This is a genomic window from Sphingomonas kyeonggiensis, from assembly GCF_030812785.1.
GTDB classification, from domain to species: Bacteria; Pseudomonadota; Alphaproteobacteria; order Sphingomonadales; family Sphingomonadaceae; genus Sphingomonas; species Sphingomonas kyeonggiensis_B.
On the sequence record NZ_JAUSTJ010000002.1, the window covers coordinates 836520 to 949101 of the forward strand.

Sequence of the window (112582 nt, forward strand, 5' to 3'; positions counted from 1 at the left end):
CCTTGCGGCACCATTCCACCTCGGGCGACGGGCATTTGCTGCTGGTCAGCACGCCCGCCACCGCGGTGCCCGGTGCCAGCTCGACAAAGGTCAGGTCGCAGCGGTCCCATGCCTTGTAGCGCGCCCGAGCGACCCGCGTCGTTACGCCGGGAATCGCCGGCAGGGCAGGGAAGGGCAGCGCGAGCGGGGAGCGTTCGATGGACATGGTCTGACCTGTTGCTAAGTTGGCGACCGCTTCGGGCAAGCGGGGGTAAAGATCAATGGTTTTGGCGGCCTTGGCAGTGCTGGCGGTGATGCAGGCGGCGCCCTCGGCGCAGGATACGCCCATCCCTCCGCTGATGCGCAAGCCGCAACCGCGCGGCCGTCCGCAGGCCTGGATTACGGATGACGACTATCCGAGCGGCGCACTGCGGCGTCGCGAGTTCGGCGCGGTGAAATTCCGGCTCGCCGTCGATGCGCTCGGCAAACCCACTATCTGCAGCGTGACGGGATCCTCGGGCTATTCCGCGCTCGACGACAAGGTCTGCGAGATGCTGCTCAAGCGCTCGGTCTTCAACCCGGCACGTGACGGCGCCGGCAAGGACATTCCGTTCGACTATAATGGTACCTTCACCTGGATACTGCCAGGCGGCACGGACACACCCAACCCGGTGAGCGCGATTGCAAGCACGCCGATCGATCTGAGGGTGGAACTGCAGGCCGTGCCGAAGAACTATGCCAAGCCCGCATTGCTGCGATTGATATTCGCCGATGACAAGGTACGGGCCTGCACCGTCGAGACGAGCACCGGAAACGCGAAACTCGATGCGGTCGCCTGTCAGCAGGCGAGGGTGCAGGTGGAGATGTTCAAGATCGATGGCGCCATCATCGCGAAACCCGACAGCCGCATGGTGTCGGTGCGGTTCGAGGCGGCGAAGTAACCCGGTCGCATGGACATCGGCCCGGCGGGTGATAGCAATGCGTCAGTCGCCAAGAACTCGAAAGGCATCCGATGATTCTCGCTACCCTGCTGGCCCTTGCCGGCCAGACCGCCGCGCCGGCAAAGATCATGACGATCACCGTGCAGAAGCTGCCTGCCACCTATCATCAGGCGCCGGTCGTTCACCTCGACTTCACCAACGAGGGCGCGGTCTCGGCGTGCACCCTGGAGCAGAGCAGTGGCAGCCCGGGGATCGACAAGGTGGTCTGCCAGCAGCTGCAGAGCTTTACCGTCCCCGTCGAGAAAAAGGGCAAGGCCCCGGAATCGCGTTCCGCCTTGGTGGATTTCGTCACCGCGCCGGCGAAGTGACCGACAGCGTCTGATCCCGGCAATCCCGCATCCGGTTGCCGGCGATCGGATGCGGGCCAGACTTCGCCGCGACGGATTTTCGGGGAGAATGCATGATTGCGATGACGTTGCTGCTGGGCATGGCGCTCGCGATGCAGGACGCTGGCGCGACGACGCGGCCGACGCCACGCGGCCGGCCGCAGGCCTGGGTCACCGACGAGGACTATCCCGCAGCGGCGATGTGGGAGCGGCAGGCGGGCGCGGTCGCGGCCCGTCTCGATCTGGACGCGCAGGGCGTGCCGACTGCGTGCAAGGTCACGCGCTCCAGCGGCTCGGCGGTGCTGGACAGCACGACCTGCACGCTGATGCAGGCACGGGCCCGCTTCAATCCGGCTCGCGATGCCGCGGGCAAGGCGGTGGCCGGAGCCTATCCCTTCACCTTCACCTGGGTCTTGCCCCAGGGAGAGGCCGGGTTCGGCTCCTGGCTCTATTTCAACCAGATCCGCATCACCGGCGACGGGCGTATCGCCGGCTGCATGGCGCAGAGCCGCGGCATGGGTTTCAGCCGGGCAACGGGCGGCGTCTGCAACCGGCTGGGCGCGCCCGTGTCTCCCGCGATGATGGCGCTGCTGGGCAAGTCGGGCGCTGGCGCGACGGTTCAGGTTATCGAGGCGCACATGGTCAATGGCGAGGCGATACCCGTGATCGACCGGCCAGCCTCCAAGCCCTTCTATGAGAGGAAAATCCGCTTCGACGTCGATGCCGCCGGCAATGTCACCAACTGCAAGCTGGCGGGCGGTGCGGCGGCGCAGGATCCGCTGGGACTGGTCCTCCATCGCTGCCATTCGGGCTTCCGCTATCCGGCTCAGCCAGGCGGCAGGCGCAGCGTCGAGATGACGGTGTCCATGTACCTGACGCATGAACCGCCACCCCCGCGCGATCCCGCCGAAGGACCAACGGTCTGAGACAGGCGACGATTTCCGATTGGCGAAGCCGAATCGAGTCACTATGTCCCAGCCTATTGCACGGATGACTGTCCGTGCCGTTTTAGAGACTTGCCGTTTGGAACTGCTGCTTCTCCTGACTGCCTTCCTCGCGAGCCTGACCGGTGTCGGTCAGGCCGATCGCAGTGGAATCCGGCAGGTCCAGGGCGTCGCGGTGGTCCAGGCTGCGCAGGCGGCCCAGGCGGCGGTGCTTCCCGCCCGCCGCGCGACGCCCGCGCTTCCCGTGCCGCTGCTGCGGCCCGAAAAGGCCGCCCCGCTCGCGGCCGTGCAGCTTCCGCTTGGCGAACTGCGCCTGCCCTTCGAGCGCCGGCTCGAATGAGCTTTTCCACGGCCCGCTGAACCGCGAGGCCGTTTCCACCGTTCTCGCATCCAAACGGGCGCCGACCGCAGCGGCGCGCCCGTCCGACCACCCTAGATTTAGACTGGAAAACCCATGCTCGGCGGCATTGCCAAGTCCCTCTTCGGTTCCTCGAACGATCGCTATGTGAAATCGCTCGGCAGCATCGTGAACAAGATCAACGGCTTCGAGCCGGCGATCTCGGCGATGAGCGACGAGGAGCTTTCGGGCCAGACCATCAAGTTCCGCGAGCGCCTGGCGAACGGCGAGAAGCTCGACGCGCTGCTTCCCGAAGCCTTCGCCACCGTCCGCGAGGCGGCCAAGCGCGTGCTCGGCCAGCGCCACTACGACGTGCAGATGGTCGGCGGCATCGTCCTCCACCGCGGCGAGATCGCCGAGATGCGCACCGGCGAGGGCAAGACGCTGGTCGCCACGCTCGCGACCTATCTCAACGCACTGCCCGGCGACGGCGTCCATGTCGTCACCGTCAACGACTATCTCGCCTCGCGCGACGCCGAGTGGATGGGCCGCGTCTACCGTTTCCTCGGCCTCACCACCGGCGTGATCATCCCGAACCTGTCGGACCATCAGCGCCGCGAGGCCTATGCCGCCGACATCACCTACGGCACGAACAACGAGTTCGGCTTCGACTATCTGCGCGACAACATGAAGTATGAGCGCGCGTCGATGACGCAGCGCCCGTTCAACTTCGCGATCGTCGACGAAGTCGACTCGATCCTGATCGACGAGGCCCGCACCCCGCTGATCATCTCGGGCCCGACCGACGACAAGTCCGAGCTCTACATGGGCGTCGACGTCGTCGTGAAGCAGCTCGTCCCCGAGGATTACGAGAAGGACGAGAAGCAGCGCACCATCGTGCTGACCGAGGACGGCACCGAGAAGGTCGAGCGCATGCTCGAGGCCGCGGGGCTGCTCCAGGGCGCCAATCTCTACGACTTCGAGAACACCCAGGTCGTCCATCACCTGAACCAGGCGCTGCGCGCGAACGTGATGTTCAAGCGTGACATCGATTACATCGTGAAGGACAACAAGGTCGTCATCATCGACGAGTTCACCGGCCGCATGATGGACGGCCGCCGCTGGTCGGACGGTCTGCACCAGGCGGTGGAAGCCAAGGAAGGCGTGGCGATCGAGCCCGAGAACCAGACGCTCGCCTCGATCACCTTCCAGAACTATTTCCGCATGTACCCGAAGCTGGGCGGCATGACCGGTACGGCAGCCACCGAGGCGCCGGAATTCTTCGACATCTACAAGATGAACGTCGTCACCATCCCGACCAACCTGCCGGTGCAGCGCGTCGACGAGGAGGACGAGTTCTACAAGACGCTCGAGGAAAAGTTCGCGGCGATCGCCAAGAAGATCAAGGAGCACTCGGCCAAGGGCCAGCCGGTGCTGGTCGGCACCGTCTCGATCGAAAAGTCGGAAATGCTCAGCGAGTTCCTCCACAAGGAAGGCGTCGAGCACAGCGTGCTCAACGCGCGCCAGCACGAGCATGAGGCGCATATCGTCGCGCAGGCCGGTCGTATCGGCGCGGTGACCATTGCCACCAACATGGCCGGCCGCGGCACCGACATCCAGCTCGGCGGCAACCTCGAGTTCCGCGTCCATGACGAGCTGTCCGAGATGGAGGAGGGCCCGGCCAAGGACGCCGCGATCGAGCAGATCAAGGCCGAGATCGCGGCCGAGAAGGAGCGGGTGAAGCAGGCCGGCGGCCTGTTCGTGCTCGGCACCGAGCGCCACGAGAGCCGCCGCATCGACAACCAGCTGCGCGGCCGCTCGGGCCGTCAGGGCGATCCGGGCCTCAGCCGCTTCTACCTCTCGCTGGACGACGACCTGCTGCGCATCTTCGGCTCGAACACGCTGTTCGCCAAGATGATGCGCAACAACATCCAGGACGGCGAGGCGATCGGCTCCAAGTGGCTGTCCAAGGCGATCGAGACCGCGCAGCGCAAGGTCGAGGCGCGCAACTACGACATCCGCAAGCAGGTCGTCGAATATGACGACGTGATGAACGACCAGCGCAAGGTCATCTACGAGCAGCGCGCGGACATCATGGACGCCGAGACCGTGGGCGACGTCGTCAGCGACATGCGCGCCGAGACGGTGAACGCGATCGTCGGCGAGTTCTGCCCGCATGGCTCCTATCCCGAGCAGTGGAAGGTCGAGGCGCTCAAGGAGAAGGTGCTCGGCACCCTCAACGTCGACGCGCCGGTCGACCAGTGGATCAGGGACGAGGCGCAGATCGAGCCGGAAATGGTCGAGGAGCGCATCCGCGAGGCCGCCGACCAGCTGGTCGAGGCCAAGTCGGCCGACCTCGAGGTCGAGACCTGGCGCCAGGTCGAGAAGTCGATCCTGCTGCAGAATCTCGACCATCACTGGAAGGAGCATCTCGCGATGCTCGACGCGCTGCGCCAGGTCGTGCACCTGCGCGCTTACGCCCAGAAGACGCCGATCAACGAATACAAGCACGAGGCGTTCGCGATGTTCGAGCGCATGCTCGGCCAGATCCGCGAGGACGTGACCCGCACGCTCGCCTTCGCCCAGTTCCGCATGGAGCCGGCGCCCGAGCTGCCGCAGCTGCCCGACTTCCTGACCACCCATATCGACCCGCTGACCGGCGAGGACGACACCTATGACTATGACGCCGGCGCCGCCGGCCTGGTCACCACCCGCATGTCGCAGCTGGGCATTCCTCAGCCGTCGACCGAGGATCTCGGCACCGATCCGGCGCAGTGGGAAGGCGTGGTCAGCCGCAACGCGCCGTGCCCGTGCGGCTCGGGCAACAAGTACAAGCACTGCCACGGCCAGGTGGCCTGAGGTCAGGGGCGGGTCTCAGGCCCTCCCACTCAACATTCCGTCATCCCCGCGCAGGCGGGGATCCAGAGCCAAGGGCAACGCCGCCTGCAACGCTGGATCCCCGCCTGCGCGGGGACGATGATTCTCGGGGTGTGCGCCCTTTTGCTCCCCGGCCTTCGTCGGGGAACCTTGCAATGTAGGATTTCGTCTGCTCGGCTCGCGCGGCTAGCCTCGAGGCTGGCTGCTCTTTGATTCCGTTGGAAAAATGGGATCAAGCGCTCGCAAGAATGTTGCGAGATGCGCGGCGATGCCGGGAATTGTGTCAACTTGAGTGACCCGAAAACCCGCTCCTGGCCTGTACTTTGTGTACTTTGACGAGTCGCTTCGCGGGACGATGTTGGAAGGCCGGTGAAAACAAAAAAGGGAGGACCTCAGGCCCTCCCCAAACCCCTCCCGCAAGCGGAAGGGGCTTTCTTGTTCGCTTACTTCGGCGACGGCATCTGGATCGACGGGCCGAGGCGATTGACCACCTCGTGCGCGTCGAAGGCGCGGACATTGTCGCCGGGCTTGGGGCCCTTGCCCATCACCACTTCGGCCATCGCCTCATATTGGGTGACGGTGCGATAGTCCCAGTCACGGTCGCGCCAGAAGGGATCGTCATAGAAGGGATCCCAGCTGCGCCAGCCCCAGCGCGGGCCGCGATAGAAGCGCCAGGACGGGCTCCAATAGCCCCAGGGACCACCGCCCCAGCCCGGGCCGCCCCATGCGCCCGGCGTGCGGACGACATCGGTCTTCTTCTCGGTATCGCGATCCGCGAGCACGAAATAGTCGAAGCCCTGCTGCAGGGTCAGCTCGGCGGCACGGTAGAGCAGATAGCGCTCGACCGTCTCGCGTGCCGTCAGGCTGTTACCGGCGAAGCTGACGCGGAAGCGATTGCCTTCGATCTGCGTGTCCGAATAGCCGTTGCGGCTGGTCGGGCCCGCACCGGTGGCGGGCTGATAGGGGGTCGCGGTCATACAGGCGGACAGCGAGATGCTGCCGGCGAGGATGAGAGCAAGCGCTGCGAACCGAGGGCGCTTGGGAGTTCTCAACATGGTTCCTCCGGAGTTTAAAAGTCTGGGCACTGCGATGACGGAACGAACGCGCGCCGGCAGGGATGTGTCCACGACGGAGCGTGCCATAAGTACGATTGACGGCGGCTGAACGACCTGCGGCAAGTCACGCGAGTCGCTCGGGAACTTCCATCGCCTCCACGGCGAGGGTCTCGCGCGGGGCCATGGCCTCCCAGGGGAAGACGAACCAGTCCTTGTCGACCGATCGGTCGATTTGGCGGGACCGGTAGTCGACCCGCTGCGAGGAGCGGACATTGTCGAGCAGCACGGCGAAGCGGATGCGGCTGGCGATGGCGCCTTCGCCGGCCAGCGCGTTGCGGATCTCGCCGATCGTCCTGCCGCTGTCGTTGATGTCCTCGACGAACAGCAGCCGGTCGCCGTCGCGGGTCCGTCTGGCGAGCACCGCGACCAGTTCCTCGCCGAACTGGGCGATCCTGGTCGAATGGTCGATCGAGACCAGCGGCAGGCCCATGCGGTGCGACAGGAACACCGCCGGCGTCAGTCCGCCGCGGCCGATGCCGACGAGCAAGGTCGGGGTCCAGGCTTCCGCCGCCTCGGCAATGGCATGGACGCCCGCGACCATCTCGTCATGGGTGAAATGGGTGAAGACGATGCTCAAGCGTGTTCCTCCGCATAGGCGTCTACCTTGGCGAGATGCGCGGCAACTTCCGCATCGGAAAGGAACGAACCGAGGAAACTGTTCCGTGCCAGCGTCACCAGGTCGCGCCTGCTGAGCGCGCGGCCCTGGGCGATCGCCCGGTAATTGTCGGCGACATAGCCGCCGAAATAGGCCGGATCGTCGGAGTTGACCGTGGCGCGCAGGCCAAGCTCCAGCATCCGGTCGATCGGATGGACGTCGACCGAGGCGACGTTGCACAGCTTGACGTTTGAGAGCGGGCAGACGGTGAGCGTCATCGAAGAGCGGGCGAGGCGGGCGATCAGCGCCGGATCCTCGAGGCTGCGATTGCCATGGTCGAGCCGGTCGACCGCAAGCAGGTCAAGCGCCTCCTCGACATAGGCGGGCGGGCCTTCCTCGCCGGCATGGGCGACGCGCTTGAGGCCCATCGCGGCGGCGGCGGCGAAGACGCGCTCGAACTTGGAGGGCGGGTGGCCGAGTTCTGAGGAGTCGAGGCCGACGCCGGCGATCCGGTCGAGCCAGGGCTGGGCCTGGGTCAGCGTCTTGAACGCGTCTTCCTCGTCGAGATGGCGCAGGAAGCAGAGGATCAGCTTCGAGGTGATGCCCAGCCGCTGCTCGGCCTCGTCCATGCCGGCGAGCAGGCCGTTGGCGACCACGCCGAAAGGAATGCCGCGATGCGTGTGGGTCTGGGGATCGAAGAAGATCTCGGCATGGACCACGCCGTCCTTCGCCACGCGCTCGAAATAGGCCAGCGCGAGATCGCGGAAATCCTCCTCGGTGCGCAGCACGTCGGCGCCGGCATAATAGATGTCGAGAAAGTCCTGGAGGTTCGAGAATTCATAGGCCGCCCGCACTTCCTCGACCGAGGCGAAGGGGATGGCGACATTGTTGCGCTGGGCGAAGGCGAACATCTGCTCGGGCTCGAGGCTGCCCTCGATGTGCAGATGAAGCTCGGCCTTGGGCAGCCCGGCGATGAAAGTGTCGAGATCGCGCATCGACGGAACATCGCAGGCGCGCGGGGGAGTCGCAAGGGGAGCGGTGCGGCTAGCTGCGCGTTGAAGGGGGATGCCGTCGAGCGTGATCCGAAGCTGGGCCTATGACGAAGCCGAACACCGGCTCGACATCGTCTTTATTAGCGGGCGCCGCTACAGCTATCACCGGGTGCCGGCGCGGATCGCGGAGGGCATGAAGAAGGCGATCTCAAAGGGCCGCTATTTCAACCACCGGGTGCGTGATCGCTTTGCCTTTACAGAGGCGGCGGCGCGTTGAGCCCCGGCCAGCCGGTACGGGCTGGGTCGTCCTCCGCCGGTGGCGGCTGCGGAGGCGGCGGATCGTCGCTTGCCGAGCGGCGCCAAGCGCTGGGCGACATGCCGAATTCGGAGGTGAACCAGCGGGTGAAGGCCGCGGGCGACGCATAGCCGAGCATCTCGCCGACCGTGGCGACGGGCTGGACGTTGTTGAGCAGATGGCGGACCACCAGCTCGCGCCGGACGCCGTTGAGCACTGCGCTGAACCCGGTTCCCTCCGCTTCCAGCCGGCGCTGCAGCGTGCGCGGGGAGATGCCGATCTGGCGCGCCACGCTCTCGATGGAGGCGTTGCCCGATGCGAGCATGAGATACAGGGCGCGGCGGGTGCGATCGGTTTCGGAGATCGGTGGCGCGGCGGGGAATTGCGCCTCGAAATAGCTGTTCGCATAGGCGGCGAGGTTCGAGCGGTAGCTCGGGTTGCGCGCGCGCAGCGCCTCGCGGTTGTAGACCACGCCGTTGATGTCGCTGCCGAAGATCACCGGGCAGCCGAGCACGCGGTGATGCACTTCGAGCGAGCGCGGGGCGGCGTGCATGAAGTGCAGGCATGCCGGTTTCCACGCGTCGCCGCCCACTTCGGTGAAGGCACGCGACAGGATGGCGGCGACTGCCTCGTGGGCCTGGCGCGGCACGAAGTCGATATTGCTGACGATCTGGGTGCGCACCACGGCGCTGTCGCCCTCGATCTCGAGGTGGAAGGTGAGCAGGTCGCCGAGCAGATGCTGATAGCGGATCAGCGTGCGGATCGCGTCTTCGAGCGTTTCCTGCTGCTGGAGGACGAGGCTGACGGGGCCGAGCGAGGAAAGGTCGCGGCGCTCTGCGATCAGCATCGCGAATTGTGGGCAATTGGCCTCCATCGCCGAACGTTCGAGGATGGAGGCTATCGCACCTCTGGGCAGCCGCTCCTCCGGATTGCGTAATTGGGAGGGGCTGACGCCGGTGTCGGCAAGAATGCGATAAGGATCGAGGCCAACTTCGAGGGCGACCGACACATAGTTCATCAATATGGCTGCACGTCCTGAGGTCATGCAGGGCCCTCCCCATGCCCGGAGTGCATCCGGAACATTCCGAATCTTATGCAGCGTGGCGCAAACTGCCAAGTGGCTGGCGTGAAATGCAAAGCAGCTTGTCGCAGCTCATCATAAAGAAGACTTGGGAACCGGTTTCCTGGGCAGGGACCGGTCGGGGCACGGAGAAAATAACATGGGGTTCGATGGCGCATCGGCCGTCAGGTGCGATGTTGGTAGCGGTAACGGTCCGAATCTGGGGGCCGAGTCGATTCCTTTCCCGGCAAATGATTCGCCTGTCGGCTGCTCACTCGGCGAGCCCGATGCGCGCGCGCGGCTGACGGCGATGAGCGCGATGGCGGCGGCGATGGCGCATGAGCTCGCCCAGCCGCTGACTGCGGCGAGCAATTACATGGAAGGTTGCGCAGCGGTGATCCGCCAGCGGATCCACGGCCTCGAGCAGCTGCTCGGCTATATCGAGGACGCCGCGGCCCAGACCGCGCGCGCGTCCGATATCGTGCTGCGCATGCGAGCCTTCGTGAAGACCGGCGCGATCGATGCGCGGCCCGAATGCCTGGTCGAGATGCTCGACGCAGTGAGCGCGCGGCTGTCGAGCCTCGAGGACGTCGAAGTCGTCCGCAGCTTCGCGCCGGGGGCGACCTGCGTGCTGGGCGATCGCATCCAGCTCGAGATGGTGCTGTCGAACCTGCTGCTCAACGCGGCGCAGGCGATGTGGAACAGCCCGGTACGCCGGATCGAGATCGCCACCTGGACCGAAGGCAGCCGCATCCGCATCCGCGTCGCCGATACCGGGCCGGGCGTCGCCCCGGCGATCCGCGAGCATCTGTTCGAGCCGATGGTGAGCACCAAGATCGACGGCACGGGTCTTGGCCTGGCGATCTCGCAGACGATCGTCGACGCGCATGACGGCACGTTGACCATCGAGCCTTCCGAACCGGGCGAGGGCGCGGTCTTCGTCCTGACGCTGCCGCGCGGCCCCGAGTTCATCTGACACCTTCCCCCCGAGGGCCTTCCACCAAGGCCCTGAAGCCCCGCCCGTTCCCCCACGGGCGGGGCTTTTTCGTGCGGCGAACATGACGAACATCGCGCACGCACGAATGCGCTGCGATTTTAGGAAAGTCTCTGATTTTCAAGAGGTTGTGGTGGCTCCCTGAGTAGGATTCGAACCTACGGCCGCTCGATTAACAGTCGAGAGCTCTACCGCTGAGCTATCAGGGATCACCATCTTTCCGCGCGGTGAACCGCGGCGGAGGCGGCCCTATGCAGCGGGTTTTGGAGGATTGCAAGGGGTCAGGCGACGAATTGTTCCATCGTAATGCGATCATCGAGCGCATGCTCGGGATCGAAGAGCAGAGTGAGGTCGCGGTGATGGTCGATTCCGATCTCGACCTGCGCCACGTCGCGCACTTCGCGCTGGTCCGCGACGGCGCTGACCGGGCGCTTGTCCGCCTCGAGTACGCGAATCGAGATGCGCGCCTTGTCGGGGAGAATCGCCCCGCGCCAGCGCCGCGGCCGGAAGGGGCTGATCGGCGTCATCGCCAGCATCCCCGAGCCGAGCGGCAGGATCGGGCCCTGGACCGAGAGATTGTACGCAGTCGAGCCCGCAGGCGTCGCGATGAGCATGCCGTCGCAGACCAGCTCGGGCAGCACCACGCGATCGTTGACGGTGATCTCGAGCTTCGCGGTCTGGCGGGTCTCGCGCAGGAAGGAGACTTCGTTGATCGCAGGCATCTCGAACCGCTCGCCGGCGGCATTGACCGCCTCCATCCGCAGCGGGCTGACCTTGAACGGCTTGGCTCGCGCCAGCCGCTCGTCGAGCCCCTCGCGCCGCCAGTCGTTCATCAGGAAGCCGATCGTGCCCAGGTTCATGCCGAACACGGGGACGTTGCGGCGACCCTCGAGCAGCGTGTGCAGGGTCTGGAGCATGAAGCCGTCGCCGCCCAATGCGACGATCGCTTCGGCCTGTTCGAGCGGCACCCAGTCATAGGCCTCGCGCAGCTCGTCGGCGGCGAGCTGGGCAGGTTCGGTGGGCGATGCGAACAGCGCGCGGAGCTGGCTCATCCGCCGGTAACGCTCATGTGGCGGCGCGTGGCCGGCGCGACGCCGGCGGCAATGCGGAAATCGTGGCGCGCGGGCTTGCGGCGCAGCGCGCCGTCGATCGCGTCGTCGAGGCCGGCGACCCCATGGCCGCGCAACGCGGCCTTGAGATCCACGCCCTCGTCATGGCCGAGGCACATATAGAGCTTTCCATCGGTGGCGAGGCGGACGCGGTTGCATCCGTCGCAGAAATTGGCGCTGAGCGGCGTGATCAGGCCGAGCCGCGTCTCGGTGCCCGCAACGCGCCAATAGCGTGCCGGGCCGCCGGTGCGGTGGGTGTCGGGAAGCAGCTCGAAGCGATCGCGGAGGTCGGCGAGCACGCCGGTGAGCGGCAGGAAGCGATCGGTGCGATCCTCGTCGATCTCGCCAAGTGGCATGGTCTCGATCAGCGTCAGGTCCATGCCGCGCTCGGCCGCCCAGCCGAGCATCGGGGCGATCTCGCCCTCGTTCAGCCCCTTGAGCGCGACCATGTTGAGCTTGACCGCAAGGCCGGCGGCCTGGGCGGCGGTGATGCCCGCCAGCACCTTTGCGATGTCGCCATGGCGGGTGATGTGGCGGAAGACCTGGGGATCGCGGCTGTCGAGGCTGACATTGACCCGGCGCACGCCGGCATCGGCCAGGGCGCCGGCATGCTCGTCGAGGCGGGTGCCGTTGGTGGTGAGGGTGACTTCGTCGAGCCCCTGGCCAAGATGGCCGCCGATGTGGCGGACCAAGTCGAGCGTGTCGCTGCGCACGAGCGGTTCGCCGCCGGTGAGGCGGATCTTGCGCACCCCGCGCGCGACGAAGCGATCGGCGACCAAGGCCAGCTCGTCGAGGCTCAGCAATTCGCTGCGCGGCAGGAAGCGCATGTTCTCCGACATGCAATAGCGGCAACGCAGGTCGCAGCGATCCGTGACCGAAATGCGCAAATACTGGATCGCGCGGCCATGTGCGTCGATCAAGGCGGGCGCGGCTGCCATACAAGAGCAGGTAAGCTTGAAGATAGCGGCGGGCAAGCGTTCGCGTTATCGAGGGCGGAATGTCTGAAGATTTCACAGTCATCGAAAGCGCCAACGCTGATGCGGCACCGGTGTTCGTCCTCAGCTTCCGCCAGCGCGACGAAGTGGCGGCGGCCGCGGCGGGAGGCGGCTGGCGGGTCGTCGCGGCGCGACGCTCCGATGCGCTGGAACGGCGCTTCCTGGCGAGCGGTGCCGCCGTCGCAGTGATCGACGCGCGCGGGGCGCTCTCCGAGGGGATGGACGCCTCCAAGGTGCTAGGGGCGACGATCGAGGCGCACGGCGCGGCGATGCTGATCCTCGTCTCGCAGAGCGACACCGTGCACATGCGGCATTTCTTCGACGCGGGCGCGACGCACTTTCTGTCGAGCCCGATGTCCTCGGCGGCGATGGCGCATGCGATTCGCTTCGCCCAGCGCCATGTCGAGCGGCTCTCGGGCTGGCACGGCCAGGAGAAGGGGCCGCCCGAGCCGCTGGGCTGGCGCTTCGATCCCGGCATGCGCTCGCTCCAGCTGACCCCGGCATTGGCGAGCCTGCTCGGCCTGCCCGAGGCGCCGGGCACGCGGAGCTTCTTCGCTCGGCTCGATCCGGCAGACCGGACGCTCGCGCGCAGCGCATTGAAGCGGTTGAACGCGGAGACGCCCTCCACTGCCTTCGCCCATGACCTGGCCGGGGTGGGGCGGGTGGTGCAGCACCTGCAATATGACGCCCAGACCAACCGGCTGCACGCGCTGGTCGAGGCGCTGGGCGTGGCGCCCGACGCCAATGCAGCGGTGCGCGACGCGCTGACCGGCGCGCGCGACGGGCCCAGCGCGCGGCGCTGGATCGACCGGCGCCTGGCCGAGGGCGGCAAGGCGGGCGTGATCCTGATCGGGCTGACCCGGTTCGACACTGTGAACACCGCCTATGGCCGCAATGTCGGCGACGAGCTGCTGCGCAGCGTCTCGCGGCGGGTGGGCGAAGTGGCCCGCGACGCACTGGGCAAGGGCGCGATCGTCGCGCGGATCGGCGGATCGGAATTCCTCGTCGCCAGCGACGATGCCGATGCGGCGCGCATCGGCACCGCGCTGGCCCGGCTGGAGGATGCGCTGGCACGGCCCTTCGTCGCAGGCGGCGACATCGCGCCGCTCGGTGCCCGGCTGGTGACCGCGGAGAGCCGGGCTGGCGACAGCGCCGCGATCCTGCTCCGCCGGGCGAGCGAGACGCTGCTCGGCGACGTGCCGCTGGAGAAGGGCGCGCCGCCGGTCGACGCGCTGGTCGACAACCTCCACCGCGCGCTGGAGCGCGGCGAGATCGGCGTGTTGTTCCAGCCCCAGGTCTCGATCGCCACCGGACAGATTGTCGGCGTGGAGGCGCTGGCGCGCTGGAACCATCCGGAGTTTGGCGAGCTGGGCGCGGAGACGCTGTTCGCCGCGGCCGAGCGGGCGGGGCTCGATGCGACCCTGTCCGACCATGTCCAGCGCCGTGCGCTCGCCGCTGCCGCCAACTGGCCAATGTCGCTGAGCAAGCTGCGCCTGTCGATCAACGTCACCGCCGCCGATGTCGCCCGTTCGGGCTTCGTCGATGCGCTGCTCGGCCGGATCGATGCGAGCGGTTTCCCGCGCAACCGCCTGACCGTGGAGCTGACCGAGAGCGGGATCATGTCCGACCTGGGCGAGGCGGCACGGCTGCTCACCCTGTTGCGCGCGGCGGGGTGCCGGGTGGCGATCGACGATTTCGGCACCGGCTATTCGAGCCTCGCCTATCTGAAGGCGCTGCCGCTCGATTATCTGAAGATCGACAAGAAGCTCAGCCAGGACATCACCGGCTCGCACCGCGATCGGGTGGTGGTGCGCGGAGTGATCGACATGGCGCGCTCGCTGGGGCTCGCCGTGGTCGCGGAAGGGGTGGAGACACCTGAGCAGCTCGACCTGCTCGCCAAGGAAGGCTGCCAGTATTTCCAGGGCTTCCTGTGCGCCGGGCCGGTCGACGTGCCGGCGCTCGCCCAGCTGGTGAGCCGGGCATGAGCGATCCGCGGGACATGAGCGGCGTCTGGTACGGCCATTATGCGAGCAGCTCCGGCAGCGAGCACAATGGCTTCATCGCGGTGCTGGAAGAATCGGGCGGGGTGTTCTCCGGATCGATCAGCGAGCCCGACGGAGGGGGCGGGGTGCGCCGCGCCTCGGTCGCCGGGCGGCGCAGCGGCGGGCTGATCCAGTTCGTGAAGCAATATCGCGGACGCTTGAACCACGCGGTGCTCTACGAAGGCGGCGTGGACGACCAGGGCCTCCAGGCGAGCGGCAACTGGACGATCGACCTCGCCGCGGCGGGCGGCTTCAGCATGGCGCGGGAGAAATTCTCGATCGAGGAGCTGGAGGCGGAGATCGAGGAGGGGGTTGAGGTCCGCTGAGTGGACTCTTCTGCCCCCCTTCCTCCTGCGGGAGGGGTAGGGGCTGTAAGCAGGCTCCGACGACGTCAGGGAGGATAGCCCCTCCCGCAAGCGGAAGGGGGACTAGTGGTCAAACCGCCGGATCGGCGCCGCGGCCCTCGGTGACGCGGTTCAGCGTGACGCCGGCATAGCGGGCCAGGCTGCCGAGCAGGGCAGTGGTGCTCGGGTCGGCCGGGCCGGAGGTGGCCCAATAGGCGCCCATCGCCATGCTCGGGCCCATCAGCCCGATCGGATACATCGACATGCTGCGTACGAAGGTGGGGCGATAGGCGTCCACCGGCACCCGGTCATCCTCATAGATGTCCGGGATGTGGATCGGCCGGGCCTCGACAATCGCGAGGCCCGAGATGCAATTCTCGATCGGGAAGTCCGAGCCGCTCCATAGCGGGGACATCGCGTCCTCGGCGATATAGGCCACGCGATCGCCGCTGCGCCGGATGACGGTGACGCCATCGCAGCGGGCGATCTTGCGCGCGCACTCCCGCAGCACGGTGACCAGTTCGTCGATCGAGTTGGCGCGCGACAACCGGGCCATAGCTTCGGTCAACAATCGGCGTTGGTCGAAACTATCCGGCTCCCTCAAGCCTAGCTCCCCACGAGCGGCCCCATTCGGGGTCACGCCTGATTCCATCACATCCGTCACGGCCTGATACGCAGCCTTGCTCTGGTTGGTTCAACACGAAACCTGCCAAATCGGGTCGGCTTCAATACAACGAAGCCCACAAAGGCGCGGAGACCGCCGGCGGGCTCCCAAAGCCCTGCCGGAGCGGCCATGCGCGCCGATCGACAAACTTTCCCGGACATCCTGAACGCAGTTGCAGCATGCGCAACTACGCAAAAATACCGGGGGGGTCGTGCCGGCGGCCTTCTAGAAGGGCGCACGCAGTGCCGAGACCGCGGCGGCGGGCAGGTTGCGCACGCTGCCGCTGATGATCGGATGCCGGCCGTTCGCGCATGCGGCACGGTCCGCGGCATCGGTGTGGAAGGCGGCGGTCAGCTCGGCGAGCGTTTCGGCTTCCTGGCTCAGCGTGCGCGTGGCGGCGGAGGTCTGCTCGACCATCGCGGCGTTCTGCTGCGTGCCCTGGTCCATCGTGCCGATCGCCGTCGAGACTTCGCCGATCGCGACGGCCTGGGCGTTGTTGTCCTGCGCCATGGTGCCGAGCAGCGAATGGACCTCGCCGACATCGCTGGAGATGTTGGCGAGCGCGCCATCGACCTTCATCACCGCGTCTACCGCGGTGACGACTTCGGCCTGGGTGTGGGTGAGCTGCTCGCGGGCGCGGCCGGCTTCCTCCTCGGCGCGCATGGCGAGGGCGGAGACGAGGTCGGCGACCACCGCGAAGCCGCGGCCAGCCTCGCCGGCGCGGCCTGCTTCCACCGCAGCGTTCATCGCGAGAACGCGGGTCTGGAAGGCGATCTTGTCGAGACCCTCGATCACGGCGTCGATGCCCTTGGCGCTTTCCGACACGCGGTGCATCGCCTCGACCGCCTGGCCAGCGATGCTGCGGCCGTCATCGACGGTGGCGATGGCCTGGTCGGCGCGGACGACGGTCGACTGGGCGGCCTGGGCGGTGTTGCGCGAGCGGCTGTCCATCTGGGTGACCGCGGCGCTGGTCTGCTCGAGGCTGGCGGCATTGGCCTGGGTGCGGCGGGCGAGATCGTCCGAGGCCTGGGCGATCTCGTGGATCGTGCCATTGATCCGCCGGGTGCCGGCGGCGACCGCGGTGATCATCGCGCGCATCTTGTCGAGCGTGTGGTTGTAGCTGCGCTCGAGCGAGGCATAGGTGGCGGGCATCTGCGAGAGCTGGCGGGTGAGGTCGCCCTCGGCGAGCGCGGCGAGCGCCTCGTCGAGCGTCTGGACCGCCTTTTCGCGGGCGGCCTGCTCCTCCTCGATATAGAGCGAGATCGACAGCTCCATGTCGAGCAGCGCAGCCTTGACCAGCGCGGCGGGCAGGGTGGCGGCGGCGCGGGGGCGCAGCACGCCGAGCAGGCGGCGCCACAACGAGGTGCAGGCCATGGTCTCGTTGAGCAACTGCTCCAGTACCAGCGCATAGCCGCCGACATACCAGCGCGGCTCGAGCCCGATACGGGCATGGGTGGCGCCGATGCGGCGGACGCTCTGGTAATAGCTGTCGTCGAAGCGTGCCTCGACGATATGCGCCCAATGCTTTTCCTGTGCCGACTGGGCGCCGCGCATGTGATCGGGATTGGCGAAGAAGCGGGCGGTCTCAGGCGTCTGGCGGACGCGGGCGTAGAAATGGTCGAGGGCCTTGCCGATCACCGAGCGGATCAGCGCGCTGCTGCCCGAAAGCGTGGCGCGCTGGGCGGCATCCATCTCCATGAACGCGAGACGGGGCGAAAGAGGATCGGTCACTTCTGGAGTTCTCCCAAGGGGTTTGCTCCCATTCTAGGAAGACTCCCCCCGGGCGGTGCCTTGCGCCTTGTTTTACCGGGCCACTATTGATTCCGGTCAATCATCCGGCGGCCTTGGCGAGCCCGCGCGAGAGCTGGAGCGCGCCGTTGAGCCGGGCCTGAGGGGTGGCCCAGGCGCGGGTGATAACCAGCTTCATGTCCGGCCGCAGCTTGGCGGTGCCCTCTAGCTTGTCGACATAGGCGAGCAGGCCCTCGACATTGGGGAACTTGTCGTCGTGGAAGGTGACCAGGGCGCCCTTGGGGCCGACGTCGAGCTTGGCGATGCAGGCGCGCTTGGCGTTGAGCTTGGCCTCGATCAGGGTGATCAGATTCTCGGTCGCCTCGGGCAGTTTGCCGAAGCGGTCGATCAGCTCCGCAGCGAAGGATTCGATCCCGCCTCGGTCCTCGATCTCGTTGAGGCGACGATAGAGGCCCATGCGGAGATCCAGGTCGGGGACATAGTCCTCCGGGATCATGATCGGGGCGTCGACGGTGATCTGCGGCGACAGGTCGCGCGGGCGTTCGTCGCGCAGGCCGCCGGCCTTGGCGTCGAGGATCGCCTCCTCGAGCATCGACTGGTAGAGTTCGTAGCCGACTTCCTTGATATGGCCCGACTGCTCGTCGCCGAGCAGGTTGCCGGCCCCGCGGATGTCGAGGTCGTGGCTGGCGAGCTGGAAGCCGGCGCCGAGGCTCTCGAGGTCGGAGAGGACCTTGAGCCGCTTTTCCGCCGCCTCGGTCATCAGCCGCTGGGCGGGGGTGGTGAGATACGCATAGGCGCGCGTCTTGGAGCGGCCGACGCGCCCGCGCAGCTGGTAGAGCTGGGCGAGGCCGAACTTGTCGGCGCGGTTGATGATCAGCGTGTTGGCCGAGGGGATGTCGATGCCGCTTTCGATGATCGTCGTGGAGACGAGCAGGTCGTATTTGCGGTCGTAGAAGGCGGACATCCGTTCCTCGACTTCGCCCGCCGCCATCTGGCCATGCGCGACGACATAGCGGATCTCGGGCACGTCGTTGCGCAGGAACTCCTCGATCTCGGGCAGGTCCGAGATGCGCGGTGTGACGAAATAGGCCTGGCCGCCGCGATAATGTTCCCGAAGGAGCGCCTCGCGCAGGACGACGGGGTCCCAGGGCATGACATAGGTGCGCACCGCGAGACGGTCGACCGGCGGGGTCTGGATCACCGACAGTTCGCGCAGGCCGGACATCGCCATCTGCAGCGTGCGCGGGATCGGGGTGGCGGTGAGGGTGAGGACGTGGACGTCCGCCTTCATCGCCTTCAGCCGCTCCTTGTGGGTGACGCCGAAGCGCTGTTCCTCGTCGACGATGACGAGGCCGAGCCGCTTGAACTCGACATTCTTGGCGAGCACTGCGTGGGTGCCGACGACGATGTCGATCGTGCCGTCGGCGGCGCCTTCCTTGGTCGCCTTGGTCTCGGTGGTGCCGACCAGGCGCGAGAGGCGGCCGACCTTGATCGGGAAGCCCTCGAAACGCTGCGAGAAGTTGTTGAAGTGCTGGCGCGCCAGGAGCGTGGTCGGGCAGACCACCGCGACCTGCATGCCGGCCATCGCGGCGACGAAGGCGGCACGTAGCGCGACCTCGGTCTTGCCGAAGCCGACATCGCCGACGATGAGCCGGTCCATCGGACGGCCTGCCGCCAAATCCTCGAGCACGTCGCCGATCGCGCGGTCCTGGTCGTCGGTCTCCTCATAGGGGAAGCGATCGACAAAGGCGGGGTAGCCGCCGGCATCGGGCTCGGCGACTTCGGCGGGGCGGGTGGCGCGCTTGGCCGCGGTGGCGATGAGCTCGCCCGCGATCTCGCGGATCCGCTCCTTCATCCGGCTCTTGCGCCGCTGCCACGCCTCGCCGCCCAGCTTGTCGAGCGTCGCGCCTTCCTCGCCCGCGCCGTAGCGGCTCAGGACCTCGAGATTCTCTACGGGCACGTAGAGCTTGTCGCCGCCGGCATAGGTGAGGGCGACGCAGTCGTGCGGCGCCTTCTGCACCGGGATCTGGGTCAGCCCCTCATAGCGGCCGATGCCGTGATCGACGTGCACGACCAGGTCGCCGGGCGAGAGCGTCGCCAGCTCGTTGAGGAAGGCGTCGGTCGACTTGCGGCGCTTGGCGCGGCGGACGAGGCGGTCGCCGAGCATGTCCTGCTCGGTGAGCACCGACACGTCGGGTGCGGCAAAGCCATGATCGAGCGGCAGCACGATCATCGCGACGGCGCTGTCGGCGATGCCCATCGCCTCATGCCAGTTCTCGGCCTTGCGCGCGGTCTTGAGGCCGTGATCGGCGAGCAGCCCGGTCAGGCGCTCGCGAGCGCCGTTCGAATAGCTGGCGAGGATCGGCTTCCTGCCCGCCTTGCGCAGTTTGGCGATGTGCTCGACCACTGCCTCATAGACATTGGTGCCGGCGGCGCGCTCGGGCGCGAAATCGCGGGGGCCGTCGACGTTGAAGTCGAGGACCGTGGCGCTTTCGGGCTCGTGGAAGGGCGTCGAAGTGTGGGCCGGCCAGTCGGCGAGGCGCTTTTCCCACTCGCTGGCGACCAGATAGAGCGCATCGGCGGCAAGCGGGCGGTAGCTGCCCGGATCGGCCGACTGGGCGCGGACGCGGTTGGACTGATAGTCGGCGATCGCCTCGAACCGGGCCTCGGCGGCGCCGGCATCGCCCGCATCGCGGACCAGGATCGCGTCGTCCGGGAGATGCTCGAACAGGGTTTCGAGGCGTTCCTCGAACAGCGGCAGCCAATGCTCCATGCCGGCGAGGCGGCGGCCGTCGCTGATCGCCTGGTAGAGCGGATCGCCGGTGGCGGTGGCGCCGAATTTCTCGCGGTACCGGGTGCGGAAGCGCTTGACCGACTCCTCGTCGAGCAGTGCCTCCGAGGCGGGGAGCAGGGTGAAGCCGTCGATGCGGCCGGTGGTGCGCTGGTCGGAGGGATCGAAGGTGCGGACGCTCTCGATCTCGTCGCCGAAGAAGTCGAGGCGCAGCGCCTGCTCGGAGCCGCTCGGGAACAGATCGACCAGGCCGCCGCGCACGGCGAACTCGCCGGAATCGTGCACCGTGTCGACGCGGACATAGCCGTTCGCCTGGAGCAGCACCGCGAGCTTGTCGAGGCCGATGCGCTCGCCGGGCGCGAGGCGGGCGACGAGCTGGCGGATGCGGAAGGGCGTCAGCGTACGCTGGGTGACGGCATTGACCGTGGTGACGAGCAGGCGCGGCTTGTTCGATCCCGCCTGGAGCGCGTGGAGCGTGGCGAGACGCTCGGCCATGACGCGCAGCGTCGGGCTGGCGCGGTCATAGGGAAGGCAATCCCAGGCCGGGAAGTTGAGGACCTCGAGCTCGGGCGCGAAATAGGGCGCGGTGCTGGCCACGGCGCGCATCGCCGCCTCGTCGGGCGCGACGAACACGGTGAGCCGTCCCGAGCGCGCCAGATCGGCGAGCATCCAGGGGAGGAAGCCGGTGGGGGCGCCCGCAAGGGTGAGGGGCTTTTGCGCGGAGAGGATGGTCTTGAGGTCGGGCATCTTGGCTCTTCTCCCTCTCCCCTTCAGGGGAGAGGGCGGGGGAGAGGGGCAGGGTGGGGAGGGCGGGGTTCTTGGGCGCGCGCCCCCCCCCCCCCCCCCCCCCGGGGGGGGGGGGGGGGGGGTGGGGGGGGGGGGGGGGGGGGGGGGGGGGGGGGGGGGCGGCCCCCCCCCGGGGGGGGGGGGGGGGGGGCTTCTTGCCCCTCTCCCCGACCCTCTCCCCGCGAGCGGGGAGAGGGAGAGGTTATTCCGAAATCGGCACGTAATTCAGGGTCTTGAGGGCGTTCATTACCGTGCCGGCATAGCGTTCCGGCACGGCAGCGGTTCCCATTGCCCAAGCCATGATGTCGACGTCCTGCTCTTCGAGCAGGGCCTCGAACAGGTCCATCTCGGCGTCGTTCCAGCCTTCGCCATGCTGGTCGAAGAAGCCGCCGATCAGCAGGTCGGCTTCCTTCACGCCGCGGTGCCAGGCACGGAAACGCAGGCGCTTGAGACGGATTTCGCGGTCCATTCGGTCCTCAACGGCAAATGGCCGGCAGCGCGAAAATGCGCGGTCGGCGAAAGACGGGATACGGTTTCCCAGATAGGTCGCCGCGCAAGTGAACGCCAGCGGCAACTTAATCGCGCCATTCTCGCGCGATTGCGCCCGCTTCGCCGGCGATCCTCCTAGAATGGAAGACATTCTACGGTGAGGCTGTTTCCATATGCGTTTCGTGATGCTCAAGTCGATCAACGGCGACCCGATCCTGGTGAACATCGCTTCCGTGCGCACCGTGGCGACGATCAACATGGCCGGTGACGATGTGGGCGTGCTTTCGTTCGACGGCGCACACGAAGTGGTGGTCGGCTCGACCGTGAACGAAGTGCTCGCGGCGATCGAGGCGGCCGGCCAGCGGATCGTCTCCCACTGATCGTTGCGCGCGCCCCCTAGCGGCGCGCCGACCCAGGAGCTACCTCGGGCCCGATGCGGCCCGATGTCCTCAATCCACTCTTTGCCGAAGTCACGGCGCTCAAGGGGATCGGCCCGACGCTGGCCAAGCCGCTCGAACGGCTGGGCCTGGCGCGGGTCGTCGACGTCGCCTTCCATCTGCCCACCGGCTTCATCGACCGGATCCCGCGCAGCGAGCTGATGGCATCGGATGCGGGCCGGGTCATCGCGATCGAGCTGACCGCGACGAGCTATCGCTTCGGCAGCAGCCCGCGCTCGCCCGCCCGGGTGCAGGCGGTGGACACGCATGGCAATCATGTCTCCCTGGTCTTCTTCGGCGGCAATTCGGGCTGGGCGAAGAAGCTGCTCCCCCTCAACGAGAAGCGCTGGGTCTCCGGCAAGCTCGACCAATATGGCCAGGAGCTGCAGATCGTGCACCCCGAGGTCGCCGTGCCCGAAGAGGCGGACGGCGGCGGGCGCGAGGCGATCTATCCTTGTTCGGAGGGCATCACCTCCAAGCGGATCGCGGCGATGGCCGCCCAGGCGATCGAGCGCGCGCCCGAGCTGCCCGAATGGATCGAGCCCAGCCTGAAGGACCGCCACCAATGGCCGGGCTGGAAGGAAGCGCTCGCCCGCATCCATGCCGACCCCGCGGATGCCAAGGCGCGCGAGCGGCTCGCCTATGACGAGGTGTTCGCCAACCAGCTGGCGCTGATGCTGGTGCGCGGCGAGGCGCGGGCCAAGCGCGGGCGGCCGCTGACCGGCGACGGGCGGCTGCGCGACCGGCTCCAGCTGCCCTATACGCCAACCGGCGCGCAGAGCCGCACGATCCGCGAGATCGAGGGCGACATGGCGCAGAGTCAGCCGATGCTGCGCCTGCTCCAGGGCGATGTCGGCGCGGGCAAGACCCTGGTGGCGACGATGGCGCTGCTGATCGCCGCCGAGGCCGGCGCGCAGGGCGCGATGCTGGCGCCGACCGAGATCCTCGCCCGCCAGCATTACGAGAATCTCTCTCGCATGCTCGCCGGGCTCGACGTGCGCATCGCGATCCTCACCGGGCGCGACAAGGGCAAGGCCCGTGAGGCGACGCTGATGGGGCTCGCCGCCGGCGAGATCGATATCCTGGTCGGCACGCATGCGATCTTCCAGCAGGGCGTGACCTATCGCGACCTGGGGCTGGTAGTGGTGGACGAGCAGCATCGCTTCGGCGTGGCCGAGCGGCTGATGCTGCAGGCCAAGGCGCAGGTGCCGCCGCATCTGCTGGTGATGACCGCCACGCCGATCCCGCGCACGCTGCAGCTTGCCTCGCATGGCGAGATGGACGTCAGCCGACTCGACGAGATGCCGCCGGGCCGCCAGCCGATCCAGACCACGGTGATCGCCGAGGACAAGCTCGATGCGGTGATCGCGGGGCTGGGCCGGCATCTGGAGGCGGGGAAACAGGCCTATTGGGTGTGCCCGCTGGTCGAGGAGAGCGAGAAGACCGATCTCGCCGCCGCCGAGCATCGCGCCGCGACGCTGACCGCGCGGTTCGGTGCCAAGGTCGGGCTGGTCCATGGCCGGATGAAGGGGCCGGAGAAGGACGCGGTGATGGCGCGCTTTTCCTCGGGCGAACTGGGCGTGCTGGTGGCGACCACGGTGATCGAGGTCGGCGTCGACGTGCCCAATGCGACGCTGATCGTGATCGAGGCGGCGGACCGGTTCGGCCTGGCCCAGCTTCACCAGCTGCGTGGGCGCGTCGGGCGGGGCGGGGGGCAGTCGCACTGCATACTGCTGCGCGGCGACAAGCTGAGCGAGACCTCGCGGGCGCGGCTGGCGCTGATGCGCGATACGACCGACGGCTTCCTGATCGCCGAGCGCGACCTGGAGCTGCGCGGGGCGGGTGAGATCCTCGGCACCCGGCAATCGGGCGAGCAGACCTTCCGGTTGGCGACGCCCGAGAGCCTGGCGACGCTGATCGCGGCGGCGAATGCGGATGCGCGGCTGCTGGAGGATCAGGACCGGTCGCTGCATTCGCCGCGCGGGGAGGCGGCGCGGGTGGCGCTGTACCTGTTCGAGCGGGATGCTGCGGTTAGTTTGCTTAGGGCGGGCTAAGACCGGTTCCGGGACACGAATTTTTCGGGGTAGCTGCGGCAATGTGCCTGACCTAGGTCGAGGGCGTATGAGTATCAGGGTGACCGAAGACTTCTGGGCGCTGACCGAGAAGGAGAAGCAGACCCTCCGCCTGATGGTCCGGGGCCATGACGCGAAGTCGATGGCGCGCAGCCTTGGCCTCTCCGTCCACACGATCAACGAGCGGCTTCGCGATGCGCGGCGCAAGATGGCGGTGTCGAGCAGTCGCGAGGCGGCGCGGCTGTTGCTGGAAGCCGAGGGCGGCGATCCGGGCGCGACCCCTGAATTGCCTGGCCCCGAATTGCTTGGGGACACGGAAATCGGGGCAGACCCGGCTTGGACGCCGATGGATCAGGGAGATGCGCCGGACAGCGGCGTGGGGCGGGCATATCGCCATCCCCGGATCCTCATCGGAGTCCTTCTCATGACGCTTGTTCTCGGACTTTCAGTGCTCATCGCCTTGCCGCATTTCGCCTCCGCGCCGCCGGCCGCGGCAAGTGCTTCCCGCGTGGCGGAGGACCCGGCGGTGGTGGATGCGGCGCGGCAATGGCTGGCGCTGGTGGATCAGGGGCGTTGGGACGAAAGCTACCGCGCGACGGGCGCGTCGTTCCGCAAGCTGAACACCGTCGAGGTCTGGACCGCGACGTCCCGCAGGGTACGCGTGCCACTTGGCGAGACGATCTCGCGGACCTTCCTCAGCCAGGAAAACCTGCCTGCGCCGCCCGCCGGCTATGAGGTGGTGAAGTTCCGCACCCGCTTCGCCAACAAGGCGGAGGTGGTGGAAACGGTCACGCTCGATTTCGAGGAGGGGAACTGGCGCGTCGTGGGCGTGACGGTCGAGTGACGCTGCCTGTGGCCGCGTTCCCGGCCGGGGGCGCGGCTGCTTTGCGAAGATCGTCATTTCGACGAAGGCCGGGATCTCGTGCGGTTCCTTCCCCGCGCCTTCGCCTGAGATCCCGGCTTTCGCCGGGATGACGGATAGAAGGCGTGGTCGCGCAAGCTTCCGGCGTGTATGCTGCAGACGCCGTTTGGGGAGCATGAATGCATGCAGAAGGATCGGAAGAGCCTGCTGATTGCCGTTGCGCTGATCGTCGCTGGCGTGGCCGCGTTCTTTCTCTTTCTGTTCGTCACGGGACATGATCCCGATGAGCGGCCGCTGACGCTTTTCGAGTGGGTGCTCGGCGGAATATTGATCGGCCCGGGGTTCGGCTATCTGCTCAAGGCGCGGAACGGGCAGGACCGCGGCGGATAAGGCTATTTCGCCTTCACCATCACCGAGATCAGCTCGTAATAGCTCGCCAGATCGATCGCCCGCTCGAACTGGCAGCCGATGCGGCCGCCGAGCGCCCAGCGGACTTCCGCCACCATCGTGCCGGCATGCGGCAGCACCACGCGGATGCGGTCGCCGGTCTCGAGCGTGTCGTCGCACCGTGCCATCAGGCCATGGGGCGAGATGTTGACGACGGTGAAGTCCAGCTGCTTGGCGTCGGGGCCGAAGGCGCGCGCGCGGTAATAGACGTCGTCGCGTCCTTCCCGCCGGGGATCCGAATAAGCCAGGTTCGATCCGAAACTCACGCAACGCCCCACAAACGCTTGAGTACGTATGCGGTAGTAGCGCTACCGCATGAAATTCCTTCCAACGAAGCTGCTTAACAGGGACTTATCGCGGGATCCGGAAGATTACGCAGGGGTGAGCAGGCCGTGCTTCTTCTTGCCGAAGCTGAGCTTGACCTGCGCCGTGACGGCGATGTCGAGCGCGGGGTCGTTCACCACCTGGTCGTCCACGCGGATCGCGCCCTCGGCGATCTTGCGGCGGGCCTCGCCCTTGGACGGGACCAGGCCGAGCGCGACCAGGCCGTCGACCACGTTGATGCTGCCGCCCTCGACCGCATGGGTCGGGAGCGAACCGCCGGCCGAGCCTTCCTCGAACACCTTGCGGGCGGTCTCGGCGGCTTCGTCGGCGGCGGCGCGGCCGCGGCACATGGCGGTGGCTTCGTTGGCGAGGACCTTCTTGGCCTCGTTGATGCCAGCGCCCTCGAGCGCCTCGAGCCGGGCGATCTCGTCGAGCGGCAGGTCGGTGAACAGGCGCAGGAAGCGGCCGACGTCGCGGTCGTCGGTGTTGCGCCAGAACTGCCAGTAGTCGAAGGCCGAGAGCTGGTCGTCGTTGAGCCAGACGGCGCCCGACATGGTCTTGCCCATCTTGCCGCCGTCCGCCGTGGTGATCAGCGGGGTGGTGACGCCGTACACCTCGGTGCCGTCGACGCGGCGGGCGAGCTCGATGCCGTTGACGATGTTGCCCCATTGGTCCGACCCGCCCATCTGCAGGCGGCACGCGGCGCGACGCGACAGCTCCAGGAAATCATAACCCTGGAGGATCATGTAGTTGAACTCGAGGAACGACAGCGATTGCTCGCGATCGAGCCGCAGCTTGACCGAGTCGAAGCTGAGCATGCGGTTGACCGAGAAATGCCGGCCGATGTCGCGCAGGAACGGGATATATTCGAGCTTGTCGAGCCACTCGGCATTGTCGACCATCACCGCGTCGGTGGGGCCGTCGCCGAAGGTGAGGAACTTCTCGAACACGGTCTTGATCGAGGCGACGTTCGACTGGATCACCTCGTCGGTCATCAGCTTGCGCGCCTCGTCCTTGAACGAGGGATCGCCGATCTTGCCGGTGCCGCCGCCCATCAGCACGATCGGCTTGTGGCCCGCCTGCTGGAGGCGGCGCAGCAGCATGATCTGGACGAGGCTGCCGACGTGCAGCGAAGGCGCGGTCGGGTCGAAGCCGATATAGCCGGGAACGATCTGCTTCGTTGCAAGCGTGTCGAGCGCCTCCGGGTCGGTGACCTGGTGGATATAGCCACGTTCGGAGAGCAGGCGGAGCAGATCGGACTTGAATTCGGTCATAGTGCGGGCCGCATAGCCGAGCGGAAGGCCGCTGTCATGCCTGTGGCGTATCGCAGGCCTTGTTGTCCGCATAGGCATTGAGGATCGCGGCGAGCAGGCCGGGGAAGCGTGCATCGACTTCGCCGCAGCGCGTCGTGTTGCGCATCTCCACGCCGTGGCGCTCGGAATGGATCAGCCCGGCATCGCGCAGCACCTTGAAATGCTGGGAGAGCGAGGACTTGGGGATGTCGCGCTCGCCCACTCGCGAGAAGGTGGTGCAGCCCTGGACGCAGCCCTGGCCGGCGACCTGAGCGAAGATCGCCGCGCGCACGGGATCGGACAACGCGTGGAGGATCGCCTCCACCGACACGTCCTCGATCGAAGGGTGAAACAGCGGCCGCATGAAATTTATCTAGGGGCTCTTGAAGTCTGGTTCAACAGTTCTGAAATCCTGAACTATGGGAGTAAGGGGCCATGTCGGCGTCCGGCCCATGGAGAATTTCAGTCATGTCGAAGCTCGCAGACAAGGTCGCGATCGTTACCGGGGCATCCAAGGGCATCGGTGCCGGCATCGCCAAGTCGCTGGCGGCGGAAGGCGCCGCGGTGGTGGTCAATTACGCGTCGAGCAAGGCCGGCGCGGATGCAGTGGTGAAGGACATCACCGATGCCGGCGGCAAGGCGATCGCCGTGCAGGCCGATGTCGCCAACGCCGACCAGGCGCAGGCGCTGGTCGATGCCGCGATCAAGGAGTTCGGCCGGCTCGACGTGCTGGTCAACAATTCGGGTATCTATGAATTCGCCTCGCTCGATGCGACGACCGAGGAACTGTATCGCCGCACCTTCGACGTGAACGTGCTCGGCGTGCTGCTCACTACCCAGGCGGCGGCGAAGCATCTCGGCGAGGGCGCGAGCGTGATTAACATCTCCTCGGCGGTCACCAGCCTCTTCCCGGCCGAATCGGCGGTGTACACCGGCACCAAGGGTGCGGTGGACGCAATCACCGGCGTGCTCGCCAATGAGCTGGGCCCGCGCAAGATCCGCGTCAACGCGATCAATCCCGGCGTGGTCGAGACCGAGGGCACGCATGCCGCCGGTTTCGTCGGGTCGGAGTTCTTCGACGCGATCATCGGCCAGACCCCGCTCGGCCGCGTCGGCTATCCGGACGACATCGCCTCGATCGCGGTGTTCCTGGCATCGGACGATGCCCGCTGGCTGACCGGCGAGAAGCTGACCGCCAGCGGCGGCCTGCGCTGAGCGAAGCACGGGGTGGGGCGGAAGCGCCTCACCCCGTTCTGCTTGGGCGCGTCACCATCCATATGCCGGCGCAGACCAGCAGCAATGCGGCGAGGTAGCTCCAGTGGAGCAGCGACTCGCCAAGGAAGATCGCCGAGAGCGCGACACCGAATACCGGGATCAGGAAGTTGAACGCGGCGATCAGGCCGACCGGGTTGTGCTTGAGGAGCAGGCTCCACAGCGCGAAGGCGACCGAGGAGAGCAGGGCGAGATAGAGCAGCAGCGCGCCCGCGGACGGGCTGGGGGCGGCGAGATGGCCCTGGCCCGTCAGGCCGGCCGCGGTGAGGATCAGGCCGCCGATGGCGAGCTGCCAGCCGGTCATCACCAGCGGATCCATGTCGCGCGACACGCGCTTGCCGTAGATCGAGGCGGCGGCGAGGACGAAGGCGGCGATGATCACGAAGCCTTCGCCGAGCAGGCTGAAATCGAAGTCGAGACGGCCGTTGCCGCCCAGATTCACCACCACCACGCCGAGAAAGCCGACCAGGCAGCCGAGCGCCTTGCGGCCGCTCAGCCGATCGTCGGCATAGAGGAAATGGGCGATCACCACGCTGAAGAACACGCCGGTCGCGTTCATGATTGAGGACTTCACGCCGCTGGCATGGGCGAGGCCGATATAGAAGAAGACGTACTGGAAGCCGGTCTGGGTGAGGCCGAGCAGTGCGACCTGGCGCCATTGCCGGCCGGGAAGCGCGAGGATCCGCCGGCCGGTCGCCGCGGCGAAGGCAAGCAGGATCGCACCGGCCAGGGCGAAGCGATAGCCGGCGAAGAGCAGCTGCGCGGCGGTATCCGCCTTGCCGATGCCGAACAGGACATAGCCGTTCTTGATCGCGGGATAGGCGCTCCCCCAGAGCAGGCAGCACAGGGTGGCGAGCAGGAATACGCCGGTACGGGACTGGTAGAAACGCGCGGACACGCCGGGCCCCCTAACCCATCTTCGCCGCGGGGCAAATCCGCGCTAGGCCGGGCGGCATGACGATCCATGTTCCGCTGATGCCGCACCCCGATCATCCGCCGCGTGGCGTGAAAGGCGTCGAAGTGACCGCTGATATAAGGCGCGGGGCGAGCGTCCTGACCTATCGTGTCGACGGACAGGCGCTGGTCCCGGCGCCTGCCGCGCCCGAGCGGACCGACGAACTGTGGAAGCACACCTGCTTCGAGCTGTTCGTGAAGCCGTCGGGCGGGGAGGGCTATTTCGAGTTCAACTTCGCACCTTCGACTGCCTGGGCCGCCTATCGGTTCGATGCCTATCGCGACGGAATGCGTGACCAGCCGCTCGATGCGCCGGTGGTCGAGCCGGTGGAAGACCGGGTGCGGGTTTCGATCGATCTCGGCGGGCTACCCGAGGGGGAATGGCGCGTGGCGATCACCGCGGTGATCGAGGAGGCGGACGGGACCAAATCCTATTGGTCCGCCGCGCACCCCGCCGGGAAACCGGATTTCCATGATCCGGCTTGCTTCGTGCTCGAACTCCCGGCACCCAGCGGCGCATGAAATTCGGCATCGACCGGCTCCTCGCGAGCCCTGAGCTTCGGCGTCCCCTCGAAGGCAGGCGCGTGGCGCTGCTCGCGCATCCGGCCTCGGTGACCGCGGACCTGACACACTCGCTCGATGCGCTGGTCGCGACCGGGCTCAACGTCTCGGCGGTGTTCGGCCCGCAGCACGGCGTGCGGGGCGACCTGCAGGACAATATGATGGAGTCGCCGGACTATACCGATCCCACTTACGGGATGCCGGTGTTCAGCCTGTACGGCGAGGTGCGCCGGCCGACCGGCCAGTCGATGGGCACGTTCGATACGATCCTGATCGACCTGCAGGACGTCGGCTGCCGCATCTACACCTTCGTGACGACGCTGCTCTATGTGCTCGAGGCTGCGGCCGAGCATGGCAAGAGCGTGTGGGTGCTCGATCGCCCCAATCCGGCCGGCCGGCCGGTCGAGGGCACGACGCTGCTGCCGGGTTGGGAAAGCTTTGTCGGCGCAGGCCCGATGCCGATGCGCCACGGCATGACGCTGGGCGAGATGGGCCATTGGTTCATCGAGCAGTTCAACCTCGACGTCGATTACCGGGTGATCGAGATGGAAGGGTGGCAGCCCGATGCCGCGCCCGGCTTCGGCTGGCCGCCCGAGCGCCCCTGGATCAACCCGAGCCCCAATGCCGCCAACGTCAACATGGCGCGGGCCTATGCCGGCACGGTGATGCTGGAGGGGACTCTGCTTTCCGAAGGGCGCGGCACCACGCGACCCCTGGAATTGTTCGGCGCGCCCGACATCGATGCGAAGGCAGTGATCGCGGAGATGCGGCGCCTGGCGCCGGAGTGGCTCGCCGGCTGTACCCTGCGCGACATCTGGTTCCAGCCGACCTTCCACAAGCATGTCGGCCAGCTCTGCTCGGGCGTGTTCATCCATGCCGAGGGTGGGGCCTATGACCACGCCGCGTTCCAGCCCTGGCGGCTCCAGGCGCTGGGCTTCAAGGCGATCCGCAAACTTTATGGCGATTACCCGCTGTGGCGCGACTTCCCGTACGAATATGTCTTCGACAAGCTGGCGATCGACGTGATCAATGGCGGCACCGACCTGCGCGAATGGGTGGACGACGCGGCGGCGCTACCGGGCGACCTCGATGCGCGGACCCGGCCGGACGAGGTGGCGTGGGTAGAGGCGCGGGCGCCGCATCTGCTGTACTGATTAGATTCCTCTCCCTTTCAGGGAGGGGAATCACACGGATTTGCTTGTCGTGCACGAACCCCTTAACCACCCCAACATGCTCGCGGGGCTCATATTCGCTGTCGAGGAGGCCGAGGGCCGCCCGGGTACGCTGATGGCGACGCTGCCGTTCGGCGGCATGACGCTGCTCGAATATCAGGCGCGGCTGCTGGTCGGGGCCGGGGCGGAGCAGGTGCTGGTCGCGGTCGGCAAGATGACCCCGGCGCTGCTCACCGCGGTCAATCGCGCCGCCAAGCGGCACGCGCGCATCGAGATCGTCCGCTCGGCCGAGGAAGCCGCGGAGAAGATCGCACCGGGCGCGCAGGTGCTGGTGATGGCCGATGGCCTCGTCACCACCGATCCGGTGATGGACAGGATGGCGAAGGCGGGCGGCGAGGCGCTGCTCGTCACCGACGATCCGACCTCGCCCGCCGCGATCGAGCGGCTCGACATGCGCGACAGCTGGGCCGGCGTCGCCCGCATCACCGTCGAGCAGCTCGCCCAGATCGCGCAGATGCCCGAGGATTACGACTTCCAGTCGGCGCTGCTTCGCGTCGCCGCGCAATCGGGTGCCGAGCATGTCGGCCTCACCGCAGGCTGGCTCAAGGGCGGCCATGCCGTCGAGCGCAGCGTCGAGGGACTGGCCGCGCGCAACACCGGCGTGCTGGCCGCGCTGACCGAGCGGCGCACCAATTGGGCGGACCGCTGGGTGTTCACCCGCGCCGCGCGAATCGCACTGCCCGAGCTGGTCGGCCGCAACGTGCCCGGCTGGGCGCTGAGCGTCGCCGGCGGGGTAATCTCTGCGGGTTCACTGATTCTCACGGCATTGCGCTTCGAGGGGGCGGGCACCACGGTCGCGCTGCTCGGCACTGCGACACTCGCCACCGGCGCAGCGATGGCGGTGCTGCGCGGCGAGGACAAGCGCGCCGGGCTGCTCGAATGGGCGATCTTCGCGCTGTTCGGGCTGACCGCGATTCTCACCGGCTGGGCCGAATTCGCCAATACGGCCAACACCACGCCGCCGGTGCTCGCGCTGGTCGGCGTTGCGGCGCAACTTCTTGTCGAGCGCGTGCCGGCCCGGGCGAAGCGCTGGTGGGCCAGCCCCTCGGCGCATCTGCTTGTTCTGGCGCCCTTTGCGCTGGCCGGATTCGCCACGATCGGCCTTGCTGCAGTTGCGATATATTCCTTCGCGACGCTCGCTGCAGCAGTTGAGGGCATTCGCGAAAAAGCTTAGTCTCGTCTTAAGGACATTTCCGCTAGCTTGAGGTCGATGTCGGATAATCCCGTCGGCATGCGCGATGGCTTGGCCGTCAGCGCCCGGGAGCTGCTCGCACGTGCGGCGGCTGCGGAGCTGCGCGCCTATAAGGGTCTGATGGTCGCTGTCGAAGATTTCTTCCTGCCCGAAGAGGCACGGCTCGACGAGCATAGCCGCGCAGGCCTGGCCGCGCTGCTGCGTGGACTCGTGGAGACGGTGGAAGGCGAGATTCGCGAGCATGCCGTACGGTTGCTCACCGGGCGTGGCGAATCGGCGCTGGTCGTGGCGCTGATCGAGCCGGGCGTCTCGGTGCTGACGCGGCTGTGGAATTTCGGGCTGCTGCGCGACGGCGACCTGATGGCCGAGCTGGTCGCGCGCGTTCGCCAGGAGATGCTGGGCGCGGCGCTGCCGATGAACGCGCCGGACGATCCCGAGCGGCCGAGCCTGATCAACCGATTCGTCCAGCATCCGGACAGGGTGGTCGCCGCGAGCGCGATGGCGGTGCTGATCGCCGAAAGCCGTCGCCGTGGCAGTCCCGAAGTGGGACAATTTCAGACCGAGCTTCCCGCCGAGCTGCACCACCGGCTGGTGTGGTGGACTGCGGCGGCGCTGCGCGAACGGTTCGAGGGCGCGAACGAGGCGCTCGACCGGGCACTGTGCGACGCCGCCCAGCGCAGCCTCGCCGCCTATGATGAGGGCGACCGCCTCGAGGCCGCCGCGATGCGCTTCGCCGCGGCGATCGACGCGCAGCCGGGCGAGCTTTCGGGCATGCTGGTCGAGGCTCTGGGCGACCGGCGGATCGTGCTGTTCATCGCTTTGCTCGGCCATGCGCTCGGCGTGCCCTATGCGCTGGCCCGCGACCTGGTCCTCGATCCTGGCGCCGACCGGCTGTGGCTGGCGCTGCGCGCTTTGGAGATCGGCCGTGAAGGCGTCGCCCAGATCGGCTATGCGCTGAGCGAGGCCGATCCGCGCCGCGACCTGGAGAAGTTCGCCGACACGCTCGATACCATCGCCGCGATCTCGCCGGCCGAGGCGCGCGCCGCCCTGGCGCCGCTCAAGCTGGACCCCGATTATCGCGCGGCGCTTATCGCGCTCCAGCGGGGAGGGATGAAGTGAACATCATCGATCCCTCGCTGCCGCTGTCGATCGCCCGGCTCGATGCCGAAGGGCGGCTGATCGATGCAGAGGCGCGGCTGTTCGAGCTCAACATGCGCGCCGGCGGCAATATCGGCGCGCCGCTCGCCGTGCCGCAGATCGCAACCCTTGCACGTCTCTCGCAGCGGCTGGGCATCGCCATCTCGCGCAACGTCATCGCCGCGGATGGCGAAGACGATCTGGAGCTGTGGGTCCGTGCCGAACCCGAGCAGGGCGGGGTGCGCCTCGAAGTCAGCGGCTGGCGGCTGCGGCCGGGCTGGCGCGCGCCGGCGAGCGAGCCGGAGCGCGACGGCGACTTCTTCCGCTCCGCGGCCGACTGGCTGTGGGAGACCGACGCCTCGCTGCGCATCACCTTCCTCTCGATCGAGGCGGGCGCGCGCTATGGCTTCGATTCGAGCGCGATGCTCGGGCAGCCGCTGACCCGCTTGTTCCGGCTCGAGCAGGATGAGGCGGGCGAGCTGCCGATCCTGACCGCGGTGGCTGCCCAGGGCAGGTTCGACGGGCAGAAGGCCGAACTGCGCGGCACGGGCCGGATGGTCCGCCTTGCGGCCACCCCGCGCACCGATCCGGGCGGACGCTTCGCCGGCTTCGTCGGGGCTGCGCACATGCTCGACCAGGCGGTGCCCGCCGCGCCCAAGGTCGATACGCCACTGCCCCAGGCCGCCGCGCCGTTCGGCGGTTTCCCCGATTCGTTCAGCCAGCGGCTCGACCGTGCGCTCAGGGGGCCGCTCGGCAAGATCATCGCCAACGCCGATTCGATCAGCGCGCAGACCGAGGGGCCGCTCAAGCCCGACTATGCGGAGTATGCCAGCGACATCGCCAATGCCGGGCGGCACCTGCTCGGGCTGGTCGACGACCTGGTCGATCTCCAGGCTATCGAGCGCGACGATTTCGAGACCGGCGACGAGGCGATCGACCTGGCCGATGTCGCGCGCCGCGCCGCCGGGCTGCTCGCGGTGCGCGCCGCCCAGGCCGAGGTGCGGATCGACCGGCCGGCGATGGACGAGTTGGTGCCGGTGCACGGCGAGTTCCGCCGGGCGCTGCAGGTGCTGGTCAACCTGATCGGCAATGCAGTGCGCTATTCGCCGCCGGGTGCGATGGTGTGGATCCGGCTGGAGCGCGACGAGGGCCATGGCCATGTGATCGTCGCCGATCAGGGCAAGGGCATCGCCCAGGCCGATCAGGAGAAGATCTTCGAGAAGTTCGGCCGGGTCGACCCGACCGAGCCGGGCGGCTCGGGCTTGGGCCTCTATATCGCCCGGCGCCTCGCCCGCGCGATGGGCGGCGACTTGGTGGTGGACAGCGCGCCCGGACAGGGCGCCCGCTTCGTGTTCAGCCTGCCGATACGGCAATAGGGCGCCCGCCGGATTCCGGCGGACGCCCCATTTGTCGTTCGCGATCCGCGCCGGTTAGCGGCGGCGGCAGATCGTCACGCGGTTGCCGTAGCGCCACTCACGCCAGCAGACGCGACGGTTGTGATAATAGCGGCGATCATAGCCACGACCGCGATCCCAGCCGCGATGGCGGCCACGATCCCAGTGACGACGGTCATAACGGCGATCCCGATAGCGATCCCGGTCCCGATAGCGCCAGTCCTGTGCGGCCGGAGCCGCGGCGGCGAGCGCGATCACGCTGGTGGTCGGCACCGGCGCGGCGGCTGCCGGCGTGGCGGCGCTGGCGATGCCGACGGTGGCCAGCGCGGCCGCTGCGATCAGCTTGGCAAGGTTCATCTCAACTCTCCATTCCTCTCTCTTCCCGCAGGAAGAACGATAAGACGGCGATTGAGTCGCATTGCTGAACCCGTTGGTAGGCCGGGGTTAAGGTTGCCGCCCTCGCTCAGAGCATGAAATCGGACGAGATGAGGCTGAACGAGCCGGTAAGCTGGATCGCGAAATCCGCGACGCCGTCGCCATTGATGTCGCCGAAAACCATCGTGTCGCTGCCCGCATAGTCGTAGCGCAGCTGCCCCGCGACGCCGCTGAACGCCGCGTTGCCGATGAAGCTGAAGGCATTGTCCGAACCGCCTGTGATCGCATCGATCGGTGACAGGTTGATCTTGTCGCCATCGGCCCGGCTGAAATCGGTGATGCGATCGACTTGCGAGGGGAGGATGCTGGCGGCGAAGTCGCCGGGGTTGAAGGCGAACTGGTCCGCGCCCGAACCGCCGGTCATGCTGTCGAGGCCGGCGCCGCCGACCAGCATGTCGGCCCCGCCACCGCCGGAGAGCCAGTCGTCTCCGGCCCCGCCGAACAGGCGATTGTCGCCCGAGCCGCCGAGCAGTTGGTCGTTGCCGTTCCCGGCCGAGATCAGCGTGGCGTAATTGTCGGCGCTCGTGTCGAAGACATCGTCATAGGCGGTGCCGTAGACGCTATCGATATGCTCGATGCTGACCAGCGTCGTGCCGAGTATCGTGCCGGTATAGCCTGCGAGCAGCGGCGCGAAGTCGCAGTTCACGCCGCCGGTCGCCAGGGTGAGGTCGAGCTTCAGCGCGTCGGTGCCGCTGCCGCCGTCGATATAGTCGCCGAGCGCGCCACTGACCAGGTCGTTGCCGCCATTGCCATAGATATAGTCGACCGCGGTATCGGCACCGACGCCGCTCTCCGAATAGCCTTCGATCCAGTCGTTGCCGTCGCCGCCATAAAGGGTGTCGCCGCCGCCACAGCCGAGGATCATCGGCGCCGAGCCGGTGACGCTGCCGGCGGTGATCGTGTCGGCATAGTTGCTGCCATAGACGACGTAGAGCGATTCCATCGCAGTCGCGCTGCCGCCCGCGATCGAGACCGTCCCGCCGCTCCAGAGCGCCGTGAAGTTGATCGTCTGGCCCGACGTCGCATTCATCAGATACACGTACAGCGTATCGAAGCCGGTGCCGCCATTGGCATAGTCGCCTGTCGATACGTAGAGATGGTCGTTGCCGTTCTCGCCGTAGAGATAGTCGGTATAGCTGTCGGTCAGCGCGCCGTGATTGAACAGGGCGTCGTCGCCGTCACCGCCATAGATCATGTCGCCGCCATTGTCGCCGGATATCAGGTCGTTGCCGCCATAGCCGAAGATCGTGTCGGCGCTGGTCGATCCGTAGATCGTGTCGGCGTTATTGGTACCGGTATAGGTCGGCATGGACGGCACTCCCCCTTTTCGATTCGCCGGCTGCGACGAATCCGATACGGGAGGTTCTCAACTGGCCGGTGGGGCGACAATCGGAGTTGCGACCGATCCGGAGCGAGCCCGGTCAGTCCCTCGCCCGGCGCGCAGCCTTGCGCTCGGCTCGGGTGGGAACGAGGCGGACGCCGCCGATCAGGATCGCGCTGAGCAGCGCGATGATCCCGCCGCGGATCACCCAGGCCTGGCTGCCGATCATCGGGCTGGAGACGGGCGCCTGCAGGATGCCGAGCCCCTGGAGCATGAACACCACGCCTGCGATGAAGCCGAGGATGCCGATGAGGATCAGGATGTTCTGGCGCATTCCGGCGACTCCGAGGGGATGGTCGCCGCAGCGTTAACCGAAAACGCCGCCCCCGCGAAGGCGGAGACGGCGTTCCCGGAACCGATATGGGGTTGGAAGGCGGCTTAGCGCTTGCCGACCGGCACGTAGTCGCGCTGCACCGGGCCCGTGTAGAGCTGGCGCGGGCGGCCGATCTTCTGCTCGGGATCCGAGATCATCTCATTCCACTGCGCGACCCAGCCGACGGTGCGGGCAAGCGCGAAGAGCGCGGTGAACATCGTCGTCGGGAAGCCGATCGCCGAGAGGATCACGCCCGAATAGAAGTCGACGTTCGGGAACAGCTTCTTCTCGATGAAGTACGGATCGTTGAGCGCCATCTCCTCGAGCTGCAGGGCGACCTCGAAGACGGGGTCGTTGACCTTGAGCGCGTCGAACACTTCGCGCACGGTCTTCTGCATCACGGTCGCGCGCGGATCGTAGTTCTTGTAGACGCGGTGGCCGAAGCCCATCAGGCGGAACGGATCGTTCTTGTCCTTGGCGCGGGCGATGTACTCGGGGATGCGCTCCGGACGGCCGATCTCGCGCAGCATGTTGAGCGCCGCTTCATTGGCGCCGCCATGCGCCGGGCCCCACAGGCAGGCGATGCCGGCTGCGATGCAGGCGAACGGGTTCGCGCCCGACGAGCCGGCGAGGCGCACGGTCGAGGTCGAGGCGTTCTGCTCGTGATCGGCATGGAGGATGAAGATGCGGTCCATCGCCTTCTCGACGACCGGGTTCACCACATATTCTTCCGCCGGCACACCGAAGGTCATGCGCAGGAAGTTGCCGGTGTAGCTGAGCTTGTTGTCCGGGTAGAGGAACGGCTGGCCGACGCTGTACTTGTAGGCCATCGCCGCGATCGTCGGCATCTTCGCGATCAGGCGGTGCGACGCGATCATGCGCTGCTTCGGATCGGTGATGTCGGTCGAGTCGTGATAGAAGGCCGAGAGCGCGCCGGCGACGCCGCACATCACCGCCATCGGGTGTGCGTCACGGCGGAAGCCGCGATAGAAGGTCGCCAGCTGCTCGTGCAGCATGGTGTGGCGGGTGATCGTGTTCTCGAACGCGTCCAGTTCGCCCTGGTCCGGCAGCTCGCCGTTCAGGAGGAGATAGGCGACTTCCATGAAGCTCGACTGCTCGGCGAGCTGGCCGATCGGATAGCCGCGGTGGAGCAGGATGCCCTCGTCGCCATCGATATAGGTCAGGCCCGATTCGCACGAAGCGGTCGAGGTGAAGCCGGGGTCATAAGTGAACTTGCCGGTCTGGCCGTAGAGCTTGCGGATGTCGATGACCTCCGGGCCGACGCTGCCCGAGAGAATCGGATATTCGACATCCTTCCCCGGAACCTGCAGCTTCGCGGTGTCGCTCATAAACGTCGTCCTTAGTCTGGGCCGAACCTGGGATCAGGCCGGCACGGTCATCTGATCTGCGATGCGAGCCAGGCTCTCTTCGCGTCCCAGCAGCGCTAGAACGTCAAAGATGCCCGGAGATGTCCGACGCCCGGTGAGTGCCGCGCGCAGAGGCTGCGCAGTCGCACCGAGCTTGACACCCGCATCTTCCGCGACGGTGCGTACCGCCGCTTCGAGCGCCTCCGTATCCCAGCTTTCCACGCCGTCAAGCGCGGCGTGCAGCTTGGACAGGAGCCCCCGCGCGTCGCCCTCTAGCAGAGCCTTGGCGCCGTCGTCCAATTCCAGTGGGCGAGTGCGAAACAGGAAGGCCGCGCCCTCCGCCAATTCAAGGAGATTCGCGGCGCGCGGCTTCAATGCGGCCATGCTGCGGCGCAGAAGATCGAGCTGCGATTCCGAAAGTTCGAAACCGAGTCGCGGGGCGACCAGATCGGCGAGCCGCTCGTCGCTGGCGGCGCGGATATAATGGCCGTTGAGGCTCTCGAGCTTCTTGAGGTCGAAGCGCGACGGGCTACGGCCGACGCCGGACAGCGCGAACCACTCGATCGCCTGCTCGCGGCTGATGATCTCGTCGTCGCCATGCCCCCAGCCGAGGCGGAGCAGATAGTTGGACAGCGCCTCGGGCAGGATGCCGAGCTGGTCGCGATACTCGTCGACCGCCACCGCGTTCTTCCGCTTCGACATCTTGGTGCCGTCCGGATTGAAGATCAGCGGGATGTGGGCATATTCGGGCTCGTCCCAGCCCATTGCGCGATAGATCGGCAGCTGGCGGAAGGCGTTGTTGAGGTGATCGTCGCCGCGGATGACGTGCGTCACGCCCATGTCGTGATCGTCGACCACCACTGCGAGCATATAGGTCGGCGTGCCGTCCGAGCGGAGCAGGACGAGGTCGTCGAGCTCGGCATTGTTCACCGTCACCGGGCCCTGGACGTGATCCTGGATCGTCACCGCGCCTTCGCGCGGCGCCTTGAGGCGGATGACATAGGGAGCGTTGCCGCCTTCCGCTTCGTCGCGGTCGCGCCAGCGGCCGTCATAGCGCAGCGGCTGCTTGTTCGCCTTCTGCACGGCGCGCATCGCCTCGAGCTCCTCGGCGGTGGCGAAGCACTTATAGGCATGGCCATTGGCCAGCATCTCGCGGGCGACCTCGGCATGGCGCGCGGCGCGGGAGAATTGATAGACCTCGTCGCCGTCCCAATCGAGGTTCAGCCAGCGCATCCCGTCGAGGATCGCGGAGATCGCCTGATCAGTCGAGCGGGCGCGATCGGTATCCTCGATGCGCAGCAGGAACTTGCCGCCATGGTGGCGGGCGAACAGCAGGTTGAACAAAGCGGTGCGCGCACCGCCGATGTGCAGGAACCCGGTGGGGGACGGTGCGAACCGCGTGACGACCTGTTTCGCACCCGTATCAGATGTTGCGCCCAACCGAGCTTGCTCCCAGAAAGTGTTTTCGATGGCCCATTCAGCCGCCGAGGGCGCCCCTAGCACGGGGTCTGCCTCCCTTCAAATGGGGGGAGGGGCGGCATTTCGCCAGATCGGCGGCGCGATCGAGCGCTGGCTGGAGGCGGAGCGGGGCCAATTGCCGCTCTGGCTGCCGGTCGCGCTGGGGGGCGGGATCACCGCCTGGTTCCTGCTTCCCGATGCGTCGCGCTGGATCGGCTTCCTGCTCGCCTGCGCCGCAGTGGCGCTACTCGGGCTGGCCCTGCCGGGGCGGCTGGGGCGGGCGCTGCTGATCGGCGGACTTGCCATGGCGGCGGGCTGCGGACTGATCTGGTGGCGGGCCGAGCGCGTCGCGGCACCGGTGCTGGCGCGGCCGGCGGTGGTGGAGATCATCGGGCGTGTGGTGCGGGTCGAGCGGATGCCGGCGCGCGAACTGATGCGCGTGACTTTGCTGCCGGGCCGCAGCGACCTGCCGCCGCGCGTGCGGGTGAACCTGGAGGCGAAGGACGTGCCCGCGGGGCTCGCGCCGGACGCGGTGATCAAGCTGCGGGCCCGGCTGATGCCACCCGCCGAGGCCGCGGTGCCGGGCGGCTATGATTTCGCGCGCACCGCCTGGTTCGCCGGGCTGGGCGCGACGGGCAAGGGTTTCGATCCGATCGAAGTGGTGACGCCGGCAAAGGCGTCCGGCGCCGATCTGCGCGCGTCGCTTTCCGCCCATATCCAGTCGCGAATCGAGGGGAGCGGGGGCGGCATCGCCAGCGCGCTCGCCACGGGCGACCAGGGTGCGATCGCCATGGAGGACGTCGAGGCGATGCAGCGCTCCGGCCTCGCCCATCTGCTCTCGGTGAGCGGGCTCCACGTCACTGCGGTGACCGCGGCGGCAATGCTGCTGGTCCTCAAGCTGCTCGCGCTGAGCCCGACGCTCGCCTTGCGCTGGCGCCTGCCGCTGGTCGCAGCGGGGGCGGGTGCGCTGGCGGCGATCGGCTATACCTGGCTCACCGGCGCCGAGGTGCCGACGATCCGGTCGTGTGTCGCCGCGCTGCTCGTGCTGCTGGCGCTGAGCCTGGGGCGCGAGGCGATCACGCTGCGGCTGGTCGCGGCGGGCGCGACGATCGTGCTACTGCTCTGGCCCGAGGCGCTGGCCGGGGCGAGCTTCCAGCTGAGCTTCGCGGCGGTGACGGCGATCGTCGCGCTGCACGAGAGTCCGCGCATGCAGGGCTGGTTCGGCAAGCGCGAGGAGGGGCGGGGCGCGGCGCTGCCGCGCGGCGCGGGCGTGCTGCTCGTCACTGGCTTCGCCGTCGAGCTGGCGCTGATGCCGATCGGGCTGTTCCACTTCCACCAGGCCGGCCTCTATGGCGCGCTCGCCAATATCGTCGCGATCCCGCTCACCACCTTCGTGATCATGCCCCTCGAGGCGCTGGCGCTCGCCCTCGACCTGGTCGGGCTGGGCGGTCCCGCCTGGTGGCTCACCGCCCGCGCTCTCGACCTGCTGCTGTGGATCGCGCGGACCACCGCCGCCGCGCCGGGCGCGGTGGCGGCCTTTCCGAGCATGCCAAACGGCGCCTTCGCGCTGATGATGGCTGGGGGGCTGTGGTTGGCATTGTGGCGGACGCGGGTACGCTGGGTGGGGGCGGTGCCGCTGGTCGCCGGTCTCCTCTGGATGCTCGCCACGCCGGCGCCCGATCTGATCGTCACGGGCGACGGGCGGCATCTGGCAGTCCGCATGCCGGACGGCAGCATGGCGCTGCTGCGCGACCGAGCGGGGGACTATACCCGCGACATGCTGGCCGAGACGGGCGGCAGCGATGCCGAGCCGGTGGTGCTGTCCGAGCAGCCGGGCGCGCGGTGCAGCCTAGACAGCTGCATGATCGAGCACCGCGCCGGCAGCCGGGTGTGGCGGGTCGCGGCGACGCGGAGCCCCTACGCGCTGCCCTGGGCCGAGTTCACGGCGCTGTGCCGCCGCGTCGATGTGATGATCAGCGACCGGCGCCTGCCTGCGGGCTGCACGCCGCGCTGGCTCAAGCTCGACCGGCCGGCGCTGGCGCGGACGGGCGGCGTGGCGATCGCGTTCAGGAGCGGGCGGGTGACGATGGTGCGCGGTGCGGGGCAGCATCCCTGGCTGAACCCGCCTAAGGTGCAGCCGTCCTATGTGCCGGCGGGCAAAGGCGATTACCGATGACGCTTTGACTTTGAGGGCGTCTGTCTGTCCGATTCCGACTGAATATTCTCGGCGGGAACGACTTCGGTTGTGTTGGTTGCTGCGGGTCGGACGTCGGCGCTGTTTTGCGGCCTGGTCGCAATGGCGAGGATCAGCAGCACGGCGAGCAGTCCCCCAACGACAACAAAGACCCAACCGTAACTCTCCGGTTCCGGCTCGCCGTAGGCCATGTCAGGGGGGGGCAGCTTCCTCGGCCGCAGATGCGGGCAATTCCGACGGGGCCATAGAGGGCAAAGGCGTGGTCGCGTCGAGGGGCTGAGATGGGGTCAGCGCCTCAAGGATCGCCCCGCAACCCGCGAAAATAGCACCGGCAAGGAAGAGCGCGATTCCCGACTGGAATATCATGGTTTGAAGCTGAAGCTTCGGAAGATTGGCTACTTCCTGATAGCGGGTCAGCATCGAACCGGTAAGCGAGGAGAGCGATAAGTCGGGGACTTCGGCACTTACCGTGTTGCCAATCAAAAAGGCGACAAGAACGACACCTGATCCGATGGCAATCAACCAAGCGCCCAGGTTCTTCATCGGCCTCCTCCCCGCCAGGGATGCTAGCGCAGAAAGAAAACCAGGGGCAACCGGTTAAGATTGGATCTCCGTCATGCGCTGGCGGAGATCCAATCGCATTCAATACTTCCGCAGCAGTCCGGCAAGGCGGCCCTGTACGCGGACCTGGTCGGGGCGGTAGCGCTGCGGGTTGTAGTCACGATTGGCCGGATCGAGCCGGATCATCGCGCCTTCCTTGCGGAAATACTTCAGCGTCGCCTCATTCTCGTCGATCAGCGCCACGACGATCTCGCCGTCGCGCGCCGTCTCGGTGCGGCGGATCAGCGCATAGTCGCCGTCGAGGATGCCGGCCTCGACCATCGAATCGCCGGCGACTTCGAGCGCATAATGCTCGCCCGCGCCGAGCAGCGCGGCGGGAACCGGGAGCATGGCCGAATCCTGCAGTGCCTCGATCGGGGTACCGGCGGCGATGCGGCCGTGCAGCGGGATCTCTATCACGTCATTGGCCGGCGCCGGCAGCGTCGAGGGAGCGGAAGTTGACGAAGTTGATGCCACGGGGGCACCGGTTTTTGGGGCTGTGGGCTTCTTCGCCGCTTCGCCGCCACGCTCCGGCATGCGCAGCACTTCGAGCGCGCGGGCCCGGTTGGGCAGGCGGCGGATGAACTCCCGCTCTTCAAGCGCCGAGATCAGCCGATGCACACCTGATTTCGACTTGAGGTCGAGCGCCTCCTTCATTTCCTCGAACGAAGGTGACACGCCGGTCTCGGCAAGCCGGTCGGCAATAAAGCAGATGAGCTCGTGCTGCTTGCGCGTGAGCATCCCGTTTCTCCCCGTCTGGAACAGACTGGGAACGTTTTTGCAATGTTCCGCCTGCTTGTCAAGCGATGTCGAGGATTTCTGCCGAGTCGCCCGTTTTCGCCTCGGGAGCACCCGCCGGACGCACGATCAGGCAGGTCGCGCGGGCCAGCGTGCGCAGCATCGACGAGTCCTGGATCGTCGCGGCATGGGCGCGCCCGTCGATCAGCTCGGCGCGGAGATAGTCGGCGCGGGCGCCGGTAGCGGGCAGGGGCTCGCCCAGCGGCACGGTGCGCGTCCGGGGGAGCGGATCGGCGGCGCCGGCGAGATGCGCGATCAGCGGGCGGACGAACAGGATCGTGGTGGCGAACACCGACACCGGGTTGCCGGGCAGGCCGAGCACGGCGCTGCCGCCCAGCCGGCCCGCCATCACCGGCTTGCCGGGGCGCAGCGCGACCTTCCAGAAGTCGATCGCCGCGCCCGCCGCCTTGAGCGCCGGGCGGACGAGATCGTGATCGCCGACCGAGGCGCCGCCGGTGGTGACGAGCAGGTCGCAGTCGAGCGATCGGAACGCGGCCTCAAGCAAGTCCTGCCGGTCGGGCAGGATGCCGAGGTCGATCAGCTCGATCGGCAGCTCGGCCAGCATTGCCGCAAGTAGCAGGCGGTTGGTCTCGGGAATCTGGTCGGGGCCGAGCGGGGTGCCGGGCGGGACTAGCTCGTCGCCGGTGGAAAGCAGCGCCACGCGCACCTTGCGGCGGACAGGCAGGGCGGCGTGGCCAGCAATGGCGGCCAGCGCGAGGCGGGCGGGGGTGAGGCGCTCGCCGGCGCGGATCAGCGCGTCGCCCTCGGCGAAATCGAGCCCGCGCGCACGGACGCTGCTGCCAATGCGGGGCGGGCCCTCGCCGGCGAGCGTGAGGCGAGAGCCGTCGCGTGCGGCCTCTTCCTGGACGAGGATCGTGTCGGTGCCGGGCGGCAGCGGGGCACCGGTGAAGATGTGGACGGCCTCGCCTACGCCCGCTTCCCCCGCAAAACCGCGACCGGCGGCGCTCTCACCGATCACTTCCCAGGGGCCGGGCAGATCGGCGAAGCGGATCGCATAGCCGTCCATCGAGGAGAGATCGGCGGCCGGCTGGGTCCGCAGCGCAGCGATGTCCCGCGACGCCCAGCGGCCGGCAGCCTCGGCGAGCGGGCACAATTCCTCGGCCACCGGGGCGGTGAGCGCGAACAGGCGATGCTGGGCTTCGGCGACGGGAAGGAGAACGGCCATGCTCGCTGCCTAGGGCAGGCGGACAAGCCACGCCAGTATCCGCTACCCCGCGATCCGCCCCAGATCCCCCGCCTTGAGCGGCAGGCGGAATTCGCAGAGGAAGCGGTGGCGGTCGTCGGTCTCGATCACCGAGGCCGGGCCGCCGCCGATATTGGGCAGCGAGATCCACAGCTGGGCGCCATTGGCGAAAGGCGCGCGGGATTCGAACTCGACGAGCTGGGGGGTGATCCCGCGCAGCTTGACGTTCCACCAGCGCACCCCCTCGCGCACCCGGGCGGGGGTGTCGAGGCGGATTGCCTTCTGGTCGGGGATCAGCCCGTTCTGCTCCTGGATCACCGCGATGCGCGTGTGATGCGAGGGCTGTTGCTGGGCCTGGCGCAGCCAGGGCATCAGCACCTGCCAGGGCAGGTCCTCGTGGAATGCCACGCCGGCAAAGCTGCCCTGCGACCATTTCACCAGGCCGTCGAGCGGGCGCAGGCCGTCGAAATTGATCTGGACCGCATCGCCTTCCTGGAGGGCAATGTCGGTCTCGAAGCCACAGCCGCCCTGGGAGAGATTACGGCTGCGGGTGAATTCGACCTGGTTGCCGCGGCGCACGCAGATCGTCTGGTGCAGCTCGACGCGCGGCACGCTGCGGCGCTCGGCGGGGAGGGCGGCGAGATTGCGGGCGAGCGTGCTGATCACGTCGATCGGCGTCTCGAACAGGAAACCGGCCGAGCCCTGCTCGGTCCAGGCGATCCGGCCCGCCAGCGACTGGCCATTGGCGAGCTCCAGGTGGAGGCCTTCCGCTTCGACGATCTCGTCGTCGATCTGGAGCATCGCGCCCGCCGCGCTCAGCTTGCGGATCGAGCAGGCGAGGCGCGTCGTTTCGCCGACCAAGACCGCGGCGTCGAACGCGGCATGATCGCCGGGCTCGGGCAACAGCTGCGCAGCCGGCGCCTCGCCCGAGAGGCTGAAAATGGTGGAGGACGCAAGTCCCTGTCGCATAAAAAGATTTTTCCCGCCCGGACCCCTTTCGATAGTGGGGCGCCGGGTCTGAAGGCGGGGTTAATCCGCAGGGTTGCGAAATCCCTAATGCGCCCCCGGAACGATCAGTCGCGATCGGGCGCGCCGAGCGGGAAATAGGCGCGATAGGGGCGCGCTTCCTCGACACAGCGGGCGACCGAGGGGCGGGCGAGCAGCCGGGCGCGATAGGCGCGCAGATTGGCGAGCGCCTCCGGGATGGGGCGCACCCAATCGGCGTAGAAGAGCGACGGCGCGGCGGCACAATCGGCTAGGGTGAAACCCTCGCCCACCGCCCATTCCCGGCCCTCCAGATGGGCATCGAGCCAGGCATAGACCTTGTCGAGCCGCGCCATCGCCTCGTCGAGGCCGATCGGATCGCGGCGCTCCTCGGGCAGCAGCGAATTGAGCACCGGCTTCTGCATCGTGCCCATGACGTAATTGTCGAAGACCCGGTCGAGCATCCGTGCCTGCACCGCGAGATCGGGATCGGCGGGGATCAGCGAGACGGGGCCGGGATGATGGACGTGGAGATATTCGATGATCGCCGTCGCCTCGAGCACGGTGCGATCGCCTTCGACCAGGACCGGGAAGAGCTTGAGCGGCCAGCGCGCTTCCAGCTCGGCGCTGGCTTCGGGGTCCTCGAGATTGCGGAAGGTGAAGGCGGTGCCGTTCTCGTAGAGCGGGATAAGGCCCTTCCAGGTATAGGACGAGAAGGGGTGGCCGAAGAGCTGAAGGGTCATGGCAGGGCCTTTAATAGTTAGGTTATGAGCTAAGTATATTGATGCCGGGTTTGTGTCACCTATTTTTCTCCGCACTTCTTTGCTCCCCTCCCTGCAAGGGAGGGGTTGGGGGTGGGTTGCGAGCGAAGCGAGCCCAGCCAACTGCTCGATGAAACAGAAAAGGCCGGGCATCGAGCCCGACCTTTTCTAACCCACCCCTTGCCCCTCCCTTGCAGGGAGGGGAATCACGTTCTCAGGCCACCCAGTCGCCCAACTTGCCGCCCTTCTTGGAGAGCAGGCGGATCTCGCCGATGGTCATGCCCTTATCGAGCGCCTTGGCCATGTCGTAGAGGGTGAGCAAGGCGGTGGAGACGGCGGTGAGCGCCTCCATCTCGACGCCGGTCTGCGCCTCAGTGGCGGCGGTGGCGGTGACGGTGACGCCGGTCTCGTCGGGCGCGAGATCGACCGAGACTTTGGTGAGCGGCAGCGGGTGGCACAGCGGGATCAACTCGGCGGTGCGCTTGGCGGCCATGATCCCGGCGATACGCGCGGTGGCGAGTACGTCACCCTTCTTCACCGCACCCGCGCGGATCGCGGCGGCGGCTTCCTGCGACATGGTGATGCGGCCGCTGGCAACCGCCTCGCGCGCGGTGACGGCCTTGCCCGCGACATCGACCATGCGCGCGGCGCCGGTTTCGTCGAGATGGGTCAAATTCCCCTTCCGCTTGCGGGAGGGGTTAGGGGAGGGGCTGTCAACTTCGTCCACGGCTGGTGGCATGCCCTCCCCCGGCACCTCCCGCAAGCGGGAGGGGAGATTATCCCACCAGCGCCCGGGTCGCCGCCTCGACGTCGGCTTGCCGCATGAGGGACTCCCCGACCAGGAAGCAGCGTATGTCGTGCGCGGCCATCGCATCGAGGTCGGCGCGGCTGTTCAGGCCGGACTCCGCCACGAAGGTGCAGTCCTTCGGTGCCTGGCCGACCAGCTCATAGGTCTTCTGGACATCGACCTCGAAGGTCTTGAGATTGCGGTTGTTCACCCCGATCAGCCGCGAGCGCAACTTCAGCGCGCGCTCCAGCTCCTCGGCGTCGTGCACTTCGACCAGCACGTCCATGCCCAGGCCGAGCGCGGCGTCCTCGATTTCGGCCATCTGCGCGTCTTCCAGCGCGGCGACGATGATCAGGATCGCGTCCGCGCCGATCGCGCGCGATTCGAGCGCCTGCCAGGGATCGACCATGAAGTCCTTGCGGATCACCGGCAGGTCGCAGGCGGCGCGCGCGGCGATCAGATAGTCCTCATGCCCCTGGAAATACTCCAGGTCGGTCAGCACCGAGAGGCAGGCGGCGCCACCGGCCTGATAAGCGCGGGCATGGGCCGGGGGATCGAAATCGGCACGGATCAGGCCCTTGGACGGGCTGGCCTTCTTGATCTCGGCGATCAGGCCATAGCCGCCGGCCGCGGCCTTGGCGTCGAGCGCCGCCTTGAAGCCGCGCGGCGGCGTGCGGGTGAGGGCGAGCGCATGCAGGTCGCTCACCGGAGTCGCCTTGCGGCGGGTGGCGACTTCGCCGTGCTTGGTGGCGATGATGGTATCGAGGATCGTGGACATCAAAAGGCGATCCAGCAGTCGAGCAGCGCCTTGGCAAGGCCCTTGTCGATCACTTCGGCCGCTTCCTCGGCACCTTCGCGCAGATCGGCGGCCTCGCCGGCGATGACGAGCGCGGCGGCGGCGTTGAGCAGCACCGCGTCGCGATAGGGGCTCGGCTCGCCCTCTAGCAGGCGGCGCAACGCCAGCGCGTTGTACTCGGGACCGCCGCCGCGGATCGCGCTGAGCGGGTGGCGGGGGAGGCCGGCATCCTCGGGCGTGATCCGCGAAGGCAGTCCCGAGCTGCCGACGCTCACCACCACGCTGGCATGCTCGGTGGAGAGCTCGTCCAGCCCTTCCTCGCCCGAGACGATCGCCGCGGCTTCGACGCCGAGCTGCTCCAGCGCCTCGGCATAGATCGGGGCATAGTCGGGGCGGGCGATGCCGATCAGCTGGCGGCGGACATGCGCCGGGTTGGCCAGCGGGCCCATCAGGTTGAAGATGGTGCGGCGGCCGATGCGGCGGCGCAGCGGTCCGATCCGTGCCATCGAGGGATGATGCGCCTGGGCGAAGAGGAAGGCGATGCCGAGCTCGTGCAGGCTCTCCTCGGCCCGCGCGCCGGCACGGTCGAGGTCGAGGCCAAGTGCCTCCAGCGTGTCCGCCGCGCCCGACTTGGACGAGGCGGCGCGGTTGCCATGCTTGGCGACCGGCACGCCGGCGGCGGCCACGACCAAGCTCACCGCGGTCGAGACGTTGAGTGTGTGGTGCCCGTCGCCGCCGGTGCCGCACACGTCGATCGCGCCTTCGGGGGCAGTGACCGGGATCAGCCGCGCGCGCATCGCCCGGGCGGCCTCGGCGATCTCGATGCTGGTCTCGCCGCGCACCGACAGGTCGATCAGGAAGCGCTCGATCTCGGGCTCGGGGACATTGCCGTCGAGGATGTCGGCAAAGGCCTGGGCAGCGGACTCGCGCGCGAGCGGGCTCGCGGGATCGGGGAGGAGAGTGAAGGTCGTCACGCGGGCTCTATCGCGCCTCGCATGGTGCGAAGTCGAGCAAATCCTGTTTGGGGTGGCGCGAGGCGCGCTTCAGGCGGCCGGGCGATGCGCGTTGCTGATCACGCGGGTCATCTGCCAATGGCCACGATCCTCGCGCCAGATCACGGTGAATCCGGCACGTGTGGCAAGGCGTTCGGGCTGGTCGCCTTCCCGGGCATAGAAGAGATGCTCGCCCGACAGGATCGCGCCATAGCCGGGCACGCGCTCGAACCGGATGGTCTCCGGCACGAGCGCGCGGCGGATATGGAGGCCCGGCGTCCCGCACGGACCCTTCACCAGCGATGCAACCACGCTGGCGCGCGTGCGGGTAAGGCCGGTGATGTCATGGTAGAATTCGGCATCCTCGGAGAAGAAGGGCGCCATCGCCGCGGCGTCGCAGGCGTTGAACGCACGCCAGAATGCGGCATCGGCTTCGCGCACCGCCTGCTCCTCGGTCTGGGCATGCGCGGGGACGGGTGCGATGAGCAGGATAAGGGCAAGCGTGACAGGCCGCATGGCTGTAAGTCCGTATTAGTATACTAACACAGTGTGCCCTGTCGGACCTGTGGTCAACCTGCCTCGATCAGCCGCCGCCCTTCCGGGCTGATCGCCAGGTCGCGCCAGTCGAGCTCCTCCTGGAGCTGCTCGTACAGGTCCTGGCCGATCACGTCGCTGTCGCGCAGCTCGTCGAGCTTGTCGCGCTGGGCGGCGATGGCGGCGAGGCGGAGGCGCTGGCGGGCATCGAATTCGGGGCAGATATTGTCGGCGCCGTTGCGGTCGATCTCGAACTGGCGCCGGGTCTCGTCGGCGACCTTGCCCTGCTCGCCCTCCAGCGCGGCAAGCGCCGCCTCGGCAAGCTTGCGCCGGGCCTTGTCGAGCAGCTCCTCGCCATCGCCCTTGCCGGCGAGCCCGAGCAGCCGGATCAGCGGGGACAGGGTGAGTCCCTGCAGCACCAGGGTCGCCAGCACCACCGCGAAGGCCGAAAGCACGACCAGGTCGCGCTGGGGGAAGTCGTGCGGCAGCGCCATGGCGGTGGCGAGCGTCACCAGCCCGCGCATCCCGCACCAGCCGACCACCACGCTCTGCGCGAAGCTGACCGGCTTCGCATCGCCGCGCAACATCGGGAAGGTGCGGACGAGGATATTGTAGCCCACCGACCAGGCCATGCGGGTGGCGATCACGCCGAGCACCACCAGCCCCGCGAAGCGCGCCGCGTCGCCCAGCCGGTCGGCGCCCATGCCCGCGACGATCTGGCGCACCTGCATGCCCATCAGCAGGAACGCGACGACGTTGAGCACGAACACCGCCACGCCCCACACCGCGAAGGACTGGACGCGGTTGCGCGCGTTGATCGGCACCGCGGGCGAATTGGCGACGTACATCGCGCAGGTCACCACGCAGAGCACGGCGGACAGGCCGAGCCGCTCGGCGAGGATCCAGGCGATGAAGGTGTTGACGAACTCGAACAGGTTGCCGCCGAACGAGCCGCGGGTGAAGGGCATCACCTTGCCCATCGCCCAGCCGCAGAACAGGCCGAGCGCGATGCCGCCGGGCACCGCGAGGCTGAGGCGGGTGGCGACCATCGCGTCGATCCCGCCATGGCTCTGCACCGCCAGCGCCGCGCCGAACAGCAGCAGGGCGGTGGCATCGTTGAGCAGGCTCTCGCCGGTGAGCACCTGGACGGTGCCGCGCGGCAGCTTGGCTGATTGCAGCACGGTGGTGGCGGCGGCCGCGTCGGGCGGGGCGACGATGGCGCCGAGCGCGATCGCTGCGGCGATCGGCAGGCCGGCGAAATGCCAGCCGATCCAGGCGACCACCGCGGTGGTGATCAGCACCGCGACCACGGCGAGCGCGATCAGCGGACGCCACAACCGGCGGATCGCGGACAAGGGGAAGTCGAAGGCGGCGTCGAGCAGCACGGGGGCGATGAACAGCGCCATCGCGGTATGGCCGTCCAGCGTGATGTCGGGCGCGCCGGGGATCAGCGCGACCACCACGCCGGCGGCGGCGAGCATCGTCGGATAGGGAATCGGCGTGCGCCGCGAGACCTGCAGCAGCAGGACCGCCAGCGCGAGCAGCGCGACGAGGCTCTCGAAGAAGCTCATCCGCGGAGGCTAGCGGGTAAAACCCTCTCCCGTCTACGGGAGAGGGTGGCGAGGCGAAGTCGAGCCGGGTGAGGGGCAGCGGACCAGGCTTGGCGCTTCCGCGTTCACCCTCACCCTTCCGCCGACTTTGTCGGCTCCCTCCCTCTCCCTTGGAAGGGAGAGGGAATCAGTTCGCATTCCCTGGCTGCACGGCCCTCGGCCCATCCTCCGGCCCATCCAACCCGCGCGGCCCGTGATGCCGCCCGTGCGGAGGCGGTGGAATCTCGCCGACGATCAGCTTGCCGTCGTGATTGGCATCAAGCTTGTCGAAGCGGGCATTGGCCGCTGCGATCCATTCGGCGCGGGTGATCGTGCCGTCGCCATTGGCATCGGCGCGGGCGAAGCGGCCCAGCCCGCCATGGTCCATGCCGGCAAAGGCGATGCCGCCCGCCGCCACCGTGACCAGCACCCCCGCCAGCGTCGCGGCGACCAGCTGCAGCTTGTGGTTCATTGCAGTCTCCATCCGGCCCGGGATCGGGCCATGCCGGAGAAATGGCGGCGAGAGGTCGCGCGGCTATGTCACCGCGCACCCGAAATTGTCGCAAAGCTTTGCAGATTCAGGCGCCCGTGCAGATTCAGGCGAGCGCGTGCGCCTCGATCCCGGCGAGCCTGAGGAAGTTGGCCAGCATCGCGTGGCCATGTTCGGTGGCGATGCTCTCGGGGTGGAACTGCACGCCGTGGATCGGCAGCTCCTTGTGCCGGAAGCCCATCACATGCGCGTCATCGGCAGTGGCGTTGACGGCCAGATCGTCGGGAATGTCGGTGACGATCAGCGAGTGATAGCGCGTCGCGGTGAAGGGCGAGGGGAGCCCCTCGAACAGGCCGGTCCCGTCATGGCTCACCGGGCTGGTCTTGCCGTGCATCAGCCCGCCGCGCACCACCGAACCGCCGAAATGCTGGCCGATCGCCTGATGGCCCAGGCACACGCCGAGCAGCGGCTTCTTCAGGTCCGCGCAGGCGGCGACCAGGTCGAGGCTGATCCCCGCCTCGTTGGGCGTGCAGGGGCCGGGCGAGATCAGGAAGGCCTGGGCGTTGCTGGCGACCGCGTCGCGCGCGCTCAGCGCATCGTTGCGCACCACCTGCACTTCGGTGCCCAGCTCCATCAGGTAGTGGACCAGGTTCCAGGTGAAGCTGTCGTAATTGTCGATGACGAGGATCATGGCGAAAGCCTTAGCTGGCCTATTCTTCTTCGTCATCCCCGCCTTCGCGGGGATGACGGGAATGGGGGATGACGGTCAATTCTTGCGCTGCAGCGCCACCACGATCGGCCCGATCGGCGCACCGCCGTCGAGCCGGTCCGAGACGGGATCCCAGAGCCGCGAGACGGCGCCGTCGAGATAGAGCGCGTCGGGTGCGGCGAGCTTGTCGCGGAACAGGCGGGCGAAGCGACCGAACGAGACGGCCTCGTTGCTGATCGCGAACCATGCGCTTCCATTCAGCCCGACGCCCACGGCGTTGCGGACCTGGAGCGAGGTGCCGTTCTCGGCCAGCTTGGGGTGGAGCTTGCCGTTGATCAGCAGCATTGGCCCCGACTGGGTGGCGAAGCGGACATGGTCGGGTTTGTTGGCGGCGAAATCGTCGGTGGTGGCGACGTGCCAGCCCTTGGCGTCGCCCCAGAACACGCCGTTGGGCTGCATGTGGAAATTGCCCGGGCCCGGCCGGCGGTTGAGCGACTTCTGCTCGGCCCCGTCCTCGACATAATAGCCGATCGGCAGGCCGGCCGCGTCGAACATGCCGGCGTTCATCGCGAAGGCGATGCGCGGATAGCGATCGCCCAGCCGCGGCTGGAGCCCGGTGAAGTCGCGCATCGGCCGGCCGTCGGCGCCCTTGTCGACCAGCATCAGGTCATGCTTCTGCGGATCGGCGCGGCACACGGTGAAGCTGGTGCCCTCGAAGCTGATCTTGCGGCACGCATCGTCGACGCCTCCGTTGGAGGCGCAGGCGGTCAGAGTCAGGAAGGCGCCGGCAACGGCGATCGGCCGGATCATGGCTGCCACTTAGGATGAAAAGGCGTTCACGCAAGCCATGCCCGTGCCTTGGGCTTGCCACACTAGGGCGGCACGTCCAGCGGCGAGGGGCGTTGTTACGCCAGAAGGAGTGTTCATGATCGTTCGTTTGCTCGTCGCTGCCGCGCTGCTCGCCGGTCCCGCCATCGCGCAGGACAGCAAGCAGTCCCAGGATGCCGACCAGAGCGGCCCGCCCAAGCGGGTGCGCAGCATCCTGCTCTACGGCCAGGAGGAATGCCCCAAGCCGCAGAACGAGGACGAGATCGTGGTCTGCGCCAATGGCGGCGAATCGCCCTATCGCATCCCCAAGGAATTCCGGAACCAGCGCAAGGACGATGCCGCGTCGCAGGCCTGGACCAACCGGGTGGAGATGGTCGAGGAAGTCAATCGCGCTGGCCTGCCGAACAGCTGCTCGCCGGTGGGCACCGGCGGCCAGACCGGCTGCACCCGCGCCGCGATCCGCCAATGGTATCAGGAGCGCCTGGAGCAGAAAGCCAAGGACGCGGCGATTCCTTGAGGTCCTAGCTCCTCCCTCGCGAAGCGGGGGAGGGGGACCGCTCGCGAAGCGAGTGGTGGAGGGGGCTTGGCCGCGAGCGCACCGCTTGCCGAACCGCCCCCTCCGTCGCGCTGCGCGCGCCACCTCCCCCGCTGCGCGAGGGAGGATTTAACTGGCTACTGCCCGAACCCGGCTTCCCCGGCCTGCCGCACCGCCTCCCGAGCCGCCGCGAACAGGGCCCCGGCCTTGGCCTCGCACTCCCGCTGCTCATATTCCGGCACGCTGTCCGCCACGATCCCCGCGCCCGCCTGGACGTGCATCACCCCGTCCTTCACCAGCGCGGTGCGCAGCACGATGCAGCTGTCCATCGATCCGTCCGGCGAGAAATAGCCGACGCCGCCGGCATAGGGCCCGCGCGTCTCCTGCTCGAGCTCGGCGATGATCTCGCACGCCCGCACTTTGGGCGCGCCGCTCACCGTGCCCGCCGGGAAGCCGGCGAACAGTGCGTCGAGCGCGTCCTTGCCCGGCGCGAGCTTGCCGACGACGTTCGAGACAATGTGCATGACGTGGCTGTAGAACTCGACCGTGTAGCTGTCGGTCACCTTCACGCTGCCCGCTTCCGCCACTCGGCCGACATCGTTACGGCCGAGATCGAGCAGCATCAGATGCTCGGCGCATTCCTTGGGATCGGCGAGCAGGCTGGCGCGGTTCTCCTCGTCCTCTGCCGCGGTCTTGCCGCGCGGACGGGTGCCGGCGATCGGACGGATCGTGACTTCGTTGTCGCGCACCCGCACCAGGATCTCGGGGCTCGAGCCCGTAAGCGCGAAGCCCGGCAGGTCGAGATGGTAGAGGAAGGGCGAGGGGTTGATCCGCCGCAGCGCGCGATACAGTTCGAAGGGCGGCAGCGCGAACGGCGTGGTGAAGCGCTGGGCCAGCACCACCTGGAAGATGTCGCCGGCGGAGATGTACTCCTTCGCCGCCGCGACCATCTCGCCATAGCGGCCGGGGCGCAGCACCGGGGTTAGTTCCACCGCTTCCGGCTCGGCACGCACCGGGGCGGGCAGGGGCGCGCTGGCCAGCTGCGCCGCAACCGCCTCGATCCGCTCGGCCGCCAGGTCGACATCGCCGTCTGGCCACACCGGCGCGACGAGGAACAGCGCGTCGGCAAGCCGGTCGAACACCAGCACCACCGTCGGGCGCACGAACATCATGTCAGGCACGCCGATCGGGTTCTCGGGCGGGCGCGGCAGCTTCTCGACCAGGCCGACCGTCTCGTAGCTGAAATAGCCGACCAGGCAGGCGAGCGCCTTGGGCAGCTCGGGCGGCACCTCGGTGCGGCAGCGCCCGGCCAATGCCCTTAGCGCGTCCAGCGCGGGCTCGGCGCAGGGCTTGAACGCATTGCGGTCGGTCAGCCACTCGGCGTTGATCGCCGCCTCGTTGCCCGTCGCGCGGAAGACCAGGTCGGGGGCGAGGCCGATCAGGCTGTGCCGCCCGCGGACCGATCCGCCCTCGACCGATTCGAGCAGGAAGTCGCCGCGGCCCGGCTCGATCAACTTGAGTGCGGCGGCGACCGGGGTCTCCGTGTCCGCGATCTGGCGCCGCCACAGCAGCGCCGGCCGCCCCGCGGCATTTGCCGCGCGGGCGGCTTCCAGACCCTCGATCACTTGCTTAGCGGACGCCCTGGCGGGTCAGGTCCGCGCGCAGGCGGGCGATCGCCGCCTCGTTGCGGGTGACCTTCACGTCGTTGCGGATCGCGCGGATGAACTCGCGGGCATATTCCGCGGGGATCTGCTGCGTCAGCGCGTTGCGCATCCCGGCCATCGCCTCGGCGTTGCCCGAGGCGTCATGCGGCTCCACTGCATTGAGCAGCACGACATAATAGCCCTTGCGATCGGGGGCCTCGAGCAGGCGGGCCTTTTTCGGCTGCATGCTGAAGGCCATCTTGATGAACTGCTCCTTGTCCGCGATTTCCTGGCGCTTGAAATCGAACGGCTTGGGCGGCGGGCCCTTGGCGCCGGCATCGGCAAGGGCCTTGTCCATCGGCACGCCCTTGTCGAGCGCGGCGACCACGGCAGTAGCGGCGGCCTTGGCCTTTTCCAGCGCCTTGTCGACCAGATAGTCGGTCTTCACCTTGTCGCGGATGCTGGCGAGGTCGCGCGGCGCGGCCGGAACGACCTTGTCGAGCGTCAGCACTGCGAAGGCGCCTTCCGGCGAGGTCTGGACGATCTGCGGCTCGTCGCCGACATTCTCCATCGCGAAGCCGCCGCGCATGATCGCGACGATCGCCGGATCGGGCTTGTACGCCTCGTTGTCGGGATCGGTGCCGGTGGCGGTCAGCGCCGGGGTGACCTGCGCGGCCAGCTTGGCGTCGGCCAGCAGCTCGGCGAAGTTCTTGCCGTCGCCGACGCCGTCCTCGATCTTCTGGCGCAGCGCGGCCAGCGCCTCGGCGGTCTTGCGCTGGGTGATCTCGGTCGACAGCTCCTCACGGGCCTGGTCGAGCGACTTGGCGGCGATCTGCTCGATCTTCTCGATCACCAGGATGTGGTAGCCGAGCGACGACTTGATCGGCCCGACTACGCCGCCCTGCGCCGCGGCGAAGGCGGCATCGGCGATCCCGGCGGTGGTCTGGCGGGCCAGCTCGGGCTTCTGGATGCCCTCGAAGTTGCTGGGCTCCAGGCCCGCTTCCTGGGCGGCGGCGGCCAGCGCCTTGCCGCCCTTCACTTCGCCGGCGATCTTGTTGGCGGTCGCCTGGTCGAGCACGACGAGCTGGCGCACATTGCGCTTCTGGGTCGCGGCATAGCGGGCGCCGGCCTTCTTGTAGGCGTCGGCAACCTCGGCCTCGGTCGCGGTCTGCTGCGCGCGGATCTGGTCGATCGACACGGTCGCAAAGCGGACGGAACGGCGCTGCGGTACCAGGTAGCGGGCGCGGTGGCTGACATAATAGGCGTTGAGCGCCTTGTCGTCGGGGTCGGGGCCCGGGTCCATCTGCGCGGTGTTGATCATGCCGACCACGCCCATGCGGCGCTCGAGCAGCAGCGAGGCATAGGGGGCGACCACGCCGTTGGGCACGTCGGTGCCGATCGTGGCGCGGTTGACCAGCCAGTTGCCATAGCGTTCGCGCAGCATGCTCTCGCGGAAGGTGGCGGGGGCGATGCGGTTGTCGGCGAGCAGCTTCTCGAAGGCCTGCTGGCTGAACTTGCCGTCGATGCCGGCGAAGCTCGGGTTGCTGGCGATGTCGGTGTCGATCAGCTTCTTCGACACCTGCATGCCGGACTTGCGGGCGAATTCCACCAGCGCGGCCTGGTTGATCATCTCGTCGATCGCGATGTCGAGACCGCCCTGGCCGAGGAACTGCTCCATCGTCACGGTCTGGCCCTGCTGCTGCAGGCTGCGCAGGAAGCGCTCGATCCGGTCCTTCACCTCGGTGTCGGAGATCTTCTGCCCGCCCACCGTCGCCAGCGTGCTGTTCGACGCGCCGGAGGCGCCGTTGCGGATGCCGGTGATGTCACCCGCGGCAAAGGCGATGGCGATGATGCCGAGGAACAGGAACACCGCAATCAGGCCGTAGCGCGACTTGGTGAAATTGCGGAAGAAGCTGAGCATGAAGGGCCGATCGTTGGAATGGTTTGCCCGGTGCTTTAGGGCGCTCATTCGCTGCCATCAAGCTTGTGCGAACGTTCCTCCCTGCTATCCGCAACCGAAACAGACAAAAGGAGGTTGGGGTGATGCGGCGCAAGCTGGTGGCTGGGAACTGGAAGATGCACGGGCTGCGCGCGCAGCTGCCGGAGATCGAGGCGATCGCGGCGGCCGCGGCGGCGAATCCCTCGGTCGATGCCGCGCTCTGCGTGCCCTACACGCTGATCCACCCCGCCGCGCAGGTGGCGGGCGCGCTGCCGATCGGCGCGCAGGACCTGCACGAGGCCGACAAGGGCGCGCATACCGGCTGCATCTCCGCGCCGATGCTGGTGGAGGAGGGGGCGACCCTCACCATCGTCGGCCATAGCGAGCGCCGCGGCGACCAGCACGAGACCAGCCACGATGCCTATATGAAGGCGGCGGCGGCGCACCGGCACGGGCTCAAGGTGATCCTGTGCTGCGGCGAGCTCGAGGCCGAGCGGGCCGCCGGCCGGGCCGAGCGCATCGTCCAGTCGCAGATCGAGAAGTCGCTGCCCGACGATGCCGACCCCAGCTGGCTGACGCTCGCCTATGAGCCGCGCTGGGCGATCGGCACCGGCAAGACGCCGACGCCCGACGAGATCGCCTCGATGCACGCGATTCTCCGCGCCAAGCTCCGGATGATGATCGGCGAGGAAAAGGCCGAGGGTGTCCGCATTCTCTATGGCGGCTCCGTCACCGGCGCGAACGCCGCGCAGATCCTCGCGCTCGACAATGTCGACGGCGCGCTGGTCGGCGGCGCGAGCCTGACCGCCGAGAAGTTCGTCCCGATCATCGAGGGCGCGGCGTCGGTTTCCTGATCAACTTGCTCCCCGGCTTTCGCCGGGGAACTAAGGCTTAGCTTCGACTGCCTTCCCCCGCGCGCGAGCCGCGATCCAGCGTCAGGAACGCCGTCACCCCCGAAAGCGCGGCCGCCGCGGCGCCGACCAGCGCCCCCATGTGGAAGGCGCTGACCAGCCCTTCGCCCGCCGCCGCGATCACCGCGCCGGCGATCGCGGTGGCGATCAGCCCGCCGGTGCGTGCGATCGCGCTGTTGAAGCCCGAGGCGGTGCCGGTATGCGTCTCGTCGACCGAGGCGAGCACCGCGGTGGTCAGCGGCGCCGCGACGCTGGCCATGCCGATCGCGATGGCCAGCGCGCCCGGGAAGACCGAGGTCCAATAGGGCGCGTCCTCGTCGACGAGCAGCAGCAGCGCGAAGCCGATCGCGACGATCATCGGCCCGATGGTCAGCGGCCAGCGCGGGCCCACCTTGGCGGTGATCCGGCCCATGATTCGCGAGGCGATTCCCATGCCCAGCGGCATCGGCAGCAGCGCGAATCCGGCATGGAGCGCCGAATAGCCGCCGGCCTGGATCAGCACATAGGGCAGGAGCAGCAGGACGCCGCCCAAGGCGCCGTAGAGCAGGAAGGTGAGCAGGGTCAGGCCGGCAAAGGCGCGCGAGCCGAACATGGCGACCGGCATCATCGCCCGGTCGCCGCGGTGATGCTCGACCCACAGGAACAGGCCGATTGCGGCGAGACCTGCGGCGAGCCCGATAGCCACGGTCGTGTCGATCGCATGGTGGCTCGACCAGAGCGTCAGCGCCCAGGTGAGCGCGCCCAGCGCCAGCGTCGCGGTCAGCGCGCCCGGCAGGTCGAGCGGCAGGTCGCCTTCCGAACTCTCCTCGACATAGAGGAGCGCGATCCCGATCGCGACGAGCGCGACCGGCACGTTGATGTAGAAGATCGCCCGCCAGCCGATCGCATCGACCAGCCAGCCGCCGAGCGGCGGCCCGACCGCGCCGGCGATCGCGCCCACGCCCGCCCAGGTCCCGATCGCCTTGCCGCGCGCCTCGCCGGTGAAGGCGTGGCCCAGAGTCGCCAGGCTGTTGGGCAGCAGGATCGCTGCGCCGATGCCCTGCAGCGCCCGCGCCGCGAGCAGCAGCGTCAGGTCGGCGGCGACGGCGCAGGCGACCGATGCGATGGTGAACAGCGCGATGCCGAGCACCAGCAGCTTGCGCCGTCCGAAATGGTCCCCTGCCGCGCCGCCGATCAGCAGCAGCGCCGAGAGGGGCAGCATGTACGCGTTGATCGTCCATTGCAGCTCTGCGGGCGTGGCGTGCAGGTCGGCGCCGATTGCCGGCAACGCGACATTGGTCACCGATCCGTCGATGAACGCCAGGCTCGACGCGAGGATGCAGGCGGTGAGGGTGAGGTTGGGATGCTTGGCCGCCATAGCCCCTCGGTAGCAGAGCGCGGCGCCGACGGGGAGGCTGGACGAAAGCACAGGTTAGCCCATTCCGGGGGAATACGGTAATCTACTGAAATTGCGTAAAATACGCGGTGCCCGTCCCGGCGGCGGCGCGGCGGGCCGCTATAAATGGATATGCCGAAGCTTCCGCTTCCCGCAGGCCCCGTCGACAGCGAGCAGAATCAGGCGATTCTGGTCGAGCAGTTCCGCGCCCTGCGCAAGCAGGTGCCGCTGATGTACGCGATGATGTTCGTCGACTCGGCATTCCTCGCCTTTGCGGCCTATGGCACGGTCAGCCCCTGGTGGAGCCTGGGCATGCCGGCGGCGCTGGCGCTGCTCTCGGCGGTGCGCGCCACCTTCTGGCTGCAGCGGCGCAGCTTCACGCCCCGGCCCGAAAACATCCCGCATTACCTGCGCGGCACGGTGATCGTGTCGATGCTGCTCAGCCTCGGCTTCGGCGGATGGGGGCTGCTGCTCTATGCCGAGGGCGATCTGATCCGCCGCGCCTGCATTGCGCTCTACATCTTCATCGGCGCGATCAGCTGCTGCTACTGCCTCCAGGCGGTGCCGCGCGCCGGGCAGGCGGTGCTGCTGTTCGGGGCGATGCCGGTCACCATCTGCCTGGTCTTCTCCGACGACTGGTTCCTGCGCGGGCTCGGCGCCAACATCCTGCTGGTCGCGCTCGTCGTGCTGCGCATCCTGCGCACCAACCATGCCGGCTTCGTCGAGGTGCTGACCTCGCGCTCGGACATGGCGGCCGAGCAGCTGCGTGCCCTGGGCGCCGAGCAGCGCGCGCACGACCTCGCCTATCACGATCCGCTTACCGGCCTGCCCAATCGCCGCGCGCTGGCCGAGGCGCTGGAGCGCCGGCTCTCCCCACAAGGCGACGGCGCGCCGCTCGGCCTGCTGATCATCGATCTCGACCGGTTCAAGTCGATCAACGACGTGCACGGCCATCCCGCGGGCGACCAGCTTCTACGCGACGTCGCGGCGCGGCTCGATGCGGTGGTTGGCGTCAGCGGGACCAGCTACCGGCTGGGTGGCGACGAGTTCGCGGTGATCGTCGGCGGCGATGTCGAGGGCGCGCGCCGCACCGCGCATGCCATCGTCCATGCGATGCACAAGCCGTTCTCGGGGCCGGAGCTCGTCCACCACATCGGCGCCAGCGTCGGCATCTCGCTTTATCCGCAGGACGCGCTCGACCTCGACACGCTGATGCGCCGCGCCGACATCGCGCTCTACAAGGCCAAGCATCTCGGCCGCGGCCAGCACTGCGCCTTCGAGCCGATGCTCGATGCCGAGATCCGCAGGCGGGCCGAGATCGAGCGCGAGATGCGCGAGGCGATGAACCGCGACGCCTTCGTCCCCCATTACCAGCCGATCGTCGATCTGCGCAGCGGCGCGGTGGTCGGCTATGAGCTGCTCGCGCGCTGGGCCCGCGGCGACGGCGCGGAGATCGGCCCCGAGCTGTTCATCCCGATCGCCGAGGAATGCGGGCTGATCGACACGCTGATGCTCCGCCTGCTGCGCCGCGCCTGCCGCGAGACGCGCGAGTGGGAAGTACCGATCGCGATCAACGTCTCACCGACCCAGCTCAAGGATCCCTGGTTCAGCCAGAAGCTGCTCGGCGTGCTGATCCGCGAGCGTTTCCCGGCCCGCCTTCTCACCATCGAGATCACCGAGAACGCGCTGATCGTCGATGCCGAGAGCGCGCAGGAGGCGATCGAATCGCTGCGCAACCAGGGCGTCCAGCTCGCCCTGGACGATTTCGGCACCGGCTATTCCTCGCTCCAGCACCTCCAGATGCTGCCGTTCGACCGGCTGAAGATCGACCGCTCCTTCGTCACTTCGATGGACCGCGATCCCCAGGCGCTGAAGCTGATCCTGGCGATCATCGCGCTCGCCACCACGCTCGAGCTGCCGGTGGTCGCGGAAGGGATCGAGTCGCCCGCGATTGCGGAGACGCTCGCCCGGCTCGGCTGCGCGATGGGGCAGGGCTATCTCTACGGCCATCCGATGTGCGCGGCGGACATCGAGGCGACACGGGACGCCAGCGCCGCCTGAGCGCCTCTTCCGTACGGCGCCCGCCCGGCATAGCATGACGCGGTTCACGGGAGGGTCCGATGCCGCTTCTCGCCTGGTTCGCCTGCCTGCTCGCCCTGATCGCCACGCCTGCCTTTGCCGGCACGCTGGAACACGGACGGATCGACGCCGCCAGCCTCAGGGGCAATGCCGCCGGGCTGCCGAGCGCCCGCAGCGTCACTGTCTACCTGCCGGACGGCTATGCTACGGCCCCGGCAAAGCGCTTCCCCGTCCTCTATTACCTCACCAACTTCTTCGAGGACGACCGCGCGCCCTGGGCGAACAACGGCGCGCAGGCGCTGCTCGACCGCGCGATCGCCGGCAAGGTGATCGGCGATGTGATCGTGGTGACGGTCGACTGCACCACGCCGGCGGGCGGCAGCTGGTACGTCAACTCGCCGGTCACCGGGAATTGGGAGGACCTGGTCAGCCGCGAGCTCGTCGCCTGGGTCGATGGGCGCTACCGCACGCTGGCAACCCCCAATTCGCGCGGTATCGCCGGGGACCGGATGGGTGGGCACGGTGCGATCCGGTTGGCGATGCGGCATCCGGAGGTGTTCGGCGCGGTCTACGCGCTCCATCCGATCGGTGCGGGGCCAGGCCTGCAGACCATGTTCTCCCGCCCCAACTGGCAGCTGCTCCAGGACGCGAAGGCGTTCGAAGACCTGCGCAGTGACGGCTTCTCGCTGGTCTTCACGTCGATCTTTCAGGCGCATCTGCCGAACGCGGCGCGGGCGCCCCTGTTCTTCGATCCGCCGGCTCGGCTGGTGGGCGGCAGGCTGGAGGTCGATCCGGCGCTGACCGAGAAGCTCAACGCCAGCTTCTTCCTGGAGCGCCAGGTCCCCGCGCACGCGGCCAATCTCAAGCGCCTGCGCGGCTTCATGTTCGATTGGGGGCGAGGCGATACCAACCCCGATCACATCGTCTCGCTCCAGGCCTTCACCCGCACGCTCGACGCGTTCGGCGTGCCCTATGAAGCGGAGGAATATCGCGGCGGCTGGGGGGATCGCCACTTGGGCGAGGACGGCCGCATCTACACCGAGATGCTGCCGTTCTTCGCGCGGACGCTGGTGTTTTAGGAAACGCCATTCCTCTCTCGCTGCGAAGACAGCGGGGGAGGGGGACCGCCGCCGAAGGCGGTGGTGGAGGGGGAAATTCCCCCTCGATAGCGGCTGCCCCCTCCACCACGCGCTGCGCGCGCGGTCCCCCTCCCCCGGAGGTGCCCTCCGGGGGAGGAATTGCGATCAGTTCGCGTACCGATCCTTCAGCACCTTCCACACCGCGCGCAGGCTCACCGCCTCGGCGCCCTTGGGGCGGCCCGGCTTGTGGCTGCCGTTCCAGCAGAAGATGTCGAGATGCGCCCATTGCGCCTTCTCCGGCACGAACTCCTTGAGGAACAGCGCCGCGGTCAGCGCGCCGCCGAACGGTGCCTCGGCCGCGTTGACCATGTCGGCCACGTCCGACTTCAGCATCTCCTTGTACGGATCGTAGAGCGGCAGGCGCCACATCGGATCCGCCTCGGTCTCCGCCGCGGCCATCAGCTCGCTCGCCAGCGTGTCGTCGTTTGCGAACAGCGCCTGCAGGTCGGCACCCAGCGCGACGCGGGCGGCGCCGGTCAGCGTCGCATAGTCGATCACCAGTTCCGGGCCCTTTTCCTCGGCCTTGGTCAGCGCGTCGGCCAGGATCAGGCGGCCCTCGGCGTCGGTGTTGCTGTTCTCGACCGTGATGCCCTTGCGCGAGCGCATGATGTCGCCCGGGCGGGTCGCCTCGCCGTTGATCGAGTTCTCGACCGCGGGGACCAGCATGTGCAGCCGCACCGGCAGGCGCGACGACATGATCAGCTCGGCGGTGGCCAGCGCGTGGGCGGCGCCGCCCATGTCCTTCTTCATCAGCCGCATGCCGTTGGCCGGCTTGATGTCGAGGCCGCCCGAATCGAAGCAGACGCCCTTGCCGATGATCGCGATCTTCGGATGCTCGGGATTGCCCCATTCGATCTCGATCAGGCGCGGCTCGCGGCCCTTGCCGGCGGCCTTGCCGACCGCCCAGAGCAGGCCATAGCCCTTCTCGACCTCGTCGCCCTTCACCACGGTGAGCTGGCCGCCATAGGCCTTGACCAGGTCGGCGGCGGCGGCCTCCAGATCGGCGGGGCCCATGTCGTTGGCGCCGGTGTTGATCCGGTCGCGCAGCTTGTAGGTGGCGTTGGCCATACGCACCGCTTCCTCGATCCGCGCGGGATCGCCGGTCAGCAGCACGCGCGGGCCGGTCGGGGTTTTCTCGTCCTTCTTGTAGGCGTCGAATTTGTACTGGGCGGCGAGCCAGCCATGGATCGCCTTGCCGGGCTCCACGCCCTCGACGCGGTACGTCCCTTCCGGAAGCGTCTCGGCCAGCTTGGCGAGGCACCAGGCCGAGAGCTTCTCGGCATTGGCGACCACGCTGACCACCGACCAGTCCTCGGCGCCGTCGCCGGGCAGGATCGCGCTCGAATAGGCGCTCGGCGCCAGCTTCTGCGCGGCGGCAGCGGTGCGGTGGCGCGGCGGCTGGGCGGCGAGCCAGGCATCGAAGCCCTTGGCGTCGATCACATGGATGGTGCGGGCGGACTGGCCCTTGTCGGGCTGAACGAGCGTGTTGGGATCAGACATGGCATTGATCTAGGTAATGGGGGAGGCGAGGGCTAGCCCCCACGGACAACATGAAATTTCGTTCACAATGGAACGGTCTCGTTTCGAAACCGGTTTCCCGATGGTCCGTGGGCCACAGGGAGCAGGCGATGACCGACACGCGCTACGAGGGGGAACGTATCCCCTATCTCGAGCCGGTGGAGCCCACCCCGGGACGGCGCAGCATCGCCGCGATGATCGTCGGCGGGCTGATCGCGCTGATCGGCCTGGTGCTGGCCATCGGCGGCGCCTGGCTCGCGGTGCTGGGCGGCTCGCTCTACTATCTCGTCACCGGCGCGCTGATGCTCTGGTCGGGCGTGCTGCTGGTCCGCGGACGGATGAGCGGCGGCTGGCTCTATCTCGCAATCGTCATTTCCAGCGTGTTCTGGGCCTGGTGGGAGGTCGGTTCGAATCCTTGGGCGCAGGTGCCACGGGTGATTGCCCCGGTCGTGCTGGCCATCGCCGTGATCCTGATCCTGCCGACCCTGACCCCGGCGCCGGGCAAGTGGCGCCTCGCGCTGGGCGGCGTCGCATTTACGCTGGCGCTTGGCGTTATCAATTTCTGGGCGGCCGCTGCCGGCATGCCCAACCCGGTGCTCGCCGGCCTGCCGTCGCCCGGCACCGCGGGCATGCTCGATCCCTCGGGCCAGCAGACCGGCGCCGACTGGCCGGTCTATGGCGGCACCACCAGCGCGCGCCGCTATTCGCCGCTCGTCCAGATCACGCCGGCCAATGTCTCGAGGCTCAGACAGGTGTGGCTCACCCATACCGGCGACCTGCCGAGCTCGCCGATGATCCGGAAGACCTATGGCGCGGAGAACACCCCGCTCAAGGTCGGCGACAGCCTCTATGTCTGCACGCCCAAGAACATCATGATCGCGCTCGATGCCGCAAGCGGCATGGAGAAGTGGCGCTACGATCCCGAGGTCCCCGACGACGCCATACCCTACACGGCGGCCTGTCGCGGCGTGGTCTATTATGCGGTGCCGAACGTCCCGGCGAACCAGGCCTGCGCGACCCGGATCATCGAGGGCACGCTCGACGCGCGGCTGATCGCGGTCGATGCGAAGAACGGCAAGCCCTGCACCGATTTCGGCACCAATGGCCAGGTCGACGCCAAGCAGGGCATGGGCAAGGTTCCGGACGGTTTCGTCTCGATCAACTCGCCGCCCACGCTGGTTCGCGGCGTGCTGGTCACCGGCCACCAGGTGCTCGACGGGCAGGACCGCTGGGCGCCCTCGGGCGTGATCCAGGGCTTCGACGTCGTCACCGGTCAATTGCGCTGGGCGTGGGATATGATGCATCCGAGCTGGAACGGCGCGCCGCCCGCGGGCCAGGAATGGGCGCGCGGCACGCCGAACATGTGGACGCTGGCGAGCGGCGACGAGCAACTCGGGCTGGTCTACCTCCCGATGGGCAATGCCGCGGCCGACTATTACTCGTCGCTCCGCCGCCCCGAGGAGAATTTCTACGCCACCTCGCTGGTCGCGCTCGACGTGACCACCGGCAAGCCGCGCTGGCGCTTCCAGGCCGTCCGCAACGATGTGTGGGATTACGACTTCGGTGCCCAGGCGACCCTGGTCGACTACAAGGGTGCCCCGGCGCTGGTGCTGCCCTCGAAGCAGGGCGACATCTACATCCTCGACCGCCGCACCGGCCAGCCGCTCACCCCCGTGGGCGAGATGAAAGTGCCTGGCGGCGGCGTCGAGCCGCAGCAGCGCGCCGCCACCCAGCGCGTCTCGCTCTGGCATACACTCCGCAAGCCCGACCTGACCGAGCGCGACATGTGGGGCATGTCGCCGATCGACCAGATGCTCTGCCGCATCCAGTTCCGCCGGGCGAGCTACAAGGGTTTCTTCACCCCGCCCGAGGCGAGCCGCCACTCGATCCAGTATCCCGGTTACAATGGCGGCACCGACTGGGGCGGCATCGCTGTCGACCCGCAGCGCGGGGTGATCGTCGCCAACTATAACGACATGCCCAACTATGTCCGGCTCGTCCCGCGCGCCGAGGCCGACAAGCTCGGCTGGGCACCGCGCGACCAAGCCCGCGGCAGGATCGGCGGCGCGGAAGGGGCGGGCGATCCCCAGGCGAACACGCCCTATGCGATCAACGTCAATGCCGGCTGGCGGATGCCCTTCACCGGGCTGCTCTGCAAGCAGCCGCCCTATGGCGGGATCCGCGCGATCGACATGGCCAGCGGCAAGACGATCTGGGACCGCCCGTTCGGTGAAGCCCGTACCAACGGCCCGTTCGGCATCCCCTCGATGCTGCCGGTGAGCATCGGCACGCCCAACAATGGCGGCTCGGTGGTGACGGCGGGCGGATTGATCTTCGTCGCGGCGGCGACCGACAATTTGATCCGCGCGATCGACCTCAAGACAGGCAGAACGCTATGGAAGGCCGTGCTGCCCGCGGGCGGCCAGGCCACGCCGATCACCTATGAGGCGAACGGGAAACAGTATCTGGTGATCTATGCCGGCGGGCACCACTTCATGGAGACGCCAGTGGGGGATGAGGTGGTGGCGTATGCGCTGCCTTGAGTTCGCTCCCTATCGTCACCCCCGCGAAAGCGGGGGCCCATCTCCCGGACTGTCCGCCAATGCGTCGGCTGATTATGGGGTTGGTGCTGGAGATGGGTCCCCGCTTTCGCGGGGATGACGGGGAGAATGCCCGCCCGGATTAGCCCTCACATAATCGATGAACGCCCGCAGCGGCGCCGGCACCAGCCTTCGCCCCGGATAGTAGAGGAACGGCCCCGGAAAGCTCTCCCACCAATCCTCCAGCACCGGCACCAGTGCCCCGCTGGCGAAGCTTGGCTTCAGCCAGTCCTCGAACAGGGTCACGATACCACCGCCCGCCGCCGCGACGTCGAGCAGCATGTCGATCGCGCTGCCCACGGTGACGATCAGCGCCGGCGGCGGCTCGACCACCAGTATCTCGCCGTCCTTCTCGAATTCCCAGGGGATCAGCCGCCCGCTCTCGAACCGGCCACGCAGGCAGCGATGGTTCAGCAGGTCGCGCGGATGCCCGGGCACCCCATATTCAGCCAGATAGGCGGGGGAGGCGGCCGCGGCGAAGCGCTGGACGCGCGGGCCGATCGGCACCGCGATCATGTCCTGCTCCAGCCGCTCGTCATAGCGGATGCCGGCGTCGCAGCCCGCTGCCAGCAGGTCGACGAAATTGTCCTGCGCAACGATCTCGACCTGGATGTCGGGATAGGCAGCAAGGAAGCCCGGCAGGATCGCCGGCAGCACGATCCGCGCCGCGCCGATCGGCACGTTGAGCTTGAGCGTGCCCGCCGGCCGGTCGCGGAAGATGTTGACCACGTCGAGTGCTGCCGCGACTTCGCCCAGCGCGGGGGCGAGCCGCTCGATCAGCCGCGCACCCGCCTCGGTCGGCGCAACGCTGCGGGTGGTGCGGTTGAGCAGCCGCACGCCCAGCCGCGCCTCCAGCCTTCGCACCGCCTCGCTGAGCCCCGAGGCGCTCGCCCCCGTCGCCCGCGCGGCATCGCGAAAGCCGCCGGCCCGGGCTACGGACAGGAACGCGTTCAACTCGCCAAGGTCGAGATCCATTGTTCGAAATTCCGCACAGCCCGTGCAGATTGTGCCCGATTATCGCGCGATGCCGCAAGCCTTAGATAGGCGGCGTGCTTCGAGACTGGAGAATGACGATGACCGACTTCCCGATGACCTACCAGCTGGGCGACCGCCGCGTGAACCGCGTCGGCTATGGCGCGATGCAGCTTGCCGGCCCGGGCGTGTTCGGCCCGCCGCGCGACCCCGATCAGGCGCTCGCCGTGCTGCGCGAGGCAGTGGCCTCGGGCGTCAACCACATCGACACCAGCGACTTTTACGGCCCCCACGTCACCAACAAGCTGATCCGCGAAGCGCTACACCCCTATCCCGACGATCTCGTCATCGTCACCAAGGTCGGTGCCCGCCGCGGCGACGATGCCGCCTGGCTGCCCGCCTGGAGCCCGGACGAGATCGAGGCGGCGGTGCATGACAACCTCACCAATCTCGGCATCGAGGCGATCGGCGTCGTCAATCTGCGCATCATGGGCGACATCCATGCCCCCAGCGAGGGTCCGATCGCCCCGCAGTTCGAGCGGCTGGCGCGGCTGCGCGAGCAGGGGCTGATCCGCCACCTGGGCCTCAGCAACGCGACGGCGAAGCAGGTCGAGCAAGCGCGTGACATCGCGCCGGTGGTCTGCGTGCAGAACCAGTACAATCTCGCCCATCGCGAGGACGAGGCGCTGCTCCACACCCTGGCCGAGGCGGGGATCGCCTATGTGCCCTTCTTCCCCTTGGGCGGCTTCTCGCCGATCCAGTCGGGCACGCTCGACGAGGTGGCGAAGGGTCTCGGCGCCACGCCGATGCAGGTCGCGCTCGCCTGGCTGCTCCAGCGTTCGCCCAACCTGCTGCTGATCCCCGGCACCTCGTCGCTCGGCCATCTGCGTGAGAACCTGGCGGTGCGCGAGCTGAAGCTGCCGGCCGAGGCGGTGACGGTGCTGGACGGGATTGCCCAATAAAGCTCCCCTCCCTGCAAGGGAGGGGCTGGGGGTGGGTGGATGACCGCGATACGGCACCTCATTGCGACGCTGTGGCGGTACGTCAGGACGCGACCCACCCCCCAACCCCCTCCCTTGCAGGGAGGGGGAGTTTACCGTCCAATGGCCTTCACCTTCGGCGCGCACATCGCGATCGCGCGATCGACCATGAAGCTGAGCCTATCACGCGCCAGAGCCAGCTCGGCCGGGTCCAGCCCCCGGTCGAGCGTCTCGAAGTTGAGATAAGCGAGCCCGTGCAGCACCGCATAATTGGAGAGCGATCCGTCGCTCGCCACTACGCGCTCCTGCACCACGTTGAAGTCGGCCTGCACCATCGCGTCGCGGCAGAAGGCATCCCCCGGCTGGTTGCGGGCAAGATAGGTGGCGAAGGCGACGGTGTCGTCATCGCCGAAGGGGTATGCCTTCGACACCGACGGGCTCGGGTTCAGCGTGTCGTCGCAATAGCGGATCGAGATGATCCCGCTGCCCTCCGGATCGCCCTTGTTGCAACGCGAACCCGCCGTCTCGAAGCCCTTGGCATTGGTGTGCAAGGCGATGATCGGCCAGGCGCCATGGGCAAGATCGGTGAGGATATGATGGGCATAGCCGGGCAGGGCGGTGTCGAAGTTGCGGTTGGGATCGACCGGTCGGCCGTAATCGACTGCGTTGTTGAGCCGCTTCCCGTCATCACCCGGCGAGATGCCCGAATCGACCGCGATCAGCACCCCACCATATTTGCGGACCGCGGCGAGGCCCGCCTCGAACCCGGCATTCTCATTGTCGTGGGGCACGAAGAACAGCGGCCCCTTGGGGTGCCTGGCATTGGCGATCCGCCACAGCCGCCAGCGCGCCCGCTCGTCGCGGAAGGTCAGTTCGGAGACGCGCAGCCCCTGCCACTCGGCCGGATCGCGGTGCCGGGCGAAGTCGTCGTCCTGCACGGTCAGCGGATCGACCGGCCGCACTGTCACCGCATCGGGCGGCGACGCGCTGAACAGCGCGGCGATGGCAAGGGTCGCCAGCCGCATCAGTCCCTCGGCTGGACCAGGAACTGCTCGAACTTCCCGTCCGTGCCGGGCTCGGCATAGGTGATCGCGATCAGCTTGCGGCCATCGGCATAGCCGATCTGATAGTTGCGGTTGACGAACCCGCCGCGCAGCCGCGGCTTGCCGAGCGCAGTGAAGCTCACCGGATCGCCGAGCGGGGCCAGGCTGGCATGATAGTCCTCGGTCGCCTGCGGCGTGAAATAATAGGCGGCGTCCTCGGTCAGCTTCGAGCGGTCGAGCGTGCCGCCACGCAGCTGGTCGAACACGATCTTTGCCAACTGGTCGCGCGCCTCGTCGATGGTCAGCGGCCGCTGCGGCGGCGGGGCTGCCGGTACCAGCAGATCGGTGATCCCGCCGGTGATCGCATCCTGCGCCCCGCCGAAATCGGCATTGACCAGCGCGACGACGGCAAAGCGCTTCTGCGGGATGACGAAATTGTCGGAGAGGAAGCCGACCGCCTCGCCGCCATGCTCGACCGTGCGGATGCCGTCGCGCCCGCCCAGCGACACGCCCAGGCCGTAACGGGTGTTGGTGCCGTCCTTGAGCAGCACTGGAGTCTCCTGGGTCGCCCAATCCTCGGCGCTCAGGATCTTGCGGTCGATCCGGGCGATGTCCCACTTCGCCAGGTCGCTGGCCGACATGGCGAGCTCGCCCGCCGCCCACAGCCAGCCATCCGCCGCCGGCTTGGCGGGGCGCACCGGACCCAGCGCGAAGCGGTGATTGCCCTGCGGGAATCCCTTGCCGACCGCGATGTCCTGGTCGATCGCGTCGATGCCCAGCGGCTTGAAGATCTTCTTCTGGAGATAGTTGAGCAGCTTCATGCCCGACGCCTTCTCGATGATCATTCCGGCGACGACATAGCCGGTGTTCGAATATTGCCACGCCGTGCCGGGCTGGAAGTCGAGCGGCTTCTTGGCCCAGCGATCGAGAATCTGCTGCGGCGTGACCGGCGTCGACATCGCCGCGAAGTCATAGTCCTGCGGCCAATAGTCCTGGATGCCGGCGGTGTGGCTGAGCAGCTGGCGGATGGTGATCTTGTCGGCATCGGTGATGTCCGGCACCCATTTCGACACCAGGTCGTCGAGGCTGAGCTTGCCCTCGTCCTCGAGCAGCAGGATCGCCGCGGCAGTGAACTGCTTGGAGATCGATGCGATCTGGTACTTCGCCGCAGGGCTGGTCGCCTTCATGCCCGGGCCCTGGTCGCCATAGGCCCTGGCGAAGACGATCTTGCCGTCCCGCACGATCGCGACCGAGGCGGAAGGCGCCCCCGAGGACTTGAGCGCGTCGGCGACGATGGTGTCGACCTGGGCGGTCTCGTCGGCGCTCAGCTGCTGTGCGGCGGCTGGGGTGGCGATCAGAAGGGCGGCGGCAAAAGCGGAACGGAACATCGGGCCTCCGGAATGGGACGGCGCGAGCTTAGGACAGGGTTTCCGGATCGTCATCCCCTCCGCTCCCACAGCTGTCGTCCCATCCCTCTTCCGTCTTCTCACTCCCCAGCCGTCATCCCATCCAACAATCGTCATCCCGGCGAAAGCCGGGATCTCGTGCGGCTCTTGTCCAGCGCCTCGCGCCATCTCCTGAGATCCCGGCTTTCGCCGGGATGACGGAAATGGTGGCCCGCGGCCGCCGCTTGCAATGTAGGATTTCGTCTGTTTGGCTCGCGCAGTCGGCTCCCGGGCTGGCCGCTCTTTGACGCCGTTGGAAAAATAGGATCCCGGGCATGCAAGCATGTTGCGCGCCGCGCTGCTTGCCACCTCCGCCGTGTGCGATGTTCGTGACGTTCCGCCCGCGAAAACCCGCCTTTGGCCTGTACTTCCTGTACTTTGGCGAGTCGCGGCGCGCTGCGATGTTGGAAACCGGGTGGGCCGCTCCCGTGGGAACGGCCCGCTGGCGATCAGGCCAGCGGCACCCCGTAGAGATCGTGCTCGTCCGCGTCCTCGATCTCGACCTGGACGATGTCGCCCTGGCTGAGATGGCCGGCATCGCGCAGGAACACCTCGCCGTCGATCTCCGGCGCATCGGCCTGGCTGCGGCCGGTGGCGCCGCCTTCCTCGCCGACCTCGTCGATGATCACCTCGAGCGTGCGGCCGATCTTGGCCTGGAGCTTGGCCGCGCTGATCGCCGCGGTCTTCTCCATGATCCGGGCATAGCGCTCTTCCTTGACCTCTTCCGGCACCGCGCCGGGCAGGTCGTTGGCAGGAGCCCCCTCGACCGGCTCGAAGCGGAACGCGCCGACCCGGTCGAGCTGGGCCTCGTCGAGCCAGTCGAGCAGATACTGGAAATCCGCCTCGGTCTCGCCGGGGAAGCCGACCACGAAGGTCGAGCGGATGGTCAGGTCCGGGGCGATCTCGCGCCACTTCTTCAGCCGCTCGAGCACCTTGGCCTCGTTGGCCGGGCGCTTCATCGAGCGCAGCACCGACGGGCTGGCATGCTGGAACGGGATGTCGAGATAGGGGAGGATTAGCCCCTCGGCCATCAGCGGGATGACCTGGTCGACATGGGGGTAGGGGTAGACATAGTGCAGTCGCACCCAGGGCGCGATCTTGCCGAGCTCGCGGGCAAGGTCGGTCATGTGGGGGATGACCTCGCCGCCCTTCCAGGGGCGCGGCTCCTTGCGGATGTCGACGCCATAGGCCGAGGTGTCCTGGCTGATGACCAGCAACTCCTTGGTGCCCGCCTCGACCAGCTTCTCCGCCTCGCGCAGGATCGCGTCGGGGCGGCGGCTGACCAGGTCGCCGCGCAGCGCCGGGATGATGCAGAAGGCGCAGCGGTGGTTGCAGCCCTCGGAGATCTTCAGATAGCTGTAGTGGCGCGGGGTGAGCTTCAGCCCCGCATCGGGCACCAGGTTAACGAAGGGCGAGGGCGGCATCGGTGCCGCGTCGTGCACCGCGCCGACCACTTCCTCATATTGATGCGCGCCGGTGACCGCGAGCACGTTGGGGAAGCGGGCGCGGATGACCTCGGCTTCCTTGCCCATGCAGCCGGTGACGATGACGCGGCCATTCTCCGCGATCGCCTCGCCGATCGCCTCGAGCGACTCTTCCTTCGCCGAGTCGAGGAAGCCGCAGGTGTTGACCAGCACGACGTCGGCCCCGGCATAGTCGGGGGACATCGCATAGCCGTCGCTGCGCAGCTTGGTGAGGATCCGTTCGCTGTCGACCAGGTTCTTGGGACAGCCGAGCGACACCATGCCCACGCGGGGCGCCTCAGGAATTTTGGTTGCCATGATTGGCCGCGCACATAGGCTTTTTCGGCGAAAAAGCTAGTGAGGGGACCTCCTTGACCTGCAAGCTCAGCTTCTTAGGCTCGGGGTCATGCTCCGCTCGATCCTCAGCACGCTCGCTCTTCTGCTCCTCCCGATGGCCGCGCAGGCGGCCGACTGGCCGACGAAGGAAGGCAACTTCACCATCCGCGACTTCACCTTCAAGTCGGGCGAGAAGCTGGGCGAGGTGCGGATGCACTACACCACGCTCGGCACGCCGCACCGCAATGCGAAGGGTGAGATCGACAATGCCGTGATGGTGCTCCACGGCACGGGCGGATCGGGCAAGAACTTCCTCGTGCCGGTCTTCGCCGACGAGCTCTACGGCCCGGGCCAGCCGCTCGATATCACCAGGACCTTCGTGATCCTGCCCGACAATATCGGCCATGGCGGCTCGTCCAAGCCCAGCGACGGGCTGCGCATGGCCTTTCCGCACTATGACTATGACGACATGGTCGCGCTCCAGCACAAGCTGCTGGTCGACGGGCTGGGCGTGAAGAAGCTCAAGCTGATCCTCGGCACCTCGATGGGCTGCATGCACGCCTTCGTCTGGGGCGAGACCTTCCCCGGTTTCGCCGAGCATCTCGCGCCGTTCGCCTGCAACACCGTGGCGCTCGCCGGGCGCAACCGGATGTGGCGCAAGATGGCGATCGACGCGATCCGCGCCGATCCGGCCTGGATGCAGGGCAACTACACCACCCAGCCGGTCCAGGGCCTGCGCACCGTCGTCGACCTGCTGATCCTCGCCGGTGCCAACCCGATGGCGCTCCAGGCGCAATATCCGACGCGCGAGGCGACCGAGAAGGCGCTCAATGCCTCCTTCGCCCGGGCGAGCAGGCTCGATGCCAATGACGCGCTCTACTACATCGATTCGTCGCGGAATTATGATCCCTCGCCGGTGCTCGAGAAGATCACCGTTCCGCTGCTCTGGGTGAATTCGGCGGATGATTTCATCAACCCACCCGAGCTCGGCCTGGCCGAGCAGATGGTCAAGCGCATGCCCCGCGCGCGCTTCGTGCTGATCCCGGCCTCGGTCGAGACGCGCGGGCACGGCACCCACACCTCGGCGAAGTTCTGGAAGGCCGATCTGGCGAAACTGCTCGCCGAATAGCGGTGACGGGCGTAGCTTCATGCCTCTGCAACTATACAGGGGAGAGGCAAGATGCAGATTCATTGGCTGGCGATCCTCGCCGCGGCGGTGGCGGGATTCATGGTGGGCGGCATCTGGTACGGGCCGCTGTTCGGCAAGGCGTGGATGCAGGCGCGGGGGCTGAACGAGGAGGAGCTCAAGTCCGGCGCGAACATGGGCAAGATCTTCGGCGCCACCTTCGTGCTCAACCTGATCGCGGCCTTCGCGCTCGATCACCTCTACAACACCTATGACACGCCGCTGGGGCTGCACTATTCGCTGGTGGTCGCCGGGATCATCGGCGTCGGCTTCATCGCCACCTCGGTCGGCGTCAACTATCTCTTCTCGCGCCTGCCCCGCGCGCTGTTCCTGATCGATGCGGGCTACTGGATCGTCATGTATCTGGTGATGGGCGCGATCTTCGGGCTGCTCGTCTGAACGTCAGGCGGGCGCCTTGAAGATGAACCAGGCGCCCGCCGCGATCAGCGCGAAGCCGATCAGGTGGTTGATCGTGATCTTCTGCCCCAGATAGAGGATCGAGAAGCCGACGAAGACGGTGAGGGTGATCACCTCCTGCATTGCCTTGAGCTGCGCCGCCGAATAGACCGCGCTGCCCCAGCGATTGGCCGGCACCGCCAGGCAATATTCGACCAGCGCGATGCTCCAGCTTGCCAGGATGACGAGCAGCAGCGGCGCGCTCTTGAACTTGAGATGCCCGTACCAGGCGATGGTCATGAAGACGTTCGAGCCGATCAGCAGCAGGATCGGCAGGAGGCGGGCGAAGAGCATCTCTGGCATGGCGCGACCTTGGCGAGGGCATCGTCGGGGTCAAGAGGACCGGGATGTCTCCCACCGGTTTTCATTTACCGGGTTCCGGAGATCGCATAGCCTGCCGGTGCAAGAACTTGGCGCGAGTGGCAGAAGGGAGGCCTTTGCCTTGGCCTGCAAATTATGTGCGTGGCTGTGCGATCGGTTTTGTGCCGATCCGGCAAATTCTTTCTGGCAACAATCCGAGGATTGGGAGCGCGCCCATTCGAACGACTACACGCTCTGGCTCGAGGCACCTGTCGAGGATCGCGAACGGGCGGAGGCGGCGCTGGCAGCCTTCGACACCGATCCCGAAGCGTCCTTTCTTGTTTTACGCGAGCTGGCGGACGCGGGCATGGCCTGGGCCATGGAAACGGTCGGATCGCATTATGCGCACGGGGGCGCTGTCGCCGCCGATTTCGAGCTCGCGCGAGACTATTATTGCCGGGCGATCGAGGGGGGCTCCTGGATGGCGACGATCGGCTATGCCAAGCTGCTGGCAGGGCATGGAGATTTCGACGGTTGCGAAGCGGTGCTGCGGGACGGCGTCGAGCAGGACTTCATTCCCGCCTGTTTCTGGCTCGCCCGGTATCGATTGAAGCAGTCCAGCCGCGCCTCTGTCTGTCGCGCGGTGAGGCCGTTGCTGGAGCATGCGGCCGATGCCGGGCATCCCGCCGCGGCACTGTTTCTTGCCCGCCTGAAATTGCTGGGGAAATTCGGCTTCCGCGAAATTCCGGCCGGCTTCAGGCAAATCTCGAAGGTTGTCGAGCGGAGCAGCTCCGAGGCTTCGGCATCGCACGGCACTCCCGCCGAGGCTGCGGGCTGAACGCTTGCGCATGGCGCCACGCTGGCCGGAATGGCATCAGGGCCGGATGGAGTCGATCTCGAGGACGAAGCTGGTCGAGCAGCTGCACGCGCTGGGCGTGCGCGAGGGCGGGGTGCTGCTCGTTCATATGAGCTACCGCGCCGTCCGCCCGGTCGAGGGTGGCCCGGAGGGGCTGATCGCTGCGCTTGCCGAGGCGCTGGGACCGGAGGGCACGCTGGCCATGCCCTCGGCGACCGGCGACGACGATGTCGCGTTCGACCCGGCGACCACGACCAATCGCGACGATCTGGGCATTGTCGCCGACCTGTTCTGGCGGATGCCCGGCGTGGTGCGCAGCCCGCATTTCGATGCGGTCTCGGCATGCGGCCCGAAGGCGGAATGGATCACCGGCGGCCCCTTCGTGCTGCCGCCCGCAGCCCCGGAAAGCGCGATTGACCGGATCCGCGCGCTGGGCGGGCAGGTGATGCTGCTCGGCGTCACGCATCACGCCAACACCATGCTCCATCTCGCCGAGCTGGTCGGCGGCGCGCCCTATCGCAGCGATTTCCATTACATCGATGCCGAGGGCCGGGAGGTCCATTACGGCGAGAATGACAGCTGCTGCGAGAAGTTCGAACTCGCCGATGGCTGGCTGCGCGCCGAGGGGCTGCAGCGCGAAGGGCAGGTCGGCCATGCCGAGGCGCGGCTGATGGATGCGGAAGCGCTGGTGCGGATCGCTTCGGAGAAGGTGCGACAGGACCCGCTGATCTTCCTCCACGACCCCGATCAGGGTTGCGAGGAATGCAACGAAGCGCGGGAAGGCCTCCACGACGCCTGAAAGCCCTCTCCTTTGGGAGAGGGTTGGGTGAGGGCGGCCTATCCACGGGCGAAACTATATGAGGTGTGTTGACCCTCATCCCTCCCACCGCCTTTGGCGGCGGGCCCCTCCCTTCTCCCAGTGGGAGAAGGGTTATCCGGTCACGATCTCCAGGATCGTGTCGCCCGCCAGCAGCGCCTGCGCCTCGGGCGTCTTGTGGCCATGGGGCACGCCGCCGCGATAGATGCGCACGCCCAGGCCCGTGGCGATCGCCGATAGCGGATGCCCGATCTCCTCCGGGCGCACCGGGCGCTCGGACAGCTCCACCTCGCCATGGATCGAGGCGAGGTCGGTCAGGTAATCCGCAAGATGCGGCCCCTGGCACGAGCTGGCGAGCAGCAGCCCGGCGAAGCTCACCGGATTGACCACGGTGGTCGCGCCCGCCGCGCGCGCCGGCAGCTCATTGTCCTCGTTGCGCACGATCACGCTGATCGGGACGTTCGGCGCCAGGTGCCGCGCGGTGAGGGTGATCAGGATCGAGGTGTCGTCGCGCCCGGCGCAGACGATCATCGATTCGGCGCTCATGATATGGACGTCCTTAAGCACCTGGTCGCGCGTGGCATCGGCCTGGAGCACGATGCAGCCGCATTCCTGGGCGCGGGCGACATTGCCCTCGTTCTGGTCGATCACGACGATGCTGCCGGGTGTCCTGCCGCGCGCGATAAGCTCGTCGACTGTCTCCGATCCGGTGGTGCCATATCCCGCCACGATGATGTGGCCCGCAAGGGTCCGCTGGATCATTGCCATACGCCATTTGTCCCAGGTGCGCTTGAGCACGAAATTATAGGCGGTGCCGAGGAAGATCAGCACCACGAACACGCGGATCGGGGTGACGACGAACGCGTCGAACATCCGCGCCGAATTGCTCACCGGCACGATGTCGCCATAGCCGGTGGTCGTCACCGAGATCGACGTGAAATAGAGGATGTCGAGGAAGCTGACATGGCCGTCGGCCGAATCCTTCAGCCCGTCGCGCTCGATCCAGTGGACGCCCACCGCCAGGGCAAGGAGCGCCAGCACCGCCAGCACCCGCCAGCCGATCGCTGCCCAGACGGGCATGCTCGACTTGCGTTTGAGCGTGGCGGGCGGCTTCAGCGCCATCAGCGCGCGGGCAGTCTCGGCAGCGGATCGACCGGATTGCGGCCCTGGCGAATCTCGAAATGGAGCTCGGGGCGGTCCGCAAAGCCCGAATTGCCGGAGAGCGCGATCATCTGGCCCTTCTTCACTGCCTGGCCGCGCTGCACCAGCAGCTGGCCGGCATGACCATACACGGTCGTCCAGCCATCGCCATGCCGAATGATCACCAGCCCGCCGAGCGCGGGGATGTCCGAGCCGACATAGGCGACCACGCCGTCCGCCGCCGCCAGCACCGGCGTGTCGAGCGGAGTCGCGATCTTGATGCCGTCATTGCGCTCGCCCGAGGCGCCCGGGCCGAAGCGCTTGATGACGTTGCCCCGGAGCGGCCATTGGAAGCCGCCGGCGAGGCGCGCCGGTGCGGCCACAGGGGTCGTGGGCGAGAGCACGCGGGCCGAGGAAGCGGTCGGCGCGGCCGGCTTGGCCTTCTCGGCGATGGCGGGCTGGCCGCCGGTGACGATGTCGTCCACGTCGAGATCGAGGTGGAAGCGCGCGGCGCGCTGCTCGATCGTCTCGGGCCGGCCATTGGGCGAGGCGGTGTCCGGGATCAGCAGCCGCTGGCCGGTGCGCAGGATATAGGGCTCCTGCAGCTCGTTGACCGCGATGATCCGCGACCAGTCGACGCCGTACGCCACCGCAATCGCGATGCCGGTCTCGCCGTCGCGGACCAGGTGATAGCGTCCGCCCGGGATGATCAGCTTCTGGCCGACGCGGATCACGAAGGGCGGGGGGATGTCGTTGGCGCGCGCGATCGCTTCCGATCCCGCGCCGGTCTTCGCCGAGATCGAGCGCAGCGAGTCGCCCGGCCTGACCGTGTAGCTGGTGCCGGCGATGACGCGCGAATCCGCCTGCACCTTGCGCGACTGCCAGGCGTTAGGCGGGGCGGGGAGGCGGCGGACGTCCTGCTCGTTGCCGAGGGCGGGGCGCTCCCAGCGCTCCTGCTGCGGCTCGGGATTGCGGTCCTGCCGTTCGCGCGGCGGCGCGCGATAGCCGGGATCGTCATAGGCCCCGCCGCGCTGCGGAATACAGGCGGCCAGCAACAGCAGCGCCACCGGCGCCATCCGCTTTACCGCCATCGATCCGACCCCCGAATTAACCATCTTGGCCCGCACCATAACGCGCATTTCCCCGCGCGTCAGGTACGTCTGAATGCGGAGGTGTCTCAGTTTGCCGGTTCGAGCCTCTCCAGGCCCTTGAGATAGGGCTTGAGCACCTCGGGGATCGTCACCGAGCCGTCTTCCTGCTGGTAGTTCTCCAGCACCGCGACCAGCGTGCGGCCCACCGCCAGGCCCGAGCCGTTGAGCGTGTGCACGAAGCGCGTGCCCTTCTCGGCTTCCGGGCGATAGCGCGCGTTCATCCGGCGCGCCTGGAAGTCACCACAGGTCGAGCAGGACGAGATCTCGCGGTAGCGCGCCTGGCCGGGCAGCCACACTTCGAGGTCATAGGTTCGCGCCGCGGTGAAGCCCATGTCGCCGCTGCACAGCTTCATCCGGCGGAAGGGCAGGCCGAGCGCAGTGAGGATGCCCTCGGCGCACTGAGTCATGCGCTCGTGCTCGGCTTCGCTCTGCTCGGGTGTGGTGATCGAGACCATCTCGACCTTCTCGAACTGGTGCTGGCGGATGAAGCCGCGCGTGTCGCGGCCCGCCGAGCCGGCTTCCGAGCGAAAGCAGGCGGTGAGCGCGGCGAAGCGCAGCGGCAGCTCCTGCTCGGCGAGGATCTGCTCGCGCACGATGTTGGTCAGGCTCACCTCGGCAGTGGGGATCAGCCAGCGGCCATCGGTGGTCTGGAAGCTGTCCTCGGCGAACTTGGGCAGCTGGCCGGTGCCAAACATCGTCTCGGAGCGAACGAGCAGCGGTGGGATCGCCTGCTCATAGCCATGGCCCTCGAGCGTATCGAGCATGAACTGGCCGAGCGCGCGGTGCAGCTTGGCGGCGGCGCCGCGCACCAGCGTGAAGCGCGTGCCGGAGAGCAGCGCGCCGGTCTCGAAATCCAGGCCAAGCGCGGGACCGAACGCGTCATGCTCCTTCGCTTCGAAAGGGAGGACGGTCGGCTCGCCGACGGTGGCGACGAGCTGGTTGTCTTCCTCGTCGGCGCCCGTAGGGACGTCCGCATATGGAATGTTGGGAAGGGCGGCCAGCAGCGTCGTCAGCTCGGCGCCGACGGCCTTTTCCTCGGCGTCGATCTCCGGCATCCGCTCCTTGAGCGTGGCGACTTCGGCCATCAGGTCGGTGGGGTCGTCGCGGCGCGCCTTGGCCGCGCCGATCGCCTTCGAGGCCTCGTTGCGGCGCGTCTGCACCGCCTGCGCCTCGGTGATCAGCGCGCGGCGCTTCTCGTCGAGCGCGACCAGCGCTTCGGCCTGGGGTTCCAGCCCGCGGCGGGCGAGGCCGGCGTCGAAGGCTGCGGGGTTCTCACGGATGGCGCGGATATCGTGCATGGCCGGGCGTATGACCGCGCTCCCGCCCGCGCGCAACCCTGCCGCATTCGGCGGCGTTTAGGGATCAGGCACGAAAACAAGGAGAATGGATATGCAGGTTCCGCACGATACGGTCGTCGTGGTCGCCGATGGGCGCAAGATGCTGTTCCTGAGGAACGCGGGCGACGCCACGGTCCCGAACCTGCAGGTCGAGAAGAAGGTGATCGACAAGCACAATCCCGCGCATCACGACCAGGCGACTGACCTGGCCGGCGGCGCGATGGGCACCCGGACCGCGGGCGCGCAATGGGGCGGCGGCAACATGGAGGAAGTCGATTTCCACCAGCTGGAGGAAGACCGCTTCGCCGCCGAGACGGCGGCGCTGCTCAAGGAACGCGCGCTGCGCCAGGACTTCGAGTCGCTGATCATCATCGCCCCGCCCAGGACGCTGGGCGAGCTGCGCAAGCACTACCACAAGGAAGTAAGCGACCGCCTGCGCGCCGAGATCGCCAAGGACCTGACCGGTCACCCGGTCTCGGAGATCGAGCAGGCGCTGGCAAAGGCGGAGTAGGCACCGAAGCCGTCAGGTGCGCCTCAAACCGTCAGTCGCGGCCCCAAGATGGTCACCCGCGCCCAAGCCGTCATCCCGACGGAAGTCGGGATCTCAGGAGATGGCGCGGGGAAGGAGCCGCACGAGATCCCGGCTTCCGCCGGGATGACGGTTACTTGGTCGCCGGGGTGACGATCAGATGTGGATGACGGCTGTTCGGCCGCCAGGATGACGATCAGGCCTCGCCCGAGTCGTCCGACTTCTTCTTGGCGAACCGCTTCCGCGCGACCAGCGCCGCCGCGGCACCGCCGAACAGCAGGATCATCGGCGGGGCCGGCACCGGCGCCGGGCCGCCCGAGCTGCTGCCGCCGCATCCGCGCCCGCAGCTGCTGCTGCCATGGCTGCTCGATCCGTGCCAGCCGCTCGAACCCCAGCCGCTGGAGTTGCTCCAGTGGCTGCTCGATCCGTTCGACGAGGACGAGGTCGACGACGAGTTCGACGAGCTGGTCGAGGAGCTGTTCGACGACGAGGTCGAGACATCGCCGCTCGAGCTGGTGGACGAGCTGGTCGAGGTGGACGACGAGACGTCGCCGCTGGACGAAGAGGAGGTCGAGGACGACACGTCGCCGCTCGAAGACGAGGTCGAGCTGACCTGGCCGCTCGACGTGGAGGTCGAGGAGCCGCCGGTCGAGGTCGAAGTCGAGGAACCGCCCGTCGAGGTCGAGGAGCCACCGGTGGAAGTGGAAGTCGAGCCGCCCGACGAGGACGAGTTGGACGAAGAGATCTCGATGTTGATGCCGCTGGAGCCGCTGCTGCTGCCCGAGGACGAGCCGCCGAAGAAGCCGCCGGCGAAGAAGCCGCCCATGAAGCCGCCGCCGCCCGAGCCGCCGATCACGCCCGAGGAGGACGAGCCGCTGCTGCTCGACGAGACCATCGGCATCTCGCCATAGGGCGGGGGAGTCGGGATCGGAGCACCCTGTGCCGTGACGACGACGACCTGGGGCTGGCCCTGAGTCGTGGTGGTGACCGTACGCTTGACGACTCGCTTCACCGGGCGAGCGACGGTGCGCTTCACGACCCGCTTCTTCACGACGGTGACGTGCCTCACCACGCGCGGCTGCTGGATGCGTTCGGTGACATATACGCCACCGCCGCCGATCACCGCGCCCCCGCAAGTGCAGGCGCACAGTTTAGCCAAGGCCATGCGAACCGACATTGTCCCCACTCTTTCCGTTGCTGGCGCTTCGCTCCCCACTGGACCGTCAGCAGCTTCGCGCCCGTCAATGCAGTAAAAGTGCAAAACAAACTGTTAAGTGCAATGCCCTTAACAGCCGTTAACTATATTTAAGGATGTTTTTCGCGGGCCTGATTTTTTCTGCGATGGTTAATGTTCTACTTCGGTACGGAAGTGCGGCTTCTTGGCCGGCCGTCTCTGAACATTTCTGGTTAATTTCCGTGCGGCAGGGGTCTCGGTTCAGCTGCCGCTAATTTCCCTCCATTTACGGGCTATTACGCCTGTGGATTAAAACAACGGCCCGCTTGTTAACGCCTTCGCGCGTAAGTATAGGGCCGCGCAGGGCAAACGGTCACCGTACGGCTCGGGCCTGAGCGGGGACCGGAGTGGAGAGTGGGGATGGCTACTGTTTTGGATCGCTTCGACGAACCGGGTAAACGCGTTCCTCCCGCCGCAAATGACGGCGACGACGGCTATCGGCCGAGCAACGACGAACCCTTCATGAACCCGCGTCAGCTGGAATATTTCCGCAACAAGCTGCACGCGTGGAAGGACGACATCTTCCGTGAGGCTGCGGGAACGCTCAACCAGCTGCAGACCGACTCGCTGCGCGAGGCCGATCTCACCGATCGCGCTTCGAGCGAGACCGACTGGTCGATCGAGCTGCGGACGCGGGATCGCCAGCGCAAGCTGATCTCGAAGATCGACGCGGCGCTGCGCCGGATCGAGGATGGCGAGTATGGCTATTGCGAGGTGACCGGCGAGCCGATCAGCCTCGGCCGTCTCGAGGCGCGTCCGATCGCGACGATGACCCTCGAGGCGCAGGAGCGTCACGAGCGCAACGAGAAGGTGTCGCGGGACGAATAGCAGGGGGCTCAGGGCCTCCTTTTTTGTGCCTCCGCGGGACAGCCGGGGAGGCACATTTTCGTCCTTTGTTTACACTTTCGGCAAGGTTTGCTGGGCTATTCTCCGCGCGTAACCACTTTGCGTTTCGAGCGAGACGATGGACCAGTTTTCCTTTGACCCTCTCACCACGCTGTCGGCGGACGATTTCGCCAGCCAGCGCAACGGTTCGCGCGACAGCCTCATGCTCGCCGCGCAGTTCCGCGTGGCGGGGCGGCCGGACGAGCAGGTGCGGGTGCGCAACCTCTCCTCGGGCGGGCTGATGGCCGAATATGCCCAGCCGATCGACCGCGGCACGGTCGTGCAGATCGAAGTGCGCGGCGTGGGCTGGGTGAGCGGGCGCATCGCCTGGGCCACCGATGGCCGAGTCGGCATCGCCTTCGACGCGCCGATCGATCCGATGCTGGCCCGCAAGCCGGTGGGCGGCGGTTCGCACACCCCGAGCTTCGTGAAGCCGATCTTCACTCGGCGCTGAGTCGCCAAGTTTAGGCGCCATACCACAAGCCGGCGTCATCCCCGCGAAGGCGGGGATCCAGAGCCAGGTACGCTACGGTGAGGCTCGCTATGGCGTTTCCGGTTGGGAAGCGCGCGATTGCTTCGATTTTCCCGAACTACCCTGGATCCCTGCCTTCGCGGGGATGGCGGGGGAGTAGTGACTCGCCGCCGGGACTATCTTTCCGGTGATTTTCGCGCCGTCGGGGTGCGGCATGGCCACACCCCTGTCTGCGCGGCGCTGCCTAGGGGCGCGCCATCTCTTCCTTGATTCGCAGTTTCTGCTTCTTCAGGGATGCCAGGACCAGCTGGTCCGGCTTGGGCCTTTGCGATTCGGCGGCGATACGCTGGTCGAGCACGGAGTGCTTGGCCGATAGAGCCGAGAAATGCGCGTTCTGCATCGAAGCAGTCTCCTTCATCGGGGTGGCCGGAACCTGCGAATAGATCACTTTTCCACAGCTTTGTCGCGGGTGAATCTTGCCTAATCGATAGTGTGCGAAATTCGCGCGATGACCCGTTGCGGAGCCTCCCGGGCTGGTGCAGGGAGAAGGGGAGTACGGGGGCGTTCGCGATGGACGATACGGAGATTGTTCGGCGGCTCGAGGCGGTGCGGACCGAGCATCGCGATCTCGACGCGGCGATCGACGCGCTGCTCGCCACCGGCACTTCCGACCAACTCCAGGTCGCCCGGCTCAAGAAGCGCAAGCTGATGCTGCGCGACGAGATCGTCCTGCTCGAGGACCAGCTGATCCCGGACATTATTGCTTAATATCGGCCCTGATCCGGATCGGGACGTAACTCCTGCGAAATTAAGCATTTCGTTACCATGAAGGCTGTGGCAGCGTCGGTTTCATGGGGAAACAGGGCACTGCCACGATCCATCGCAAGCTGATCGACTCGCTCTATGTCGAGGCAATGCTGCTGGCCGATGAGGCGCGCGGCTATTTCGACGAGCTGGGCCGCAACGAGCGCGAGGCGCTGGAGGCGTTGAACCGGGTCGCCTTCTCCTGCGAGTCGCTCAAGGTGACGACGCGGCTGATGCACATCATCGCCTGGCTGCTCACCCAGCGCGCGGTCGATGCCGGCGAGATCAGCCCCGGCGACGCGCTGTCACCCTCGCGCCGGCTGGGCGATGCGCCCGAGACCGAGGAAGCGCTGCTCGATGCGATGCCGCCCCAGGCGGTGTCGATCATCAACACCAGCATCGACCTATATCGCCGCGTCGGCCGGCTCGACGAGTCGCTCGACGAGGAAGTCGTGGTGGAGAGCCCGGCGCGCAGCATGATGGACCGGCTCGCTGCGGCGTTCTGAGCCAATTCGTCATACCGTAGCCCAAGTCCGTCATCCCGGCGAAAGCCGGGATCTCAGGCGGTGGCGGGAAAAGAGCCGCACGAGATCCCGGCTTTCGCCGGGATGACGGTGTGGGGCCGGGATGACCTAGGGCCAGGATGACGTCTAGGCGACCACGATGGCGGCTACCCGCAAAGCCCCGCCTTCGCCGCGGCGTACTCCGCCTTCATCCGCTCGATCTTCACCGCCGCCGGCTCGATCGCATGGACCGCGCCGATGCCCTGGCCCGAACCCCAGATGTCCTTCCAGGCCTTGGCCCCGCCGAAGTTCATCGCGCTCGGATCGCTTTCTGGCAGATTGTCCGGATCGAGCCCGGCATTGACGACCGACGCTTTCAGGTAATTGCCGTGCACCCCGGTGAAGAGGTTCGAATAGACGATGTCGTCCGCGCTGCCGTCGACGATGCCCTGCTTGTATTCGGGCTGGGCATTGGCCTCGTCGGTGGCGATGAAGGGCGAGCCGATATAGGCGAGGTCGGCGCCCATCGCCTGCGCCGCCAGCACCGAGCGGCCATTGGCGATGGCCCCTGAGAGAATCACCGGCCCGTCGAACCATTCGCGCACTTCCTGGACCAGCGCGAAGGGGCTCAGCCGTCCGGCATGGCCGCCGGCGCCGGTCGCGACCAGGATCAGCCCGTCCGCGCCCTTCTCGATCGCCTTGTGGGCGAAGCGGTCGTCGATCACGTCGTGCAGGGTGATGCCGCCCCAGCTGTGCACCGCGTCGTTGAGCTCGGGCCGCGCGCCGAGCGAGGTGATCACGATCGGCACCTTCCACTTGGCGCAGGCCGCCACGTCATGCTCGAGCCGCGGGTTGGAGCGGTGGACGATCTGATTGACCGCGAAGGGGGCCGCCGGCGTATCCGGATTGTCGCGGTCCCACGCCGACAGCTCCTCGGTGATCTGGTGCAGCCACTCGTCGAGCCTGGTGTCCGGCCGGGCGTTCAGCGCCGGGAAGGAGCCGACGATCCCGGCCTTGCACTGGGCGATGACCAGTTCGGGCACCGAGATGATGAACAGCGGCGACCCGATGACGGGCAGGCGCAGGCGATCGAAGAGTGCGGGCAATGCCATGGATCAGTTTTGTAGCGAAACCGGAATGGCCGTCCAGCCCGGTGCGGGGGACGCTACGGCAGGGCGGGATGCCCGTTCGCGGGCTGGCCGGGCTTTGTCGCCGACTCGGCCCGGCCGGCATTGAAGCGAGTCGGGCGCGTCCCCATTCTCGGGCCATCCAGCTGCGCAGGGGAAGGCCATGGTCACCAATGACGTCTATATCATCGTCCGTGACGCGATCCGGGCTGCGGCCCAGCAGAGCGGCAAGCTCTACGAGCCGGGGCAGGAGAGCCATTATCAGGCGCTCGCCGCGGTGATGGCCCTGCGCAAGGCCGGCTATGAGGTGACCCGGCGCCTCGACAACTAGTCGAACGGCCGCTGCCAGACCACATAGGTATCGATATCGGTCGAGCGGATCGCGGCCGCGTACATGTCGTGGCGGAAGTCCGGTAGCGCGGCGATCCGCTCGACCATCACCCCTTCGCCCCGCGCGCCCAGCGGCAGGGTGAAGGCGACATCCTCGTCCGGCCCGTAGAACAGCCACCAGGCGCTGCGCCCGTCCGGCCCGCTGTCGCTCGCCTCGATCGCCACGGCCATCAACTCGTCGACCGCGGCGGAGCGGCGATTGCCCTGGGGGTCGATCATCCACAGGCTGTCGGCCTCGACGCCGGCCTGCCACAGGCTCTCGGGCTCGGGCGGGGCGATCGGGGCGGGAGGCTCGGCGGGCGCGGGTGCTGCAACCGGCGCCTTGGACAGGCGCCTGAACCAATCGAACAACCCCATTGCCAACTCCCGGCCCGACTCGAAGGGATCAAGGGCTAGCCCGGCAATGTGACGGCTCCGCGAGCGTTCAGTCGATCCGCTTCAGTCCGGCGGCATATTCGCGCTGCTTGGCGGCATAGAGCGCGGCGCTGGCCTTCAGCAGCGCCTTCTGCATGTCGTCCAGCGGGCGGATCGCCTTGGCGGGGGAGCCGACGATCAGGTGCCCGGCAGGAAACTCCTTGCCCTCTGTCACCAGCGCGCCGGCACCGACCAGGCAATCCTCGCCGATCACCGCGCGGTTGAGGATCGTCGCACCCATGCCGATCAGCGTGCGGTTGCCGATCGTGCAGCCGTGCAGGATCGCATGATGGCCGACGGTGACGTCCTCGCCCACCGTGCAGGGCGCGCCGGGGTCCGAATGGAGCATCGCCCCGTCCTGGATGTTCGAGCGCGCGCCGACCAGGATCGGCGTATTGTCCGCGCGGATCACCGCGCCGAACCAGGCCGAGGCGAGGCTGGCGAGATGCACGTCGCCGATCAGGTCGGCGCTCGGCGCGACCCAGGCGTCTTCGGCGAGAAGGGGGCGGTGCCCCGCAAATTCATAGAGCGGCATGCGCTCAGAATAGCGGCGCTTCGAAGCCCTGGGGAAGGGGGATATTGGCGCCGAGCGCAAGCGCCAGCGCGACCGCGCCGAGCAGCAGCGCCAGCGTCGAGGAGAGCGAGAACAGCCCCCAGCCGACCATGGTGACCATCTGCGAATTGGCGCGCTGCTCGCGCTGGTTGCGACCCATCGACTGGATCACGAACATCGCCAGCATCGCATAGGCGAAGACAAGAAACTCGGTCATCAACCCACCCCAAAATACCCCCGGGCGATGTACCGGGCGAAGGTTAACGGTTCAATGCCGGGCACCTCCGGTTTACCGCAGTGCCGCAAGCTTCCGTCGCCGGCGAAACGAGTTCAGTGATGGACGGGTGCCGGCGCCTCGGCCGCCTTGCAGCTGCACGTGCAGCCGCAGGAAACGGGCATGCAGCGGCAGGGCTGGGGCGTCACGCAATAGCAGATCTGCGCGGCGGTCGGCTTGGCCTCTTCCTTCTTCTTCGGCTTCTCGGGCGGGTCGGGCAAAGGCAGCAGGTCGCGGGCATTGGCGCCGGCATAGACGCTGTGCTGGCTCGCCCCGCAGGCCGGGCAGCCATGGTCGTGATGCGCGTCCTCGTCCTGCCCGCCCAGGCCGAACCGGAACCCGCCCGACTCCTTCTTCAGCACCTTCTTCGCTGCATCGCACACTGCAATGGCATGGTTACCGAGCGTCGAGACGGTCTGGCCCATCGCCACCTGCTCGGTGGCATAGAAATGGACGAGCATCGCGTCGCGGTGCGCATCGGCCGGCTCGCGCACGGCGGGATAGCTCAGCATCTGCTGCAGGTCGGCGAGCTGCGATTCCATCGCGGCGATCTGGCCGCCCCAATTGTTGAACGCGGCGAACAACTCGTAATCGGGCCAGGTCGCCGGCGCGTGCGGGCGCATTTGCTCGATGAAGTTGACCGGCCCGGCAATGTCCTCGCGCAGCAGACGGAGCAGCACGCGCAGGGTCACCACGTCGCGCTGCGGCTGGCGCAGGCGCTGGGCGAAGATGTCGGTCACCGTCGCGGTGTGCTTCCACACCTGCCGGGCGAGCATGCGGGTGAACTCCTCGTCGCGCTTCTTCGGCTTGGCGAGCAGCGCGGCCTTCAGCGAGCTGAGGATGCCGATCACGATCAGCAGCGCGACGAACACGCCGCCGACCAGGATCCAGGCCGGCCAGTAGATCGAAGCCGCGCTGATCGGCGCGGCCACAGCAGCGGCCTTCGCCGCGCCAGCCGCTACATTGCCGATCGAAGCCAGAATTATCGCCACGCCATCCCCCTGAGTCGCGCGCGATATGGTTAACAGAAACCGCCGGCCAGCACAGTCATGACTCTTCCGTTCCGAAACGGATGCTTAGAGCGTGACTCCGCGCTTCCAGATCGCGATCTCGCGCTCGCCATTGCGCTCGGCGGCGGTTTCCCTGCCCGATGCGATCGCGGCGATCGTGTCGAGCAGCGCGTCGGCGGCGGTTTCCATCCCATCTTCCAGCACTTGCCCGGCATCGAAGTCGATCCAGCCGGGCTTGCGCGTGGCGAGGTCGTGGTTGGAGGCGATCTTGATCGTCGGCACCGGGAAGCCCAGCGGCGTGCCGCGGCCGGTGGTGAACAGGATCGCGGTCGCGCCCGCCGCCGCCAGCGCGGTCGAGGAGACCGCGTCGTTGCCCGGCGCCTCGAGCAGGGTCAGCCCCTTGCGCCGCACCCGCCCGCCATAGGGGATCACATCGGTGACGATCGCATGGCCGGCCTTCTGCACTGCGCCGAGCGACTTCTCCTCCAGCGTGGTGATGCCGCCGGCGATGTTGCCCGGCGAGGGGTTCTCGGAGACCGGCTCGCCGTGCCGGGTGAAATAGGCCTTGAAGTCGTTGACCAGCGCCACGATCCCGTCGAACACCGCTTCGTCGCTGGCGCGCTCCATCAGCAGCTGCTCGGCGCCGAAGATCTCGGGGATCTCGGTGAGGATCGCTGTGCCGCCCGCCGCAGTCACGGCATCGGCCATCCGCCCGACCAGCGGATTGGCGGTAAGCCCGGAAAAGCCGTCCGATCCGCCGCACTTCACGCCCAGCACCAGCTCGGAGAGCGGGGCGGGGGTGCGCTCGGCCCGGGCTCCTTCTACCAGCTCGGCGACCAGCGCCAGGCCTTCCTCGACTTCGTCGCTCGCCAACTGCGCGCCGAGGGTGCGGAGATTGGGATGGTCGATCCCCTCCAACATGCCCTTGATCTGGTTGTTCTCGCAGCCCAGCCCGACGATCAGCACGCCGCCGGCATTGGGGTGATTGGCCAGCGCCGAGAGGATCGCGCGCGTGCCCTGGAGATCGTCGCCCAGCTGCGAGCAGCCGAACGGATGGGGAAAGGCATGGACGCCGTCGATGGCATCGGCATGCAGCACGGCGGCGCGCTCGGCGATCTTCTGCGCGGTACGCCCGACGCAACCGACGGTGGGGATCACCCAGATCTCGTTGCGCGTGCCCACCCGACCATTGGCGCGGCGATAGCCCAGGAAGCTTGGGCCCTCGATCGGGGCATCGTCATGCGCGGCCGGAGCAAAGGCATAGTCGCCGCTGCCCTTGAGCGCGGTGGCGACATTATGGACATGGACATGTTCACCAGGCTGGATGTCGCGCGTCGCCACGCCGATCGGGAAGCCGAACTTGAGCACCGGCTCGCCTGCCGCGATCTGCTTCACCGCTACCTTGTGCCCCTTGCCGATGGCTTCGGTCAGGGTGACGCCCAGCGCCGTCTCGCCGGCGGCCATGTCACGCAGCGCCGTGGCGGTGCTGTCCTTGGAATCGATACGGAAAAGCGCGGGGATCATGGTGTCCGATATAGGCCTGCCGCGGGCCTATGGAAACCGGTTTCCCTCACCCCGCCGCCAGCCAGGCGAAGCGCACCACGAACAATCCTGCGAGCACCAGCAGCAGCCAGTCGGCGGCGGTAATCTTCCCGCGGATCAAGCGGATGAGCGCATAGGCGGTGATCCCGAAGGCCAGCCCGTTGGCGATCGAGAAAGTGAAGGGGATCATCGCGACGGTAAGGAAGGCGGGTATCGCAATCTCGGCATCGTCCCAGTCCACATCGGCTAGCGGCGCCATCATCAGCCCACCGACCAGCACCAGTGCCGGCGCGGTGGCGGCGAGCGGCACCAGCTGCGCCCAGGGCGCCACGAACATCGCGAGCAGGAACAGCACGCCCGTCACCACCGCGGTCAGCCCGGTGCGCCCGCCCGCCTGCACGCCGGCTGCGCTCTCGACATAGGAAGTCACGGTGCTGGTGCCGAACAGGCTGCCGGCGATGCTCGCCACTGCGTCGGTGAACAGGATGCGGTTGAGGCGCGGGATGCGGCCCTGCGCGTCGATCAGTCCGGCGCGGCGGGTGACGCCGACCAACGTCCCGACATTGTCGAACAGGTCGACGAACAGGAAGACGAACAGGATCTCGAACAGGCCGAGCCCGTGACTGCCCGACAGGCCGAACACGCCGGCCAAGTCGAGATGGAAGGCAACCTGGCCGATCGCGGTCAGGTCATAAGGCTCGGGCTTGAATACCACCTGGCCGGTCAGCCAGGCGGCGAGGGTGGTCGCGGCGATGCCGATCAGGATGGCCCCGCGGACCTTCCACGCCGCCAGGCCTGCCGTGACCACCAACCCGAACAGCGCCAGCGCCGCCCCGGGGGCATGGAGGTTGCCCAGCGTCACCGAGGTCGCCGGGCTGGTGACGATGATCCCGGCATTCTTCAGGCCGATCAGCCCGATGAACAGCCCGATGCCGCCCGCCACCGCCGCGAATAGCTGGGGCGGGATCGCCGCGATGATCAACTGGCGGATGCCGGCGAAGGTGAGCAGCAGGAAGGCGATGCCGGACAGGAACACGCAGCCCAGCGCCACCGGCCAGGGCACGCCCATGCCCTGCACCACGGTGAAGGCGAAATAGGCGTTGAGCCCCATGCCCGGCGCCAGCGCGAGCGGCACATTGGCGGTGAGCCCCATCAGGATGCTCGCCAGTCCCGCGGCAAGGCAGGTCGCGGCGGCCACTGCGGCCACCGGCATGCCCGCGGCGCCCAGGATCGCCGGGTTGACGATGATGATGTACGCCATGGTCAGGAAGGTCGTGCTGCCTGCCAGCACCTCCGTACGTACGGTCGTTCCGCGCTCGCTCAGCGCGAAATGGCGTTCGATCAGGCCCGTTTCCCCGGTATCGGCCACAAGCATTCCCCCATGCCGCGAAGGGCGAGCATAGCGCGTCCCCGCCGCAGCGGAAGGCGCGCCTTGCAATGTAGGATTTCGTCTGTTTTCCTCGCCCGGCCGGGGCCTCGCTTCGGCCGCTCTCTGCCCTGTAGGAAAGATAGGATCCCATCCACGCAAGGATGTTGCGTGGGGGCCGTGGCACGATCCCCTGCCTGTGCAAGGTTCGCGATCTTCGGGGCGCGAAAACCCGCTTTGGGCGTGTACTTCGTGTCCTTTGGCGAGTCGTCGCGGCGGCGCGCTGTTGGAACGCGCTGCCTCAGCGCTGATACTTGTCCTTCTTGCGCTTGCCGAACAGCATGCCGCGCTCCAGCCGCTGGCACAGCGCGGTGTAATAGGCCTCGAGGAAGGCATGGTCGTCCTCGGCGTCCGTCGGCGCCATGCCGAGCCGCTCGCGGATCGTCCGCGCCACGACGATCATCGAATAGTCGTCGTTCCGCCGCAGGACTTCCTCGAGCTTCTGCAGCTCGAACTCGCCATAGACGCTCAGCTGCGCATCGCTGAACGCGTAGCGCGGCTGTTCGGTCGGCGCGGTGCGTGCCGCCACGCTGTTGCCCAGCTCGCGGCGAGGCAGGCGCACCACCCAGGTGCCGGCGATCAGGTCGCCGACGCGCAGCCGGTCGCGGTTGAAGAAGGGGAAGAGCGCGAAGATGCCCGTCCACAGCAGCCCGAACAGCCCGGTGGCCCAGTCCGCCATGCCCTGCGAGCTCTGATAGGCGAGGAACGACAGCGGCAGGAACAGCTCAAGCTCGCGCATCGCGTTGCGCGCCACCACCTGGTGCCCGCGCAGCCGCGATCCGTCGCGCGCCACCACGCGCAGCCTCATCAGCCGCTTGCCCGGCGTGGCCGCGCGCGGGCCAAGCTCGAAGATCGCGAAATAGCCGTTGCGCAGGGCGAAGAAGCCCAGCAGCCAGACCATCACCAGCGCCTGGGCCAGCACGGCTCCCGTGCCCATCAGCACGAAGAACAGCCCCAGGGTGAGCGCGACCAGCGTCATCACGATCATCACCAGATCGAACATGAAGCCGCCGGCGCGCTCGCCGATCGTGGCGATGTCGAGCTTGAGGTCGACGCCTTCGGGGGTGATGAAGGTGCGGCGATTGCGGTCCTGCTCCCGCCCCTGGCCGGGCGCCGTGCGAGCGTCAGCCATCGACAGTCTCGCGCACTGGCATGACATAGAAATAGAGCAGCCAGCCGAGCAGCGCGCAGCCGCCGATCCCCACGCGCACCGCGTCGGACTGGATAACCTGCCGGCCGACGCCTTCGAGCAGCCCGGCGACGGCGAGCATGAGGACGACGCCGATCATCGCGAAGGCCGCGGTGCGCCCGGCCGCGGCGGTGGCGGCGGTGCGCGAGAGTCTGCCGGGGAAGGCCACTGCCATGCCGATGCGCAGGCCCGCCGCGCCGGCGATCGCGATGGCGAACAGCTCGGTGGTGCCGTGGATCGACAGCCAGGCGGCGAGCGGCAGGCCAAGGCCCTTGGAGACGAACACCGCCATGAAGGCGCCGAGGATGCAGCCATTGTACAGCAGGAGGAGCAGCGTCGGCACCCCGAAGGCGAAGCCCAGCGCGAAGCACATCAGCGAGATCTGGGCGTTGTGGGTGAAGAGATAGGTGGCGAAGGCGCCGAGCATGCCGTCCTTGCCGCCGCCGTCATAGAGCCCGGCGCGCAGCTCCGCCGCGCTCGATTGCGGCCCGCGCCCGCCGGCCAGGTCGCCGGGCACGATCGAATGGTACCAGCTCGGATCGCTGGCGACGAGGCAATAGGCGGCGACCGCGCCGAGCAGCATCATCAGCACCGCGATCAGCGTCTCGCGCGCCAGGCTGCGCAGCGCCAGCGGCCAGCCCGCGCCGAAGAAGCTGGCGAGCCGCCGCCACAGTGGCGGCTGGACGCCGTAGAGCACGAAATAGGCGCGGGCGCACAGCGCCTCGAGATAGGCGACCAGATCGGCGTCGAGCGAGGTCTCGCGGGCGACCGAGAGCGAGGAAAGCGCGGCGCGGTAGAGCACCGGCAGCTCGAGCAGGTCCTCGTCCGACAGCGAGCGCACCCGGCCGCGCTCGATCTCGCGGATGCGCTGCTCCAGCTCCAGCCAGTCGACGGTGCGGGCCTCGCGGAAGCGCGCGCTGGCGAACTGGGACGATGCGGCGGCGCTCATAGCAGGTTCCTCCGCTTGAAGTCGAGATACTGCCGGACGAGCGCCGGGCCGACCTGGTCGTGGCGCGCCTCCAGCACATGGATGCCGGCATGGCGCAGGCGCGCCTGGACGATCCGCCGCTCGCGCAGCATCGACGCGGCGATCACCGCGCGGGAGACGTCGTCGATCGCCACCGGCTCGGTGCCGGCCAGGTCCTCCAGCTCGTCATCGGCGAGGATCACGAACAGCACCAGATGGCCGCGCAGCAGGTTGACTGCCGCGTGGATCATCAGCTCCGCGCCGGTCGGATCGGTGAATTCGGTGAAGATCACCACCAGCGAGCGCCGGGTGAGGTCGCCGGCCAGCGTGGCGAGGGCGAGCGTGTAGTTGGTCTCGACGGTGCTGTAGTCGAGCTCGCCGGCCAGCCGCTGCATCAGCGGGAAGGCACGCGTCCCCGAGACCGCGCCCGAGGCGATGCGCGGCTGCGAATCGAAGCCGAACAGCGCCACCCGGTCGCCGAGCTTGAGCGCGGCATAGGCGCCGAGCAGCGCCGCGGTGATCGCCCGGTCGACGCGCGGCAGCCCGTCGATCGGCTCGCACATCACCCGACCGGTATCGATCGCGAAGACGATCTGGTTGTTGCGCTCGATCCGGTTCTCGCGGGCGAGCAGCTTGAGGTGGCGGGCGCTGTGGTTCCAGTCGATCGTCCGGCGTTCCATGCCCGAGCGCCATTCGCTCAGCGCCTCGAACTCGCTGCCCTCGCCGCGATCGACCCGCGCCATCTCGCCCATCTGGGCGTCGCGCAGCAGGACATGGGCGGAATCGCGCACCGGGCGGATGTCCGGCGTGATCACCACATTGCGGTGCAGCGCCTCGGTCCGCTGGCGCCAGATCATCCCGAACGGGCCGGTCCAGCGGCTCCACAGCGCTTCGACTTGGTCGATGCCGCGCCGCACGGGCAGGAAGGCGATCGTCGCGTGGTTCTCGCCGCGCGCCAACCGGATGCGACCCTGCGCACGCGGCGCCAGCTTCGGGCCGGTTGCCACCGCGATCTCCAGCCCGTCGACCGGCTTGCCGGCAACCGACACTTCGACGAGCAGCGGCGCGCCGATCTCGATCGAGCCGGGGAATTCCGCCTTGAGCGCCGGCGCGCGCGGCGCCAGCAGCGCATCGGTCGCGGCGAAGGCCAGGACCATCGGGATCCAGACCAGCCCGGCGAACCATAGCTGCGGCGCGAACAGGGCGACGAGCAGCGCCAGCGGCGCCCCCGCTGCCATCGCCAGCACGCAGCGGATGGTCGGTCGGATCAACGCGGTGCCTCGACCTGCTCGATCAGCCCGGCGATGATCGCATCGGCGGTCCGCCCGTCGATCTCGGCGGCGGGGGAGAGGATCACGCGGTGGCGCAGCGCCGCCGGGGCGAGCTTCTTCACATCGTCGGGCAGCACGAAATCGCGCCCGTCGAGCGCGGCATGGGCACGGGCAGCGGCGGCGAGCGTCGCGGCGGCACGCGGGCTCGCGCCGATCTGCAGGTCGCCGGTCGAGCGGGTCGCGCGGATCAGGCGGACGACATAGTCGACCACCTCGTCGGCGAGCCGGGCGCCGGCCACCGCATCGGCGGCGGCGCTGATCGTCGCATGGTCGGCAACGCGGTTCACGCCCCATTCGTCGGGCTTGGGCATGCCGAAACGGGCGCCCTGCTGCGCCACGATCTTCAGTTCCTGCTCCAGGCTCGGATAGCCGACCTCGAACTTGAACAGGAAGCGGTCGAGCTGCGCCTCGGGCAGCGGATAGACGCCCTGGCTCTCGATCGGGTTCTGGGTGGCGACCACCATGAACCGGTCGGAGAGCTTGTGGTCGATCCCGTCGATGGTGACGGTGCGCTCCTGCATCGCCTCGAGCAAAGCCGCCTGGGTCTTGGGCGGGGTGCGGTTGATCTCGTCGGCGAGCAGCAGCTCGGTGAAGATCGGGCCATGGGTGAGGGTGAACTGGCTGGTCTGGAAGTTGAACAGGTTCGAGCCGAGGATGTCGCCCGGCAGCAGGTCCGGGGTGAACTGGATGCGGCCATAGTCGAGCCCCGCCGCCCGGGCGAAGCACTGGGCGAGGAAGGTCTTGGCGGTGCCCGGCGGACCTTCGAGCAGGATGTGGCCCGAGGCGAACAAGGCGACGAGCATCAGCTCCACCGCTTCGTCCAGGCCCACCACGGCCTTGCCGACTTCGGCGCGGATCGCATCGCCCAGCGCCTTCACTTCCTCAATGTTCACGCGTGACGGTCCTTTTCCATTGATAGAGGGCGCGGGCGGCGTCGAGCAGCGCGCGGGTATCCTGGGCATGGCCGGCTCGTTCGGCCAGCGCGGTGAAGGGCTCGCCGGTCTTGTCGAGCCGGTCGAGATAGCGGTCGAGCGCTTCCGGCGGCAGGTTGCTCGGCGCGCCGGTGGCACTCGCCGCCGTATCGCGGATCAGCGCGGCATAGCGGTCGCCGGTGCGGTGGCGGCGACCGGCGAGGCGGAGCAGGGCGGCGCCATTCTCCGCGATCGCCCGCTTGCCGAAGGCGACGCCGCGCAGCTCGGGGAGGGCCGGGCCGAAGCGCAGCATCGCGTGCCAGCCGGCCAGCAACGCGGCGATCAGCAGGCACAGGGTCAGCGGCAGGAACGGCGCCTCGAAGGCGAGCTTGAGCAGGTTCGGGTTCTGGCCGAAGCCGTGCAGGGTCAGGTCGAAGGCGACATGGCCCTCGCCGAATGCCCCCAGCAGCTGCATCGCCCGCTCCGCACCGGCGAGCGTCTTCAGCCCCTGATTGTCGAGCAGATCGGGATCGGCGACGATCAGCAGCGGCTTTTCCTTCACCCGGGCGACCAGCATGTTGCCATTCGCGTCGGTCAAGATCCGCTGCAGATCCTCCTCCTCTTCATCGCCGAGGTCGACGACGACCGCTTCGAGATCGTCCCCCGCGATCGTGCGCAGGCCATCGCCATTCGCGCTGACCTTCGCCTTGGTGACCTTCGCGATCTGCCTGGACAGCTCGCTGACCGGGATGCTCCCGAACGACATCACCCAGGCCGGCTTGTCGCGCCGCGGCATGGTCAGCCATTTGGGGAGCACCAGGATCGTCGGCAGCGCGGCGCGGCGCTTGAGCAGCTTCTCGATCGTGTCGGGATCGGTGGTGGGCTCCAGTGTGATCACCAGCGGGTCCGGCGTGTCGAGATCGGCGTCGCGGCGGACCATCTTCACCGATCCGTGCACGCGGCGCACCAGATCGGCCGCGCCAGCGAATCCTACTGCCGAAGTGGCGAGCGCATGATTGCCCGGGCGCTGCTCCGGCTGCAGGTCCTCGCCATAGGCGGTGAGCAGCAGGAAGGCGAGGAAGCCGATGACGCCCATCACCACCAGCACCAGCACGGTGCGCAGCGTGAAGGGCGTGGCGGTAGCGTCGGCGCTCATTTCCACGCCTTGGGCAGCGCGAACTCGCCATAGGCGGAGCGGGCCTCTTCCCAGTCGCGAAGCGCCAGGGCGCGGCCGCCGAACAGGCTGCGCTCGACCGGCGCGGCCATGGCGGCGAAGGCACTGCGGACGATGGCGGGCATCCAGTCCGAACCAGCGATCTCGCGGCTGGTCAGCGCCGGGCGGAGCAGCCGCGGGCGGTGGCGCTGGATATCCTCCAGGCTGCGCTGGAGCAGCAGATGGACGGCTTCCGCATAGCGGCCCTGCGCCGCCAGCGCCTCGGCATCGGCGAGCAGCGCGCGGGCGGCCTTCTCGGTCGGGCGCCAGCCGGCCATGTCCTGCTCCGTGTCCGCGCCGGCGTCGCGCGAGGGACGGTTCCGCCAGAAGGAGACGAAGAGCAGGTAGAGGAGTATGGCGAGGCCGAGGATAAGCGCGCCGAGCAGGATCCAGCCCATATAGGGCGCGATCCCGCCGAGCTGTTTCGCCAGCCAGCGCATCCAGGGCGGGATTTCCGGCGGACGCGCGGTCGCCATTTCGAATTGGATGTCGGAACGCGCACGCAGTGCCTCGTGCGCCTTGGCGACGGACTGCGCAGTCGATGCCTGTACGGTCACGTCGAATCCCCCACGGGTCCAGTGCTACTGGAACCGGACGCGACAGGAAAGCCCGTCAAGGCTGGACTTTACAACCGTTTTTGTTCAGCTTTTCTTCGTCGTCGATGCACTTCGATGGAGAGAGGGGACCATGGCTGAATCTGATTTTGGCGAAGCGCGTTTCGAGATCGGCGCAGTGATCTCGCGCGTGTTCGAGACGATCGGCTCGAACATCCTGCTTTTCTGCGGGTTGGCGCTGGTGCTGGCAGGCATCCCGCAATTCGTGCTGCAATTCTGGCAGACGATCAATTTCACCCTGCGAACCGACCTGACGCCCGGTTCCTATGTGTTCAGCGGATCCTATTGGTCGATGCTCGGTATCAGCGTGCTGGTGTCGATGGTCACCGGCGCGATCCTGCAGGGGGCGCTCACCCGCGCTGCCGTGATGCACCTTTCGGGCGAGAAGCCGCAGTTCGGCCAGTGCCTCGCGGTGGGTATCAGCCTGATCCTGCCGATGATCGCGATCGGCTTGCTTGCCGGTATCGGCATCGGCATCGGCTTCATGCTGCTGATCGTGCCGGGCATCATATTGTGGCTCGTCTGGGCGGTGGTGACGCCGGTCTATGTGCAGGAGAAGGTGGGCATTTTCGAAGCCTTTGGGCGCAGCGCGGCGCTGACCAGCGGCGCACGCTGGCGGATCTTCCTGACGATGCTGATCATCGGTGTGCTGCTTTGGGTGCTCAGCATCCCGGCAGGCTTCCTCACCGCGGCCATGATGGCGACCGGCAACGCCTTTCTGATCGCGTTGGTCGGGGCGGCGCTGAGCGCGTTGAACAGCCTGGTCCTGGTTGCGACCCAGGCGAGCGTCTATGTCGAGCTGCGCCAGAAGAAGGAAGGCGTCGCCCCGGCAGAGCTCGAGGCGATCTTCGCCTGAGACAATGAGCGCCGGCGCAGGGATTCTCCGCGCCGGCGCTTCATCAGCCGACAAGGCCTGCGAAATGCAGGATCACGCCGAGGCCGGCTGTCGCCGCCAGCGTCACGATCACGCCGGTCCGCAGCAGGAAGATCGCCGCGATCGCACCGGCTGACAGGGCCAACACCCAGGGGTCGAGGCTGCCGAATAGCGGTGCGTCGAATCGCACCGGGCCGATCCCGATTTCCACGGTCTGGCGGAACAGCGTGTGGATCGCGAACCAGATGGCGAGGTTGAGGATCACGCCCACCACCGCTGCCGTGATCGCCGACAATGCACCGGACACCGCCGCATTGCCGCGCAGCCGCTCGATGTACGGCGCGCCGAGGAAGATCCACAGGAAGCAGGGCAGGAAGGTCACCCAGGTCGCGAGCAACCCGCCCAGCGTGCCGGCGAGCAGGGGTGAGAGCATGCCCGGCGCGCGATAGGCGCCAAGGAAGCCGACGAACTGGAGTACCATGATCAGCGGCCCCGGCGTCGTTTCCGCCATGCCGAGCCCGTCGAGCATCTCGCCCGGGCTGAGCCAGTGATAGCTATCGACCGCCTGCTGCGCGACATAAGCCAGCACCGCATAGGCGCCGCCGAAAGTCGCCACGGCCATCTTCGAGAAGAAGATCGCGATGCTGGAGAAGACGTTGGATGGGCCGAGCAGCAGGATCAGCGCAGCGACCGGTATCAGCCATAGCGCAAGGCAGGCCAAGGCTGCGCGCGAAGTCTCCCGCCAGGAGGCGCGGGCATGGGCCGGAAGCTCCTCGCCGAGCAGCGTATCGGCATCGGCGATGACCGCGCCGCCCTTGGGCCCGCCATGGCCGCCGCCCTTGAAGGCACTGGAGCCGCTGCGCCCGGCCCACCAGCCGATCAGTCCGGCGCCGAGGATCAGGAGCGGGAAGGGTACACCGAGGAAGAAGATCAGCACGAAGGCGGCGGCCGCCAGCAGGCGCGATGCCCCGGAGCGCAGCGCCCGGCTGCCGATCCGCGCGACTGCCTGGAGCACCACCGCGAGCACTGCCGCCTTGAGTCCGAAGAACAGCGCCGAGACGAAGCCGAGCTTGCCGTAGAGGACGTAGACCCAGCTGAGCGCCATGATCGAGACCATGCCGGGCAGCACGAACAGGGTGCCCGCGACGATGCCGCCCTTCGTCCTGTGCAGCAGCCAGCCGATATAGGTGGCGAGCTGTTGCGCCTCGGGGCCGGGGAGCAGCATGCAATAGTTGAGCGCGTGGAGGAAACGCTGTTCGCCGATCCAGCGCTTCTCCTCGACCAGGATTCGGTGCATCACCGCGATCTGGCCGGCCGGGCCGCCAAAGGAGAGCGCGGCGATCCTCAGCCAGACCCAGAAGGCCTGGCCGAGCGTGACGGGAGCAGGGCGGGGGAGCGGCGTTGCCGCAGCAGCGTCGACTGAGAGGCCGGTCATGCCCGCACCTCGCGCGGCTTGTGCGAGGCCCAGTCATGCGTCTCCGATCGCGCATCGCGGCACCAGCGATAGAGCGCGTCGTAGATCGGGATGCCGGCTTCGAGCTGCTCCAGATCGTCGGCATGCACGCGCGACAGGCCGAGCGAGATCGCCAGCAGGCCCGCCGCCTCGGGCACGATGTCGGGCCGGGCGGTGTCCGCGCCGCGCACGATGATTGCCAGATGGTCGAGTGCGGGGAATGCCGACAGGCCGAAGGTCTCGACCATCAGATCGAAGGTGCAGCGTTCGCCGCGATGGCTCCAGAACACCTCGTCATGCGCCACGTCGAACGGCGCGGCATCGAAGCGCCGTGCAGTCTCCAGCACATCGGCGGGCGGCACGAACAGGAAGCGCGCGTTCGGATCGACGAACCGCCGGATCAGCCAGGGGCAGGCGATGCGATCGACCTTGGGCCGGGCGCGGGTGACCCACAGCGTCCGCCCCTGCGCATCCCGGGCGGGCAGATGGGCAGTCGAGAGCAGGGGCAGGCCGGCGTCCCGCCACGCGGCGAAACCGCCCTCGAGCACTTCGCTGTCGATCGCCTCGCTGCGCAGCCAGGCGGCGAGGCCGGGCGCGGCGCGAGCGCCATCTTCGTCGATGACGACCACCGATCGCCCGGTGAAACCGACGGCCCCCTTCGCGACCGAGGCGGTCGAGAAGGGAAGCGAGGCGGGAACCAGCTCGGTCCCGCGATCTTCGCGGATATCGATGAGCAATGGAGCGGCGGCGGTGCCGACCAACCGGGATAGTTTGTCGACGGATATGCTGTTCAGCGCAGGCATGGAGCGTCCCTCGTCATAAGGCAGGACGCGATGCTTTGGCTGGCGCCTCGTGGGGAGATCGCGTTCCCCATAGCCCGAGAAAAGCCGAGCGGCCAGCTGCTGTCAAGCCGACCGCTCGGGTGTTGGTTCGCCTCAGCGGGGAAGCACGGCGCTCCCGGTGATCTCCAGCTCGGCCGCCACGCCTGCGACCGCCAGCAGACCGGGACGCGTCACCGGCTGGCCGCCGCCGATCCACAGCTTGACGCGGCCCGGCACCAGCTTCCGCACGCCCTTGGCATCGACCTGGCTCAGCGCGCGCGCATCGAGCGCGAAGCGGACGGTGCGGGTTTCGCCTTGCTTCAGATGGACACGCTCGAAACGCTCCAGGGCGCGGACCGGTGCGCCGGTGGTTCCGGGGTGCGAGACGTAGAGCTGGACGACTTCGTCACCGTCGCGCGCGCCGGTGTTGCTGACATCGACCGAGACTTCGACCTGGCCGTCGGCACCGACCTTCGCCTTGCTCAGCTTCGCCGGGGCATAGCCGAAGCGCGTGTAGCTGAGGCCGTGGCCGAACGGATAGAGCGGCTCGCCAGTGAAGTAGCGATAGGTCCGCCCGGCCATGCGATAGTCGGTGAAGGCAGGCATCTGATCGGCCGACTTGTAGAAGGTCACCGGCAGGCGCCCGGCCGGGCTGAAGTCGCCGGCGATCAGGCCCGCCACCGCATGGCCGCCTTCACCGCCCGGATACCAGGCCTCGACGATCGCCGGCACATGCGCATCGGCCCAGTTCACCCCGAGCGCGCTGCCGTTCATCAGCACCAGCACCGTCGGCTTGCCGACCGCCTGGACGCGCTCGAGCAATTGCTGCTGCGGGGCGGGGAGGTCGAGGCTGGTGCGGTCGCCGCCGGCGAAGCCCGGGGCCTGGACCTTCATCTCCTCGCCCTCGATCCGGGCCGAGAGGCCGCCGACGAACAGGACAAGATCGGCCTGCTTCGCTGCATCCACGGCATGGTCGCCATCGGCGCCGGGCGGGCTCCACACCAGCTGCTGGCTGCTGCGCTGCCCGCGCTGGAAGCCCTCGACGCGGATCGGATAGCGCTTGCCCTTCTCCAGCGTGATCTTGCCCGAGAGGATCGACGGCGCGTCGCCGACGCCCCATTCGTCGACGACCAGCTTGTCGCCGACCCAGACGCGGTAGCCATTCTCGCTGGCGAAGCGGAACCCGTACTCGCCACTCTCCGGGGCGACGAGCGTGCCGGTCCAGCGGGCCGAGGTTTCGCGGTCGCCGCGCCATTCGAAGCGGGCATTGGGTGCCGTGCTGCTCTCGGTGGCCGCGCCCGCCAGATCGGCGCCCTTGAAGAACTCGACCTTCAGCCCCTTTGTCGCGCAGCCGGCGTCGACGCAGAGCGCGTCGTCGGGCACCGGCACTTCGGCGGGGCCGATCAGGCCGGTGCCCTGCACATACAGGATCTTCGACTTGGGATAGCGCGCGCGGATGCCGTCGAGCACGGTCACCGCCTTCGAAGGCGTGCCGTAATAATTGCCGACCAGCGCGTCGAAGCTGTCGGCATTCGGGCCGATCACCGCGATCGTCTTCGGATCGCCCTTGATCGGCAGCAGGTCGCCCTGGTTCTTGAGCAGCACCATCGATGCCTCGGCCATCTTGCGCGACAGCGCGTGATGCTCGGGCGTGTCATAGTCCTTCGCGGTGATGTCGGCGAAGGGCAGCTGCGGATCGAACAGGCCTAGGCGGATGCGCGCCTCGAACAGGCGCAGCAGCGAGCGGTCGACCACCGCCTCGGGCAGCTGGCCGGCCTTCACCGCCGCGACGATGTTCTCCGGATCGGTGGTCATGTTGTTGCGATAGTCGCCGCAGATCAGGTCCATGCCCGCCTTGAACCCCAGGGCGACGCCCTCGGGTGCGGTCTTGGTGTAGTGGAGCGCGTCCTCGCGATAGATGTTCGCCGCCGCGCCGCAATCGGACACGACATAGCCCTTGAAGCCCCAGCTCCTGCGGAGATGGTCCTCCATAAGGAAGCTGTTCGCGCAGCCCGGCACGCCGTCGACGGCGTTGTAGACGCACATGACCGATTCGACCTTCCCCTCGGTCACCGTCGCGCGGAAGGCGGGGAGGTAGGTGTCCTCCAGGTCATAGGGGCTCGGATGCACGTCCTCGCGGTGGCGGTTGCTCTCCGGGCCGCTGTGCACCGCGAAATGCTTGGAGGTGGCGAGGGTCTTCAGGAACTTGGGATCATTGCCCTGCAGCCCGGTGATGAAGGCGATGCCCAGCCGGCCCGAGAGATAGGGATCCTCGCCATAGGTCTCCTGGCCACGGCCCCAGCGCGGATCGCGGAAGATGTTGATGTTGGGCGACCAGACGGTGAGCCCACGATAGAAGTCGCTGCCGCCATTGGGATGGCGCCGCTCGACATATTTGGCGCGGAACTCGGTGGCGATGGTGTCGGCGACGTCGTGCAGCAGCGGCGTGTCCCAGGATGCGGCCATGCCGATCGCCTGGGGGAAGACAGTGGCGATGCCGGCGCGGGCGACGCCGTGCAGGCCCTCGTTCCACCAATTATACTCGGGCACGCCGAGGCGCGGGATCGCCGGCGCGGTATGGCCGAGCTGATGTGCCTTCTCTTCCAGCGTCATCTTCGAGATCACGTCGCGGGCGCGCTCTTCCGGCGTGGCGGACGGATCGCCGAGCTTGCCCGGAGGCGCGGTCTGCGCGCTCGCCAGCGGTGCCAAGGCGCTCGACGCCAGCAGAATGAGCGCGGTCTTCAGCTTGTGATTCACCTGGGGCCTCTCCTTTGTTTGCACCGACGCTAGCGCAAATATGGTAGCGCTACCAGATGGTCTTGCAGACGCGCGGGCTCGTGGGTTCGACAAGAGCATGGTAATCTTTCCGGCGCAGGAGATACGCGAAGGGGGATAATGCGTTCGGCGATCATCTTGAGAGCGTTTGCGGGACGATATCTCCATCTTCGCTTCCGGTCCGGCCGGGGCCATGCGGTGGAAATCGTCGAGAGGCCGGCATTGTCGCTGTCGCCGGCCGAGCTTGACGCCCTGGTCTCCGCCTGCCGGATGGTCGTGGCGGCCTGTCTCGACGGGCGCCAGCTCGACTATGGCCTGTTTGCGCCCGATGGCTTGGCATGGGAGCGCAGCGTGGTGACGCTGGTGCGTCGCACGCGCGACGGTGCGCCGATCGCCTTCAATGCCATGCCGCTGCTGCGGGTCGAGCGCGGCGGCGCGCCGGGCGAGGTCCTGCATCTCGGCCTGGTGATGGTCGATCCCGCCGAACGGAGCGCCGGCCTGTCCTGGATCCTCTATGGCCTGACCTGTTTCGCGCTGTTCGTGCGGCGCGGTCTGCGGCCCTTGTGGATCAGCAGCGTGACCCAGGTGCCGGCGGTGGTCGGCATGGTCGCCGAGACGTTCGACCATGTCTATCCGGCCCAGCAGGGGACCCGGGCGAGCTTCGCCCACCACCATCTCGCGCATCAGATCATGCGGACGCAGCGCGACGCCTTCGGGGTGGGAGAGGATGCCGGGTTCGATCCGGCTGCCCAGATCATCACCAATGCCTATACCGGCGGCTCGGACAATCTGAAGAAGAGCTTCGAGGTCGCCGCCAAGCACCGCGACGAGCGCTACAACCGCTTTTGCTCAGAGATGCTCGACTATGCGCGCGGCGACGATGTGCTGCAGATCGGCCGCATCGACCTGGCGACCGCGCGGCGTTTCCTCGCGCGCAGCGTGCCGCGCAGCGCCGTTCCCCAGCTGGCCGTCCAGGGCATCATCCTCGCGATCCAGGCCGTGGTCGCGCCGCTGGTGCAATGGCTGGCGGCAGACAAGCCCCTAGGCAGATTGAGACCCGCCCGATGAATGCGTTCAGCTATGACGAGATGACCACGCGCAACCGCGGCTTCGTGACGGCGCAGGAGCAGGCGCGGCTGCGTGAGGCGTGTGTGCTTGTCCCCGGCGTGGGCGGCATGGGCGGCGCCGCGTTCATGGCGCTGGTCCGTGCGGGCGTGGGGCGCTTTGTGATCGCCGATATCGACACGTTCGAGGTCTCCAACCTCAACCGCCAGCTCTTCGCCACGCTCGACACGATCGGTCGACCCAAGGCGGAGGCGGCGCGGGCGGGCGCGCTCAGGATCAATCCCGAAGCCGAGATAGAGCTGCTCGGTGGCGAGTGGACTGCGGCGCTCGACCGGCTGATCCCGGCGAGCGACGTGATCGTCAATGGCATGGACGATGCCGCGGCCGGGGTGCACCTCTATCGCCGCGCCAGGGCCCATGGCCGCACGGTGATCGATGCCTATGCCTCGCCTCTGCCCTCGGTCACGGTGGTGCGACCCTCGGCGCCGCGCCCCGAGGAGCGCCTGGGCTACCCGACCGTCGGCGTGCCCTGGACCGAGGTGACCGCCGAGATGCGGGTCGCCTGCCTGCAGCGCGAGATAGAATATGTGCTGACCCACAGCTCCTCGCACCGTCATGTCGATTTGGACGTCGCCGCCGAAGTCGCGGCGGGCAAGCGCTCGCGCTTCTCCTTCTCGACCATGGTGACGATGGCGGGCACGCTGATGGCCGAGGAAGCGGTGCGCGAGATACTGGGCCGGCCGGGCGGCGCCGATCATCGCGGCTATTTCTTCAACCCCCACCGCACCAGGGTCGAGCGGCCGCTGCCGGCGCCGTTCGCGGCAGTCCGCGGTTTCGCGGTGCGGCGCTTCATGCAGCGGATGATGGCGTGAGCGGCACGATCGACCAGTTCATCACCGCCATTGCGCTGCTCGCCCTGCTCATCGCGCGATGGGGCGTGGCCGATGCCGCGGCGCGCTCCGGTGTCGCCGCCCGGCTTCGTACGCTCTATACGCTGACCGGCCTGCTGCTCGCATTGCGCCTGCTCGCACCGCTGCTCGCGATGACGCCGCTGGTGGTGGCGCTGATGACCGTCGCGGCCTGGCTGCCCTTTGCCGGCGTGCGGCTGGTGGAGGAATTGTGCCGCCGGCATGCGCCGCGCCCGGTGAAGCTGCTGGCGCTGGGCGGCGGGCTGGCCTTCACCCTGGTCGCGCTGACGCTGGGCGTGGTGTGGAGCGCCGGGGCGCTGCTCGGCCTGGCCGCCTATCAGTCGGTCATGCTGGTCCTGATGATCCGGCAGCTCGCCGGCGCGCGGAGAGGGCTGGGCACGGCGGAACGGCGGACGCTCGACACCTTCCTGCTCGCGTTGCCGCTGACCATCCCGCTGGCCCTCACCGATTTCCCGGCGCTGTTTCCCGATCTGCCGGTGCGCGGCGGGGCGATCGCGGTGCTGTTGCTGGTGCTGGCCTCGTCGCGGCTGGTCAGCGATCGTGGTACGCCGGCCGGGCTGATAGCCGACCTGTTGGTGGCGCTGGGGGCGAGCGGGGCAGTCGTACTCGCCGGACATGTCGCATTGCTGGGACTCAACGCCAATGCGGCGGTGAAGCTGGCGGCAGGCGGATGGGCGATCGCCGCGCTGCTCTTGCTGGTCGAGCGGGCTGCCAATAGCGGGACGCGCGGGTCGGGGCTGACCGCGGCACTTGCCCGGACACCCGGCGGCGGCCTCGGTACCATCCTCTCCGCCCATCCGCTGCTGGAGGCCGGGCGGGTGCTCGAGGGCGAGGACCTGGCCGGCTATCCTTCGATAAGTCTGGCGCGGCTGCTGGAGCACCGGGTGATCAGCGCCGATATCGAGGATGCGGAGGCAGGCGATGCCGGGCGGGACCTGCTCCAGGCCGCGCAGGCGACGCATCTGCTGCGCATATCGCGCGACCCGCCGCGGTTGCTGGCGATCGCGGCGGGCGGGCTCGCCGGCGCGGCGCTGGACGACGAGATCGAGATCGCGGCACGATTGATCGAGGGGAGGGCATGACGATCGAACTGAGGACCGGAGACCGTGACGCATTCTTCGAGGCGCCGTTCCATGCCTATCGGCGCGCGGACGGCTATGTCTCGCCCCTGTGCGGCGACGTGCTGCGGATGCTCGATCCCGAGGCCAATCCGCTGTGGAAGGCGGGCAATCCCTTCCGCTTCTGGACCGTGCATCGCGAGGGGCGCCCGATCGGGCGGATCGTCGCCCACGTCCATGGCCAGTCGAATGCCCGGCACGGGACGGCGCGGGCGCAGTTCGGTTTCTTCGACTGCGCCGACGATGGCGAGGCGGCCGCCGCGCTGCTCGGTGCCGCGGAGGATTTCGCGCGGGAGACCGGGCAGCGCGAGCTGGCCGGCAATTTCAACCTGACCGCGATGCAGCAATGCGGCGTGATGACCGGCGGGTTCGGTGCGCGCGGCTATACCGACATGATCGTCAACCCGCCGCATGTGCCCCGGCTGCTCGAGGCGAACGGGTTCACGCGCTTCTTCCCGATGCGTACCTTCGAGCTGCAGCTCGCCGAAGCCCGGACCGAGGGCTTGCGCGTGCTCGACGCAGGCGACGGCTTCCGCTTCGCGCCGATTCGCAAGGCCAGTTTCGCCGAGCGGATGGAGGAAGCGCGCGCAGTGCTCAACGACGGGTTCAGCGACAACCCGATGTTCGTGCCGCTTACCGCCGACGAGTTCCGCTTCCAGGCTGGCGAGATGATGTCGATCCTCGATCCGCGCCTGTCCTCGGTGCTGGTGAAGGACGATCGGCCGGTCGGCACGATCATCTGCATCCCCGATCTCAACGGGCTGCTCGCGGCGACGCGCTCGCGCATCGGGCTGGCCACGCCCTTCCATTATCTGCGCTACCGGCTGCGCCGGCGGCGGGCGGTGATCATCTTTTATTCGGTGGTGCAGGACATGCACGGCCAGGGCCTGATGGGCGGGATGCTGGCGCGGACGGTCGAAGCGCTGCGGGGCGCGGGATATGAACAGCTCGGCATCACCTGGATCGCCGACGGCAATGCGGCGAGTCTGCGCCAGATGGAGAAGCTCGGCGCGCGGCCGCTGCACGAGACGCACCTGTTCCGTAAGGAGATCGCATGAGCCAGGTCGATCGCGAGGCGCTCGTCGCAGAGGCGATGCTTGCGCCCAGCGTCCATAATGTCCAGCCGGCGCGATGGCGGCTGGCGGGAGCGGACGGGTTGCAGCTGTTCGAGGATCCGGGCTGCCGGCTGACGGTAGGCGATCCTGGCGGCAACGATGCCGGGATCAGCCTCGGTGCTGCGGCCGAAGGGCTGCGGCTTGCCGCGGGCCGGGTCGGGCTCGTCTTGGTTCCGGCGGAGCCTCCTGCGGCGGAGCCGGGGCTGCGCCCGGTGGCCGGCTATCGGCTGGTTCCAAGCGAAGAAGCGCCCGATCCCCTGGCCAGCCATGTCGAGGCAAGACGGTCCTGGCGCGGCACCTTCGCGAAGCCGGGAGCGGCGGACCGCGAGGCGGTGTCCGCGCTGGCGTGCGAGAATGCGGCAGTCCTGGTCGATCCCGAAGTGCTGGGCGGTCTGGCACGCCGGTTCGACCGGGCGAGCTTCGGCTTCATGCACGACAGGGATTTCCGCGGCGAGCTGCTCTCCTGGATGCGCCTGACCCCGCGCCATCCGCGCTGGTCGCGCGACGGGCTCAATGCCGAAGCGATGGCGATGGGGCGGGTCGAGGCCTGGGGTGCCGGGCTGCTGCTGGGCCGGAGCTTCGCGGCGTTCGACCGGATCGGGCTCGCCCGGCCGCTGCTCGCCGAAGGCGCCAAGGTCGCCAGCGCCGCCGGGCTCGTGGTGTTCCATCGCCCGTCGGACGAAGCGCCCTTCGACAGCGGTGCGCATTTCTACCGGCTGTGGCTGCGGCTGGAAGCGGCGGACTTCGGTGCCGCCGTTCTCGCCGCGCTGGCCGACGACCGCGAAGCCGCCGCCGAGGTCGCGAGGATAGCAGGCGTGCCGGGGGGACGCCGGGTGGTCAGCGCCTTCCGGATCGGCCGCCGGCCGGCCGGCGCGATGCCGGAGCGGGCGCGGCGCCCGATCGGGGAGGTGCTGGTCTAGAGCAGCTTGAGAAAGGCTAGCAGCGCCTGCTTATCGGCATCGGACAAGGTCGCGCCATAGGCATGGCCGGCATTGCCGCGACCCGGTGCGCGCGTGTAGATCCAGGCGGGCTGGGAAAAGGGACGATAGCCTCGCGGATAGCTTCCGTCGGGCATGAGGCGCAGCCCCACCCGGTCGAAATCAAGCGCATGGCCGCCGACCTGAAAGCGGACGGGCCGCGTCGTCGGCGAGAGCAGCGCGGCCAGCGTGGGAACCGAGCCATTGTGGAGATAGGGCGCCGAGGCCCAGATTCCGGTGAGTGGCGGCGCGACATAGCCCTGGCCTGCGGCGGCAGCGATCGTTTCACGATAGACGGTCCGGTTCACCCCCTCGGCGAGTGCAGGGCCGAATGCTGCTGCACGCAGCCGGTCTGTGCCGACATCGCCGGCCCAGTTGGGAAAGCGGACGAGACGCGGACGGCCGTCGGCCAGGCGATAGTCGCCATGGCAGGCGGCGCATTGCCGGGCATAGAGGGCCGCGCCTGCCCGTGCCTGGCCCGGATCGACGGGGCCGGGAAAGGGTTGCGGGCGATAGGCCTTGAGGAAGGCCATGATCGCATTGGCGTCGTCGAGCCTGCCGATTGCAGCATCGGGGTGCACGCCCATGCTCGGTACGGTGAAGAAGGTGGTGATCGCAGCGAGCGACCGCAGATGCTCCGGCGTGAGATCGGTCTCGGTCGTGGCGCGGCTGCGGGGCGCGCCAGGCACGGCATAGGCGCCATCTGCGAGCAGGCTGGTCTTCCAGACCCGGTCGCCCAGGTCGGGGATCGAGACGACACCGGCATCGCCCGCGCCGCCGCCGATCAGCGGCAGGCCCAGCGCAGCCTTGAGCGCGGCAACGCCATTGGTGCTGCCCGGGGCGCCATTGGGGAAGGGCAGGGGCCGGTCCGCGCCGGCAAGGCTGGCGAGGCGGCGCTTGGCCAGCGGCAGCACCAGCATCCGCAGCGTCGCCCGCTCGCGCCAGTTCATCTCGGGAAACAGCGCAGTGGTAGCGGGGAGCAGCCTGTCGCTGCCGGCAAAGCGCCGCATCGCCCGGAACACGGCCATCGTATAGGCCTCGAGGTCGATCGAGCTGTTCGGCATGCCGAGCATCGCGCGGCGCGGATCGGGCATGCCGTCCGCGCCATAGGCCACGCCGGCATGGCAGGCCGCGCAGCCGAGATTGGCGACGCGGACCAGGCTGCCCCCGATCGGCGCAAGGTCGCCGGTGGTGAAGCCGAGTGGCATGTCGTCGTTCCGCCCGCCGACAACGCCTGTCGGCCGGTTGACCACCCTCGCATCGATGAGGAAGCCGAAGCGGGCCAGGACGCGCGACAGGGTGGCGCGATCGATCTTCGCCGAAGGATCGCGCGCCTGCTCGTCCAGCACCAGCGCAGCGGCGACAAGTCGCCAGGGCACGGCGTTGCTGGCCAGCGCCTCCATACTGATCCCGCCGAAACCGGCGCCCTCGAATGCCGCGGCGCCCTGCGCGACCATGCCGGCACCGGGCGCCAACGAGGGGCGGGTCAGCGATTCACGCTCGGTGCGCGCGCCGCCCCAGAGCAGCGCGGCGAGCAGCACCAGGCCCGCACCGGCAAGGACAAGGCGGCTCCAGCGGGTCAGGCGAGAAACTCCTCCACGGCGGCGACGAAGATATCGGGTTGCTCCCAGTGCGGATAGTGGCCGCAGGCATCGATCAGCAGCGACCGGGCCTCGGGCAGCAGCGCCGCCGCGCGAGCGGCGTTGCGCGGCGGGAACACGCGGTCCTGCCTGCCCCACAGCACCAGCGCGGGCGCCTCCACGCGCCGGGCGAGCGCGGCCATCTCGTCCAGATGCGTGCTGCCGAGCAGGTTCACGCCGGTCTGCAGCGTGCGGACGAACGAGCGGTCGCTGCCAGGCAGGCTCGCGTAGCGGTCGGTGATCTCCACCAGCTCGGGCGTGATCAGGCGCGGGTCATGGATCGCCAGGCGCAGGGTCAGGCGGTTGTTGGCGGGTGTCGGTCGGCCGAGCCAGCTGCCGATCAGCGGCAGCGCCGGCGCTCGCATCAGCAGGTTGGTCCTGCGGCCGAATCCGCCCGGCGCAGCGAGCACCAGCCGGTCGACGCACTCGGGACGCGCGGCGGCGAAGCGTATCGCGACACTGGCGCCGAGCGAACTGCCGACAAGGTGCGCCCGGCCAAGTTCCAGCGTGTCGAACAGCGCCGCCAGCTGTGCTGCGAAGAACGCACTGTCATAGGCAGCGTCGGCCGGGCGGTCGGCCTGGCCAAAGCCGGGCAGGTCGAAGGCGATGACGCGGCGACGCTCTCCCAGCAGGGGCAGGACCTTGCTCCAGATCTCAATGCTGTTGGCGAGCCCGTGCACCAGAACGACCGGAACGCCGTCGCCGCCGGTATCGATCAGCCGGGTCCGCGGACCGATAGGAAGTTCGAGAAAGCGCGTAGCCATGGCCGGCGGTCTGCCATCAATAGGCTGCCGATCCGTTACATCGAGCGCAGGAGCCCAAGAAGAATGCGGTTCCGGAGGATCACCACTGCCAGCGAAGAATGCCAGATCACGGAAATAATGGTGGACGCACTAGGGCTCGAACCTAGGACCCGCTGATTAAGAGTCAGCTGCTCTACCAACTGAGCTATGCGTCCATTCCGGGTTGTTTCGGCGCCCTTGGTGAGTGCGCCTCCGCAGTGGAGGTGGGCCTTTAGCGGCGAGGTTCGCGGCTTGTAAACCCCCTATTTCGAAAAAATCACCAACGCTGCACGCGGCGGCTCTGGCGGTCGATCGAAAGCAGGATTCCGAAGCAGATCATGAAGGTCATCACGGCGGTGCCGCCGAAGCTGATCAGCGGCAGGGGAACACCCACCACCGGCGCCAGGCCCATCACCATCGCCATGTTGATCGCGCAATAATAGAAGATCGTCGCCGAGAGCCCCGCCGCGGTCAGCCGGGCGAAGCGGCTCTGCGCGCGCATGCTCACGCCGATGCCCCAGCGGATCAGCGTGCCGAAGCCCAGGATCAGGAAGAAGCCGCCCATCAGGCCCCATTCCTCCATCATCGTCGCCAGCGCGAAATCGGTATGGCCCTCGGGCAGATAGTCGAGATGGCTCTGCGTGCCCTGCAGGAAGCCCTTGCCGAACACGCCGCCCGATCCGATCGCCACCTTGGACTGGCTGATGTGATAGCCGGTGCCCAGCGGATCGCTCTCCGGATCGAGGAAGATCATCACGCGGTTGCGCTGATAGTCGTGCAGCACGAAGTTCACTGCCAGCGGTGCCGCCACCGCCAGCGCCAGCGCGCCGCCGATGAACAGGCGCAGCGGAATGCCCGCCAGGAACATCACCGTCACCGCGCCGAAGCAGATCATCAGCGCGGTGCCCAGGTCGGGCTGGAGCATGACCAGGCCGGCCGGGATGCCGAGCAGCACGCAGGCCGGCCAGATCGCTCCGAACTTCCGTATCTCGCCCGCCGGCAATATCTCGTAGAAGCGCGCCATCGCCATCACGATCACCGGCTTCATCAGCTCGGAGGGCTGCAATCGGATGAAGCCCAGGTCGAGCCATCGCTGGCTGCCGCCGGCGACGGCACCGAGCAGCTCCACGCCCACCAGCATCACCACGATGACGATGTACATGGGGAAGGCGCCCAGCGCCCAGAAGGTCTCGGGCACGCGCGACAGGCCGATCGCCATCGCCAGGAACACGAAGAAGCGCAGCCCCTGGTTGAGCGCCCAGGGCGTCATGCTGCCGCTCGCCGCCGAATAGAGCACGACCAGCCCGAACATGCCGATTGCCACCACCAGCCCGATGATCCGCCAGGGCAGCTGGGCGAGCGGGCCGGGGACGATGCCCGAGGGGCCGAGGCCGGAGGATTGGAGCGTGGCCATCAGTCTGCCTCCACGCTGCCGCGTTCGGCCGCGCTGCTGTCGATCGTGTTGCTGGTCGTGGCGTTGGCCGCCTCGGACGCGACGGTGCTCGCCGCCTCGGCCGCGTCCTCGGGCGCCTCGGGCGGCGGGG

The 112582-nt window shown here is 67.9% G+C and carries 109 protein-coding genes and 2 tRNA genes (2 of these 111 only partly in view); 43 read left to right on the forward strand and 68 right to left on the reverse strand.

Features of this window, described 5'->3' with window-relative positions:
- Positions 1 to 205, reverse strand: the start of a protein-coding gene (gene argJ, locus J2W22_RS13435; protein ID WP_307118748.1) for a bifunctional glutamate N-acetyltransferase/amino-acid acetyltransferase ArgJ. The gene continues 1022 nt to the left of window position 1, outside the view; only the first 205 of its 1227 coding nucleotides appear in the window; the start codon lies at positions 203 to 205; the stop codon falls past the left edge of the window.
- A gap of 76 nt (positions 206 to 281) precedes the next feature.
- Between argJ and J2W22_RS13440 the strand changes: the two genes are divergently transcribed.
- The 5 genes from J2W22_RS13440 to secA all read left to right on the forward strand — a co-directional run bounded on the left by J2W22_RS13440 (position 282) and on the right by secA (position 5446).
- On the forward strand, positions 282 to 920 hold the full coding sequence (locus J2W22_RS13440) for a TonB family protein (protein ID WP_307119584.1): 639 nt from the start codon (positions 282 to 284) through the stop codon (positions 918 to 920).
- Positions 921 to 991: 71 nt separating this feature from the next.
- A complete protein-coding gene (locus tag J2W22_RS13445) occupies positions 992 to 1288 on the forward strand; it encodes a hypothetical protein (protein WP_307118749.1) in 297 nt (98 codons plus the stop codon).
- 92 nt (positions 1289 to 1380) lie between these two features.
- On the forward strand, positions 1381 to 2232 hold the full coding sequence (locus J2W22_RS13450; protein WP_307118750.1) for an energy transducer TonB: 852 nt from the start codon (positions 1381 to 1383) through the stop codon (positions 2230 to 2232).
- A gap of 97 nt (positions 2233 to 2329) precedes the next feature.
- Positions 2330 to 2590, forward strand: a complete 261-nt coding sequence (locus J2W22_RS13455; protein ID WP_307118751.1) for a hypothetical protein — start codon at positions 2330 to 2332, stop codon at positions 2588 to 2590.
- A 114-nt stretch (positions 2591 to 2704) separates the two neighbouring features.
- Complete coding sequence (secA, locus tag J2W22_RS13460) at positions 2705 to 5446, forward strand: preprotein translocase subunit SecA (RefSeq protein WP_307118752.1); 2742 nt, start codon at positions 2705 to 2707, stop codon at positions 5444 to 5446.
- Between the two features lie 461 nt (positions 5447 to 5907).
- On the opposite strand, the gene J2W22_RS13465 is transcribed toward secA, so the two are convergent.
- From J2W22_RS13465 to J2W22_RS13475, 3 genes are all read right to left on the reverse strand, one after another.
- Positions 5908 to 6519 (reverse strand): CC0125/CC1285 family lipoprotein, encoded by a 612-nt coding sequence (locus J2W22_RS13465; protein ID WP_307118753.1) that lies wholly within the window; start codon positions 6517 to 6519, stop codon positions 5908 to 5910.
- 124 nt (positions 6520 to 6643) lie between these two features.
- Positions 6644 to 7156 carry a phosphoribosyltransferase gene (locus J2W22_RS13470; protein WP_307118754.1) on the reverse strand — a complete coding sequence of 171 codons (513 nt, stop codon included), beginning with the start codon at positions 7154 to 7156 and terminating at the stop codon, positions 6644 to 6646.
- Positions 7153 to 8169 (reverse strand): adenosine deaminase, encoded by a 1017-nt coding sequence (locus J2W22_RS13475; protein ID WP_307118755.1) that lies wholly within the window; start codon positions 8167 to 8169, stop codon positions 7153 to 7155. The genes J2W22_RS13470 and J2W22_RS13475 overlap by 4 nt, the downstream gene beginning before the upstream one ends.
- Positions 8170 to 8251: 82 nt before the next feature.
- Here J2W22_RS13475 and J2W22_RS13480 point away from each other — a divergent pair, with 82 nt between their 5' ends.
- Positions 8252 to 8443 carry a KTSC domain-containing protein gene (locus J2W22_RS13480; protein WP_307118756.1) on the forward strand — a complete coding sequence of 64 codons (192 nt, stop codon included), beginning with the start codon at positions 8252 to 8254 and terminating at the stop codon, positions 8441 to 8443.
- Here the strand turns inward: J2W22_RS13480 and J2W22_RS13485 are convergent.
- Positions 8421 to 9506: an AraC family transcriptional regulator gene (locus J2W22_RS13485; RefSeq protein ID WP_307118757.1), complete on the reverse strand. Its 1086-nt coding sequence runs from the start codon at positions 9504 to 9506 to the stop codon at positions 8421 to 8423. The two genes, J2W22_RS13480 and J2W22_RS13485, sit on opposite strands and share 23 nt — an antisense overlap.
- A gap of 325 nt (positions 9507 to 9831) precedes the next feature.
- On the opposite strand from J2W22_RS13485, the gene J2W22_RS13490 reads away from it, so the two are divergent.
- Complete coding sequence (locus tag J2W22_RS13490; protein WP_307118758.1) at positions 9832 to 10497, forward strand: sensor histidine kinase; 666 nt, start codon at positions 9832 to 9834, stop codon at positions 10495 to 10497.
- Positions 10498 to 10649: 152 nt separating this feature from the next.
- On the opposite strand, the gene J2W22_RS13495 is transcribed toward J2W22_RS13490, so the two are convergent.
- From J2W22_RS13495 to moaA, 3 genes are all read right to left on the reverse strand, one after another.
- Positions 10650 to 10724, reverse strand: a tRNA-Asn gene (locus J2W22_RS13495).
- Between the two features lie 72 nt (positions 10725 to 10796).
- On the reverse strand, positions 10797 to 11567 hold the full coding sequence (locus tag J2W22_RS13500) for an NAD kinase (RefSeq protein ID WP_307118759.1): 771 nt from the start codon (positions 11565 to 11567) through the stop codon (positions 10797 to 10799).
- Positions 11564 to 12562 carry a GTP 3',8-cyclase MoaA gene (gene moaA, locus J2W22_RS13505; protein WP_307118760.1) on the reverse strand — a complete coding sequence of 333 codons (999 nt, stop codon included), beginning with the start codon at positions 12560 to 12562 and terminating at the stop codon, positions 11564 to 11566. Before moaA ends, J2W22_RS13500 begins: the two co-directional genes overlap by 4 nt.
- Before the next feature lie 59 nt (positions 12563 to 12621).
- On the opposite strand from moaA, the gene J2W22_RS13510 reads away from it, so the two are divergent.
- Together J2W22_RS13510 and J2W22_RS13515 are read left to right on the forward strand one after the other, a co-directional pair.
- Positions 12622 to 14604, forward strand: a complete 1983-nt coding sequence (locus J2W22_RS13510) for a putative bifunctional diguanylate cyclase/phosphodiesterase (RefSeq protein WP_307118761.1) — start codon at positions 12622 to 12624, stop codon at positions 14602 to 14604.
- Positions 14601 to 14987 carry a hypothetical protein gene (locus J2W22_RS13515; RefSeq protein WP_307118762.1) on the forward strand — a complete coding sequence of 129 codons (387 nt, stop codon included), beginning with the start codon at positions 14601 to 14603 and terminating at the stop codon, positions 14985 to 14987. Before J2W22_RS13510 ends, J2W22_RS13515 begins: the two co-directional genes overlap by 4 nt.
- A gap of 109 nt (positions 14988 to 15096) precedes the next feature.
- Here the strand turns inward: J2W22_RS13515 and J2W22_RS13520 are convergent, their stop codons facing one another.
- The 4 genes from J2W22_RS13520 to J2W22_RS13535 all read right to left on the reverse strand — a co-directional run bounded on the left by J2W22_RS13520 (position 15097) and on the right by J2W22_RS13535 (position 21464).
- Positions 15097 to 15561 (reverse strand): GAF domain-containing protein, encoded by a 465-nt coding sequence (locus J2W22_RS13520; RefSeq protein ID WP_307118763.1) that lies wholly within the window; start codon positions 15559 to 15561, stop codon positions 15097 to 15099.
- A 333-nt stretch (positions 15562 to 15894) separates the two neighbouring features.
- Complete coding sequence (locus J2W22_RS13525; RefSeq protein WP_373422992.1) at positions 15895 to 17367, reverse strand: protoglobin domain-containing protein; 1473 nt, start codon at positions 17365 to 17367, stop codon at positions 15895 to 15897.
- 133 nt (positions 17368 to 17500) lie between these two features.
- Positions 17501 to 20956, reverse strand: a complete 3456-nt coding sequence (gene mfd, locus J2W22_RS13530) for a transcription-repair coupling factor (RefSeq protein ID WP_307118765.1) — start codon at positions 20954 to 20956, stop codon at positions 17501 to 17503.
- Positions 20957 to 21197: 241 nt separating this feature from the next.
- The gene (locus J2W22_RS13535; protein ID WP_307118766.1) at positions 21198 to 21464 is read right to left on the reverse strand and encodes an FAD assembly factor SdhE; all 267 of its coding nucleotides are present in this window, start codon (positions 21462 to 21464) and stop codon (positions 21198 to 21200) included.
- 193 nt (positions 21465 to 21657) lie between these two features.
- Between J2W22_RS13535 and J2W22_RS13540 the strand changes: the two genes are divergently transcribed.
- From J2W22_RS13540 to J2W22_RS13555, 4 genes are all read left to right on the forward strand, one after another.
- Positions 21658 to 21864: a hypothetical protein gene (locus J2W22_RS13540; protein WP_307118767.1), complete on the forward strand. Its 207-nt coding sequence runs from the start codon at positions 21658 to 21660 to the stop codon at positions 21862 to 21864.
- 53 nt (positions 21865 to 21917) lie between these two features.
- Positions 21918 to 23975, forward strand: coding sequence for an ATP-dependent DNA helicase RecG (gene recG, locus J2W22_RS13545; RefSeq protein ID WP_307118768.1), 2058 nt, complete (start codon positions 21918 to 21920; stop codon positions 23973 to 23975).
- Positions 23976 to 24042: 67 nt separating this feature from the next.
- The gene (locus tag J2W22_RS13550; RefSeq protein WP_307118769.1) at positions 24043 to 24837 is read left to right on the forward strand and encodes a helix-turn-helix domain-containing protein; all 795 of its coding nucleotides are present in this window, start codon (positions 24043 to 24045) and stop codon (positions 24835 to 24837) included.
- Between the two features lie 201 nt (positions 24838 to 25038).
- Entirely contained in the window at positions 25039 to 25245 is a 207-nt protein-coding gene (locus tag J2W22_RS13555) for a hypothetical protein (protein ID WP_307118770.1), read from the forward strand.
- Between the two features lie 2 nt (positions 25246 to 25247).
- Here J2W22_RS13555 and J2W22_RS13560 read toward each other — a convergent pair whose 3' ends face one another.
- From J2W22_RS13560 to J2W22_RS13570, 3 genes are all read right to left on the reverse strand, one after another.
- On the reverse strand, positions 25248 to 25568 hold the full coding sequence (locus J2W22_RS13560) for a PilZ domain-containing protein (RefSeq protein WP_307118771.1): 321 nt from the start codon (positions 25566 to 25568) through the stop codon (positions 25248 to 25250).
- 105 nt (positions 25569 to 25673) lie between these two features.
- Positions 25674 to 26900 (reverse strand): tyrosine--tRNA ligase, encoded by a 1227-nt coding sequence (tyrS, locus tag J2W22_RS13565; RefSeq protein WP_307118772.1) that lies wholly within the window; start codon positions 26898 to 26900, stop codon positions 25674 to 25676.
- Between the two features lie 34 nt (positions 26901 to 26934).
- Complete coding sequence (locus J2W22_RS13570; RefSeq protein ID WP_307118773.1) at positions 26935 to 27282, reverse strand: ArsR/SmtB family transcription factor; 348 nt, start codon at positions 27280 to 27282, stop codon at positions 26935 to 26937.
- A 104-nt stretch (positions 27283 to 27386) separates the two neighbouring features.
- On the opposite strand from J2W22_RS13570, the gene J2W22_RS13575 reads away from it, so the two are divergent.
- Positions 27387 to 28133 carry a glucose 1-dehydrogenase gene (locus J2W22_RS13575; protein ID WP_307118774.1) on the forward strand — a complete coding sequence of 249 codons (747 nt, stop codon included), beginning with the start codon at positions 27387 to 27389 and terminating at the stop codon, positions 28131 to 28133.
- A 28-nt stretch (positions 28134 to 28161) separates the two neighbouring features.
- Here J2W22_RS13575 and J2W22_RS13580 read toward each other — a convergent pair whose 3' ends face one another.
- Positions 28162 to 29088: a DMT family transporter gene (locus J2W22_RS13580; RefSeq protein ID WP_307118775.1), complete on the reverse strand. Its 927-nt coding sequence runs from the start codon at positions 29086 to 29088 to the stop codon at positions 28162 to 28164.
- A 56-nt stretch (positions 29089 to 29144) separates the two neighbouring features.
- Between J2W22_RS13580 and J2W22_RS13585 the strand changes: the two genes are divergently transcribed.
- Genes J2W22_RS13585 through J2W22_RS13605 form a run of 5 tightly spaced genes read left to right on the forward strand, consistent with a single transcriptional unit; the run spans position 29145 to position 34642 of the window.
- Positions 29145 to 29666, forward strand: coding sequence for a DOMON-like domain-containing protein (locus J2W22_RS13585; protein ID WP_307118776.1), 522 nt, complete (start codon positions 29145 to 29147; stop codon positions 29664 to 29666).
- Positions 29663 to 30859, forward strand: coding sequence for an exo-beta-N-acetylmuramidase NamZ family protein (locus tag J2W22_RS13590; RefSeq protein ID WP_307118777.1), 1197 nt, complete (start codon positions 29663 to 29665; stop codon positions 30857 to 30859). Before J2W22_RS13585 ends, J2W22_RS13590 begins: the two co-directional genes overlap by 4 nt.
- 49 nt (positions 30860 to 30908) lie before the next feature.
- Positions 30909 to 32111, forward strand: a complete 1203-nt coding sequence (locus J2W22_RS13595; protein ID WP_307118778.1) for a hypothetical protein — start codon at positions 30909 to 30911, stop codon at positions 32109 to 32111.
- A 57-nt stretch (positions 32112 to 32168) separates the two neighbouring features.
- Positions 32169 to 33248, forward strand: coding sequence for a DUF2336 domain-containing protein (locus J2W22_RS13600; RefSeq protein ID WP_307118779.1), 1080 nt, complete (start codon positions 32169 to 32171; stop codon positions 33246 to 33248).
- Positions 33245 to 34642 (forward strand): sensor histidine kinase, encoded by a 1398-nt coding sequence (locus J2W22_RS13605; protein WP_307118780.1) that lies wholly within the window; start codon positions 33245 to 33247, stop codon positions 34640 to 34642. Before J2W22_RS13600 ends, J2W22_RS13605 begins: the two co-directional genes overlap by 4 nt.
- 54 nt (positions 34643 to 34696) lie before the next feature.
- On the opposite strand, the gene J2W22_RS13610 is transcribed toward J2W22_RS13605, so the two are convergent.
- The 5 genes from J2W22_RS13610 to gltX all read right to left on the reverse strand — a co-directional run bounded on the left by J2W22_RS13610 (position 34697) and on the right by gltX (position 39596).
- The gene (locus J2W22_RS13610) at positions 34697 to 35017 is read right to left on the reverse strand and encodes a hypothetical protein (protein ID WP_307118781.1); all 321 of its coding nucleotides are present in this window, start codon (positions 35015 to 35017) and stop codon (positions 34697 to 34699) included.
- Between the two features lie 106 nt (positions 35018 to 35123).
- On the reverse strand, positions 35124 to 36404 hold the full coding sequence (locus J2W22_RS13615) for a calcium-binding protein (protein ID WP_307118782.1): 1281 nt from the start codon (positions 36402 to 36404) through the stop codon (positions 35124 to 35126).
- Positions 36405 to 36516: 112 nt separating this feature from the next.
- Positions 36517 to 36750, reverse strand: a complete 234-nt coding sequence (locus J2W22_RS13620; RefSeq protein WP_307118783.1) for a hypothetical protein — start codon at positions 36748 to 36750, stop codon at positions 36517 to 36519.
- Between the two features lie 104 nt (positions 36751 to 36854).
- Positions 36855 to 38138: a citrate synthase gene (locus J2W22_RS13625; RefSeq protein WP_307118784.1), complete on the reverse strand. Its 1284-nt coding sequence runs from the start codon at positions 38136 to 38138 to the stop codon at positions 36855 to 36857.
- 33 nt (positions 38139 to 38171) lie between these two features.
- Positions 38172 to 39596 (reverse strand): glutamate--tRNA ligase, encoded by a 1425-nt coding sequence (gene gltX / locus J2W22_RS13630; protein WP_307118785.1) that lies wholly within the window; start codon positions 39594 to 39596, stop codon positions 38172 to 38174.
- Positions 39597 to 39678: 82 nt separating this feature from the next.
- Between gltX and J2W22_RS13635 the strand changes: the two genes are divergently transcribed.
- Entirely contained in the window at positions 39679 to 41790 is a 2112-nt protein-coding gene (locus tag J2W22_RS13635; RefSeq protein ID WP_307118786.1) for a ComEC/Rec2 family competence protein, read from the forward strand.
- A gap of 210 nt (positions 41791 to 42000) precedes the next feature.
- Here the strand turns inward: J2W22_RS13635 and J2W22_RS13640 are convergent, their stop codons facing one another.
- The 13 genes from J2W22_RS13640 to J2W22_RS13700 all read right to left on the reverse strand — a co-directional run bounded on the left by J2W22_RS13640 (position 42001) and on the right by J2W22_RS13700 (position 52862).
- Complete coding sequence (locus J2W22_RS13640) at positions 42001 to 42351, reverse strand: hypothetical protein (protein ID WP_307118787.1); 351 nt, start codon at positions 42349 to 42351, stop codon at positions 42001 to 42003.
- Between the two features lie 99 nt (positions 42352 to 42450).
- Entirely contained in the window at positions 42451 to 43149 is a 699-nt protein-coding gene (gene lexA / locus J2W22_RS13645; protein WP_307118788.1) for a transcriptional repressor LexA, read from the reverse strand.
- 58 nt (positions 43150 to 43207) lie between these two features.
- On the reverse strand, positions 43208 to 44392 hold the full coding sequence (locus J2W22_RS13650; protein WP_307118789.1) for a molybdopterin molybdotransferase MoeA: 1185 nt from the start codon (positions 44390 to 44392) through the stop codon (positions 43208 to 43210).
- 42 nt (positions 44393 to 44434) lie between these two features.
- Complete coding sequence (locus J2W22_RS13655) at positions 44435 to 45379, reverse strand: PilZ domain-containing protein (RefSeq protein ID WP_307118790.1); 945 nt, start codon at positions 45377 to 45379, stop codon at positions 44435 to 44437.
- A 104-nt stretch (positions 45380 to 45483) separates the two neighbouring features.
- Positions 45484 to 46137, reverse strand: a complete 654-nt coding sequence (locus tag J2W22_RS13660) for a glutathione S-transferase family protein (protein WP_307118791.1) — start codon at positions 46135 to 46137, stop codon at positions 45484 to 45486.
- A 232-nt stretch (positions 46138 to 46369) separates the two neighbouring features.
- Positions 46370 to 46828 carry a cyclic pyranopterin monophosphate synthase MoaC gene (moaC, locus tag J2W22_RS13665; RefSeq protein WP_307118792.1) on the reverse strand — a complete coding sequence of 153 codons (459 nt, stop codon included), beginning with the start codon at positions 46826 to 46828 and terminating at the stop codon, positions 46370 to 46372.
- 103 nt (positions 46829 to 46931) lie between these two features.
- A complete protein-coding gene (gene trpC / locus J2W22_RS13670; protein WP_307118793.1) occupies positions 46932 to 47720 on the reverse strand; it encodes an indole-3-glycerol phosphate synthase TrpC in 789 nt (262 codons plus the stop codon).
- The gene (trpD, locus tag J2W22_RS13675) at positions 47720 to 48712 is read right to left on the reverse strand and encodes an anthranilate phosphoribosyltransferase (protein ID WP_307118794.1); all 993 of its coding nucleotides are present in this window, start codon (positions 48710 to 48712) and stop codon (positions 47720 to 47722) included. The genes trpC and trpD overlap by 1 nt, the downstream gene beginning before the upstream one ends.
- 69 nt (positions 48713 to 48781) lie before the next feature.
- Positions 48782 to 49246: a nuclear transport factor 2 family protein gene (locus tag J2W22_RS13680; RefSeq protein WP_307118795.1), complete on the reverse strand. Its 465-nt coding sequence runs from the start codon at positions 49244 to 49246 to the stop codon at positions 48782 to 48784.
- A gap of 53 nt (positions 49247 to 49299) precedes the next feature.
- Positions 49300 to 50835: a cation:proton antiporter gene (locus J2W22_RS13685; RefSeq protein WP_307118796.1), complete on the reverse strand. Its 1536-nt coding sequence runs from the start codon at positions 50833 to 50835 to the stop codon at positions 49300 to 49302.
- Between the two features lie 166 nt (positions 50836 to 51001).
- A complete protein-coding gene (locus J2W22_RS13690; RefSeq protein ID WP_307118797.1) occupies positions 51002 to 51325 on the reverse strand; it encodes a hypothetical protein in 324 nt (107 codons plus the stop codon).
- A gap of 124 nt (positions 51326 to 51449) precedes the next feature.
- On the reverse strand, positions 51450 to 52034 hold the full coding sequence (locus tag J2W22_RS13695) for an anthranilate synthase component II (protein WP_307118798.1): 585 nt from the start codon (positions 52032 to 52034) through the stop codon (positions 51450 to 51452).
- Between the two features lie 75 nt (positions 52035 to 52109).
- Positions 52110 to 52862, reverse strand: a complete 753-nt coding sequence (locus tag J2W22_RS13700) for a phosphodiester glycosidase family protein (RefSeq protein ID WP_307118799.1) — start codon at positions 52860 to 52862, stop codon at positions 52110 to 52112.
- A gap of 115 nt (positions 52863 to 52977) precedes the next feature.
- On the opposite strand from J2W22_RS13700, the gene J2W22_RS13705 reads away from it, so the two are divergent.
- Positions 52978 to 53397 (forward strand): hypothetical protein, encoded by a 420-nt coding sequence (locus J2W22_RS13705; protein ID WP_307118800.1) that lies wholly within the window; start codon positions 52978 to 52980, stop codon positions 53395 to 53397.
- A 155-nt stretch (positions 53398 to 53552) separates the two neighbouring features.
- Here J2W22_RS13705 and trpE read toward each other — a convergent pair whose 3' ends face one another.
- Positions 53553 to 55037, reverse strand: coding sequence for an anthranilate synthase component I (gene trpE / locus J2W22_RS13710; protein WP_307119585.1), 1485 nt, complete (start codon positions 55035 to 55037; stop codon positions 53553 to 53555).
- Positions 55038 to 55044: 7 nt separating this feature from the next.
- Positions 55045 to 56979, reverse strand: coding sequence for a peptidylprolyl isomerase (locus tag J2W22_RS13715; protein WP_307118801.1), 1935 nt, complete (start codon positions 56977 to 56979; stop codon positions 55045 to 55047).
- Between the two features lie 119 nt (positions 56980 to 57098).
- On the opposite strand from J2W22_RS13715, the gene tpiA reads away from it, so the two are divergent.
- Positions 57099 to 57851 (forward strand): triose-phosphate isomerase, encoded by a 753-nt coding sequence (tpiA, locus tag J2W22_RS13720; protein ID WP_307118802.1) that lies wholly within the window; start codon positions 57099 to 57101, stop codon positions 57849 to 57851.
- A 37-nt stretch (positions 57852 to 57888) separates the two neighbouring features.
- On the opposite strand, the gene J2W22_RS13725 is transcribed toward tpiA, so the two are convergent.
- Positions 57889 to 59265 carry an MFS transporter gene (locus J2W22_RS13725; RefSeq protein ID WP_307118803.1) on the reverse strand — a complete coding sequence of 459 codons (1377 nt, stop codon included), beginning with the start codon at positions 59263 to 59265 and terminating at the stop codon, positions 57889 to 57891.
- Positions 59266 to 59415: 150 nt separating this feature from the next.
- Here J2W22_RS13725 and J2W22_RS13730 point away from each other — a divergent pair, with 150 nt between their 5' ends.
- Positions 59416 to 61344 (forward strand): putative bifunctional diguanylate cyclase/phosphodiesterase, encoded by a 1929-nt coding sequence (locus J2W22_RS13730; RefSeq protein WP_307118804.1) that lies wholly within the window; start codon positions 59416 to 59418, stop codon positions 61342 to 61344.
- A 59-nt stretch (positions 61345 to 61403) separates the two neighbouring features.
- Positions 61404 to 62441 (forward strand): alpha/beta hydrolase, encoded by a 1038-nt coding sequence (locus J2W22_RS13735; RefSeq protein ID WP_307118805.1) that lies wholly within the window; start codon positions 61404 to 61406, stop codon positions 62439 to 62441.
- 165 nt (positions 62442 to 62606) lie between these two features.
- Here the strand turns inward: J2W22_RS13735 and J2W22_RS13740 are convergent, their stop codons facing one another.
- Positions 62607 to 64001 (reverse strand): leucyl aminopeptidase family protein, encoded by a 1395-nt coding sequence (locus J2W22_RS13740; protein ID WP_307118806.1) that lies wholly within the window; start codon positions 63999 to 64001, stop codon positions 62607 to 62609.
- A 128-nt stretch (positions 64002 to 64129) separates the two neighbouring features.
- On the opposite strand from J2W22_RS13740, the gene J2W22_RS13745 reads away from it, so the two are divergent.
- Positions 64130 to 66562 carry a membrane-bound PQQ-dependent dehydrogenase, glucose/quinate/shikimate family gene (locus tag J2W22_RS13745; protein WP_307118807.1) on the forward strand — a complete coding sequence of 811 codons (2433 nt, stop codon included), beginning with the start codon at positions 64130 to 64132 and terminating at the stop codon, positions 66560 to 66562.
- A 72-nt stretch (positions 66563 to 66634) separates the two neighbouring features.
- On the opposite strand, the gene J2W22_RS13750 is transcribed toward J2W22_RS13745, so the two are convergent.
- The gene (locus J2W22_RS13750) at positions 66635 to 67594 is read right to left on the reverse strand and encodes a LysR family transcriptional regulator (protein WP_307118808.1); all 960 of its coding nucleotides are present in this window, start codon (positions 67592 to 67594) and stop codon (positions 66635 to 66637) included.
- A 98-nt stretch (positions 67595 to 67692) separates the two neighbouring features.
- On the opposite strand from J2W22_RS13750, the gene J2W22_RS13755 reads away from it, so the two are divergent.
- Positions 67693 to 68553 carry an aldo/keto reductase family oxidoreductase gene (locus J2W22_RS13755; protein ID WP_373422976.1) on the forward strand — a complete coding sequence of 287 codons (861 nt, stop codon included), beginning with the start codon at positions 67693 to 67695 and terminating at the stop codon, positions 68551 to 68553.
- A gap of 131 nt (positions 68554 to 68684) precedes the next feature.
- Here the strand turns inward: J2W22_RS13755 and J2W22_RS13760 are convergent, their stop codons facing one another.
- From J2W22_RS13760 to rimO, 3 genes are all read right to left on the reverse strand, one after another.
- Complete coding sequence (locus J2W22_RS13760) at positions 68685 to 69596, reverse strand: hypothetical protein (RefSeq protein ID WP_307118810.1); 912 nt, start codon at positions 69594 to 69596, stop codon at positions 68685 to 68687.
- Positions 69596 to 71002, reverse strand: coding sequence for a serine hydrolase domain-containing protein (locus tag J2W22_RS13765; RefSeq protein WP_307118811.1), 1407 nt, complete (start codon positions 71000 to 71002; stop codon positions 69596 to 69598). Before J2W22_RS13765 ends, J2W22_RS13760 begins: the two co-directional genes overlap by 1 nt.
- 506 nt (positions 71003 to 71508) lie before the next feature.
- Positions 71509 to 72840: a 30S ribosomal protein S12 methylthiotransferase RimO gene (gene rimO / locus J2W22_RS13770; RefSeq protein WP_307118812.1), complete on the reverse strand. Its 1332-nt coding sequence runs from the start codon at positions 72838 to 72840 to the stop codon at positions 71509 to 71511.
- 88 nt (positions 72841 to 72928) lie between these two features.
- Here rimO and J2W22_RS13775 point away from each other — a divergent pair, with 88 nt between their 5' ends.
- Both J2W22_RS13775 and J2W22_RS13780 read left to right on the forward strand, forming a co-directional pair.
- Positions 72929 to 73987: an alpha/beta fold hydrolase gene (locus J2W22_RS13775; RefSeq protein ID WP_307118813.1), complete on the forward strand. Its 1059-nt coding sequence runs from the start codon at positions 72929 to 72931 to the stop codon at positions 73985 to 73987.
- A gap of 51 nt (positions 73988 to 74038) precedes the next feature.
- Complete coding sequence (locus J2W22_RS13780; RefSeq protein WP_307118814.1) at positions 74039 to 74443, forward strand: DUF1761 domain-containing protein; 405 nt, start codon at positions 74039 to 74041, stop codon at positions 74441 to 74443.
- A gap of 3 nt (positions 74444 to 74446) precedes the next feature.
- Here the strand turns inward: J2W22_RS13780 and J2W22_RS13785 are convergent, their stop codons facing one another.
- Entirely contained in the window at positions 74447 to 74803 is a 357-nt protein-coding gene (locus J2W22_RS13785; RefSeq protein WP_307118815.1) for a DMT family protein, read from the reverse strand.
- A gap of 139 nt (positions 74804 to 74942) precedes the next feature.
- Here J2W22_RS13785 and J2W22_RS13790 point away from each other — a divergent pair, with 139 nt between their 5' ends.
- Positions 74943 to 75638, forward strand: a complete 696-nt coding sequence (locus J2W22_RS13790; RefSeq protein WP_307118816.1) for a hypothetical protein — start codon at positions 74943 to 74945, stop codon at positions 75636 to 75638.
- Positions 75639 to 75684: 46 nt separating this feature from the next.
- A complete protein-coding gene (locus J2W22_RS13795) occupies positions 75685 to 76455 on the forward strand; it encodes an AAC(3) family N-acetyltransferase (RefSeq protein ID WP_307118817.1) in 771 nt (256 codons plus the stop codon).
- 132 nt (positions 76456 to 76587) lie between these two features.
- On the opposite strand, the gene J2W22_RS13800 is transcribed toward J2W22_RS13795, so the two are convergent.
- The 3 genes from J2W22_RS13800 to serS form a co-directional block, all read right to left on the reverse strand.
- Positions 76588 to 77595, reverse strand: coding sequence for a potassium channel family protein (locus tag J2W22_RS13800; RefSeq protein ID WP_307118818.1), 1008 nt, complete (start codon positions 77593 to 77595; stop codon positions 76588 to 76590).
- Complete coding sequence (locus tag J2W22_RS13805) at positions 77595 to 78728, reverse strand: M23 family metallopeptidase (protein WP_307118819.1); 1134 nt, start codon at positions 78726 to 78728, stop codon at positions 77595 to 77597. The genes J2W22_RS13800 and J2W22_RS13805 overlap by 1 nt, the downstream gene beginning before the upstream one ends.
- A gap of 62 nt (positions 78729 to 78790) precedes the next feature.
- Positions 78791 to 80062 carry a serine--tRNA ligase gene (gene serS / locus J2W22_RS13810; RefSeq protein ID WP_307118820.1) on the reverse strand — a complete coding sequence of 424 codons (1272 nt, stop codon included), beginning with the start codon at positions 80060 to 80062 and terminating at the stop codon, positions 78791 to 78793.
- A gap of 91 nt (positions 80063 to 80153) precedes the next feature.
- On the opposite strand from serS, the gene J2W22_RS13815 reads away from it, so the two are divergent.
- The 4 genes from J2W22_RS13815 to J2W22_RS13830 all read left to right on the forward strand — a co-directional run bounded on the left by J2W22_RS13815 (position 80154) and on the right by J2W22_RS13830 (position 83203).
- Entirely contained in the window at positions 80154 to 80612 is a 459-nt protein-coding gene (locus tag J2W22_RS13815; RefSeq protein WP_307118821.1) for a host attachment family protein, read from the forward strand.
- A gap of 245 nt (positions 80613 to 80857) precedes the next feature.
- Positions 80858 to 81541 carry a hypothetical protein gene (locus tag J2W22_RS13820; protein WP_307118822.1) on the forward strand — a complete coding sequence of 228 codons (684 nt, stop codon included), beginning with the start codon at positions 80858 to 80860 and terminating at the stop codon, positions 81539 to 81541.
- Between the two features lie 683 nt (positions 81542 to 82224).
- Entirely contained in the window at positions 82225 to 82692 is a 468-nt protein-coding gene (gene dksA / locus J2W22_RS13825) for an RNA polymerase-binding protein DksA (protein WP_307118823.1), read from the forward strand.
- Positions 82693 to 82828: 136 nt separating this feature from the next.
- On the forward strand, positions 82829 to 83203 hold the full coding sequence (locus J2W22_RS13830) for a PilZ domain-containing protein (protein WP_307118824.1): 375 nt from the start codon (positions 82829 to 82831) through the stop codon (positions 83201 to 83203).
- Between the two features lie 262 nt (positions 83204 to 83465).
- On the opposite strand, the gene J2W22_RS13835 is transcribed toward J2W22_RS13830, so the two are convergent.
- The gene (locus J2W22_RS13835) at positions 83466 to 83621 is read right to left on the reverse strand and encodes a YdcH family protein (RefSeq protein WP_307119586.1); all 156 of its coding nucleotides are present in this window, start codon (positions 83619 to 83621) and stop codon (positions 83466 to 83468) included.
- Between the two features lie 170 nt (positions 83622 to 83791).
- Between J2W22_RS13835 and J2W22_RS13840 the strand changes: the two genes are divergently transcribed.
- A complete protein-coding gene (locus tag J2W22_RS13840) occupies positions 83792 to 83989 on the forward strand; it encodes a YdcH family protein (RefSeq protein WP_307118825.1) in 198 nt (65 codons plus the stop codon).
- An 83-nt stretch (positions 83990 to 84072) separates the two neighbouring features.
- Positions 84073 to 84531 carry a DUF1465 family protein gene (locus tag J2W22_RS13845; RefSeq protein ID WP_307118826.1) on the forward strand — a complete coding sequence of 153 codons (459 nt, stop codon included), beginning with the start codon at positions 84073 to 84075 and terminating at the stop codon, positions 84529 to 84531.
- 164 nt (positions 84532 to 84695) lie between these two features.
- On the opposite strand, the gene J2W22_RS13850 is transcribed toward J2W22_RS13845, so the two are convergent.
- Entirely contained in the window at positions 84696 to 85640 is a 945-nt protein-coding gene (locus tag J2W22_RS13850; RefSeq protein ID WP_307118827.1) for an NAD(P)H-dependent flavin oxidoreductase, read from the reverse strand.
- Between the two features lie 178 nt (positions 85641 to 85818).
- On the opposite strand from J2W22_RS13850, the gene J2W22_RS13855 reads away from it, so the two are divergent.
- Positions 85819 to 85986, forward strand: coding sequence for a hypothetical protein (locus J2W22_RS13855; protein ID WP_307118828.1), 168 nt, complete (start codon positions 85819 to 85821; stop codon positions 85984 to 85986).
- On the opposite strand, the gene J2W22_RS13860 is transcribed toward J2W22_RS13855, so the two are convergent.
- The 12 genes from J2W22_RS13860 to J2W22_RS13915 all read right to left on the reverse strand — a co-directional run bounded on the left by J2W22_RS13860 (position 85983) and on the right by J2W22_RS13915 (position 97432).
- Positions 85983 to 86402: a hypothetical protein gene (locus J2W22_RS13860; RefSeq protein WP_307118829.1), complete on the reverse strand. Its 420-nt coding sequence runs from the start codon at positions 86400 to 86402 to the stop codon at positions 85983 to 85985. The two genes, J2W22_RS13855 and J2W22_RS13860, sit on opposite strands and share 4 nt — an antisense overlap.
- 67 nt (positions 86403 to 86469) lie before the next feature.
- Positions 86470 to 86994, reverse strand: a complete 525-nt coding sequence (locus J2W22_RS13865; protein WP_307118830.1) for a gamma carbonic anhydrase family protein — start codon at positions 86992 to 86994, stop codon at positions 86470 to 86472.
- A 4-nt stretch (positions 86995 to 86998) separates the two neighbouring features.
- Positions 86999 to 87229 (reverse strand): hypothetical protein, encoded by a 231-nt coding sequence (locus J2W22_RS13870; RefSeq protein WP_307118831.1) that lies wholly within the window; start codon positions 87227 to 87229, stop codon positions 86999 to 87001.
- A gap of 113 nt (positions 87230 to 87342) precedes the next feature.
- The gene (locus J2W22_RS13875; protein WP_307118832.1) at positions 87343 to 88278 is read right to left on the reverse strand and encodes a hypothetical protein; all 936 of its coding nucleotides are present in this window, start codon (positions 88276 to 88278) and stop codon (positions 87343 to 87345) included.
- Between the two features lie 84 nt (positions 88279 to 88362).
- Entirely contained in the window at positions 88363 to 89820 is a 1458-nt protein-coding gene (locus tag J2W22_RS13880; protein ID WP_307118833.1) for a UxaA family hydrolase, read from the reverse strand.
- A 46-nt stretch (positions 89821 to 89866) separates the two neighbouring features.
- Positions 89867 to 91207: an NCS2 family permease gene (locus J2W22_RS13885; RefSeq protein ID WP_307118834.1), complete on the reverse strand. Its 1341-nt coding sequence runs from the start codon at positions 91205 to 91207 to the stop codon at positions 89867 to 89869.
- 298 nt (positions 91208 to 91505) lie between these two features.
- Positions 91506 to 92396, reverse strand: a complete 891-nt coding sequence (locus tag J2W22_RS13890) for an RDD family protein (RefSeq protein WP_307118835.1) — start codon at positions 92394 to 92396, stop codon at positions 91506 to 91508.
- On the reverse strand, positions 92389 to 93402 hold the full coding sequence (locus J2W22_RS13895; protein WP_307118836.1) for a stage II sporulation protein M: 1014 nt from the start codon (positions 93400 to 93402) through the stop codon (positions 92389 to 92391). The genes J2W22_RS13890 and J2W22_RS13895 overlap by 8 nt, the downstream gene beginning before the upstream one ends.
- Positions 93399 to 94691: a DUF58 domain-containing protein gene (locus J2W22_RS13900; protein WP_307118837.1), complete on the reverse strand. Its 1293-nt coding sequence runs from the start codon at positions 94689 to 94691 to the stop codon at positions 93399 to 93401. The genes J2W22_RS13895 and J2W22_RS13900 overlap by 4 nt, the downstream gene beginning before the upstream one ends.
- Positions 94688 to 95644 carry an AAA family ATPase gene (locus J2W22_RS13905; RefSeq protein ID WP_307118838.1) on the reverse strand — a complete coding sequence of 319 codons (957 nt, stop codon included), beginning with the start codon at positions 95642 to 95644 and terminating at the stop codon, positions 94688 to 94690. The genes J2W22_RS13900 and J2W22_RS13905 overlap by 4 nt, the downstream gene beginning before the upstream one ends.
- The gene (locus tag J2W22_RS13910) at positions 95634 to 96818 is read right to left on the reverse strand and encodes a hypothetical protein (RefSeq protein ID WP_307118839.1); all 1185 of its coding nucleotides are present in this window, start codon (positions 96816 to 96818) and stop codon (positions 95634 to 95636) included. The genes J2W22_RS13905 and J2W22_RS13910 overlap by 11 nt, the downstream gene beginning before the upstream one ends.
- Complete coding sequence (locus J2W22_RS13915; RefSeq protein ID WP_307118840.1) at positions 96815 to 97432, reverse strand: hypothetical protein; 618 nt, start codon at positions 97430 to 97432, stop codon at positions 96815 to 96817. The genes J2W22_RS13910 and J2W22_RS13915 overlap by 4 nt, the downstream gene beginning before the upstream one ends.
- 130 nt (positions 97433 to 97562) lie before the next feature.
- Here J2W22_RS13915 and J2W22_RS13920 point away from each other — a divergent pair, with 130 nt between their 5' ends.
- On the forward strand, positions 97563 to 98345 hold the full coding sequence (locus tag J2W22_RS13920; RefSeq protein ID WP_307118841.1) for a hypothetical protein: 783 nt from the start codon (positions 97563 to 97565) through the stop codon (positions 98343 to 98345).
- Positions 98346 to 98388: 43 nt separating this feature from the next.
- Here the strand turns inward: J2W22_RS13920 and chrA are convergent, their stop codons facing one another.
- The 3 genes from chrA to J2W22_RS13935 form a co-directional block, all read right to left on the reverse strand.
- A complete protein-coding gene (gene chrA / locus J2W22_RS13925) occupies positions 98389 to 99798 on the reverse strand; it encodes a chromate efflux transporter (protein ID WP_307118842.1) in 1410 nt (469 codons plus the stop codon).
- Positions 99795 to 100619: a sulfurtransferase/chromate resistance protein gene (locus J2W22_RS13930; protein WP_307118843.1), complete on the reverse strand. Its 825-nt coding sequence runs from the start codon at positions 100617 to 100619 to the stop codon at positions 99795 to 99797. Before J2W22_RS13930 ends, chrA begins: the two co-directional genes overlap by 4 nt.
- Before the next feature lie 132 nt (positions 100620 to 100751).
- Positions 100752 to 103394: a glycoside hydrolase family 3 protein gene (locus J2W22_RS13935; protein WP_307118844.1), complete on the reverse strand. Its 2643-nt coding sequence runs from the start codon at positions 103392 to 103394 to the stop codon at positions 100752 to 100754.
- 216 nt (positions 103395 to 103610) lie between these two features.
- On the opposite strand from J2W22_RS13935, the gene J2W22_RS13940 reads away from it, so the two are divergent.
- Genes J2W22_RS13940 through J2W22_RS13960 form a run of 5 tightly spaced genes read left to right on the forward strand, consistent with a single transcriptional unit; the run spans position 103611 to position 108559 of the window.
- The gene (locus tag J2W22_RS13940; protein WP_307118845.1) at positions 103611 to 104480 is read left to right on the forward strand and encodes a hypothetical protein; all 870 of its coding nucleotides are present in this window, start codon (positions 103611 to 103613) and stop codon (positions 104478 to 104480) included.
- Positions 104477 to 105349 carry a HesA/MoeB/ThiF family protein gene (locus J2W22_RS13945; RefSeq protein WP_307118846.1) on the forward strand — a complete coding sequence of 291 codons (873 nt, stop codon included), beginning with the start codon at positions 104477 to 104479 and terminating at the stop codon, positions 105347 to 105349. The genes J2W22_RS13940 and J2W22_RS13945 overlap by 4 nt, the downstream gene beginning before the upstream one ends.
- Positions 105346 to 106488 (forward strand): hypothetical protein, encoded by a 1143-nt coding sequence (locus J2W22_RS13950; RefSeq protein WP_307118847.1) that lies wholly within the window; start codon positions 105346 to 105348, stop codon positions 106486 to 106488. The genes J2W22_RS13945 and J2W22_RS13950 overlap by 4 nt, the downstream gene beginning before the upstream one ends.
- On the forward strand, positions 106485 to 107582 hold the full coding sequence (locus J2W22_RS13955) for a GNAT family N-acetyltransferase (RefSeq protein WP_307118848.1): 1098 nt from the start codon (positions 106485 to 106487) through the stop codon (positions 107580 to 107582). The genes J2W22_RS13950 and J2W22_RS13955 overlap by 4 nt, the downstream gene beginning before the upstream one ends.
- Positions 107579 to 108559, forward strand: coding sequence for a hypothetical protein (locus J2W22_RS13960; RefSeq protein ID WP_307118849.1), 981 nt, complete (start codon positions 107579 to 107581; stop codon positions 108557 to 108559). Before J2W22_RS13955 ends, J2W22_RS13960 begins: the two co-directional genes overlap by 4 nt.
- On the opposite strand, the gene J2W22_RS13965 is transcribed toward J2W22_RS13960, so the two are convergent.
- The 5 genes from J2W22_RS13965 to mrdA all read right to left on the reverse strand — a co-directional run.
- Complete coding sequence (locus J2W22_RS13965; protein WP_307118850.1) at positions 108556 to 110157, reverse strand: c-type cytochrome; 1602 nt, start codon at positions 110155 to 110157, stop codon at positions 108556 to 108558. The genes J2W22_RS13960 and J2W22_RS13965 overlap by 4 nt on opposite strands.
- A 38-nt stretch (positions 110158 to 110195) precedes the next feature.
- Positions 110196 to 111020 carry an alpha/beta fold hydrolase gene (locus J2W22_RS13970; RefSeq protein ID WP_307118851.1) on the reverse strand — a complete coding sequence of 275 codons (825 nt, stop codon included), beginning with the start codon at positions 111018 to 111020 and terminating at the stop codon, positions 110196 to 110198.
- Between the two features lie 118 nt (positions 111021 to 111138).
- Positions 111139 to 111214 (reverse strand) — tRNA-Lys (locus J2W22_RS13975).
- Between the two features lie 101 nt (positions 111215 to 111315).
- Positions 111316 to 112452 carry a rod shape-determining protein RodA gene (rodA, locus tag J2W22_RS13980; RefSeq protein ID WP_307118852.1) on the reverse strand — a complete coding sequence of 379 codons (1137 nt, stop codon included), beginning with the start codon at positions 112450 to 112452 and terminating at the stop codon, positions 111316 to 111318.
- Positions 112452 to 112582 carry the 3' portion of a penicillin-binding protein 2 gene (gene mrdA / locus J2W22_RS13985; RefSeq protein ID WP_307118853.1) on the reverse strand. 1903 nt of this gene lie beyond the right edge of the window, so the window shows 131 of its 2034 coding nt (coding positions 1904-2034); its start codon lies beyond the right edge, outside the window — the gene reads right to left on this strand; its stop codon occupies positions 112452 to 112454. Before mrdA ends, rodA begins: the two co-directional genes overlap by 1 nt.

Coding starts and splice junctions, on each gene's coding strand:
- J2W22_RS13775 (WP_307118813.1), top strand. CDS start 72,929: ATGCTCCGCTCGATCCTCAGCACGCTCGCTCTTCTGCTCCTCCCGATG.
- J2W22_RS13840 (WP_307118825.1), top strand. CDS start 83,792: ATGGACGATACGGAGATTGTTCGGCGGCTCGAGGCGGTGCGGACCGAG.
- J2W22_RS13540 (WP_307118767.1), top strand. CDS start 21,658: ATGCGTTTCGTGATGCTCAAGTCGATCAACGGCGACCCGATCCTGGTG.
- rodA (WP_307118852.1), bottom strand. CDS start 112,452: ATGGCCACGCTCCAATCCTCCGGCCTCGGCCCCTCGGGCATCGTCCCC.
- J2W22_RS13445 (WP_307118749.1), top strand. CDS start 992: ATGATTCTCGCTACCCTGCTGGCCCTTGCCGGCCAGACCGCCGCGCCG.
- J2W22_RS13465 (WP_307118753.1), bottom strand. CDS start 6,519: ATGTTGAGAACTCCCAAGCGCCCTCGGTTCGCAGCGCTTGCTCTCATC.
- J2W22_RS13550 (WP_307118769.1), top strand. CDS start 24,043: ATGAGTATCAGGGTGACCGAAGACTTCTGGGCGCTGACCGAGAAGGAG.
- J2W22_RS13865 (WP_307118830.1), bottom strand. CDS start 86,994: ATGCCGCTCTATGAATTTGCGGGGCACCGCCCCCTTCTCGCCGAAGAC.
- J2W22_RS13570 (WP_307118773.1), bottom strand. CDS start 27,282: ATGCGGCCGCTGTTTCACCCTTCGATCGAGGACGTGTCGGTGGAGGCG.
- recG (WP_307118768.1), top strand. CDS start 21,918: ATGCGGCCCGATGTCCTCAATCCACTCTTTGCCGAAGTCACGGCGCTC.
- J2W22_RS13845 (WP_307118826.1), top strand. CDS start 84,073: ATGGGGAAACAGGGCACTGCCACGATCCATCGCAAGCTGATCGACTCG.
- J2W22_RS13850 (WP_307118827.1), bottom strand. CDS start 85,640: ATGGCATTGCCCGCACTCTTCGATCGCCTGCGCCTGCCCGTCATCGGG.
- J2W22_RS13750 (WP_307118808.1), bottom strand. CDS start 67,594: ATGGATCTCGACCTTGGCGAGTTGAACGCGTTCCTGTCCGTAGCCCGG.
- J2W22_RS13640 (WP_307118787.1), bottom strand. CDS start 42,351: ATGAAGAACCTGGGCGCTTGGTTGATTGCCATCGGATCAGGTGTCGTT.
- lexA (WP_307118788.1), bottom strand. CDS start 43,149: ATGCTCACGCGCAAGCAGCACGAGCTCATCTGCTTTATTGCCGACCGG.
- J2W22_RS13600 (WP_307118779.1), top strand. CDS start 32,169: ATGCGCGATGGCTTGGCCGTCAGCGCCCGGGAGCTGCTCGCACGTGCG.
- J2W22_RS13870 (WP_307118831.1), bottom strand. CDS start 87,229: ATGACCGAGTTTCTTGTCTTCGCCTATGCGATGCTGGCGATGTTCGTG.
- J2W22_RS13730 (WP_307118804.1), top strand. CDS start 59,416: ATGCCGAAGCTTCCGCTTCCCGCAGGCCCCGTCGACAGCGAGCAGAAT.
- dksA (WP_307118823.1), top strand. CDS start 82,225: ATGGCTACTGTTTTGGATCGCTTCGACGAACCGGGTAAACGCGTTCCT.
- serS (WP_307118820.1), bottom strand. CDS start 80,062: ATGCACGATATCCGCGCCATCCGTGAGAACCCCGCAGCCTTCGACGCC.
- J2W22_RS13695 (WP_307118798.1), bottom strand. CDS start 52,034: ATGATCCTCGTCATCGACAATTACGACAGCTTCACCTGGAACCTGGTC.
- J2W22_RS13835 (WP_307119586.1), bottom strand. CDS start 83,621: ATGCAGAACGCGCATTTCTCGGCTCTATCGGCCAAGCACTCCGTGCTC.
- J2W22_RS13690 (WP_307118797.1), bottom strand. CDS start 51,325: ATGAACCACAAGCTGCAGCTGGTCGCCGCGACGCTGGCGGGGGTGCTG.
- J2W22_RS13890 (WP_307118835.1), bottom strand. CDS start 92,396: ATGGCTGACGCTCGCACGGCGCCCGGCCAGGGGCGGGAGCAGGACCGC.
- J2W22_RS13740 (WP_307118806.1), bottom strand. CDS start 64,001: ATGTCTGATCCCAACACGCTCGTTCAGCCCGACAAGGGCCAGTCCGCC.
- J2W22_RS13955 (WP_307118848.1), top strand. CDS start 106,485: ATGACGATCGAACTGAGGACCGGAGACCGTGACGCATTCTTCGAGGCG.
- J2W22_RS13910 (WP_307118839.1), bottom strand. CDS start 96,818: ATGAGCGCCGACGCTACCGCCACGCCCTTCACGCTGCGCACCGTGCTG.
- J2W22_RS13795 (WP_307118817.1), top strand. CDS start 75,685: ATGGAGTCGATCTCGAGGACGAAGCTGGTCGAGCAGCTGCACGCGCTG.
- mfd (WP_307118765.1), bottom strand. CDS start 20,956: ATGCCCGACCTCAAGACCATCCTCTCCGCGCAAAAGCCCCTCACCCTT.
- J2W22_RS13490 (WP_307118758.1), top strand. CDS start 9,832: ATGAGCGCGATGGCGGCGGCGATGGCGCATGAGCTCGCCCAGCCGCTG.
- J2W22_RS13970 (WP_307118851.1), bottom strand. CDS start 111,020: ATGGCTACGCGCTTTCTCGAACTTCCTATCGGTCCGCGGACCCGGCTG.
- J2W22_RS13930 (WP_307118843.1), bottom strand. CDS start 100,619: ATGCCTGCGCTGAACAGCATATCCGTCGACAAACTATCCCGGTTGGTC.
- J2W22_RS13920 (WP_307118841.1), top strand. CDS start 97,563: ATGGCTGAATCTGATTTTGGCGAAGCGCGTTTCGAGATCGGCGCAGTG.
- J2W22_RS13660 (WP_307118791.1), bottom strand. CDS start 46,137: ATGACCCTTCAGCTCTTCGGCCACCCCTTCTCGTCCTATACCTGGAAG.
- J2W22_RS13450 (WP_307118750.1), top strand. CDS start 1,381: ATGATTGCGATGACGTTGCTGCTGGGCATGGCGCTCGCGATGCAGGAC.
- J2W22_RS13765 (WP_307118811.1), bottom strand. CDS start 71,002: ATGTTCCGTTCCGCTTTTGCCGCCGCCCTTCTGATCGCCACCCCAGCC.
- trpC (WP_307118793.1), bottom strand. CDS start 47,720: ATGTCCACGATCCTCGATACCATCATCGCCACCAAGCACGGCGAAGTC.
- J2W22_RS13525 (WP_373422992.1), bottom strand. CDS start 17,367: ATGGAGATGGATGCCGCCCAGCGCGCCACGCTTTCGGGCAGCAGCGCG.
- moaA (WP_307118760.1), bottom strand. CDS start 12,562: ATGGCAGCCGCGCCCGCCTTGATCGACGCACATGGCCGCGCGATCCAG.
- J2W22_RS13745 (WP_307118807.1), top strand. CDS start 64,130: ATGACCGACACGCGCTACGAGGGGGAACGTATCCCCTATCTCGAGCCG.
- J2W22_RS13575 (WP_307118774.1), top strand. CDS start 27,387: ATGTCGAAGCTCGCAGACAAGGTCGCGATCGTTACCGGGGCATCCAAG.
- chrA (WP_307118842.1), bottom strand. CDS start 99,798: ATGACCGGCCTCTCAGTCGACGCTGCTGCGGCAACGCCGCTCCCCCGC.
- J2W22_RS13475 (WP_307118755.1), bottom strand. CDS start 8,169: ATGCGCGATCTCGACACTTTCATCGCCGGGCTGCCCAAGGCCGAGCTT.
- tyrS (WP_307118772.1), bottom strand. CDS start 26,900: ATGACCGAATTCAAGTCCGATCTGCTCCGCCTGCTCTCCGAACGTGGC.
- J2W22_RS13685 (WP_307118796.1), bottom strand. CDS start 50,835: ATGAGCTTCTTCGAGAGCCTCGTCGCGCTGCTCGCGCTGGCGGTCCTG.
- J2W22_RS13555 (WP_307118770.1), top strand. CDS start 25,039: ATGCAGAAGGATCGGAAGAGCCTGCTGATTGCCGTTGCGCTGATCGTC.
- J2W22_RS13785 (WP_307118815.1), bottom strand. CDS start 74,803: ATGCCAGAGATGCTCTTCGCCCGCCTCCTGCCGATCCTGCTGCTGATC.
- J2W22_RS13520 (WP_307118763.1), bottom strand. CDS start 15,561: ATGGCCCGGTTGTCGCGCGCCAACTCGATCGACGAACTGGTCACCGTG.
- J2W22_RS13615 (WP_307118782.1), bottom strand. CDS start 36,404: ATGCCGACCTATACCGGTACCAATAACGCCGACACGATCTACGGATCG.
- J2W22_RS13880 (WP_307118833.1), bottom strand. CDS start 89,820: ATGATCCCCGCGCTTTTCCGTATCGATTCCAAGGACAGCACCGCCACG.
- J2W22_RS13700 (WP_307118799.1), bottom strand. CDS start 52,862: ATGATCCGGCCGATCGCCGTTGCCGGCGCCTTCCTGACTCTGACCGCC.
- J2W22_RS13510 (WP_307118761.1), top strand. CDS start 12,622: ATGTCTGAAGATTTCACAGTCATCGAAAGCGCCAACGCTGATGCGGCA.
- J2W22_RS13680 (WP_307118795.1), bottom strand. CDS start 49,246: ATGCGGCCTGTCACGCTTGCCCTTATCCTGCTCATCGCACCCGTCCCC.
- J2W22_RS13735 (WP_307118805.1), top strand. CDS start 61,404: ATGCCGCTTCTCGCCTGGTTCGCCTGCCTGCTCGCCCTGATCGCCACG.
- J2W22_RS13500 (WP_307118759.1), bottom strand. CDS start 11,567: ATGAGCCAGCTCCGCGCGCTGTTCGCATCGCCCACCGAACCTGCCCAG.
- rimO (WP_307118812.1), bottom strand. CDS start 72,840: ATGGCAACCAAAATTCCTGAGGCGCCCCGCGTGGGCATGGTGTCGCTC.
- J2W22_RS13515 (WP_307118762.1), top strand. CDS start 14,601: ATGAGCGATCCGCGGGACATGAGCGGCGTCTGGTACGGCCATTATGCG.
- J2W22_RS13635 (WP_307118786.1), top strand. CDS start 39,679: ATGGGGGGAGGGGCGGCATTTCGCCAGATCGGCGGCGCGATCGAGCGC.
- secA (WP_307118752.1), top strand. CDS start 2,705: ATGCTCGGCGGCATTGCCAAGTCCCTCTTCGGTTCCTCGAACGATCGC.
- J2W22_RS13590 (WP_307118777.1), top strand. CDS start 29,663: ATGAAATTCGGCATCGACCGGCTCCTCGCGAGCCCTGAGCTTCGGCGT.
- J2W22_RS13760 (WP_307118810.1), bottom strand. CDS start 69,596: ATGCGGCTGGCGACCCTTGCCATCGCCGCGCTGTTCAGCGCGTCGCCG.
- J2W22_RS13805 (WP_307118819.1), bottom strand. CDS start 78,728: ATGGTTAATTCGGGGGTCGGATCGATGGCGGTAAAGCGGATGGCGCCG.
- J2W22_RS13705 (WP_307118800.1), top strand. CDS start 52,978: ATGATCGTTCGTTTGCTCGTCGCTGCCGCGCTGCTCGCCGGTCCCGCC.
- J2W22_RS13620 (WP_307118783.1), bottom strand. CDS start 36,750: ATGCGCCAGAACATCCTGATCCTCATCGGCATCCTCGGCTTCATCGCA.
- J2W22_RS13485 (WP_307118757.1), bottom strand. CDS start 9,506: ATGACCTCAGGACGTGCAGCCATATTGATGAACTATGTGTCGGTCGCC.
- J2W22_RS13725 (WP_307118803.1), bottom strand. CDS start 59,265: ATGGCGGCCAAGCATCCCAACCTCACCCTCACCGCCTGCATCCTCGCG.
- J2W22_RS13655 (WP_307118790.1), bottom strand. CDS start 45,379: ATGCGACAGGGACTTGCGTCCTCCACCATTTTCAGCCTCTCGGGCGAG.
- J2W22_RS13800 (WP_307118818.1), bottom strand. CDS start 77,595: ATGGCGCTGAAGCCGCCCGCCACGCTCAAACGCAAGTCGAGCATGCCC.
- J2W22_RS13715 (WP_307118801.1), bottom strand. CDS start 56,979: ATGCTCAGCTTCTTCCGCAATTTCACCAAGTCGCGCTACGGCCTGATT.
- J2W22_RS13895 (WP_307118836.1), bottom strand. CDS start 93,402: ATGAGCGCCGCCGCATCGTCCCAGTTCGCCAGCGCGCGCTTCCGCGAG.
- J2W22_RS13755 (WP_373422976.1), top strand. CDS start 67,693: ATGACCGACTTCCCGATGACCTACCAGCTGGGCGACCGCCGCGTGAAC.
- J2W22_RS13610 (WP_307118781.1), bottom strand. CDS start 35,017: ATGAACCTTGCCAAGCTGATCGCAGCGGCCGCGCTGGCCACCGTCGGC.
- J2W22_RS13945 (WP_307118846.1), top strand. CDS start 104,477: ATGAATGCGTTCAGCTATGACGAGATGACCACGCGCAACCGCGGCTTC.
- J2W22_RS13625 (WP_307118784.1), bottom strand. CDS start 38,138: ATGAGCGACACCGCGAAGCTGCAGGTTCCGGGGAAGGATGTCGAATAT.
- J2W22_RS13585 (WP_307118776.1), top strand. CDS start 29,145: ATGACGATCCATGTTCCGCTGATGCCGCACCCCGATCATCCGCCGCGT.
- J2W22_RS13535 (WP_307118766.1), bottom strand. CDS start 21,464: ATGGACCGCGAAATCCGTCTCAAGCGCCTGCGTTTCCGTGCCTGGCAC.
- J2W22_RS13860 (WP_307118829.1), bottom strand. CDS start 86,402: ATGGGGTTGTTCGATTGGTTCAGGCGCCTGTCCAAGGCGCCGGTTGCA.
- J2W22_RS13650 (WP_307118789.1), bottom strand. CDS start 44,392: ATGGCCGTTCTCCTTCCCGTCGCCGAAGCCCAGCATCGCCTGTTCGCG.
- J2W22_RS13780 (WP_307118814.1), top strand. CDS start 74,039: ATGCAGATTCATTGGCTGGCGATCCTCGCCGCGGCGGTGGCGGGATTC.
- J2W22_RS13960 (WP_307118849.1), top strand. CDS start 107,579: ATGAGCCAGGTCGATCGCGAGGCGCTCGTCGCAGAGGCGATGCTTGCG.
- J2W22_RS13855 (WP_307118828.1), top strand. CDS start 85,819: ATGGTCACCAATGACGTCTATATCATCGTCCGTGACGCGATCCGGGCT.
- J2W22_RS13815 (WP_307118821.1), top strand. CDS start 80,154: ATGCAGGTTCCGCACGATACGGTCGTCGTGGTCGCCGATGGGCGCAAG.
- J2W22_RS13830 (WP_307118824.1), top strand. CDS start 82,829: ATGGACCAGTTTTCCTTTGACCCTCTCACCACGCTGTCGGCGGACGAT.